109 protein-coding genes, 3 tRNA genes, 22 pseudogenes and 1 riboswitch (1 of these 135 only partly in view) are annotated in these 111264 nt (G+C 62.4%); of the genes and pseudogenes, 73 read left to right on the top strand and 61 right to left on the bottom strand.

The window, feature by feature from the left end; translation table 11 throughout:
• From ACFQJB_RS00675 to ACFQJB_RS00660, 4 genes and pseudogenes are all read left to right on the top strand, one after another.
• A pseudogene (locus tag ACFQJB_RS00675) lies at positions 1–358 on the top strand (geranylgeranyl reductase family protein) (it extends 1015 nt beyond the left edge of the window).
• Between the two features lie 68 nt (positions 359–426).
• Positions 427–1268 (top strand): annotated as a pseudogene (locus ACFQJB_RS00670) (aldo/keto reductase).
• A gap of 68 nt (positions 1269–1336) precedes the next feature.
• Positions 1337–2075: pseudogene (locus tag ACFQJB_RS00665) on the top strand (hypothetical protein).
• A 47-nt stretch (positions 2076–2122) separates the two neighbouring features.
• On the top strand, positions 2123–2317 hold the full coding sequence (locus ACFQJB_RS00660; RefSeq protein ID WP_379722787.1) for a DUF7333 family protein: 195 nt from the start codon (positions 2123–2125) through the stop codon (positions 2315–2317).
• Here ACFQJB_RS00660 and ACFQJB_RS00655 read toward each other — a convergent pair whose 3' ends face one another.
• The 12 genes and pseudogenes from ACFQJB_RS00655 to ACFQJB_RS00600 form a co-directional block, all read right to left on the bottom strand.
• The gene (locus tag ACFQJB_RS00655; protein ID WP_379722784.1) at positions 2318–3406 is read right to left on the bottom strand and encodes a DUF373 family protein; all 1089 of its coding nucleotides are present in this window, start codon (positions 3404–3406) and stop codon (positions 2318–2320) included.
• Positions 3407–3514: 108 nt separating this feature from the next.
• Complete coding sequence (locus ACFQJB_RS00650; protein ID WP_379722781.1) at positions 3515–4426, bottom strand: coiled-coil protein; 912 nt, start codon at positions 4424–4426, stop codon at positions 3515–3517.
• A 302-nt stretch (positions 4427–4728) separates the two neighbouring features.
• A complete protein-coding gene (locus ACFQJB_RS00645) occupies positions 4729–5304 on the bottom strand; it encodes a GTP-dependent dephospho-CoA kinase family protein (RefSeq protein WP_379722778.1) in 576 nt (191 codons plus the stop codon).
• Position 5305: 1 nt separating this feature from the next.
• Positions 5306–5503 (bottom strand): transcription elongation factor subunit Spt4, encoded by a 198-nt coding sequence (spt4, locus tag ACFQJB_RS00640; protein WP_120100999.1) that lies wholly within the window; start codon positions 5501–5503, stop codon positions 5306–5308.
• A complete protein-coding gene (locus tag ACFQJB_RS00635; RefSeq protein ID WP_379722774.1) occupies positions 5504–6082 on the bottom strand; it encodes a DNA-directed RNA polymerase in 579 nt (192 codons plus the stop codon).
• Between the two features lies 1 nt (position 6083).
• Positions 6084–6451: pseudogene (locus tag ACFQJB_RS00630) on the bottom strand (DUF188 domain-containing protein).
• Between the two features lie 16 nt (positions 6452–6467).
• Entirely contained in the window at positions 6468–7697 is a 1230-nt protein-coding gene (locus ACFQJB_RS00625) for a translation initiation factor IF-2 subunit gamma (RefSeq protein ID WP_379722772.1), read from the bottom strand.
• A 77-nt stretch (positions 7698–7774) separates the two neighbouring features.
• On the bottom strand, positions 7775–8215 hold the full coding sequence (locus ACFQJB_RS00620; protein ID WP_379722769.1) for a DUF5809 family protein: 441 nt from the start codon (positions 8213–8215) through the stop codon (positions 7775–7777).
• A 32-nt stretch (positions 8216–8247) separates the two neighbouring features.
• Positions 8248–8631 (bottom strand): DUF5810 domain-containing protein, encoded by a 384-nt coding sequence (locus ACFQJB_RS00615; protein WP_379722766.1) that lies wholly within the window; start codon positions 8629–8631, stop codon positions 8248–8250.
• An 82-nt stretch (positions 8632–8713) separates the two neighbouring features.
• Positions 8714–9211: a ribosomal protein S18-alanine N-acetyltransferase gene (gene rimI / locus ACFQJB_RS00610; RefSeq protein WP_379722763.1), complete on the bottom strand. Its 498-nt coding sequence runs from the start codon at positions 9209–9211 to the stop codon at positions 8714–8716.
• Between the two features lie 85 nt (positions 9212–9296).
• Positions 9297–10244 (bottom strand): bacterio-opsin activator domain-containing protein, encoded by a 948-nt coding sequence (locus ACFQJB_RS00605; protein ID WP_379722760.1) that lies wholly within the window; start codon positions 10242–10244, stop codon positions 9297–9299.
• Positions 10245–10552: 308 nt separating this feature from the next.
• Positions 10553–11275 (bottom strand): annotated as a pseudogene (locus ACFQJB_RS00600) (PAS domain-containing protein); the annotation flags it as partial.
• A 255-nt stretch (positions 11276–11530) separates the two neighbouring features.
• Here ACFQJB_RS00600 and ACFQJB_RS00595 point away from each other — a divergent pair.
• Positions 11531–12361: a bacteriorhodopsin gene (locus ACFQJB_RS00595; protein WP_379722758.1), complete on the top strand. Its 831-nt coding sequence runs from the start codon at positions 11531–11533 to the stop codon at positions 12359–12361.
• A gap of 518 nt (positions 12362–12879) precedes the next feature.
• On the opposite strand, the gene ACFQJB_RS00590 is transcribed toward ACFQJB_RS00595, so the two are convergent.
• Positions 12880–13065 (bottom strand): hypothetical protein, encoded by a 186-nt coding sequence (locus ACFQJB_RS00590; protein ID WP_379722755.1) that lies wholly within the window; start codon positions 13063–13065, stop codon positions 12880–12882.
• A 416-nt stretch (positions 13066–13481) separates the two neighbouring features.
• Positions 13482–14141 carry a cupredoxin domain-containing protein gene (locus ACFQJB_RS00585; RefSeq protein ID WP_379722752.1) on the bottom strand — a complete coding sequence of 220 codons (660 nt, stop codon included), beginning with the start codon at positions 14139–14141 and terminating at the stop codon, positions 13482–13484.
• A gap of 195 nt (positions 14142–14336) precedes the next feature.
• Between ACFQJB_RS00585 and ACFQJB_RS00580 the strand changes: the two genes are divergently transcribed.
• From ACFQJB_RS00580 to ACFQJB_RS00570, 3 genes are read left to right on the top strand one after another with little or no spacing between them, the layout of a single operon-like run.
• Positions 14337–14621: a transcriptional regulator gene (locus ACFQJB_RS00580; RefSeq protein ID WP_379722749.1), complete on the top strand. Its 285-nt coding sequence runs from the start codon at positions 14337–14339 to the stop codon at positions 14619–14621.
• Between the two features lie 7 nt (positions 14622–14628).
• The gene (locus ACFQJB_RS00575; protein ID WP_379722746.1) at positions 14629–14928 is read left to right on the top strand and encodes a DUF7521 family protein; all 300 of its coding nucleotides are present in this window, start codon (positions 14629–14631) and stop codon (positions 14926–14928) included.
• Positions 14925–15200, top strand: coding sequence for a DUF7521 family protein (locus ACFQJB_RS00570; protein ID WP_379722743.1), 276 nt, complete (start codon positions 14925–14927; stop codon positions 15198–15200). The genes ACFQJB_RS00575 and ACFQJB_RS00570 overlap by 4 nt, the downstream gene beginning before the upstream one ends.
• Positions 15201–15410: 210 nt before the next feature.
• Here ACFQJB_RS00570 and crcB read toward each other — a convergent pair whose 3' ends face one another.
• Together crcB and ACFQJB_RS00560 are read right to left on the bottom strand one after the other, a co-directional pair.
• Positions 15411–15764 carry a fluoride efflux transporter CrcB gene (crcB, locus tag ACFQJB_RS00565; RefSeq protein WP_379722740.1) on the bottom strand — a complete coding sequence of 118 codons (354 nt, stop codon included), beginning with the start codon at positions 15762–15764 and terminating at the stop codon, positions 15411–15413.
• Positions 15764–16174 (bottom strand): fluoride efflux transporter FluC, encoded by a 411-nt coding sequence (locus tag ACFQJB_RS00560; RefSeq protein WP_379722737.1) that lies wholly within the window; start codon positions 16172–16174, stop codon positions 15764–15766. Before ACFQJB_RS00560 ends, crcB begins: the two co-directional genes overlap by 1 nt.
• Before the next feature lie 5 nt (positions 16175–16179).
• Positions 16180–16244, bottom strand: a riboswitch (Fluoride riboswitch).
• Positions 16245–16387: 143 nt separating this feature from the next.
• Between ACFQJB_RS00560 and ACFQJB_RS00555 the strand changes: the two genes are divergently transcribed.
• The 4 genes from ACFQJB_RS00555 to ACFQJB_RS00540 all read left to right on the top strand — a co-directional run bounded on the left by ACFQJB_RS00555 (position 16388) and on the right by ACFQJB_RS00540 (position 19592).
• The gene (locus tag ACFQJB_RS00555) at positions 16388–17092 is read left to right on the top strand and encodes a tyrosine-type recombinase/integrase (RefSeq protein ID WP_379722734.1); all 705 of its coding nucleotides are present in this window, start codon (positions 16388–16390) and stop codon (positions 17090–17092) included.
• Positions 17093–17303: 211 nt separating this feature from the next.
• On the top strand, positions 17304–18326 hold the full coding sequence (locus ACFQJB_RS00550) for a DUF3179 domain-containing protein (RefSeq protein ID WP_379722731.1): 1023 nt from the start codon (positions 17304–17306) through the stop codon (positions 18324–18326).
• A gap of 100 nt (positions 18327–18426) precedes the next feature.
• On the top strand, positions 18427–18858 hold the full coding sequence (locus tag ACFQJB_RS00545; protein WP_379722728.1) for a hypothetical protein: 432 nt from the start codon (positions 18427–18429) through the stop codon (positions 18856–18858).
• Between the two features lie 218 nt (positions 18859–19076).
• The gene (locus ACFQJB_RS00540; protein WP_379722725.1) at positions 19077–19592 is read left to right on the top strand and encodes a helix-turn-helix domain-containing protein; all 516 of its coding nucleotides are present in this window, start codon (positions 19077–19079) and stop codon (positions 19590–19592) included.
• Here the strand turns inward: ACFQJB_RS00540 and ACFQJB_RS00535 are convergent.
• Positions 19589–20059: a DUF6789 family protein gene (locus tag ACFQJB_RS00535; RefSeq protein WP_379722722.1), complete on the bottom strand. Its 471-nt coding sequence runs from the start codon at positions 20057–20059 to the stop codon at positions 19589–19591. The genes ACFQJB_RS00540 and ACFQJB_RS00535 overlap by 4 nt on opposite strands.
• A 180-nt stretch (positions 20060–20239) precedes the next feature.
• On the opposite strand from ACFQJB_RS00535, the gene ACFQJB_RS00530 reads away from it, so the two are divergent.
• Positions 20240–21604 (top strand): dihydrolipoyl dehydrogenase family protein, encoded by a 1365-nt coding sequence (locus tag ACFQJB_RS00530; protein WP_379722719.1) that lies wholly within the window; start codon positions 20240–20242, stop codon positions 21602–21604.
• A 33-nt stretch (positions 21605–21637) separates the two neighbouring features.
• On the opposite strand, the pseudogene ACFQJB_RS00525 reads toward ACFQJB_RS00530, so the two are convergent.
• Positions 21638–22659: pseudogene (locus tag ACFQJB_RS00525) on the bottom strand (NAD(P)/FAD-dependent oxidoreductase).
• A gap of 180 nt (positions 22660–22839) precedes the next feature.
• Between ACFQJB_RS00525 and ACFQJB_RS00520 the strand changes: the two are divergent.
• From ACFQJB_RS00520 to ACFQJB_RS00460, 13 genes and pseudogenes are all read left to right on the top strand, one after another.
• The gene (locus ACFQJB_RS00520; protein ID WP_379722716.1) at positions 22840–22962 is read left to right on the top strand and encodes a hypothetical protein; all 123 of its coding nucleotides are present in this window, start codon (positions 22840–22842) and stop codon (positions 22960–22962) included.
• Positions 22963–23115: 153 nt separating this feature from the next.
• A complete protein-coding gene (locus ACFQJB_RS00515; protein WP_379722714.1) occupies positions 23116–24078 on the top strand; it encodes a sulfite exporter TauE/SafE family protein in 963 nt (320 codons plus the stop codon).
• Positions 24075–24308, top strand: a complete 234-nt coding sequence (locus tag ACFQJB_RS00510) for a hypothetical protein (RefSeq protein ID WP_379722711.1) — start codon at positions 24075–24077, stop codon at positions 24306–24308. Before ACFQJB_RS00515 ends, ACFQJB_RS00510 begins: the two co-directional genes overlap by 4 nt.
• Positions 24309–24507: 199 nt before the next feature.
• Positions 24508–26301: a methyl-accepting chemotaxis protein gene (locus tag ACFQJB_RS00505; protein ID WP_379722708.1), complete on the top strand. Its 1794-nt coding sequence runs from the start codon at positions 24508–24510 to the stop codon at positions 26299–26301.
• Positions 26298–26663, top strand: coding sequence for a DsrE family protein (locus ACFQJB_RS00500; RefSeq protein WP_379722705.1), 366 nt, complete (start codon positions 26298–26300; stop codon positions 26661–26663). Before ACFQJB_RS00505 ends, ACFQJB_RS00500 begins: the two co-directional genes overlap by 4 nt.
• 105 nt (positions 26664–26768) lie before the next feature.
• Positions 26769–27578, top strand: a complete 810-nt coding sequence (locus ACFQJB_RS00495) for a PAS domain-containing protein (RefSeq protein ID WP_379722702.1) — start codon at positions 26769–26771, stop codon at positions 27576–27578.
• Positions 27530–28189: a PAS domain-containing protein gene (locus ACFQJB_RS00490; RefSeq protein ID WP_379722699.1), complete on the top strand. Its 660-nt coding sequence runs from the start codon at positions 27530–27532 to the stop codon at positions 28187–28189. Before ACFQJB_RS00495 ends, ACFQJB_RS00490 begins: the two co-directional genes overlap by 49 nt.
• A 503-nt stretch (positions 28190–28692) precedes the next feature.
• A pseudogene (locus tag ACFQJB_RS00485) lies at positions 28693–29325 on the top strand (bacterio-opsin activator domain-containing protein); the annotation flags it as partial.
• Positions 29326–29480: 155 nt separating this feature from the next.
• Positions 29481–29567, top strand: a pseudogene (locus ACFQJB_RS00480) (helix-turn-helix domain-containing protein); the annotation flags it as partial.
• A gap of 179 nt (positions 29568–29746) precedes the next feature.
• Complete coding sequence (locus ACFQJB_RS00475) at positions 29747–30193, top strand: winged helix-turn-helix transcriptional regulator (RefSeq protein ID WP_379722695.1); 447 nt, start codon at positions 29747–29749, stop codon at positions 30191–30193.
• On the top strand, positions 30186–30644 hold the full coding sequence (locus ACFQJB_RS00470; protein WP_379722692.1) for a helix-turn-helix domain-containing protein: 459 nt from the start codon (positions 30186–30188) through the stop codon (positions 30642–30644). Before ACFQJB_RS00475 ends, ACFQJB_RS00470 begins: the two co-directional genes overlap by 8 nt.
• A gap of 139 nt (positions 30645–30783) precedes the next feature.
• Entirely contained in the window at positions 30784–31167 is a 384-nt protein-coding gene (locus ACFQJB_RS00465) for a hypothetical protein (protein ID WP_379722689.1), read from the top strand.
• Entirely contained in the window at positions 31161–32891 is a 1731-nt protein-coding gene (locus ACFQJB_RS00460; RefSeq protein ID WP_379722686.1) for a glycoside hydrolase family 15 protein, read from the top strand. Before ACFQJB_RS00465 ends, ACFQJB_RS00460 begins: the two co-directional genes overlap by 7 nt.
• A 104-nt stretch (positions 32892–32995) precedes the next feature.
• On the opposite strand, the gene ACFQJB_RS00455 is transcribed toward ACFQJB_RS00460, so the two are convergent.
• Both ACFQJB_RS00455 and ACFQJB_RS00450 read right to left on the bottom strand, forming a co-directional pair.
• Complete coding sequence (locus ACFQJB_RS00455; protein ID WP_379722683.1) at positions 32996–34705, bottom strand: glutamate synthase-related protein; 1710 nt, start codon at positions 34703–34705, stop codon at positions 32996–32998.
• Between the two features lie 156 nt (positions 34706–34861).
• Positions 34862–35218, bottom strand: a complete 357-nt coding sequence (locus tag ACFQJB_RS00450) for a DsrE family protein (protein WP_379722680.1) — start codon at positions 35216–35218, stop codon at positions 34862–34864.
• 321 nt (positions 35219–35539) lie between these two features.
• Between ACFQJB_RS00450 and ACFQJB_RS00445 the strand changes: the two are divergent.
• Positions 35540–35769: pseudogene (locus tag ACFQJB_RS00445) on the top strand (hypothetical protein).
• Positions 35770–36455: 686 nt separating this feature from the next.
• Here ACFQJB_RS00445 and ACFQJB_RS00440 read toward each other — a convergent pair.
• Complete coding sequence (locus ACFQJB_RS00440) at positions 36456–38429, bottom strand: aconitate hydratase (RefSeq protein ID WP_379722678.1); 1974 nt, start codon at positions 38427–38429, stop codon at positions 36456–36458.
• Positions 38430–38604: 175 nt separating this feature from the next.
• On the opposite strand from ACFQJB_RS00440, the gene ACFQJB_RS00435 reads away from it, so the two are divergent.
• Positions 38605–39075: a deoxyuridine 5'-triphosphate nucleotidohydrolase gene (locus tag ACFQJB_RS00435; protein WP_379722675.1), complete on the top strand. Its 471-nt coding sequence runs from the start codon at positions 38605–38607 to the stop codon at positions 39073–39075.
• 1 nt (position 39076) lies between these two features.
• On the opposite strand, the gene ACFQJB_RS00430 is transcribed toward ACFQJB_RS00435, so the two are convergent.
• The 5 genes from ACFQJB_RS00430 to ACFQJB_RS00410 form a co-directional block, all read right to left on the bottom strand.
• A complete protein-coding gene (locus ACFQJB_RS00430; protein ID WP_379722672.1) occupies positions 39077–39313 on the bottom strand; it encodes a hypothetical protein in 237 nt (78 codons plus the stop codon).
• 99 nt (positions 39314–39412) lie between these two features.
• On the bottom strand, positions 39413–39985 hold the full coding sequence (locus tag ACFQJB_RS00425; protein WP_379722670.1) for a hypothetical protein: 573 nt from the start codon (positions 39983–39985) through the stop codon (positions 39413–39415).
• A gap of 153 nt (positions 39986–40138) precedes the next feature.
• A tRNA-Lys gene (locus tag ACFQJB_RS00420) sits at positions 40139–40212 on the bottom strand.
• Between the two features lie 77 nt (positions 40213–40289).
• Positions 40290–40949, bottom strand: a complete 660-nt coding sequence (locus ACFQJB_RS00415) for a DUF7119 family protein (protein WP_379722667.1) — start codon at positions 40947–40949, stop codon at positions 40290–40292.
• A gap of 97 nt (positions 40950–41046) precedes the next feature.
• The gene (locus ACFQJB_RS00410; protein ID WP_379722664.1) at positions 41047–41214 is read right to left on the bottom strand and encodes a hypothetical protein; all 168 of its coding nucleotides are present in this window, start codon (positions 41212–41214) and stop codon (positions 41047–41049) included.
• A 293-nt stretch (positions 41215–41507) separates the two neighbouring features.
• Between ACFQJB_RS00410 and ACFQJB_RS00405 the strand changes: the two genes are divergently transcribed.
• From ACFQJB_RS00405 to ACFQJB_RS00395, 3 genes are all read left to right on the top strand, one after another.
• A complete protein-coding gene (locus tag ACFQJB_RS00405; RefSeq protein WP_379722661.1) occupies positions 41508–41840 on the top strand; it encodes a hypothetical protein in 333 nt (110 codons plus the stop codon).
• 76 nt (positions 41841–41916) lie between these two features.
• Entirely contained in the window at positions 41917–43689 is a 1773-nt protein-coding gene (locus ACFQJB_RS00400) for a nitrite/sulfite reductase (RefSeq protein WP_379722658.1), read from the top strand.
• 91 nt (positions 43690–43780) lie between these two features.
• Complete coding sequence (locus tag ACFQJB_RS00395) at positions 43781–44074, top strand: DUF6360 family protein (RefSeq protein ID WP_120100967.1); 294 nt, start codon at positions 43781–43783, stop codon at positions 44072–44074.
• A gap of 54 nt (positions 44075–44128) precedes the next feature.
• On the opposite strand, the gene ACFQJB_RS00390 is transcribed toward ACFQJB_RS00395, so the two are convergent.
• Both ACFQJB_RS00390 and ACFQJB_RS00385 read right to left on the bottom strand, forming a co-directional pair.
• Positions 44129–45526 (bottom strand): FAD-dependent oxidoreductase, encoded by a 1398-nt coding sequence (locus ACFQJB_RS00390; RefSeq protein ID WP_379722654.1) that lies wholly within the window; start codon positions 45524–45526, stop codon positions 44129–44131.
• Between the two features lie 142 nt (positions 45527–45668).
• A pseudogene (locus ACFQJB_RS00385) lies at positions 45669–47175 on the bottom strand (phytoene desaturase family protein).
• Positions 47176–47275: 100 nt separating this feature from the next.
• Between ACFQJB_RS00385 and ACFQJB_RS00380 the strand changes: the two are divergent.
• Complete coding sequence (locus tag ACFQJB_RS00380) at positions 47276–48340, top strand: Brp/Blh family beta-carotene 15,15'-dioxygenase (protein ID WP_379722651.1); 1065 nt, start codon at positions 47276–47278, stop codon at positions 48338–48340.
• A 26-nt stretch (positions 48341–48366) separates the two neighbouring features.
• Here the strand turns inward: ACFQJB_RS00380 and ACFQJB_RS00375 are convergent, their stop codons facing one another.
• A complete protein-coding gene (locus ACFQJB_RS00375) occupies positions 48367–48582 on the bottom strand; it encodes a PLDc N-terminal domain-containing protein (protein WP_379722648.1) in 216 nt (71 codons plus the stop codon).
• Between the two features lie 293 nt (positions 48583–48875).
• On the opposite strand from ACFQJB_RS00375, the gene ACFQJB_RS00370 reads away from it, so the two are divergent.
• Entirely contained in the window at positions 48876–49139 is a 264-nt protein-coding gene (locus ACFQJB_RS00370; RefSeq protein ID WP_379722645.1) for a hypothetical protein, read from the top strand.
• 30 nt (positions 49140–49169) lie between these two features.
• Here ACFQJB_RS00370 and ACFQJB_RS00365 read toward each other — a convergent pair whose 3' ends face one another.
• Both ACFQJB_RS00365 and ACFQJB_RS00360 read right to left on the bottom strand, forming a co-directional pair.
• Positions 49170–50147 carry a replication factor C small subunit gene (locus ACFQJB_RS00365; RefSeq protein WP_379722643.1) on the bottom strand — a complete coding sequence of 326 codons (978 nt, stop codon included), beginning with the start codon at positions 50145–50147 and terminating at the stop codon, positions 49170–49172.
• A 70-nt stretch (positions 50148–50217) separates the two neighbouring features.
• Positions 50218–51825 carry a methyl-accepting chemotaxis protein gene (locus tag ACFQJB_RS00360; protein WP_379722640.1) on the bottom strand — a complete coding sequence of 536 codons (1608 nt, stop codon included), beginning with the start codon at positions 51823–51825 and terminating at the stop codon, positions 50218–50220.
• A 201-nt stretch (positions 51826–52026) separates the two neighbouring features.
• Here ACFQJB_RS00360 and samp2 point away from each other — a divergent pair, with 201 nt between their 5' ends.
• From samp2 to ACFQJB_RS00345, 3 genes and pseudogenes are all read left to right on the top strand, one after another.
• Positions 52027–52227: a ubiquitin-like small modifier protein SAMP2 gene (gene samp2, locus ACFQJB_RS00355; RefSeq protein WP_379722637.1), complete on the top strand. Its 201-nt coding sequence runs from the start codon at positions 52027–52029 to the stop codon at positions 52225–52227.
• 145 nt (positions 52228–52372) lie between these two features.
• Positions 52373–52783, top strand: a pseudogene (locus ACFQJB_RS00350) (peroxiredoxin family protein); the annotation flags it as partial.
• Complete coding sequence (locus ACFQJB_RS00345; RefSeq protein WP_379722634.1) at positions 52784–53263, top strand: GNAT family N-acetyltransferase; 480 nt, start codon at positions 52784–52786, stop codon at positions 53261–53263.
• Here ACFQJB_RS00345 and ACFQJB_RS00340 read toward each other — a convergent pair.
• Positions 53257–54327 carry a DNA-methyltransferase gene (locus tag ACFQJB_RS00340; protein WP_379722631.1) on the bottom strand — a complete coding sequence of 357 codons (1071 nt, stop codon included), beginning with the start codon at positions 54325–54327 and terminating at the stop codon, positions 53257–53259. The genes ACFQJB_RS00345 and ACFQJB_RS00340 overlap by 7 nt on opposite strands.
• A 153-nt stretch (positions 54328–54480) precedes the next feature.
• Between ACFQJB_RS00340 and ACFQJB_RS00335 the strand changes: the two genes are divergently transcribed.
• A complete protein-coding gene (locus tag ACFQJB_RS00335; protein WP_379722628.1) occupies positions 54481–55251 on the top strand; it encodes a 23S rRNA (uridine(2552)-2'-O)-methyltransferase in 771 nt (256 codons plus the stop codon).
• Between the two features lie 112 nt (positions 55252–55363).
• A tRNA-Glu gene (locus ACFQJB_RS00330) sits at positions 55364–55438 on the top strand.
• A 62-nt stretch (positions 55439–55500) separates the two neighbouring features.
• Here ACFQJB_RS00330 and ACFQJB_RS00325 read toward each other — a convergent pair.
• From ACFQJB_RS00325 to ACFQJB_RS00315, 3 genes are all read right to left on the bottom strand, one after another.
• Positions 55501–56133: a metal-dependent hydrolase gene (locus tag ACFQJB_RS00325; RefSeq protein ID WP_379722625.1), complete on the bottom strand. Its 633-nt coding sequence runs from the start codon at positions 56131–56133 to the stop codon at positions 55501–55503.
• 62 nt (positions 56134–56195) lie between these two features.
• Entirely contained in the window at positions 56196–57323 is a 1128-nt protein-coding gene (locus ACFQJB_RS00320; protein WP_379722622.1) for an aminomethyltransferase family protein, read from the bottom strand.
• A 78-nt stretch (positions 57324–57401) separates the two neighbouring features.
• Positions 57402–57704 (bottom strand): DUF6432 family protein, encoded by a 303-nt coding sequence (locus ACFQJB_RS00315; RefSeq protein ID WP_379722619.1) that lies wholly within the window; start codon positions 57702–57704, stop codon positions 57402–57404.
• A gap of 169 nt (positions 57705–57873) precedes the next feature.
• Here ACFQJB_RS00315 and ACFQJB_RS00310 point away from each other — a divergent pair, with 169 nt between their 5' ends.
• Together ACFQJB_RS00310 and ACFQJB_RS00305 are read left to right on the top strand one after the other, a co-directional pair.
• Positions 57874–58941 carry a DUF7093 family protein gene (locus tag ACFQJB_RS00310; RefSeq protein ID WP_379722617.1) on the top strand — a complete coding sequence of 356 codons (1068 nt, stop codon included), beginning with the start codon at positions 57874–57876 and terminating at the stop codon, positions 58939–58941.
• Positions 58942–59028: 87 nt separating this feature from the next.
• Positions 59029–60276, top strand: a complete 1248-nt coding sequence (locus ACFQJB_RS00305) for a DUF5305 family protein (RefSeq protein ID WP_379722614.1) — start codon at positions 59029–59031, stop codon at positions 60274–60276.
• Positions 60277–60294: 18 nt separating this feature from the next.
• Here ACFQJB_RS00305 and ACFQJB_RS00300 read toward each other — a convergent pair whose 3' ends face one another.
• Positions 60295–60936 (bottom strand): riboflavin synthase, encoded by a 642-nt coding sequence (locus ACFQJB_RS00300; RefSeq protein ID WP_379722611.1) that lies wholly within the window; start codon positions 60934–60936, stop codon positions 60295–60297.
• A gap of 87 nt (positions 60937–61023) precedes the next feature.
• Here ACFQJB_RS00300 and ACFQJB_RS00295 point away from each other — a divergent pair, with 87 nt between their 5' ends.
• Positions 61024–61281, top strand: a complete 258-nt coding sequence (locus ACFQJB_RS00295) for a DUF7533 family protein (RefSeq protein WP_379722608.1) — start codon at positions 61024–61026, stop codon at positions 61279–61281.
• Positions 61282–61395: 114 nt separating this feature from the next.
• Here ACFQJB_RS00295 and ACFQJB_RS00290 read toward each other — a convergent pair whose 3' ends face one another.
• The 9 genes and pseudogenes from ACFQJB_RS00290 to ACFQJB_RS00250 all read right to left on the bottom strand — a co-directional run bounded on the left by ACFQJB_RS00290 (position 61396) and on the right by ACFQJB_RS00250 (position 70670).
• Positions 61396–61617, bottom strand: a complete 222-nt coding sequence (locus ACFQJB_RS00290) for a hypothetical protein (RefSeq protein ID WP_379722605.1) — start codon at positions 61615–61617, stop codon at positions 61396–61398.
• Between the two features lie 594 nt (positions 61618–62211).
• A complete protein-coding gene (locus ACFQJB_RS00285) occupies positions 62212–62880 on the bottom strand; it encodes a DUF4382 domain-containing protein (RefSeq protein WP_379722602.1) in 669 nt (222 codons plus the stop codon).
• A gap of 400 nt (positions 62881–63280) precedes the next feature.
• Entirely contained in the window at positions 63281–64537 is a 1257-nt protein-coding gene (locus ACFQJB_RS00280; protein WP_379722599.1) for a M24 family metallopeptidase, read from the bottom strand.
• Positions 64461–66400: pseudogene (locus tag ACFQJB_RS00275) on the bottom strand (UvrD-helicase domain-containing protein). Before ACFQJB_RS00275 ends, ACFQJB_RS00280 begins: the two are co-directional and overlap by 77 nt.
• Positions 66401–66477: 77 nt before the next feature.
• The gene (locus ACFQJB_RS00270) at positions 66478–66660 is read right to left on the bottom strand and encodes an HVO_0416 family zinc finger protein (protein ID WP_379722596.1); all 183 of its coding nucleotides are present in this window, start codon (positions 66658–66660) and stop codon (positions 66478–66480) included.
• A gap of 91 nt (positions 66661–66751) precedes the next feature.
• Positions 66752–68269: a carboxypeptidase M32 gene (locus tag ACFQJB_RS00265; RefSeq protein ID WP_379722593.1), complete on the bottom strand. Its 1518-nt coding sequence runs from the start codon at positions 68267–68269 to the stop codon at positions 66752–66754.
• Positions 68270–68319: 50 nt separating this feature from the next.
• Entirely contained in the window at positions 68320–69414 is a 1095-nt protein-coding gene (locus ACFQJB_RS00260; protein ID WP_379722590.1) for a M20 family metallopeptidase, read from the bottom strand.
• Positions 69415–69822: 408 nt separating this feature from the next.
• Positions 69823–69978 (bottom strand): annotated as a pseudogene (locus ACFQJB_RS00255) (IS5/IS1182 family transposase); the annotation flags it as partial.
• A 113-nt stretch (positions 69979–70091) separates the two neighbouring features.
• A complete protein-coding gene (locus tag ACFQJB_RS00250; RefSeq protein WP_379722587.1) occupies positions 70092–70670 on the bottom strand; it encodes an archaellin/type IV pilin N-terminal domain-containing protein in 579 nt (192 codons plus the stop codon).
• Positions 70671–71013: 343 nt separating this feature from the next.
• Here ACFQJB_RS00250 and ACFQJB_RS00245 point away from each other — a divergent pair, with 343 nt between their 5' ends.
• The 4 genes and pseudogenes from ACFQJB_RS00245 to ACFQJB_RS00230 all read left to right on the top strand — a co-directional run bounded on the left by ACFQJB_RS00245 (position 71014) and on the right by ACFQJB_RS00230 (position 75821).
• Positions 71014–72867, top strand: coding sequence for a PINc/VapC family ATPase (locus tag ACFQJB_RS00245; protein ID WP_379722584.1), 1854 nt, complete (start codon positions 71014–71016; stop codon positions 72865–72867).
• 170 nt (positions 72868–73037) lie between these two features.
• Positions 73038–74173 (top strand): annotated as a pseudogene (gene citZ, locus ACFQJB_RS00240) (citrate synthase).
• Positions 74174–74211: 38 nt separating this feature from the next.
• Positions 74212–74631: a sterol desaturase gene (locus ACFQJB_RS00235; protein WP_379722581.1), complete on the top strand. Its 420-nt coding sequence runs from the start codon at positions 74212–74214 to the stop codon at positions 74629–74631.
• A gap of 11 nt (positions 74632–74642) precedes the next feature.
• Complete coding sequence (locus tag ACFQJB_RS00230) at positions 74643–75821, top strand: glycoside hydrolase family 27 protein (RefSeq protein ID WP_379722578.1); 1179 nt, start codon at positions 74643–74645, stop codon at positions 75819–75821.
• On the opposite strand, the gene ACFQJB_RS00225 is transcribed toward ACFQJB_RS00230, so the two are convergent.
• Both ACFQJB_RS00225 and ACFQJB_RS00220 read right to left on the bottom strand, forming a co-directional pair.
• Positions 75716–76048, bottom strand: coding sequence for a hypothetical protein (locus ACFQJB_RS00225; RefSeq protein WP_379722575.1), 333 nt, complete (start codon positions 76046–76048; stop codon positions 75716–75718). The genes ACFQJB_RS00230 and ACFQJB_RS00225 overlap by 106 nt on opposite strands.
• A 248-nt stretch (positions 76049–76296) precedes the next feature.
• Positions 76297–78329: pseudogene (locus ACFQJB_RS00220) on the bottom strand (glycoside hydrolase family 15 protein).
• A gap of 104 nt (positions 78330–78433) precedes the next feature.
• On the opposite strand from ACFQJB_RS00220, the pseudogene ACFQJB_RS15245 reads away from it, so the two are divergent.
• A pseudogene (locus ACFQJB_RS15245) lies at positions 78434–80661 on the top strand (alpha-amylase family glycosyl hydrolase).
• Between the two features lie 123 nt (positions 80662–80784).
• Positions 80785–81827: pseudogene (locus ACFQJB_RS00205) on the top strand (TrmB family transcriptional regulator).
• A 10-nt stretch (positions 81828–81837) separates the two neighbouring features.
• Here the strand turns inward: ACFQJB_RS00205 and ACFQJB_RS00200 are convergent.
• The 6 genes and pseudogenes from ACFQJB_RS00200 to ACFQJB_RS00175 form a co-directional block, all read right to left on the bottom strand.
• Positions 81838–82272: a hypothetical protein gene (locus ACFQJB_RS00200; protein ID WP_379722570.1), complete on the bottom strand. Its 435-nt coding sequence runs from the start codon at positions 82270–82272 to the stop codon at positions 81838–81840.
• Positions 82269–82787, bottom strand: a complete 519-nt coding sequence (locus ACFQJB_RS00195) for a DUF7342 family protein (protein ID WP_379722567.1) — start codon at positions 82785–82787, stop codon at positions 82269–82271. The genes ACFQJB_RS00200 and ACFQJB_RS00195 overlap by 4 nt, the downstream gene beginning before the upstream one ends.
• A gap of 70 nt (positions 82788–82857) precedes the next feature.
• Positions 82858–84231, bottom strand: a complete 1374-nt coding sequence (locus ACFQJB_RS00190; RefSeq protein ID WP_379722564.1) for a glutamate-5-semialdehyde dehydrogenase — start codon at positions 84229–84231, stop codon at positions 82858–82860.
• A pseudogene (proB, locus tag ACFQJB_RS00185) lies at positions 84224–85119 on the bottom strand (glutamate 5-kinase). Before proB ends, ACFQJB_RS00190 begins: the two are co-directional and overlap by 8 nt.
• On the bottom strand, positions 85112–85891 hold the full coding sequence (gene proC / locus ACFQJB_RS00180; protein ID WP_379722561.1) for a pyrroline-5-carboxylate reductase: 780 nt from the start codon (positions 85889–85891) through the stop codon (positions 85112–85114). The pseudogene proB and the gene proC overlap by 8 nt, the downstream one beginning before the upstream one ends.
• A 37-nt stretch (positions 85892–85928) precedes the next feature.
• Positions 85929–86099 (bottom strand): hypothetical protein, encoded by a 171-nt coding sequence (locus ACFQJB_RS00175; protein ID WP_165853243.1) that lies wholly within the window; start codon positions 86097–86099, stop codon positions 85929–85931.
• Positions 86100–86302: 203 nt separating this feature from the next.
• Here ACFQJB_RS00175 and ACFQJB_RS00170 point away from each other — a divergent pair, with 203 nt between their 5' ends.
• The 4 genes from ACFQJB_RS00170 (at position 86303) to ACFQJB_RS00155 (ending at position 87607) form a co-directional block, all read left to right on the top strand.
• Complete coding sequence (locus tag ACFQJB_RS00170) at positions 86303–86713, top strand: CBS domain-containing protein (RefSeq protein ID WP_379722558.1); 411 nt, start codon at positions 86303–86305, stop codon at positions 86711–86713.
• Between the two features lie 173 nt (positions 86714–86886).
• Positions 86887–87174 (top strand): AbrB/MazE/SpoVT family DNA-binding domain-containing protein, encoded by a 288-nt coding sequence (locus ACFQJB_RS00165; RefSeq protein ID WP_379722555.1) that lies wholly within the window; start codon positions 86887–86889, stop codon positions 87172–87174.
• Positions 87171–87431, top strand: a complete 261-nt coding sequence (locus tag ACFQJB_RS00160; protein WP_379722552.1) for a type II toxin-antitoxin system VapC family toxin — start codon at positions 87171–87173, stop codon at positions 87429–87431. The genes ACFQJB_RS00165 and ACFQJB_RS00160 overlap by 4 nt, the downstream gene beginning before the upstream one ends.
• A complete protein-coding gene (locus tag ACFQJB_RS00155; RefSeq protein ID WP_379722549.1) occupies positions 87428–87607 on the top strand; it encodes a hypothetical protein in 180 nt (59 codons plus the stop codon). Before ACFQJB_RS00160 ends, ACFQJB_RS00155 begins: the two co-directional genes overlap by 4 nt.
• A gap of 151 nt (positions 87608–87758) precedes the next feature.
• On the opposite strand, the gene ACFQJB_RS00150 is transcribed toward ACFQJB_RS00155, so the two are convergent.
• On the bottom strand, positions 87759–88673 hold the full coding sequence (locus ACFQJB_RS00150) for a serine/threonine-protein kinase RIO2 (protein WP_379722546.1): 915 nt from the start codon (positions 88671–88673) through the stop codon (positions 87759–87761).
• 143 nt (positions 88674–88816) lie between these two features.
• On the bottom strand, positions 88817–89512 hold the full coding sequence (locus tag ACFQJB_RS00145; RefSeq protein WP_379722543.1) for a hypothetical protein: 696 nt from the start codon (positions 89510–89512) through the stop codon (positions 88817–88819).
• A 90-nt stretch (positions 89513–89602) separates the two neighbouring features.
• On the opposite strand from ACFQJB_RS00145, the gene ACFQJB_RS00140 reads away from it, so the two are divergent.
• On the top strand, positions 89603–90469 hold the full coding sequence (locus tag ACFQJB_RS00140) for a deoxyribonuclease IV (protein WP_379722540.1): 867 nt from the start codon (positions 89603–89605) through the stop codon (positions 90467–90469).
• 3 nt (positions 90470–90472) lie between these two features.
• A complete protein-coding gene (locus tag ACFQJB_RS00135) occupies positions 90473–91288 on the top strand; it encodes a class I SAM-dependent methyltransferase (RefSeq protein WP_379722537.1) in 816 nt (271 codons plus the stop codon).
• Positions 91289–91305: 17 nt separating this feature from the next.
• Here the strand turns inward: ACFQJB_RS00135 and ACFQJB_RS00130 are convergent, their stop codons facing one another.
• On the bottom strand, positions 91306–91467 hold the full coding sequence (locus ACFQJB_RS00130; protein ID WP_379722534.1) for a hypothetical protein: 162 nt from the start codon (positions 91465–91467) through the stop codon (positions 91306–91308).
• A gap of 1 nt (position 91468) precedes the next feature.
• The gene (locus ACFQJB_RS00125; protein ID WP_379722531.1) at positions 91469–92131 is read right to left on the bottom strand and encodes a DUF7095 family protein; all 663 of its coding nucleotides are present in this window, start codon (positions 92129–92131) and stop codon (positions 91469–91471) included.
• Positions 92132–92319: 188 nt separating this feature from the next.
• On the opposite strand from ACFQJB_RS00125, the gene ncsA reads away from it, so the two are divergent.
• Positions 92320–93291 carry a tRNA 2-thiolation protein NcsA gene (gene ncsA, locus ACFQJB_RS00120; protein ID WP_379722528.1) on the top strand — a complete coding sequence of 324 codons (972 nt, stop codon included), beginning with the start codon at positions 92320–92322 and terminating at the stop codon, positions 93289–93291.
• 62 nt (positions 93292–93353) lie between these two features.
• Here ncsA and ftsZ read toward each other — a convergent pair whose 3' ends face one another.
• From ftsZ to ACFQJB_RS00105, 3 genes are all read right to left on the bottom strand, one after another.
• Positions 93354–94535, bottom strand: a complete 1182-nt coding sequence (gene ftsZ / locus ACFQJB_RS00115; RefSeq protein WP_379722525.1) for a cell division protein FtsZ — start codon at positions 94533–94535, stop codon at positions 93354–93356.
• Between the two features lie 2 nt (positions 94536–94537).
• Positions 94538–94720, bottom strand: a complete 183-nt coding sequence (locus tag ACFQJB_RS00110) for a ribbon-helix-helix domain-containing protein (RefSeq protein WP_142442972.1) — start codon at positions 94718–94720, stop codon at positions 94538–94540.
• Positions 94721–94909: 189 nt separating this feature from the next.
• Positions 94910–95491: a double zinc ribbon domain-containing protein gene (locus tag ACFQJB_RS00105; protein WP_379722520.1), complete on the bottom strand. Its 582-nt coding sequence runs from the start codon at positions 95489–95491 to the stop codon at positions 94910–94912.
• 117 nt (positions 95492–95608) lie between these two features.
• Here ACFQJB_RS00105 and ACFQJB_RS00100 point away from each other — a divergent pair.
• The 11 genes and pseudogenes from ACFQJB_RS00100 (at position 95609) to ACFQJB_RS00050 (ending at position 103609) form a co-directional block, all read left to right on the top strand.
• Positions 95609–95682 (top strand) — tRNA-Tyr (locus ACFQJB_RS00100).
• A gap of 275 nt (positions 95683–95957) precedes the next feature.
• The gene (locus ACFQJB_RS00095; RefSeq protein ID WP_379722517.1) at positions 95958–96566 is read left to right on the top strand and encodes a translation initiation factor IF-2 subunit beta; all 609 of its coding nucleotides are present in this window, start codon (positions 95958–95960) and stop codon (positions 96564–96566) included.
• A gap of 60 nt (positions 96567–96626) precedes the next feature.
• Positions 96627–97270 (top strand): annotated as a pseudogene (locus tag ACFQJB_RS00090) (HAD family hydrolase).
• Entirely contained in the window at positions 97261–97920 is a 660-nt protein-coding gene (locus ACFQJB_RS00085; RefSeq protein WP_379722514.1) for a cobalamin biosynthesis protein, read from the top strand. Before ACFQJB_RS00090 ends, ACFQJB_RS00085 begins: the two are co-directional and overlap by 10 nt.
• Positions 97830–98189: a cobalamin biosynthesis protein gene (locus ACFQJB_RS00080; RefSeq protein WP_379722511.1), complete on the top strand. Its 360-nt coding sequence runs from the start codon at positions 97830–97832 to the stop codon at positions 98187–98189. Before ACFQJB_RS00085 ends, ACFQJB_RS00080 begins: the two co-directional genes overlap by 91 nt.
• 13 nt (positions 98190–98202) lie before the next feature.
• Positions 98203–98956 (top strand): annotated as a pseudogene (gene cobS / locus ACFQJB_RS00075) (adenosylcobinamide-GDP ribazoletransferase).
• On the top strand, positions 98941–99588 hold the full coding sequence (locus ACFQJB_RS00070) for an NTP transferase domain-containing protein (protein ID WP_379722508.1): 648 nt from the start codon (positions 98941–98943) through the stop codon (positions 99586–99588). The pseudogene cobS and the gene ACFQJB_RS00070 overlap by 16 nt, the downstream one beginning before the upstream one ends.
• 86 nt (positions 99589–99674) lie before the next feature.
• Positions 99675–100679 (top strand): threonine-phosphate decarboxylase CobD, encoded by a 1005-nt coding sequence (gene cobD, locus ACFQJB_RS00065; RefSeq protein ID WP_379722505.1) that lies wholly within the window; start codon positions 99675–99677, stop codon positions 100677–100679.
• 56 nt (positions 100680–100735) lie between these two features.
• Positions 100736–101428: a cob(I)yrinic acid a,c-diamide adenosyltransferase gene (locus ACFQJB_RS00060; RefSeq protein WP_379722502.1), complete on the top strand. Its 693-nt coding sequence runs from the start codon at positions 100736–100738 to the stop codon at positions 101426–101428.
• Position 101429: 1 nt separating this feature from the next.
• Positions 101430–103018: pseudogene (locus ACFQJB_RS00055) on the top strand (cobyric acid synthase).
• 321 nt (positions 103019–103339) lie between these two features.
• A complete protein-coding gene (locus ACFQJB_RS00050; RefSeq protein ID WP_379722499.1) occupies positions 103340–103609 on the top strand; it encodes a hypothetical protein in 270 nt (89 codons plus the stop codon).
• Positions 103610–104040: 431 nt separating this feature from the next.
• On the opposite strand, the pseudogene ACFQJB_RS00045 reads toward ACFQJB_RS00050, so the two are convergent.
• A pseudogene (locus tag ACFQJB_RS00045) lies at positions 104041–104907 on the bottom strand (MBL fold metallo-hydrolase); the annotation flags it as partial.
• A 100-nt stretch (positions 104908–105007) separates the two neighbouring features.
• Between ACFQJB_RS00045 and ACFQJB_RS00040 the strand changes: the two are divergent.
• The 8 genes from ACFQJB_RS00040 to ACFQJB_RS00005 all read left to right on the top strand — a co-directional run bounded on the left by ACFQJB_RS00040 (position 105008) and on the right by ACFQJB_RS00005 (position 111085).
• Entirely contained in the window at positions 105008–105814 is an 807-nt protein-coding gene (locus ACFQJB_RS00040; protein ID WP_379722496.1) for a hypothetical protein, read from the top strand.
• Positions 105807–106076, top strand: a complete 270-nt coding sequence (locus ACFQJB_RS00035; protein WP_120084733.1) for a 50S ribosomal protein L37ae — start codon at positions 105807–105809, stop codon at positions 106074–106076. Before ACFQJB_RS00040 ends, ACFQJB_RS00035 begins: the two co-directional genes overlap by 8 nt.
• 2 nt (positions 106077–106078) lie before the next feature.
• Positions 106079–106213 carry a DNA-directed RNA polymerase subunit P gene (locus ACFQJB_RS00030; protein WP_021040784.1) on the top strand — a complete coding sequence of 45 codons (135 nt, stop codon included), beginning with the start codon at positions 106079–106081 and terminating at the stop codon, positions 106211–106213.
• 8 nt (positions 106214–106221) lie between these two features.
• The gene (locus tag ACFQJB_RS00025) at positions 106222–106476 is read left to right on the top strand and encodes a KEOPS complex subunit Pcc1 (protein WP_379722492.1); all 255 of its coding nucleotides are present in this window, start codon (positions 106222–106224) and stop codon (positions 106474–106476) included.
• Between the two features lie 159 nt (positions 106477–106635).
• The gene (locus ACFQJB_RS00020; protein WP_379722489.1) at positions 106636–107031 is read left to right on the top strand and encodes a prefoldin subunit beta; all 396 of its coding nucleotides are present in this window, start codon (positions 106636–106638) and stop codon (positions 107029–107031) included.
• Entirely contained in the window at positions 107028–107273 is a 246-nt protein-coding gene (locus ACFQJB_RS00015; protein ID WP_379722486.1) for a DUF3194 domain-containing protein, read from the top strand. Before ACFQJB_RS00020 ends, ACFQJB_RS00015 begins: the two co-directional genes overlap by 4 nt.
• Before the next feature lie 80 nt (positions 107274–107353).
• On the top strand, positions 107354–109543 hold the full coding sequence (gene purL, locus ACFQJB_RS00010) for a phosphoribosylformylglycinamidine synthase subunit PurL (protein WP_379722483.1): 2190 nt from the start codon (positions 107354–107356) through the stop codon (positions 109541–109543).
• A 381-nt stretch (positions 109544–109924) separates the two neighbouring features.
• Positions 109925–111085, top strand: a complete 1161-nt coding sequence (locus ACFQJB_RS00005; protein ID WP_379727898.1) for an ABC transporter ATP-binding protein — start codon at positions 109925–109927, stop codon at positions 111083–111085.
• Positions 111086–111264: the final 179 nt, after the last annotated feature.

Here is a 111264-nt window from a genome sequence, read left to right as displayed (position 1 = left end):
CGGCTTCGGCAAACACTTCGCGGCTATCGACCTCTACAATATTTGGGGTACAACAAGCAGCGTCCAAGAGATCACCGAGATGGTGTCATCAGTGCCGGGCCAACACCTCGCCGACGCCTTGGCCGGCACCGGCACCGCGTCGATGCCGCTGTCGCTGAAGCTGCGGACACTTGTTGATACCTTCGGTCACTGGGAGGAACTGCTGGAGCTTGCGAAGGTTCGCTCGAAAGCATCGGAGCTCTCCGAGCACTACGCGCGGTATCCGGCAAGCCCCGAAGGGTTCCCGGCGTGGCAGTCGGTGCGGGATGGCATCATGGATGAGCTTTACGAGATCACCGGCGCCGAGCCGAAATACTGATCCAGCAAGCTGGCTGACACGAATCGCGGCTGACCACAACCCCTTTTCGGCGACGGGACAATACTCCGATGATGGCACAAAACGAACTCCCCGTGAGCGACGACTGTCCGACCGCCAACGAGATGCCAATGGTTGGACTCGGTACATGGAAAAACAGCGATCCCGAGGCCTGCGCCGAGTCGGTCGCCACCGCCCTCGAAACCGGCTACCGACATATCGACACCGCCCAAGCTTACGGCAACGAGGACGCCGTCGGCGACGGGATCGAACAGGCCGCCGTCGACCGCGAGGACGTGTTCCTCGCCACAAAGATCTGGATTGACAACCTCTCGTACGACGACGTGCTGGAAACCGCCGAGGCAAGCCTTGATCGCCTCGGCGTCGACAGCGTCGACCTGCTGTACGTCCACTGGCCGTCCCGAACCTACGAGGCCGAGGAGACGCTGGCGGCGTTCAACGAACTCTACGACCAAGGCAAGATCGACCGGATCGGCGTCAGCAACTTCGAGCCCGAGCAGCTCGCCGAAGCCATCGAGCTCTCTGACGCGCCGATCTTCGCCAACCAGATCGAGATTCATCCCCTGCTCCAACAGGAAGAACTGCGGGAGGTCTGTGCCGACCACGACGTTGAACTCGTCGCCTACTCCCCGCTGGCTCGCGGCGAAGTCTTCGATATCCCCGAGATCGAATCGATCGCCGACGACCACGGCGTGAGTCCGGCCCAGATCAGCCTCGCGTGGCTGCGCCACCACGGGATCACGGCGATCCCGAAGGCGACAGGGGCCGATCACATCCAAGACAACTGGGCGTCGCTGTCGGTGTCACTGTCCGACGCGGAGATCGAAACCATCGACAGCATTGAGACCACCGACCGGCGGGTCGACCCCGACTTTGACCGTGGAACAACTGACAGGAACACAACCTTCACATACTCCCGCGGATCAGTAGATAGCAATGGCACAGCGGTCACCCGGATTGATCGGCGCGATCCGCATCGACCTCCTGCGGCTCCACGAGACTTGGATGGAGGTTGTGTTCCCGCGCCAACTCGATCCCGGACACGTCCTTGGGAAGTGGAAGCCGGAGACCGGCGTCCAAACGGCCGGCTACTACCTTTGGGCGGCCGTCGGCCTCCCGCTGGTGTTGGTCGGTTACCCGCTGTTATTGATCGGCTACGGAACGCGGTTTTACGCGGCCAAGCTTGATAGTGCGGCCACCCGACTCGGCATTCTCGGTGCAGTGCTGCTGTCGGTCGTTGTCTGGGGCGCACTGTCGGCAGCCGCAAGCTTCCAGTTCGGTGATGCCGGACAGTTTAGTCTCGCCGCCGAAGGGTTCCTCGCGGTTGTTGCCGCCAGCGTTGTCGCGACGATATCGGCTGGATTGGCGGTGCTGTTCGGCCGGATCGGCGGCCGAGCGACGAGCGTGCTGGTGGCCTACCCGGCCGCGATGACCGCGTTGTTCCTTCCGCCGGTCGTCGCCGCACTGTTCGAGCCGACACTCCAGGAGACGATCTTCCCGTGGAGCGAGGAAGCTGGCGATCACGATCCTCGATGAGATCCTGTTCGTCGGCGGGCTCAACGATATCATCCGCGAGCAGTTCACCCTGGAAGGCACCGGCTACGTGCTGATGTGGCTCTCGCTGTCGGTGCCACTGGGCTGGTTCCTCGGTGGACTGGTGGCGTTTGCCAACATCATCCGTCCGAAAGACGAGTCATAAGCAGTCGTCTCCGCTACGTTTAGGCCGGCGGATCCCCTACCTGTGGTATGGAGTTTACGACCGGAACGACCGCTGGACTGTTCATTGCTATCGTCGCGCTTGGTGTCGGCGGGCTGATCGCCGCGCCGATCCCGATGGCCCCCTCGACGATCCTGATGATGGTGCTCCCCTCGATGGCTATCTTCGGGCTCATCAGCCTCGCCATCGGTGTCAAACACGGCGCGTACCGCGCAACGAACTAATTACTCGCTCACCGCGTCGGCCGGCTGTGTCGCAAGCGCGGTCGCCAGCTTCACGCCGAGCAGGCTCACGAGTGTCCCACCGGCAACGAAGACAGCGAGTCGCTGGATCGGCGACAGCCCAACCGATCCGACGGTGAACGCAACGGTCAACAGATAGCCGGTGAACCCGCGGGCGATGATCCCAACCGCCAGCAGCCCTGCCGGCAGACTCAGCATTGCTGTCGGCAGCGGCTCATCGGCGATCCAGCGATCAAGCAGCCGACCGGTGGCGGCGGTGACAGCCGCGCCCGTCAGCCACGGGCTGCTGCTGTGAAGGAAGGCAGCAACCACAATCGGGGCCAACGATGCCGGCAGGGGCGTCACCGCAATGCCACCCGAAACCAAGCCAACAATCGTCAGCCCAGCCGCGGTCACATACGTGACAAGCGACACCTGCCCGGAGTACAGCAACTCCCGGCTCACCTCCGGGAGGCGACCAACGTATTCGTCGATCCCCAACCCTTTGTACAGCACCGCGCCGCCGAGAAGCGCCGCCAGCCCAGCAAGCGCAACCGCGGGCGAAAACCACAGGAGGAGTGCTGGCACCAACAACAGGCTGATGCCCAGCGGTACCAACACGGTCGTTCGTAACTCCTCGTCGGCAAGAAACTGTTTGAGCAGGTAGTACGTCGACTCGATATCACGGGCCTGCCGGACGACAACGCGGTCGACGCCGTCGACTTGAAGCCGGCTTTCGATCACCGGCAGGAGTCGCTCGTCGTCGGTCGTGCCCGTCACGACAACGGTCGCCGTCAGATCGTAGTCGGCGGCGAGTTCGTCGATCTGGTCGGCCACCGCGCGGTCGGGGGCGGTCGTCCCCGCTGGCGAAGCCGACACCACCGCTACCATCGCGTCAGTGCCGGAATCATTGAGATCGCGGGTCACACGGAGGGCTTCCAGCAGACAGTTGACGGTCGTCGCCTCGGGATCATCCAACCCGACATCGGTCACCAGCGACCGCACCGCCTCCCAGCCGACAACCGGCGGGGTCAACCCCGTCGCTGTCGTCACGGTGCTGTCCCGGTCGAGACAACAGACCAACGTCGTCACAGCCGATCCAAACAGGCGAGTGAGTAAAAAGCCAGTCGGTCGCCGCGGCTCCCGGTGGCGCGGCTACCGAGGTGACACAAACAAAAGCAAATCCGCCTAACAGCCGATCTAGAGCAGCCCCGTCTTCTGGAGCTTCATCAGATCCTCGGTTTCGAGGGTTTCGCCTTCCTTGAACTTCTGGTAGATGTCCTCGGCTTCCTGCTTCTCCTCTTCCATCTTCTCTTGGCGCTCGTCTTTGCGCTCTTCTTCTTCCTCTTTGTCCAGCTCGCGGAGTCGCTTCTGGACGCGGACGAAGTCCTCGTGGTGGCGGTCGGCGGCCTCTTGGGCCTCGACGAACAGCTCGTGCATCTCGTCGGCCTCATCGCGCACCTCGTCGGCCTCCCGATAGGCCTCGATCATCTGGTTGTGGTGCTCTTGGGCCTTGTCGGCAAGCTCCGTGACCTTCTGGTGGTGCTGGGAGGCTTCGGAGCGAACTTCCTCGGCTTCCTCGACGAGTTCGTCGAGTTCACCGCTGTCGTCGACTTTTTCTTTCTTTTCGGCGAGTTCCTCGCGTTTGGCCTCGATCTTCTCGATGAGCTCCTGTTCGTCCTCCGAGGACAGCACCTCGGTCTGCTGTTGGAACTCCAGATCTTCGATCTCGGATTCGAGCTCCTCGATGGATTTCCCCTCGTCGAGCTCGAGATCCTCCTTCATCTCCTCGACTTCGTCGAAGAGTTCGTTGGCCTTGGCGTTGAGCTCGTTGCGTTTGTCCTTGTGCTCTTGGACTTCCTCGTTGAGCTCGTCGCGTTGCTCGCGGTGTTCTTGGGCCTCGTCGACCTTTTCGCGTGTTTTGGCGTTGAGCTCGTCGCGCTTGTCGGCGCGCTCGGATGCCATCTGGTTGAGCTCGTTGCGTCGGTCGCGGAGCTGCCCAGCGAGTTTGATTAGTTTGCCTTTCGAGCCGTTTTCGAGTCGTTCGTCGGTGAGCTCGACGTTGTCCGCGTCGTCAAGCTTGTCGATGTCGTATTCAGTTACTACACTCATGATTTGAACCTCGGTACCATTGTTGCTCCGGCCATGGCAGTGGCCAGCCACTGTGCGATCGACCGTGGATAAGAATTCCCGATCATTCGTCGTGCGATGCCACCAGCGCCGGAGGCGTTCTGGTGACTCTACATTCTGTCGGCCGGGATATAAATACTTCGGTGGGTGAGACCCTGCAAAGAGCTACCATACCGCCCGAATTCGGCGTATGTGGCTCGTTCACATGACCCGTCGGAGTATAAAAACCACCGGCGAGTGGATCGATCTAGCAGAACGATATCGTGTTGGCAACGAGGTCAACGCTACTCCAAAATCGAGATCGCGGCGTCCGTCTCGCCGTCGAACTCGGCAAGCAGCTCCCGGGCTGTCGTGCGAACCGCCGGCCTGACCGGAACGTGTACCATCCCCTCACCGGGTTGGCCGTAGACGACGCTGGCACCGTCGGGTACCGCGAGGATCGCCGGCAACGCGGCCAGATCCTCCTCGCCGTCGACACTGATCGTGACGGGGTACTCCGTATCGGTCGCCGCCTCACGGAGGGTCGTGAGCAACGATTCCGAGATCGTCGCCGGCGGATTTGTGACCGACAGCCGGCGACCCGTAAGATCGGTCAGCGTCGCCTCGACAGCGGGATCGACAGGTTCGCGCTCGGTGCGGCCGTCGATAACGGCGATATCCGGCTGGCGGCCGGCATCGGCGAGCGTCGCGGTCACCACATCGCCGACGGTCAGTAGTCGCGCCGGGGGCGACGACGCGTCTGCAGTGGCTGTTGCTCCAGCATGATCGTCGACCGCAGCCAACAGGGCGTCGGGATCGGTGTAGATCTCGCCGAGTGGGTCTTTCAGCTCGCCGCGGAGCGTCTCGGGGAGCTCAAGCACACTACCGAACCTTCAGGGCGTAGCTGCCGGGGTCGCTGACGTTCATCTCGGTGGCGATCTCGCTTTCCTCGGGGTGGGAGACGATGACGTAGCCGGCCCAGTCCTCGGTCAGACTGGAAGACCCGCAGTTCTCACAGGTTTGGCTGTCGGCCTCGTTGACAAAGTGACACTCCCGACAGGCCAGCCGGTCGGCCGCCATTTAGGCACCCTCCGCCGTCGCGTCCTGCTCGCGCCGTTTGCGGGCCTGCTCCAGCCACTCGTGTTTGCCCAAGCCGGGCTGTTTGGCCGTCAGGCCGATCTTCGAGTCCCGCGGGTTGCGCTCGTCGATGCTCTTCGTGACGATCCGCGTGCGTACCGCGTCGTCGACGCCAAGGGAGTCGGTCGACTCCGTCGAGGCCAACTGCTGGTTTTCGGCGTCGTGGGCGAGATATTCATCGGAGATCTGCGAGACGTGGAGCAGGCCATCGACGGGACCGATCCCGACGAAGGCGCCGAACTCGACGACCTCGACGACGGTGCCGTCGGTGACCTCCTGCATCGAGGGATCGAACGTGATGGCGTCGAACTCTGCCTCGTAGTAGACGCCGGGGCGGTTCGGCAACACGGTGCCTTCGCCGATCTCGTGAACCTCGATGACGCTGACGACGCTGCCGACATCCTCGTCCATGCGTCCCTCTGGCTTGTCCTGTAGCAGGCGTTTGACCCGCTGTGGCGACACATCCGCCAGCTGTTCCGGCGGCACTTCGACCGTATCTTTGAGTCGTACCCGTTTGTACATATTATGGTGATCGTATCCCGAGGGTGGTTTCGCCCTGTCTGCTGACAACGTGAACGCCGTGGGATAGGAGGCGATCACGGAGTGGGGCGTCGTTCGTGACGACGTAATCGAGCTCGCCGTCGGTGGCAGCTCAACGATTGCGTCGTCAGCATATGAGACGTTCGTTTCGACGACACGACACCGACCGGCAAGATCTTTTCCCACGCTGGCCGCGGTGGCTGCCTCGCTGTGGCCGCCAGCGAGCGACGCAAGCTCGTCGAGTACCGCCGACGGGACGACCAACTCAGCCGCGGGGCCGAACAGCCGGTCGAGTTCGTCGAACACACGGATATCACATTCGACCGGCATCATGAGTGCGTTGGTATCCATCCCGACAACAACCATGCTACGCCCGCAGCGTGCCGATACCGATCAGCCGCCAGCGCGCGCCGACCCGGCGGTTGATGGCGATGGTCGCGCCGTCGCGGGCACAGACCGGGCGTTTCAGGTTGACCTCGCATTCGCCGTCGCGCGCGCTGGTCACCGCCCCGACCGTGGTCGCAGTACCGACGGTCAGCATCAGCGGTTCGCCTGTCGAGATGGTCTCGACCTCGTCGTTTTCGCCGACAACGCGGTCGAGGAGTTCCACATCCATCTCGAAGCCGTTCCGCGTCGGCGGCAACGTGCCGGGCTCGCCGGCGACCTGCCCACCGAGGGAGTCGCCCTTCGTGAGACTCGGATCGAGGCCGGTGCCGACGCCGATGAGACCGCCTGGCCCCACGGAATCGGGAGCACCGTCACCGGCCTGCAGCGACCGGATCGTCGTCGTCAACGGTTGCCACTCGGTTTGGCCGCCTTCCTCGACCTCGCGGCCGGGGCGGAGTTCGATCTCGTCGTCAGGGGTGAGTTCGCCGCTGACGAGGCTCCCGCCGACGACGCCGCCGGTGAGATCCTCCCAGGTCGTCCCCGGGCGGTTGATATCGAAGCTCCGAGCGACGAACATCTCGGCGTTGTCGTCGTCGCTGCGATCCGGCGTCGGGATCGTCTCCTCGATCGCGCCGATCAGCACGTCGAGATTCGTCTCCTGTTGGGCGCTGATCGGGATGATCGGGGCGTCCTCGGCGACCGTCCCCTCGACGAACTCCTGGATCTGCTCGTAGTTCTCCATCGCGCGCTCGCGGTCGACAAGATCGAGCTTGTTCTGGGCGATGACGATGTTGTCGATCCCGATGATATCGAGTGCCATCAGGTGCTCCTCAGTTTGAGCCTGTGGGACATCCTCGGTTGCCGAAACGACAAGCACCGCGCCGTCCATCAGCGACGCGCCGGCGAGCATCGTTGCCATCAGCGTCTCGTGGCCGGGCGCGTCGACAAAGGAGACGGTGCGCAGCGGCTCGCTCGCCTCGCCGTCAGGGCACTCTTCGTCGACAGTGTAGCAGTCTGGTTTCTCGACGCCCGGGCATTTCCGGAACGTCGTATCCGCATAGCCGAGTCGAATCGAGATGCCGCGTTTCATCTCCTCGGAGTGCTGGTCGGTGCACGAGCCACTCAGCGCTTCAACGAGCGTCGTCTTCCCGTGGTCGACGTGGCCGACGAGTCCGATGTTCACCTCCGGTTGTGTAGTCTCTTGTGTCACTATTGACCTCCTCAGAGTAGTTCTACCAAAAGTTCGCCCTGAACGACTGATAAAGGTGCTGTTCTGGGTGCGTCCCGTCACTCCATCTCGTCGTCGGTCGCCTCGAATGCCGGTCGGTACTGCTCCCCGAAGGCCCGTCGCCGAACCGTCGCTGCGGCCGCATCGGGTTCATTCTGATATGTCGCCGCGACAACCGTCTCGGCGAACGGCACCGGATGCCAGACGACCGCGTCGACATCGTCGCTGCCGAGCAGTTCAACGCTGTAGTCAGGATGGTCGTCACACCACGCCTCAAACGCCTCGCGGTCGCCATGGTGGACTTCCAGCAAGGAGGCAAACAGCGCGTCACGCGCCGTCTCGATGACCTCGCTTGTTACGCGCTCGGTGTACTCGTCGGGGCCCAACTCCATCGCCTTCGCCGTCTCTTTGACGACAATCTGGGCGGTCGAGCCCAACGACTCGTAGGCTTCCTCGGCCGCAGCAACCGTCTCGGGGGCGTAGACGCCATCGGTTTCCATAGAAAGATGAAATCGCTGCTGCGGTAGGACTCTTATTGTTCGTCCTCGCCCTGCATCTCGCGGGTGAGGTCGCGGGCCTCCTCGATGATCGCTTGGGCGTCGGCGTCGAGGGTGCTGTCAGCGGCGTTGTGTGCCGACGCCCCGCTATCGATCCCGTTTGGCAGGCCACTCGCGGGTTCGGGATCGCTGTGGCTGTGGCTGTGGTCGCCAACATGCTCGTGGTCGTCGGTTGTTTCGGCGTGGTCGACGACGCGCTCGCCGAGAGCAGCCCGCGAGAGCCCGTCCCAGTCGGCGACGGTGTCGTCCAGCCACGCCTCGTGGTCGCCGCCGTGGAGGATCGCGCTGACCGCAAGATGGTCGGCCAACGGCTCGCCGCCGCCGAAGGGAGCCGCACAGACCGGACACAGATAGCTCATAGAGCAGGTAGCGCCGACAGCGACAAAACAGCACTGCTCGATTGGCGGCTGCACAGTACCCGCGCACAACGATCCGACTGTGCTATTCCGTATCGAATATGTGCGTTCGCTCCGGCTGTTTCGCCATCACGATAGCATCCTCGCCGTCGTCGTAATACCCCGAGAGACGGGTGACCGGCTCAAAGCCCTCCGAGCGGTAGAGCCCTCGGGCGCGGCTGTTGTGTTCGCGGACTTCGAGTTTGATCCGGCCGACGCCCTCGACCGTCAGCCCCAACACCGCCCGCTGGAGGAGACGACGACCGATTCCGTTGCCCTGCGCCGTCGGATGGACAGCGAGATCCTTGATGTGGCCGATATCACGGCCGTAGGTGGGCGTCACGTCGGCGACGATGAAGCCGGTGATCGAGCCATTGGTCGCGGCGACCAGAAAGTTCGGCTCGGTGAGAAACCCCTCGAAGGCAGGATAGGGCCACGGCTGCTCGAAGACCTGCGTTTCGATCCGGTAGATCGACAGCAGGTCAGCGCGGGTGGCCTCCCGTATCAGCGGGCTGTCCTCGCCCGGGGTGATCGATGTCGCCACAGCTACATGTGCAGCTACACGGCGGGAGATAAAAAAGACGCTGGCTCACGGGGCGCCGGCGGCCCACTCGGCGGCAGCAACCGACCTACCGATCGTCGGCATCGACGTACGCAGAGACAAGCTTCCGCTGGGCAGCCCGAAGGTGTTGGTGGAATGTCTGGCGGGTGATATCCATCGTGTCGGCGATCTCAGCGCCATCGACCGGTCGTGGCCACTCGAAGTAGCCGTTGAGGGCCGCCGCCTCAAGGGCCTCCTGTTGACGGTCGGTGAGCCGCTCGTCGATCTCAGCGGTCACCTCGTTGAGCCGGCGGTCACGGCGGTCACGCTGGGTGCGCGCCCGCAGATCAACCCCATCGTAGGGGTCAGCAAGCACCTCAAGCAGCGACCGCACATCCCGTTCCGGCGGGGTCTCGACGGTCAGAACCGCGCCGTCGGCGGTCGCCGTGATCCCGGTGATGACCGCACCGTGGTCGGCCAGCAGTTCCGCGGGTGCCGTGGTCTCGACGGTCACCGCCACCGTGCGTTCTGTGTCAGTCGCCGAGACCGTTCGGGCATCGCTCACAAACGGGAGCGATTCCAACTCTGTTGTTGGGACGTCACAGGACTCGGCGGCGAGATACCACTCACAGCGGCCGTCGCTGGCGCGGGTCGTCCCGACGCGTTCGACCGGCGTCCCAAGCGTGTCGGCGATCTGTGACAACGGGAACGTCCGATCGCGGATGTCGATCTGGAGTTCGGTGACCTGGTCGGTCGTGAGCACCCGAGTCGTCTCAACGGCGTGGATCCCGTTGGCGATCATCTTGGCGAGAGAGGCGAGGATGGTCTGTTCTCTGTCGTCGAGGAGTTCCGCATCGTCTGCGTAGACGCCGAGCAACCCATATCGACGATCGCCGTAACACAGCGGGATGACAAGCAGGCACTTGGCAGCGACTGTCTCGGGGACAAGTTCGCCGTCGGCACAGTCGGAACATCGACGCGGCTCGTTGGTCTCGATGGCGGTCTGAATCGGGGCTGCCAACGCCGAGATCGACACCGGCGAGGAAGCGAACAGCCGCTGCTGGCGGTGATCGTAAACGACTCGTCGTCGACGCAACCGATCCAGCCGGCGGTGTAGCCTGGCTCGGCGGCGATAGCCTCACAGACGCGGTGTTCGATCACCTCACGATCGGTGGCATCCAACAGCACGCCCGAGACCTCACGGAGCAGCCCGTCGACCCGATCAAGGAGGCGACGAAGTGTCCGACGGTGCTGGCTGAGCTTGTCGGCGCGGTCGGCGGCAATTTCGGTGGCCTCCCGGCGGTCGGTGACGTCGATCTGGAAGCCGACATAGTGGGTGAGTTCGCCGTCCTCGTCGTGGATCGGCGCGATCGTCAGCTCGTTCCAAAACGGGGTGCCGTCCTTCCGGTAGTTTCGCACCTCGACGGTCGTGGGCTCCTCGTTGTCGATCGCCGACGCCAGCTGTGCCGTCGTCTCTGGATCGGTGCCAAGCCCCTGGAGCAGCCGTGGGTTTCGACCGAGCGTCTCCTCGGCATCGTAGCCGGTGAACTCACCCCAGGTGTCGTTGACGTAGACAAGCGGGTTATCCGGCAGCGAGGGGTCGGTCAGACTGACGCCGATCGGCGCGGCCTCAATCGCACGCTGTAGCTCCGCCGCGTCGGGTTCGTGGTCGGTGATATCCGGCTGTGGTGTCGATTCTCTTTCGGTGCTGGTGGAAGCCGGCAGCACCGCAAGGAGCCGCTCGGTCGTGTCTGCGCCATTGTTGTGGACGTAGCGGTCGATATCAGCCTCAAACGACAGCGGGAGCTCGTCCTTGTCGGCATCGGTGACCAAGACGAACGGCAGGTCAGGATCGAGTTGTCGGACAGCCGAGCGCAACGCAAGGCCGTCGTCGCCGGGGAGGGTGTACTCGCTGATCAGACAGTCGATGGCTGTCGTGCCGAGCATCCCTAAGGCGGCCGTGGCGGTGTCAGCGGTCTGTACATCACAGCCGGCGGCCGCAAGCGCGTCGGTCAACCGATCGTCGGTATCGGACGAAGAGACCACTAACACTCGCGGTGCGGACATACCTGCCGGTTGGTATCGGACAGGTAAATAGCTACGGCGAACCGGGAACGACGGCGGTGGTACTCCTGTGGCGACAGGGGTAGCAACTCAGTGGCGATGGTGGTGGCAACTCAGTGGCGGTGGGGGTCGCAATCCGGTGACGACGACGACGTTGCCGGCGTGTGCGCCGCGGCGTTGGTGTATCAGTTTTTGAAATAGTACTTGCGGAATATCCAATCAATTTTAGTGGTCACCGATCGATGGGACAGATGGATTATGGCAGCACTCACAGCAGCCCCACCGGCGGTCGCACTGACAACCGATCTCACACAATCGGAGTTGTTCGCACAGATCGCAGGAAACACATCGCTGTCGGCCTCGTTTTGGGTCAATATTGCCTTAGCTGGGCTGGCGATCCTTCTGTTCGTGTATATGGGACGAAACGTCTCGGATTCGCGTGCCCAGTTGATCTTCGTGGCGACGATGATGGTTCCGCTTGTCTCGATTTCGAGTTACACCGGCCTCGTGTCGGGGCTGACAGTCGGCGTCATTAACGTTCCCTATCCCGGCGGCGGCTCGGAAGATGTGCTTATCATGTGGGGTCGATACCTCACATGGGCGCTGTCGACACCGATGATTCTCATCGCGCTTGGCCTCCTGGCGGGCACCAACCTGACGAAGCTCTTCACCGCTGTCGTGATGGATATCGGGATGTGTATCACCGGGCTTGCCGCCGCGTTGACCACCTCTTCACTGCTGCTGCGCTGGTTTTGGTATCTCATCAGCTGTGCGTTCTTCGTGGCCGTCATCTACATTCTCCTTGTGGAGTGGCCCAAAGACGCACAGGCTGCCGGCACCGCGGAGATCTTTAGCACGCTGAAAACCCTCACTGTCACCCTGTGGCTGGCCTACCCGGTCGTCTGGGCGGTCGGCTCTGAAGGGCTGGCCGTGCTCGGAACCACCCAGACCTCCTGGGCCTACAGCCTGCTGGATGTCGGCGCGAAGTACATCTTCGCGTACCTCCTGCTGCGATGGGTGGCTGCCAATCAGAACGTGATCGGGAGTATCGCCGGCGGCTCACTCGGCGCGGTCTCGTCGGCTGACTGACGACACACATCACACCCGGATTGCGGATTCACGTTTTTCTGTGGCGTTTGCCTAACTGAGCGAAACAACGGTCGCATAAACAGTATTGTGACTGATCGGCGTACAAGATGGAGGGCATGCAGCAATAGAGCTACTCCTAATTGGGGCAGGCAGGATTGGTGGATATAACTCGTTGAAGTGAGTGGCTAAGATAGGGAACCTGATGATCTCTCGTGAGTGTATGTGCTCATTTCTTCTTATTTGACACTTACGTGAGAGCCACACGACTTACGCGATAAAACCCCCATACAAGAAGAATGATGAAGCCGAGAGCGGAGATGTATGCACGGAGTTGCGGAGCAAGCGACGTGTGAATGACAATTCCGGCGACAGGTTCAAAGACATGTGGACTGCCCATAACAGTCTCTAGAATACCCATCACGACGACACCGAGTAAGACGAGTCCCAGTCCAGTGGCTAAGGCAACATCATCAAGCCAGTGGTAATCGGAGTGAGGCCCTGACATATTCATCGCTCCATTAGCCAAGCAGGTAGCGCAACCACGGGTGATCATGTACCAACTCGGTCGATTCGAGGTGGGCATCGATCCCCCAGATTCGGCCAGCACCGACGATGATGATCGTCACGAAGAGGACGAATCCCAGTAGTTCACCGTTGACAAGGCTTCGCCGCCAGTGCTCACCACCAAAATAAAAGAAAAACATCATAACAGACCCGAATAACGCAGCCGTCCGTGTCAGTGCACCAGCACCAAGCCGACACCGATCAGCAACTCACCGGCTGGGATGGCGAGGGTGATTATCGTCTCGGTTGTCCCCCAGCGAGCGCATTGAGAACAGGGGAGACGATGGTTCCCGTCTTTTCGAGAAACCAACCGGTACTGAACGCTCCGGGGGTGGCATACTTGTTCAGTCCTTCATGCAAGAACCATCCCCCTACGAGAAGCCGTAGAAAGACGATCCAGTACCCGGTCAGCTTCCCCGATAGCTCCAGCGTGCCGTCCCGTCCGAGAACTGTCGTCCGAAGTTGTTGAACCATCGATAAAGTGTTACTCAATTATTGAGATATGGCTACGCCCATGTCAGGTGAGTAGTATGGAGTAACCGGGGGCTTCCCGGCGTTACTCCTCGTGGTGATCCTCTTCAGAGGTGGCATTTTCCTCATTATGTGTATCACCGACCATCTCCCGAACCATTGTGTTGAGTTCCTCAAGTTTCCCGTGGACTTCCTCAGGCTTGTCTTCCGGGAGTGTCTGGAGTGCACGTTGGTCTTCGAGATGGGGTTCCCCGACGACGACAGTTGCGAGCATGCCGAACTGTTCGTGCGGTTCACAGAGGTAGTGGTAGACACCCTCTGTATCGAAGGTGTGTTCGAATGTCTCACCTTGCTCCGACATTGTCCCGGTGTCCCAGGCGTCGGTTCCTTCTGGAACAAGCCGCGGCTGATCATTGCCAGGGTGGTACGCAGTCGCCGTGTGCGTACCGCTCTCAAGTCGCCACGTGACCGTCCCACCAGCCTCGATCCACGTGACATGAGGAGCGAAGTGGAACTCGGTCGAGCCCTCACTTCGTGCTGTGTTGACCGCCACCTCAGCCGACGGGGTAGGCTCACTGGCCTGATCGTGGCCATGTTCTTCTTCTCCGTGCCCGGGTTGATCGTCTCCCTCGGCTTGCTGTTGATCCGATGCATCCGGAGCACCCGCACAGCCAGCGAGTCCAGCAATGGCTACGCCGGTGGTTCCTTCGAGCAGTCGTCGTCGTGTGAGTCGTGGATCGGTCATAACACAAGTCACCTTGCATGTCAGGGTAGACCGTCTGGTGAAATAGTGGGAGACCCTATTTTGCACGCGACGCAAAGCTATCTCTTATTTAAGTACCTCGGGTGAGAACGTCATATACGGGGTACCGCCGTGTCTACTACCGACCGCTCTGACGAGCTTTTGGAACTGCTCGGCCAAGAGCGAGTCCGACAAATTATGGCTGCGACGAGCACTGAGGCCCGATCGGCGAAAGAACTCAGTGATGAATGTGATGTCGCCCTCTCGACAATCTATCGTCGGGTCGAAGAGATGGTGGCCAATGACCTACTGGTCAAGCAGACACGGATTGAGTCAGATGGAAGCCATCACAGCGTTTACGAGGCGAATATCGACCATCTCGATGTCGATATTGACGAGGGAACAATCGATGTCAGCGTCCACGTTCGTGAGGATGCTGCCCAGCGGTTTTCACGAATTTGGCGAGACATCCGGGAGAGTTGATTCACCAATGCACATCGAACTTGTCATCGCGAAGCTCATCACAGTCGGATTAGGATTGTTGATAACCTACAAAGCGTACAAGGGTTATCAAACGTATCAAAACGAGCCCATGCTGTACGTGGCTCTCGGGTTCTTCTTCATAAGTATCGGCTCAATCATGGAGGGAGTCCTATTCGATGTCGTGGGATTATCGATATTCGTGGCAGGAGCGATCCAGACGACCATCGTTGCCATCGGCATGCTTGTCATTATTTATTCGCTATACGGTCAACTCTCACAGCAAGCGGATGGGAAAGAAGGCCTATGACTGAACACTGGGATCTCACGTTAGTCGCCGTTCGGTTTCTCCTGCTTGTCGTTGGGGTCGCGACAACCACAATCAGTTTCCGCGCCTACCGACGGAACCGAACCCGATACTTGCGCGACGCGACGGTCGGATTCGGATTCATCACACTCGGCGTCCTTGTCGAAGGGGTACTTTACCAGTTTACTACTTTGACACTCACGCAGGTTCATATCGCCGAATCATTGGCTCTCGTTTTTGGCCTTGGTATTCTGCTTCGATCATTCCTTAGCTGATCTGAGCAGCAGAGTTTGCAGTACAGATAATGGCGATGTGTGATGGCTAGACTCAACTGCTGACTACAGCCACTGTATCGGTCACTGCTTGGTCTCTTCTATGTCTAACATATCGATCAAAGCGGTGCAAGGTAGAAGGCGCGTATCTTGCATGACGCATCTTCTAGTTCAGAAGGTTACTCAAGTGATACAGCGTTCCTTATATTGAGGTCAGTTAAGAAGCGACGCAAGCCCAACACCAAGGGTTGCTGCGGCCAGACAGAGGGCCAACGTTCCACCTGCATAGATTGCTCCCCGTAGTCTGTCGCCCGTCTCCCAGAATCGAACGGTCTGTACTGAGAACGAAGAATACGTCGTGAACGACCCACAGGCCCCAGTGCCAATCAAGAGGGCAGCCTCCGTGGGAAGGCCAATGAAGGTCACCAACGCAAGAACAAAACTCCCGATTACATTCACGCCAAGCGTCCCGACTGGAAATCGGTCATGGTGGAGCCGCATGCCAACGTAGTGTCGGAAGACAGCACCGATGGCACCACCTGTTCCAACGAGATGGGCTGGCTCCATCAGTCACCCGCCTCCAGTGACGGCTGGGTACCTGTCATCACTCTGCGAGCACTTTCACGACCGGCAACAACTGCTGAGAATCCGAGCGCATAACTCGTCCCGATGTACCCGATAGCCACCAGCGGTGTCGTGGTAATCGCATCGATAATGAACGTGCTATAGGTGGTAAATGAGGAAATAAATCCAGTTGCCATGATAGACCGTCCAGACTCAGATATCGTGTCACCGAGAATATTCTCATAAAAGAGGAACCCGAGAGCCATCGACCCGAGAACGTTGACAGTCAACGTCGCCGCCAATGAGGAAGGCAGCGTCAACTCAACGAAATAGCGGAGGTTTGATCCGGCAAAGCCACCGACGGCGATGATGAGAATCGTTTCGACGTGTTCGAGCAGCTGTGTCTGTCTCATTATTGGGCGAGGTAGGAGTCATCAGCCGTGTCGGCGGTTGGGGCAGGCGGACTCCATCGCCCGAGTCAACCCACAGGGGGATGCTGATTGCTTCCGACGAGAACCGTATGAGAATTACGATACGATATGCAATCTCTACATTCAGCGGTCGCTGATTTGATTAGTCAGCGATATACAACCTTTCACTTCGCTGGATTGCCGTTATGACCGTGGATGACAGACGATTATCAGCAATCGAGCGAATGGGCCCAACAGCATCGGGAATCGTTGACCACGCGACATACCCACGAGGATGTCCTCACAGATCGAGAGTTCGAATTGCTGTTGGAAGCATGCAGTTCACTCCCGGAACCAAAAGATCTCCAAACACGGTTCGTGTGTCTGGCAGCTGGTCGGCTTGGGCTCCGAGCCGGTGAGATCGCTCACTTCCACGCAGAGTGGCTTGACTGGGATCGGATGCTCCTCCGCATTCCGCAACACGAACCCTGTGAGTGTGGCTACTGTCGGCGGCAAGCAAAACAAGAGACGACTCATAACGAGGAACTCACACACGAGGAAGCGATGGAAGCGAGGTGGCATCCCAAGACAGTCGCCTCCGCGCGGTCTATCCCAATCGATCTCTCGCTTCGGTTGGAACTGTGTCTGGAACGGTTCACCGACCAGTATGAGGCGTTTCCCCGGTCGCGCAGTGCTGTGAACAGACGAGTGACGGCCGCCGCCGAGGCAGCAGACATTGACGGCCGAGTGTATCCGCACGCTTTGCGAGCGACTGCAGCCAGCTATCACGCATATCAAGGGGTTGCACCGGTTCCGCTCCAAGCACTGATGGGCTGGAACGATTTGGCAACGGCACAGAAGTATATCCGCATTTCAGGCAGAGCGACAGCCGACGCTCTCCGGCAGGTTCACCACCGATAACGCCAGTCACATATCTATCACTTCTCAACGTGACTGCTGAATAGACGGCGCGAATCTTGCACAATGCATTCTCGGGATTTCGAGACAACTATCACTATTTTATTCTCTTCAATAAAACCGACATTCATTCTGACAACCCGCACACTCGTGGGGTGCACGCTGGACGCACAGCCGCTAAAACGTTATTTTCGTCCCTGTCGAAATTCACGTTGTGACTCGCTTACCCAGACGAGACTTCCTCGCTGCGACTGGGATCACGGCCCTTGCTGGCTGTATCAGCAGCGGTTCGGGCAGCGAAGAGTTCTCTGAGCCACTTAAGATACCCATTGCCGATGAGCAGTTGCCGTTGCCGACGGCCGCAGACGCACTCACCGAGGAAGCCCGCTCTGGCGGCCCACCGAAGGACGGCATTCCATCCATCGATGAGCCCTCGTTTCTCAATCCTGAATCGGTCGACTTCCTCGATCCGGGCGACCCGGTCTTCGGCGTCACACTCGATGGCGTGACCAAAGCCTATCCGCAGAAGATCCTCGTCTCACATGAAATTGTCAACGACTCTTTCGACGGGACGCCTGTTAGCGTCACCTACTGCCCGCTTACTGGCACGGCCCAAGGCTTCTACCGTGGTAACACTGAATTCGGCGTTTCGGGTCGACTCATCAACGCTAACCTCGTGATGTACGACCGGACGACAGAAACGTGGTGGCCACAGATCCTTGCGACAGCAATTCCCGGGCCATGGAATGAGACTCCTGAAATTCGCTCACTGCAAGAGTTTCGCCTGATCTGGACAACATGGGGTGCGTGGCGCAAACAACACCCGGATACCCGCGTTCTCTCGACGAACACCGGTCATGCGGAGAATTACAATCAAGATCCCTACGGGTCGTATAATCCTCGTGGTGGCTACTACGACAGCCAGAATATGCTGTTTCCCGGCCGTGTTGATGACGACCGATTCCATCCAAAACGGGTTGTCATCGGTGCTCGGACGACCGACGGTGCGGCTGCTTTCGATAAGAACGCCCTTCGGGAGACCCAGGTGATGACTGGCGAACTTGGCGAGACGTCGGTTGTCTCAGTCTACGATGACAGATACGACACCGGCTACGTCTATCAGAATCCGGACGAGCATCCGGTCAGAAAAGAGGGTGGACAGATCGCCGTTGACGGTGAAACGTACATGCCAGACACCCTGCCGCTGGCACGGATTCTTGCGTTTGATGCGATGTGATTCGCATGGGTCGGCTACTACCCAGCAACAACCATCTATGCCTAATCCGAGGCTTACACGGGTACGCGATACCCTCAGGCGGACACGCGCTACGATAGGAGTGACACTTAGCCGCCGCGACGGGCAGGCCATCTTTGCGCTTGTGACAACTGCATATCTTGTGGGGTATCTCTGGGCGATCGGCCAGCTTGCGGTCGGACTTGGTGGCTTCGGCATCACGGTCGTTGCCGAGCCGCTATCGGTGTTGGGTCAGTCGGAAGGAGCGTTTTCGTATCGCCCCGTCGCACGGATCGCACTCGGGCAGGTGACGTATTTGGCGTCGCTCAATACCCTCATCGGCGGTGGTGTCGCCGCGCTGGTCGGATTGAATCTGTCGATGAGTTATCTTGCGTGGCGGCAACCGGCAGCCTGTGGGATCGGACAGTCATCGTCGGGGGTGATCGCTGGCCTTCCAGCATTGCTCTCGGGGTCGGCCTGCTGTGGCCCAGTTGTATTGCTCGCCGTTGGGATTCAGGCCTCTGCGCGCTGCTGACCGCCTTCCAGTTTCTTTTGCCGGTGGCTGTGTTGCTACTACTCGGTAGTTTGGTGCTGGTTGGTCGACACCTGACCGTTGACCCGCCAACAGTATCGTGATAGCAAGAAGCCGTTTCGATGGTGACAACCCCTGGGCGGCTGAAGCCGTTTTTTCGAGCGTGTAGTAGGGTTGCAAGACCGCGGAACACTCTTTCGCGGATCAATTGATGTTCAACTATGACTCCCGAGGAGCCACCCGAGCTATTCTCCTGTGATCATTGTGGCAACCTCGCGGTTGGTAATGGATCGATTACCTGTTGTGAGACGACGATGAACCCAGCCGAACCGGTTGATGCTGTCGCTAAACCAGATCTTGAATCTATTCTTCGTCATGTGTTTCAGATGTCCGATACCGAACTCGAAGTCTGTCTCTGTGTGATGGAAGGTGGAACGCTGACGGTCACAGAGCTGGCTGACCAGATTGAATACGATCGAAGTGTGATCTCTCGTCATCTCAATCATCTTGCGGAGTTAGGCGTTGTCGAGAAACAGCGGCGACTCATCAAACAAGGTGGTCATGTCTATGTCTACCGACCGGTTCCGCCAGAGACGGTTCGCCAGCAGCTGATGGCTGCCTTCGCAACGTGGGTTCAGGACGCGACAGAGCAGATCGGGACACTTCGACAAGAAAAGGTCGCTTCTATCGCTGACACCGACGACGAGCCAGCGTGGACGCTGTTTCGTGAGGACTAGATCTGGTCGGCGACAGCGGCGTAGATGCCACCAAGAACGGCCCCGTAAACAGCGTGCCACAGTAGCGACGGCGGCGCGAAGTTTGGCAGCGGCGGTGACGCCGGCGAGCCGACGGCACTCAGCCAAACCGGCATGACGAGCGCGGCCAGCACGACCCATGTGACGACACCCCAGCCGATTCCAGCACCGAGTTGCGAGACTGTTGATTCCAACTCAAGTGTATCGACGATCCCGGCGAAAACAACACCAAGCACTGCGCCATGCGAGAGATGGACGGCGAGGCCGAGGCCAGGACTGGCTGGCGGCGCGAGCGTGTACAGTGAGGGGATAGCGACGGCCAGCGTGGGCGTGTTCATTGCGAGGACGAGGCCACCCATGACGATTGCACCGACGATACCACCGACAACACCGGCTTTCCAGTTGCCACCGGTTTGTGTCGACTGCTGTGTTTGCGTTGTGGTTGACATGCACCTATCCCTCCGTCCAACATCTGATTAATATCGGCGTGGCCGTTCACCGGCGACCCGAAACCACGTAAGATATTTATAATCTTATCGACGGAAGCGCGTCGGCAGACCCAATTCGGCTGTGTAACTCATTTGACCTGACGCATGGGCTTTACTATCATACCACACGAAATATCTTGTATGGCTGATTTCGACCTCATCGTTATCGGTGGTGGCACCGGGAACAACGTCGCCGCTGCGGGTGCCGACGCCGGATTAGAGACCGCCCTTGTCGAACCGGGGCCGCTGGGCGGAACCTGCCTGAATCGCGGTTGCAACCCCTCGAAGATGCTGATTCAGGCCGCCAACGCCGCTACCAATGTCCGAGAGGCCGGGCGGTTCCACGTTGACGCAACGCTCAACGGAATCGACCACCGCGCTGTCGTTGACGAGATGGATGACACACTGAGCGGGCTGGCCGAGAAGAAGAAGGCCGGCTTCCGCGAGAAGGACAACCTCACGCTGTTCGACGAATACACCGAGTTCGTCGGCGAGCGAACCCTCGCACTCGGCGGCGAGGAGGTGACCGCCGACCGGGTCGTTGTTGCCACCGGCAGTACGCCGATCATCCCGCCCATCGACGGCCTCGACGACATCGACTACCTCACGAGCCAGGACGCACTCTACCTGCGCGAACCGCCGGAGAGCCTCGTGATCCTCGGCGGCGGCTATATCGCCGTCGAGTTGGGCTACGCCTTCGAAGCACTCGGTACCGACGTAACCATCGTCGAGATGATGGACTCGCTGATCCCGCGGGAGGACGGCGACGTTGCGACGGCGTTCACCGATATCGCGGCCGACCGCCACGACGTGTACACCGGCCACCGGGTGATGGGTGTCGAAGAACAGGGCGAGGGCCACGCGGTTCACGCCGAAACCGAGGCCGGCGACGAACTCACCGTCGAGGGCAGCGAGGTGCTGGTCGCGCTCGGCCGCCAACCACACAGCGACGAGCTGGGCCTTGACGCTGCCGGGATCGACACTGACGACCGCGGCTTCATCGAGACCAACGAGTATCTGGAAACGACCGCCGACGGCGTCTTCGCGCAGGGCGATGTCGCGGACAACGCGATGTTCAAACACTCCGGCGATTACGAAACCCGGTTCACGATCCGCAACGCCGTCCACGGCGAGCGCGCGGCCGTCGATCTCTCGGCGATGCCGCATACAATCTTCACCGAGCCACAGATCGCTGGCGTCGGTGCAACCGAGGACGAACTCATCGAAGACGATGTCTCCTACAGCGTCGGCCGCGCGGCGTTCGCCGACTCAGCGATGGGTCGAGCGAAGAAACTCGATGACGGCTTCGTGAAAGTACTGGCCGGCGACGATGGCGAAATAATGGGCACTCACATACTCGGCACTGAGGCTTCAACACTCATCCACGAGGCGGTCGTCGCAATGCGTCACGACCTCACCGTTGGCGATGTGGCTGATACGATTCACTCCCATCCGACGCTGAGTCGGGTCGTCGAAGCCGCGTTCCGAGACGTTGCCAACGAGTAACGGCGATGTAGCGCAGCGTTCGGGGACAGACAGTTACTCGCCGTACGTGTGAAAGTCAACAGCCTGTTCCAGTAGTTCGTCCGGAATCCCGGGCACTTCGTCGTCTCTGACTTCGCCCTGTTCGTCGAGCAGGTCGGGATCGCGCGGGAAATCTCGGAGCCGGAAGTGCACGTCAATGCCGGCTTTCGCACCTTGGCCGAGTGCAACCGGGATCTGATTGTGACCGGGGGTACAGTCCCCAACAGCGTACACGTCGTCAACCGAGGTTTTGCCGTGGTCGCCGACCTCGACCGTCCCGTCGTCGTTGATCTCACAGCCGAGTTCACGGGCGAGGCCGTTGTTGTACTCCGAGCCGTACATCGCAAAGCCACCCTTGTACTCCCGAACGGTACCGTCCTCGAATTCGAGGGCCTTCAGCCAGCCGTCTTCGCCGTTCTGGACGCCGCTCACGTCCTCGTGAATCACGTCGATTGGGTGGCGGTCGAGCATCCCCGCCGTTTCCTCGCTCCATTCCGGTTCGTGGCCGCGAGTGAGCACGTCTACCTCGGCGGTGAAGTTGAGCATGATACCGGCGACGTGGGCGGTGCTTTCGGCGTGGCCCATCACATACACCGATTCGTCAACGAACATGTGCGCGTCACAATGTAGGCAGTAGTGGAGCCCCCGGCCCGTTCGCGGCAGCGGGGTTCGGGGCGTTTATCGTTGAACCCGGTAGCGAGGACGACCATCTCGGCGGCGTATTCGTCGCTGTTGCCCGAAAGCTGGATTTTGTCGTCGTCAGTGCGGGTACAGGAGGAGACCATATCGCGGTGGATCTCACAGCCGTAGGACTCCAGTTGTTCGTTGCCGACGCCGAGGAACTCCATGCCGCTGGTCTCCTCTGTGACGCCGATGAGGTTGTGGACTTCCTTCATCATCGCCGCGCGGCCGCCGCCGCGGGTGACGACGGCGGTTGTGTGGCCGAGACGGGTACTGTAGAGGGCGGCAGTCATCCCGGCGGGGCCGCCGCCAACGACGACGACTTCGTACTCGTGGGTGTCTTCGGAGTCGCTCATGAGCTATGCTTCGATTCCCGCAGTGAAATACGTACGTGCCGCGGAACCCGGGTTACGGCCTTGTTACCTGGGAATTATATACAGCTTTCAACGGCTGTCCCGACCGCTGATGCGTCGGCGATACACAACAAACGTAGCTATATATCGATCTCTCGCGTACGGTGTGGTAGGAGTTCACACATGAAGCAGAAAGAACTGGCACTGCTCCGAAAGGAGTGTGTCAACGGCAACGACCGCGCGTGCAACACGCTCGAACGAGTCTGTGAGGACGGCAGAGAGGAAGTCTGTCACTACGTACCGTGAGCCAATCGGGGACATATCCACCGATTAGGGATCGTGACGGTCGGGCTATTTGTCTGCACTACAGAGCAGCTCATTAGAGGGTCGTCATCGATCTCTCACCATGCGTATTCATTCGACTGACGAAGGGCGGGCTGTCACGGGGCAGCGACACCGATGAATCGTCGACGTGTCGGGACGGGGCTCGCGGCGGCGACGCTGGCGGCGACACTACTCGCAACGCCGGTATCAGCCGACGGGACGCTCCTGCAGGGAACATTTACCTTTCAGACGGAGCAGTTCCTCACCCACTGGTGGATCTTCCCGGCGGCGATCCTATTTTCGACGGTCGCACTCGCCTCGGGGGTCTCGGGCGCGCTATTTTTCACGCCGTTTTTTCTGCTTGGCGTCGGCCTCACGCCCGCACAGGCGGTCGGTGCGGGCCTAATGACCGAGCTGTTCGGCATGGGCAACGGACTGCGCTCGTACGTCAAACAGGACGTGGTTGATTATCAGACCGCGAAGTACCTGCTCGTCGGTGCGGTGCCGGCAGTCGTCATCGGGGCGTTCGCTGCCCACTACATCGACCCACGGCTGCTCAAACTCGCCTTCGGAGCCGGGCTCGTCCTGCTGGGTGGGTTTTTGCTCTACTACGAGCCACCGGAAGACTGCGAACCGGGCTCGCGTGAGGGCGGATTCCTGAAACGAAAAAACACCGGTCGCGGAACGACGACCATCGAAGCCGCCGACGGCGAGGGGTTCAGCTATGATACCTGCTGGCGACCGCCGGGCGTCGCGCTCTCGACCGCTGGCGGCTTCATCACGGGCCTCATCAGCGCGGGCCTGCCGGAGGTCGTCACCACCCAACTCATCGTTCGATGTCGGCTCCCGCCGCGGGTCGCGGTGGCGACGAGCGTGTTTGTGCTTGCGATCGCCGCTGCGGCCGGCGCGGCCGTCCACGCGCTGACGGCGACGCCGGTCTGGTTCGTCGTCGCCTGGTCGATCCCAGGCGTCTTCATCGGCGGGACGGTCGGTACGCGAGTCGGCAAATACGTGCCGAGCGATCTGATGGAAGCCGGCCTCGGTGTCGTTTTCGCCATCGTCGGGGTTATCGTCCTCGCCACGGAGTTGATGGTATGAGCGACGACAGCGATGAATCCTTCCTCGGCGCGCTGTCGCTGGTCGGTCTTTTGAGCTTTTGCTGTATCGGCCTCGGGGCGGTCGCCGGCGGTGCGGCTATCGCCGGTGGAACGGCCGGCACGACCGTTGCTATCGGGGGCGGCGGGGCGCGAAGCACGCTGGTCAGTGCTGTCGTGACGGCGATCGCTGTTGTGATCGTCGCGCTTGTCGCGCGCTGGCGGTTCAACTAATGTATGGAGCGTCGGTGCCTGCGAGTGGTCTCCCGACCGTAGTGACCACTGCTGACTGACTTCGATAACCCTTCAAAGCCGGGTTACGACGACGAAACCCTGTTTCCTATCGTTTACTTGTCGTTTAATTATGTGGCCGCTCGTTCACTCAGTATGAGACAGCGTGTCGTATCCAGATTCATCGCGGCGGTGATCGCCGATGGCTGACGCCATAGCGGCGACCGACAGCGGCACACCCACAAAATCGAACCCCGCCCAGATGGTGAACGATGTGTTACCGAAACAAGTCCGACAGAACCGCCTGCTGAAGTTCGGCCTCGCCATCGCGGGTGTAATCGGGCTGATCGCGCTGACCGGCATCTACACGATCATCCAGACTAGCACCGTCCTCTCGGCGGCCGATCACGCGATCGTCGTCCGCAACATCCTGCTGATCATCGGCGTCGCGGTCGTCGGCCTCGCGGCGGTCGGGATTGGCATCGCCCGGCCGACGATCAAGGAGATCGTCCGGCTGGAGGAGTCTGCCGAGCGGATCGAAGCCGGCGATCTCGATGTCGAGTTAGCGGCTCCAACTGACGACGAGATCGGCCACCTCTACGAGTCCTTCGACAGCATGCGGGCAACCCTCAAGCAGCGACTCGACGAACTCGAAACCCAGCGCGAACAGGCCGACGACGCCAAAGCCGAAAGCGAGGCACTGGCAACTCACCTCGAAACCCGCGCCGAGGATTTCGCCGCGAAGATGGACGCCGCCGCCGACGGCGACCTCACCGTCCGGCTGGAGACTGATCCCGACGATCCCGAAGCCCTCGAATCGATCGCAACGAAGTTCAACCGGACGCTGGACTCGTTGGAAACGACGATTTCGGACGTGGAAGCCTTCGCCGACAGCGTCGGTGAAGCCGGCGAGACCGTCACGGCCAGCGCGTCGGAGGTCGCCACCGCGGCCGCCGAGACCAGCGAATCTGTCGACGAGATCTCCGCAGGCGCGGAGACCCAACACGAACAACTCGCCGAGATCGCCGGCGAAATGGAGACGATGTCGGCGACGACGGAGGAAGTCGCCTCGACGACCGATGAGGTCGCCGCCACCTCCGGGGAGGCCGCCGAACTCAGCAAGGACGGCCGGGAAGCCGCCCAGGACGCCGTCGAAGACCTCCATCAGATTGAGGAGCGCGCCTACGAAACCGCCGAAGCGGTCGAACACCTCGAATCCGGGATGGAAGAAGTTGGAACAATTCTCGAAACCATCAGCGAGATCGCCGACCAGACGAACCTGCTCGCGTTGAATGCCTCCATCGAGGCTGCCCGCGCCGGCGAGGAGGGCGACGGGTTCGCCGTCGTCGCCGAGGAGGTCAAAACGCTCGCCGAGGAGACCAGCGAGGCCGCCGGCGAGATTGAGGCCCTGATCGCCGACCTGCGAAACCGCACCGACGAGAGCGTTAACGAGATGGGAACCATCTGCCAAGAAATCACCAACGGCGTCGCCACCGTCGAATCCGCCGAGGACGCACTGGAGACGATCGACCAGCGGATTCAGGAGGCCAACGACGGCGTCCAAGAGATCGCGGACGCGATGGACGCTCAAGCAACCTCCGTCAGCGACGTGACCGCCGCCGTCGAGGATCTGGAATCGATCAGCGAACGCACCGCGAACAACGCTGGCACCGTCGCCGCCGCGGCCGAAGAGCAGGCTGCCTCGCTCAACGGTGTGACTGGTGAGATAGAGGCCCTCAACGACCAGACCACCCAACTCTGTGCCTCTTTACAGGAGTTCACAACGGCGGGTGGCAGTGAGTTGGACGATCTTGCAACGGTCGTTGACACTGACGCCACGACGATGGCTGACACCGACACGGCGGAGAAACCGGCTGAGACATCGGCGACAGCCAACAGGACGGCGACGGCCGACGGTGGCACCGACATCGGCGACACCGGAGACGGAACCGCTGAATCGACCACCATGACCGAGTTCGACTTCGGGTCGACATGAGCCGCTATGCCCTGCTGTTGAGTGCGGGGCCTGATCGCGCTGGCAGCGCGCTCAACGCCATCGAGTACGCCCTGCGGCTCGATGCAGGCGGCCATACGGTTGACGTATATCTCGACGGCGCGGCGACGAAATGGCCCGCGGAGTCAACGCGCCGCTCCGGGCATCCATTCACCGAAGGATTCAGTGAGGCCCGTGAGCGTGGCCTCGTTGTCGGCGCGTGTGCGTTCTGTGCCAACGCCTTTGGGGCGACCGAGGGCTGTGAAGACGCCGGGATCGATCTCTTGGGGGTCGCCGGAGAGGAACACGGTCCGGATGTGGCCGCGATCGTCGATGACGGCTACGAACTCATGACTGTCGGCTAACACAGGCCAGTCTGTTGTCGAACAGCTTCTGTGTGTCGGGTGGTAGACCGGGACAGAGTATTTGAGGGATGGGTGTGCAGTATCTGGTATCTGTTCGCTCACCGCATGACCGATCCCTCACCACCCCCGGAGCCGTCCGCCGAGGCCGCCAGCGACAGGATTGGGAATGCGGTTCTGGCGGCCATCAAGCGGTTGGCCGTCGTTGTCGACGAAGACGGTGGGATCATCACATTGACCGAAGCGTTGGCGACACGATTCGAAACCGAGACCGACGAACTTGTTGGCCAGCCTGTGTCAACCCTGTTCGACGGCGAGTCGTTCCCGACACCGCCAGCGACCGAACTCCGGACACTGACACCTGCTGACGGCGCGGTCGCTGTCGAGGTTCGGAGCCGCCGGCTGCCGGAGCCGGACGGGACGCAACCGCTGATTGGGTTGTTCATCACGCCCGCGGCGGACGACGACACCGACGCACTCGATACGGTCGGCGATCGGTTTCGCCAACTGTTCGAGTCGGTTAACGACGCGATTCTCGTCGTCGACACCGACGACAACCGGATCACCGAGTGCAACGCTCGCGCCTGCGAATTACTGGGATACAGCCGCGAGGAGCTGCTTTCGATGGCACCTCGTGAGATCCATCCCCACGACTACGAGGCGTTCACCGACTTTGTTGCCGACGTGACCGAACACGGCCAGGGGTGGACGGACGACCTCTCCTGTTACACCGGTGACGACGAGGTGATCCCCGCGGAGATCTCGGCGACCATTGTCACGCTTGACGGCACCGAACAGCTGCTTGCAAGTATCCGCGATATCTCTACCCGAGTTGAACAGGCGGAACTGCTGGCCGTCAGTCGGCGGCGATGCAGGCGGCCACGGACGGGATCGCTATCTACGACGATCGAACGGTGAGCTACGCCAACGCAGCGTATGTCGACCTCTTTGGTTACGACGCGACGGCGGTGATCACCGACTGTGAGTGGGCCGACCTCCACGCCAAGCCCGACCGCTTTGCGCTCGACATCGAACCAGCCCTCTCGACGGACGGCAAGTGGCGCGGCGAGTTGACCGCGACCGGCAAGCGAGACGCCGAGCTCCCGATCGAAGTCTCGTTGACACAACTGCAGACCGGTGAGGTGCTCTGTGTTGCCCATGATATCAGCGACCAGCGAGAACATGAACAGCGGCTGACCGGGCTGGCGACCGCGAGCCGTGAACTGTTGGCAGCTGCCGATCACGGCGAGGTAGCTGAAGCGACGATCGAGACCATCGAGAATGTTCTCGACTACGACCTGTCGTGTCTCTGGTGGTACGACAGCGACGACAACGCGCTCCAGCGCACCGCGATCTCCGAGGCGGCCGCGGCCCTGATCGAGGAGGAGGTCGCCTACGATTTCAACCGTTCCCGTGCCGGCGAAGCCTACCGTCATGACCGAACGATCCGCAACGAGCCCGGCGGCGACGCCTACGCCGGCGGCTCTGAGCCGACCTCCACGTTCCGCTGGGGGGTTACGGCGTCCTGACCCTGCTCGATCCCGAGGGGTCATTCAGTGACCAGACTGTCCAACTTGTCGAACTGTTCGCCGAATCCGTCCGGGCGGCGTTCATCCGCGCCGACCGCGAGGCACAGCTGCGGGCACGACAGGCCGAACTCGAACGCCGCACCGACGAGTTGACTGTCGCCACGCAGTTCAACAGCCTCGTCAGTGATTTGATTCGATCGCTGTTGACGACCGCCCGCGGCGACATCGAGACGCTCGTCTGTGACCGACTGGCTGACTCACCGCTGTACGAGGGCGCGTGGATCGCCACAGTCGACGCCGACAGCGACGCTGCGTTGATCGCAGACGCGGGCGATGATAGAGCAGTCGACGAGTCGGGGGCCGCAGAGGGTGACGCCGGAATCTCTGTCTCGGCGGCAACAATCAATCTTGAGTCGTTCCCTGAATCATCGGCCGAAGCCGTGGCGACCTCGCCGTTCGGGAGACACCTCGTTGCCGACACCGAAGCTGCCGGCGGATACGTGATGACGCGACGGGCCTTCGACAGAGCTGACGACGACGACGGCACCGGGGAGACGTTTGCGGGAGCCGTCCCGATCAAAGCCGGGCCGCGACAGTTCGGCGTGTTGGCTGTCGTCGGCACCGACGATCGCGGCTTCGGCGACCCCGTTGGCGAGGGGTTGGGCCTGCTCGGCGACACGCTGGGCTTTGCGTTCAGCGCGGAGTTGGCCCGCTCGACGCTCGTCGCCGACGACGTCATCGAGGTCGAGTTCGCCGTTGGTGGCCCTTTCGCCGCACTGTCAGCAGCCCTCGACTGTCGGTGTTGCTACCGAGGGTCAGTAGACGACGGCGACGACGAGGGAACCTACCGCATCGAGTTTGCTGGGGCTGACGTCGCAAGTGTCGAAGCCGAACTCGCGGGACTATCGAGGATCCAAGAGTACCGACCCCTCCGGGAGACAGCAGCGGGCTGTCTGTTTGCTCTCACCATCGATACGCCCTCGCCGGCGTTGCTTGCGGAGGCCGGTGTCAACCTTCGCTCGTTGGTCGCTGAGGACGGAGAGGTGCGGCTCGTCATCGAAGCGCCCGAGGAGACCGATATCGCCCGACTGCAAGCGACGCTTGCTGACCACTACGAGCGCGCCGAACTCGTCTCGAAACAACACGGTCGCAGTGACCGGTTGGCGGCTAGGTACGACGAACTCTTTGACGCGAATCTGACCGAAAGACAGCGCGCTGTCATCGAGCGCGCCGACGAGCAGGCTACTTCGCGTGGCCGCGGGAGGCCACCGCCGAGGCTGTCGCCGACGACCTCGACATCTCCTCGGCGACGTTTCACCAACACCTCCGGGCGGCCGAAGGAAAACTCGTCACAGCGTTCCTCGATGCGGACGCTTAATTGGTCACAAAGCAGCAACGGGATAACCGCGCTGGCACTCGATTACGAGCTCGAAACCAAGCTACATAATTGTCTGTTGTCGGCGGTCAGTGGCTGATGCCTATGTATCTCGGTATAGCACTCCAATGTGGGTAGGGTCGCATGCCAAGTGGTTCTCTCGCCTGGTGATAGATACGCCGATGTCATCTAACCACACCGAAACCAGCCGACTCCACACATCGTACAGTCACACCCAACAGGTGCTCATCGAGATGGCTGACCTGCTGGGCCACAAATGGCATCCGGTCATCCTCCAGCAGTTGGTGGCCACCGAGGAGTGTGGGTTCAGCGACCTGCATGCTGCCATCGACGACATCTCCAATAAGATGCTCTCTGACAGCCTCACCACCCTCGAAGAACACGGTCTCGTCGAGCGCGTTGTCGTCAGCGAAAAGCCGGTGCGGGTGCGCTACAGCCTCACTGATCGCGGCCGCGACTTGGAGCCAGCACTCGATGCGATGGTTGATTGGGGCCGCGACCACCTCTCGACGGCCGAGCCGACACCGCCGTCGCCACCGACAGCGACCCAGGTCACCGAGTCAGCAGACGCCTCCTCAACTGTCCACTGGGGGCGAACCGATGAGTAGTAACCTCGATCGCGAGGCGACCGAGTGGGCGACACAGCAGGAGCCGACACACCCCTACGTGACACCAGGATCGGCGACCGGCCCGGAGATCTCGACGCCATCGATGGCGACCGTTTTGGAGATGGTGTTGGGCCTGCGCTCACAGGAGCTGGCGGTCTACGATGCGATCACCACCGATCCCGGAGCGTCGACGAAAACGCTCGCCGGCACGCTCGACCGCGACCGGAGCAACGTCAACCGATCGCTGACAAAGCTCGAAGCTGCGGGGTTGGTGACCCGCCACCGCCGGATCCTCGACAGCGGTGGCTACTACTACGCCAACTACGCCGCCCCGAGTGACGTTGTCGACGACATCGTCTCGACAGCACTTGACCGGTGGGCCGCCGCCGCCCAGTCGATGCTCACAGACCAGCAGTGGGAGACACCGCTGGCCGGTAGTACAGACTCGTAGGTTGTTGTATTCCTCTGTTGAGGACTGATTCGAGCAGTTTTGCCAGCGTTCAAACCGCCGAGCATCAACTCGCTACCCGCTGTGTGTCATTACTGCACACGACCCACACCGTATTGCGTCGTCGCCCTGTGACGTGTGTATGGACGAACCGCCAGCCGCCTTCCGTGTCGCCAGCGACAAAGACGCCCTCATGAGCACGCCCAGTGGTGACAGCCAGCATACGATGGTCACCGCCAATAGCTACGCCGACAACGCTCGCAGCGAGTGGCACGGCGCGCTCATTGAGGAGACCTCTGCGTTTCGCTCGGATGTCGAGTTGTTCTACAACCTCCACACGCTGGTCTGGGATCCAAAACTCGGACAAACACTCGACAGTCGCAACGACGCCACCACGAGTACCGTAGACTGGCACTCCAGTCACGTCCCCGAACTCCATCTGACGAACCACCTCCGCTTTGCTGACGGCACCGACGCCGATCTTGAGCAGCGGGCGGTCGCAGCATCGACTGTCCCGCGATGCTAATACACAACGAAGCAGCGTTCGACGACGACCGCGAGCGGACGCTGTTCACCATCTCAAAACTCGGACTCAACGAGCACAGTCACGACCATCCATGGCCGGAACAGACCGCCAGCGTCCGCCACGAGGACGACTGCGACGTAGTTGTCGCCACCGACGATGAGGATCGTTACGTCGCCTTCGCACAGCAGCATGGTGACCGCCGGCAGTTCGACGGCCACCGCGTCGGCGTCGCCGGCCAGCCTGAGGGCCCCGACCGCAGCGCGTGGAGCGACATCTACCAAGACAACGACGGCTGGATCACCGACAACGACGGCGCGACCGGCGACCTTGATGTTGGCTTCGGCCTGCACTGCGATTCCACTGCTGATTACAACGGCGACAGCGACAATACTGGCGGTAGCGGCGACACCGACGACGCCACCGTCGAGTGGCTCACGGCAGTTGGATTTGGAAAAAGCGAAGACGACGCAGTCGCCCATGCCCGGGATGTCCTCGATCGCGGCTACGAGGCCGAACTCAATGCGTTTACCGAAGCGTGGGAGGAGTGGCACGACGGCATTACGGAGACGTCGAGTGCGGACGCGACGGTGACCGATCTCTACGAGCGGTCAGTAACAAGCATCAAGACCGCCCAAGATGGCTGCTGTGCCACCATTGCGGGGGCGTTCAAACCCCACGACATGACCTACAAGTTCATCTGGCCCCGCGATCAGGTGATCATCGTCCAAGCGTTGCTCGCGGCGGGTGCGGTCGAGGAGGCCGAACTCGCTGTCGGCTGGCTCAGCGGCGTTCAGATCACCGAGGAAACGTACGACGACCGCGGGATCGACCGCCGGGGGACGTGGTGGCAGAATTACTACACCACCGGCGAGGGTCACTGGCGTGCGCTCCAACTCGATCAGGTCGGCGGGCCGATCTACGCCCACTGGCTACTGTGGGACGAAACCGACGACGACAGCTACCGTGACGCCTACTACGACATGTCGAAACGCGCCGCTGAGTTCCTATTGGAGTGGGACAACGGCTGGGGCTTCCCGAAGCCACATCAAGACCCCTGGGAGGAAGTCTGGGGCCACACGACCGAGGGCTCGGCCGCAGCCATCGCCGGTCTGCGCTGTATGGCCGAGATGGCCGACACAAAAGGCGACACCGAGTTCGCTGCCGACTGTCGGGAGACAGCCGAGACGTGGGCCGATAACTTCGAGGACTACTGCTTCAAGGAGAACACCCAGTACGGCAGCCACTATGTCACCGCCGACAAACCGGAAGGCAACATCCACCCCGCACCCGACGCCCGCCCCGACGCCGCCGCGTTCATGGCCTACTGGCCGTGGAACGTCGTCGACGCCGACGACGAGGCCCTGATCGAAACGGCCGAGCTGGCCGATGATCCGCGCTGGCGAGCCGACAGCACGCCCTGCGTCGGGCGGTATCCAGCTGACACCTACACGCCCAGCGGCGCTCCCGAGGACGGCGGCTGGCCGCTGTGTGAAGCTTATGCCGACATGGTGCGCTGGCAGACCGGGGTTGATAACGACGCAGTCGCCGACCATCTCGAAGAAGCAACCGAGTGGACGACAACGGCGGGGCTACTCCCCGAGCGCGTTGACGGCAACGGGACGGTTTCCTGGAACTCGAATCTCCAGTGGAGTCAGGCGATGTACATTCTGTTGGCCGAGAGTCAGGCCCGCGGCGAGCCGTTCGGGCTCGCGCCGGAGGCGTAGACCACCCACGACATTCGAGACTATAGTCGTTGGTGTGAGTGACGATTTGAGCCGTTGATCGCAACAAAGACCATATTGAGATACGAGTTTCAACGTCAGCCGTGCTAGTCGCCGACGCCAGCGTACTCGATACCGGTGAGATCAGCAATATCGGATTTCCACGTCGTCAGATCACGCCGCTCGAAGTTAGTCAGTGTGTCGTGGCCGCAGGCGCGGGCCATCACCTCCATCAACTCGACGGTCGCATCAAAGAACCGTTCAAGATTATCAGCAGCCTCTTCGACCATTAGCCGCGCCCGGAGGTCTTCTTTCTGGGTGGCAATCCCAACCGGACAGTTGTTGGAGTCGCAGGCTCGCATTCCAAGACAACCGATGGCCTGCATCGCGCTGTTGGCGACAGCGACGCCGTCAGCACCGAGTGCGATGGCTTTGATGAAGTCCGATTCGGTGCGGAGTCCACCGGTGGCGATCAGCGTTACGTCATCAGCTCTACGCTCATCGAGATGCTTGCGCGCTCGGGCGACAGCAGCCATCGTCGGCACCGAGATGTTCTTTTTGAATACGTCGGGGGCCGCACCGGTGCCGCCGCCGCGGCCGTCCATGATGATGTAGTCCGCGCCAGCCTCCAGCGCGAAGTCAATGTCATCCTCGACATGTTGAGCCGAGAGTTTGAACCCAACCGGGATGCCGTCGCCGTGTTCACGAACTGCCTCTGCGACTGCCGCGAAATCCTCGGGCGTCTCCAGATCGGGGAACCGCGAAGGACTCACCGCGTCTGTACCGGGTTCGATATCGCGCACCTCCGCGATCTTACCTTGGACTTTGTCGCCCGGGAGATGCCCGCCAGTGCCGGTTTTCGCGCCCTGACCACCCTTGAAATGGAAGGCTTGCACCTTTTCGACGTGGTCGATCTCCCAGCCGAACTTCGCGCTGGCCAACTCATAGAAGTATTTGGTGTTGGCTTCCTGTTCTTCGGGGAGCATCCCGCCCTCCCCAGAGGCGATGCCAGTGCCAGCCTGTTCGGCTCCTCTTGCGAGGGCGACTTTCGCCTCCTCGGAGAGCGCCCCGAAGCTCATGTCGCTGACAAAAATCGGGATATCGAGTTCGAGCGGTGCATCGGCACCGGGCCCAATAGTCAGTGAGGTGTCGACAGGTGCGTCGTCAGCCAGCGGTGTCGTGGCGAGCTGGGCGGTCTGGATCTGAATGTCGTCCCACGACGGCAGTTCGTTTCGTGAGACGCCCATCGCCGAAACTTTGCCATGATGGCCCCATTCGTCAAGCCCGTTCTGAGCAAGATGTTGAATGTATTTCGTGTGCGGTTCCTTCTCTGGGTGTGGATCGCCGTAGAAATCCGGGAACGACGACTCTGCGTCATGTGGGTCGGTTTCGGCAGCATGGTCGTCGATATCGTGGTTAGGAACATCGTACTCGTCGTACTCGGTGGGGCTATCCTCGTTCCACGCTCTGATTTCGGCGGCGTCAACGTAAACCGTGTCGTCGTCGGTGTCGATCCACGCGGTGAACTTCTCCAGTTGTTCGCTGTTGTCATACTCGCTGATACCGGTGTCGTACCGGTAATCCCAGCCGTGGACGCCGCAGATCAGATTTTGCCCCTCGACGTGGCCATCAGCCAACAGGACGCCGCGGTGTTGGCAACGACCATAGAGGACTGATACTTCGTCGTTGTCCCTGACGATTACCAGGTCAACGTCAGCGACGCGGGCTCCGGTCGGTTCTCTGTCGGGGAGTTCGCTCCATGTAGCGACCGCAGTCGGTTCTTTGATATCCTCGGGTTCTGGTGATGTCTCAGTCATGGTGATGCTCGTGAGAGAGAATTGATGTGCAGTCCAGACGCATGGCCTGAGGGACGGCAAAGAGGGTCTTGTATGTGTGGCCGCATTGCGGTTCAATCAAACAACCGCGGTCAGCCGCCGGTGGTTTGAGTGTCGATACTGGGTGTGGTTTACCGATCAGTACGTGATGACTTCGTAGCCATCGGCGACAAGGTCGCGGACGCTCGGATGACCATCGAAATCATCAACTCGGGTGAGTCCGGACTCGTCGATACCCTCGTCGACCTCAAACGCGCTTGCACAATAATCACAGACAACAGCGTCATCTCTGACCTTTTGATACAGCTCGTGATAGTCACTGTCAGGGTCTTCGAGATCTGGGATCCACTGTGTCCCAGCACCGTCGAAGACCACAAGGAGTTCATCGCCGTCAGTCGTTGCGAACTCCGCAGCGGCTTCTAACCCGTTGGCGAGTCGGCCGTGATCCGCATGCGATTCGTTTCCAGTTAGGATTATGATGGCTGCTTTGACCACACTGAGTCTCCGTTCCCAGTAAATATAGATGGTCGGCGGTGGTGCGTTCGTTCTGCGCAATCGCATATCAGTCGATTATCAAATTGATGCTTTCAGCAAAATGAGCAGCCTCAATGGAATATTGGCGACGGCGTGCTTGATTCCTGATTCAGTATTCTATCCTCGTTGCTATGCTGCATGGATCCTCTCTATCTTGCACGGCGTGATCTCCCATCTTCGAGAGAGATGCCAATGCGTCACTGGCTCCGGTAAGAGCATTCGCGTACCGACGACAACGTGGCAACGAAACGCATTTTATTACTGCATCCACCAGTGACGAATATGGCTGGACGATATGGTGAACTGGACTACTCAGTCCTCACGAAACGCGGCTTCCTGCTTGGGGTCGCGCTGTTTGCGATTGGGGCCCTCGGTGAGCTGGGGCTGACCGCCGCGGGATTGTCGGTCCTGACTGGGAGCACGCACTGCTGTTCGATATCGAACTGCTTGGCATCCTGATCGGGTTGCTGTCGCCGTTTATTTTCGGTGTGCTGTTGCCACTGACCGAGTAAGGAGGCCTCAAGCCGACGGGTGTGATCTTGCCGCTTGATTAGACGCGGCAGTGCTGACAGTTTTAGCTACGAGACTGGTGTCACTCGTCGATGTGAGTTGTTCCGAAAGGGGGTTGCAAGTAAGATTGCAGTGCTACCACCATGTTCAGTGGGGTAGCGGGGTTCTGGGGGTCAATGTCGCCGTTACGTCGGTGGCGACACTCATTGATTGGCGAGTGGAATATAAATACCTGCCGGCGAGAATATCACATTAGATAATTTCGGGTGAAACAGAGCACCAGCGAACGAGTCGCTCTCTCAGGGAGACAAACTTGGCTACAGGACGAGCGACAGTGCGTCGGCTATGGTGTGTAGAAAACTGCGAAGGAAGGGAAGTGGGGGAACTTCCACACCTGTTCAGTTGGGTAGTCGCCTTGATTGCATCAAGGGACTACTGTGATATCGGCGGGAGAGATATAAATAAATTTTGCCCTGAGAATCAAAATCGATATTTTGAGTCGTGATGTCTCGGAGGCAACGATGGGACAAGCGCACCCAACAACCAACGCCACAGGAGATAGCTCCAGACGAAACACTCCCGTTTGCACTATACATGCCACAGTAGCACACAAAAGTCAGCGACGCGACACAGCAACCTCTCACTGCCGAGGGAGGTGATAAAAAAATCGAACCGGGGAGCGCGCTGCTTAGTCGTCGGCGGGTGCGGCACCGCTGCCGCCGGTTGCCTGCTGTTTCGTCCACGAGAGCTTGCCACCGGCAGCGAGGATATCCCGCTCGCGTTCGGAGGCGTGGAGTTCGGCCGTGAACTCCCAATCGTCGTTGACACGGCAGGTGAACTCCTCGGAGCCATCACGGACGCCGCCACCGATGTCGTCGACGACGACGATGTCGTCGCCCTGATCGATCTTGGCGTACGTTTCCTCATCGATCGTCAGCGGAACGATCCCGAAGTTGAACAGGTTCGCACGGTGGATCCGGGCGAAACTCTGGGCGAAGACAGCCTCGATGCCGAGATACATCGGACACAGCGCAGCGTGTTCACGCGAGGAGCCCTGGCCGTAGTTCTCGCCGGCGACGAGCACGCCGCCGTCGGCTTCGAGCGCGCGGTCGGCGAAGGTGTCGTCGATCCGGGAGAGGGTGAACTCCGAGAGCTTCTCGATGTTCGACCGGTACATCAGGATATCCGCCGTCGCGGGGATGATGTGGTCGGTCGTGATGTTGTCCTCCATCTTGAGGATGGTCTCGCCGCCGACCGTCTCATCCAGGGAGTCCTTCAGCGGCACGTCGCCGATGTTGGGGCCCTTGATGAGTTCGTCGTCGATCGACTCGTCGGGGCTGATGAGGTCGGCGTCGGAGCCGTCGTAGCTCTCCGGCAGTTCGATGCCCGGCGGTTCGAGGTCGCCGAGTTCCTCCGCAAGATCCCGTGGATCGACGATCTCGCCTTTGATCGCGGCGGCCGTCGCCACTTCCGGCGAACAGAGATAGACGCTGTCGTCTTCGATCCCCGAGCGACCCTCGAAGTTGCGGTTGAAGGTTCGCAGCGAGACGGAGTCGGAGGCCGGCACGTGGCCGATCCCGATACAGGCACCACAGGTCGCCTCTGAGAAGTTGACGCCAGCGGCCATGAGTTCGGCCGTCCAGCCCTGTCGGGCCAGAATCTCCGCGGACTGTTTCGAAGCAGGGGCGACGATCATCTCGGTGTGTTTGGCGACTTCGCGGCCCTTGAGCATCTTCGCGCCCGGCAGGATGTCCTCGTAGCTGCCGTTCGTACAGGAGCCGATCATGACCTGCTCGACGCGCTCGCCTTCGACCTCGCGGACGGGCACGACGTTGTCCGGCATGCTCGGCGTGGCGATGAGCGGTTCGAGTTCGCCGAGATCGATCGTGATCTCGTCGGCGTACTCGGCGTCGGCATCGGGTTCGAGCTTTTCGAAGTCCTCGGGTCGACCGACGCGTTCGAGGTAATCCTTCGTCTGCTCGTCGGTCGGGAAGATCGACGACGTGGCACCGAGTTCCGTCCCCATGTTGGTGATCGTCGTTCGCTCGGGCACCGTCAGCGACTCGACGCCGGGGCCGGTGTACTCGAAGACCTTGCCGACGCCGCCCTTCACGCTGAGGCGGCGCAGCATCTCAAGGATGACATCCTTCGCGGAGGCCCACCCTTCGAGTTCGCCTTCCAGTCGGACGTTGACGACTTCCGGCATCTCGACGTAGTAGGGGCCGCCACCCATGGCGACGGCGATATCGAGGCCGCCCGCGCCGATCGCAAGCTGGCCGAGCCCGCCGGGGGTCGGCGTGTGGCTGTCCGAGCCCAGCAGCGTCTTGCCAGGAGCGGCGAAGTTCTCCTTGTGGACGTTGTGGCAGATGCCGTTGCCCGGCCGAGAGAAGTGCGCGCCGAATTTGCCGGCCGCCGACCGAAGGAAGCGGTGGTCGTCGGTGTTTTTGAAGTCGAACTGGTAGGTTTGGTGGTCACAGTACTGGGCCGCGAGCTCAGTCTGGACGTCTTCGAGCCCGAGGGCCTCGAACTGCAGCCAGACCATCGTGCCGGTCGTGTCCTGCGTGAGGGTCTGGTCGATTTCGATACCGATCTCCTCTCCGGGGGTGAGTTCCCCTTCGACGAGGTGATCGTCAAGGATTTTTTCTGTAAGTGTCTGTCCCATAACGTTCGCTCGTCGTGCCTACGCGGACATAAATCCCGCGTATGCCGTGAGAAGCCCGATCAGATCCAGTAGCAGGCCGCTACGGTGGGTTCGACCCACCAAGCCACGGGGTGACACGGGACAGAAGCCCACCGGCTCCGGTACTGTTTTCGGCGTTGCCGGCGACCGCCCAGCTATGTTTGAATCCGGCGCGTTCGTCGGTCAGCACATCACGCCACTCGATGATCCACAGCTCCAGCCGAACGGCGTCGACCTCACGGCGGCAGCGATCTACGAACAGACCGACGCAGGCCAGATCGGCTGCGACGGCAAAACCATCGGCGAGCGACGCGAAATCGAGCCCGACGACAGTGTGTTTCAGCTCGACCCCGGCGCGTACGTCGTCCAGTACGGCGAAACCGTCCACATTCCCGACGGCCACATCGGCTTCATCTATCCGCGGTCGTCGCTGATGCGGAACTCCTGTATGTTGCATACGGCGGTCTGGGATGCCGGCTACGAAGGCAAAGGGGAGGGGCTACTGGAGATCCATCACGAAATCGAGATCGAACAGGGCGCGCGGATCGCCCAGCTCGTCCTCGCTGAGGCCGACCATGAGGGTACCTACAACGGGAGTTATCAGGGCGAACACGTCGACGCCGGGTAGCCTACTGGTGATTGTTGGGATATGGAAGCCGCTGCCGAAGCGCGTACAAGGCACCGACAGCGAAGACGACGCCACTGATCCCACCGACGGTGAACCCGGGCTCCTCACCCAACAACGCCACCCCGGCGATCACCGTGGCGAAAAAGACGATCCCCGCGACGATGGCGTACACCCATCCGCTCAGTTCAACCAGCAGCAGCTCTTTCAGTCCGGCTGCGATCTGTTGGAGGAGACCCATAGGCGATAGCTGATCGGCTGCTATTCATTGATACTATCGATACCACCGATTTCTCGGCTACAGACGCATCGTCGACACCGCAAGGAGTACGTCGAGCAGTTAGTCCTGATCGGCGATATCGATCGCTGTCAGGTCGGTGTCGCCGACGGGCGGTGCCTTTCTGAGTTCGGGGCCGACCATCGACATCTGGTAGACCGCGTCGGGATCGAAATGCTTGTGTGTGAATTTGAAGACGGTGTGTTCGAGCGCGCCGTCAAGCGTCGGGAGGGTGCGGATGAGTCGATGGCGGGTGCCGTTGTTGCGATCGAGGACGTAGACCTCGATGTCGTCAGTCGGCACGAACACGTCATCGGGCTTGAGCACGACCTCGTAAGGGCGGTTCGTGTGGCTAAAAACGAGGGTATCGGCCAGCGGGTCGTTGCCGAACTGGACGATCTCGGGGGCTGCGGCCCAGCCGGGATCCAACACGCGGTCGATCTCACGGTAGTCGACGATGTTGCGGATCGTCGTCCGCTCGCGGATCTCTTGGAGATCCGGTACCGACCGGCTCTGGAAGGAGACAACAAGATCTTTGACGAGACTCCGGAGTGAGTCGTCGCTTGCCGCCGAGTCGGTGGCTGGCTCGGTGGCTTCAGAGCGGATAACGTTTGGTGAGGTTTCGTGTCGTTTCATCGGTGGATCGAACCGCTGCCGGTGTCTATCTCCTCTTCGTGGTGGACTCTCAAAACTGTTTCTCACAGTTGAGTAGGCAGTTGCGGTCAACAGGCACGCATCGACACAGAAAACCGGTGGTTCGGAGAGCTTGATTATCCTGATACAGGAAAACGGGCTGGGAGGGAGTTGAACCCCCGACCGTCTGGTTAAAAGCCAGACGCTCTCCCTAACTGAGCTACCAGCCCTCACCAGTGCTTGCCGGCAGGCGGTGATAAGGGTTTTTACATCGGTGCGGAACAAGGGTCGACGGCGACGCCCTCGGCTACTCGTCGGCGAAGTAGGCGGCCAGCGCGTCGGCGACGATATCCCCCGGCGGCCGATTGTCCATCGAGGCACGATGCCGCAGTTCGATATACTCCTCGGTTGGCAGCGTCACCGTGAGTTCACCGGGCGTGATATCGTGGTCGCGGAGTGCGGTTTCGGTGTCAGCGCCGTCGTTGATCGCGCTGGCGATCGAGCGGATATCCCGCACCGTCAACTCGGCGTCGAGGCTCGCCCACGCCAACAGGTAGCGATCCTCGGCGGGCACGCGAGCGATATGCTTGGCGGCGGTCGGCGCGATATGCCCGCGGGCAACGTGGCGGCGGATCGACTGCGGGAGATCATGGACGCGCGCCCACTTGCGGATAAACGAGACGGTGACGCCGTCGCCGGCGGCCTCAGCAGCCGCTTTGTAGGAGCCCCGGCCTCGAACGAGGGCTGCACAGGCCGCCGCGCCGCGGAGCATCAGCACGTGGTCGTTGCCACCGACCGCGCCGGTCGCAAAATCGTGGACGACCTCGGCGGCCTCCGCGACGCTGTCGGGATCGTCGGGATCAAAATCGACCGCGTCGGCGGCGCGCTCGCCGGTGATCTCCGGATCGGCGCGGACGACGGGGGTGCCAACCGGTGTCTCGCGGTCTGAGCCGTACTCCGTGGTCATTTACCCAACAAAGAACTGCCCGGGACAAAAGTGCCGCGCACGGTGGTAGCCGTCGCGGCAAACCGCAGGCAAAAGCGGGGCTCTATCCGCACGGGTGTCAGTCCTGGTGAGCGGTGGCGTCGCGTGACTCGGGTGCGGTCTCGTCGACAGCGTCCTCGGCGGCCGCCTCATCGGCCTCGCGCCGCTCGGAGAGGTGTTCCCAGATCTCGGTACAGCCGGCTCCGTCGGACAGCTCCGCGAGATGATCGGCTTCCTCAGTTTGCATCGCTACCCTCCGTGGCCCCGACACGTCGCCGAGTAGAGATCGCTGCAACAGTGGTGATGTGCGTCGTTTCGGTCATCATACCCCTGTAGTAGTCCATCCGTCTTAACCAACATCGAACCCGTAACACTGGCCCGCGCTCGGTGATACCGGATCGTGTTGCAGCTATACCGGACGCCGACTTCATTCCAAAACCACACGACAACGGCAGATTGTGGTGTCGAAACGGTGTCACCGGTGCGGTCAGCGATTGCAGCGGGCGACCCCTACAGGTAGCCGGCGACCCAACAGACTGTGTGAGCGTTGCCCTGCGTATCCTCGATGACGGCGCGTGGCTCTCGGTAAACGACCAGCGACGCGTCAGCGTCAGCGAACTCTGGCGGCTCCATGCCCCCGAGTTTTGTTCCTGTGAGCTTGTCGACTTCATCGCCGAGGGCTTTACCAAGGTCTCCGCTGACGGCCGCGATGTGGCGGTGACGACCTACGGCCAGTGTATCGAGTGTGGGGAAAGCGGCGTCCCCGGGAAACTCCCGGTTGGCTACATCCACGAGGGCGAATACCGCAACTACGACCGCGAACACGCCGTGCTGGAGCCGATGACGAACCGGTCGGAGAGAAACCAGCAATAGTATCTGGTTTAGTGAACCACCGGGGATGGTTGACGCGGGGACTGACTGTTTAGGGATTGGGCTATTTGAGCGATGTATGCCAACTGACGTTGAGCGATGGAAATCGGAGGTCTACGGCAATGAGATCCGAGAGCATCTCATGGAGTTCGCCGAGCAAGGCTGGGAGTCGATCCCGGAAGACGAACACGACGCGTGGTTTGAGCGGTTCAAATGGTGGGGACTGTACCACCAGCGCAACGGCCAAGAGAGCTACTTCATGATGCGGATCGGGACGCCAAACGGCGTGCTCAAGCCAGGCCAAACCGAGGTCGTCGCCGAGATCGCCGACGAGTACGCCCGCGGTCCCGAAACGAACCCCGAGTTCGGCGACGGCTACGTCGACTGGACGACGCGGCAGTCGATCCAACTGCACTGGATCAAACTGGAGGATATCCCGGAGATCTTCGAAAAGCTCGAAGCCAACGGGCTGTCGACCCAGCAGGCCTGTGGTGACTCCTGGCGGAACATCGTCGGCAACCCGATGGCCGGCAAGGCCCCCGAATTTGTCGACGCATGGCCCGTCATCAAGGAACTCAACGAGACGTTCAAGGGCAACGACGACCACTCGAATCTGCCCCGCAAATGGAAGGTCTCGGTCACCGGCTCGCCGGACGGCTCCGGCCAAGGCGACATCAACGACCTCGCGCTTGAGCCAGCCTCCAAAGAGATCGACGGCGAGGAAGTCCGCGGCTTCAACGTCCGCGTCGGCGGTGGCCTCTCGCGGAACGAACCGCGGTTGGCCCGTGATATCGATGTCTTCGTCCGCCCCGAGAACGCCGCGGAGGTGGCCGGCGGGATGTCCGCGCTGTTCCGCGAACACGGCGACCGCGAGGATCGCTACAACGCCCGGATCAAGTTCCTCGTCGACGAGTGGGGCACCGAGAAGATGCGCCGCGTCCTCCAGGAGGACTTTGTCGACTTCGAACTCGAATCCGCCGGCGAGGACATCCGCGAGCAGTACACCTACAACGCCGGTGGCGAGGAACACGGCGACCTGATCGGTGTCCACGAGCAGCGCGACGGCAACTACTACGTCGGGCTCAACGTCTTGGTCGGCCGGATGGGTGCCGACGACACGCTCGAACTCGCCGACCTCGCCGAAGAGTATGGCTCCGGCGAGGTTCGCATTAGCCAACGCCAGAACGTGATGATCACTGACGTTCCGGAAGAAGACCTCGACGACCTCCTCGACGAGCCACTGCTTGAGGACTACTCGCCGGATCCCCATCCGTTCATGCGTGGCTCGGTCGCCTGTACCGGCACCGAATTCTGTTCGCTCTCAATTGTCGAGACCAAAAACCGGCAGGTGCGCTACGCCCGCTGGCTCAAGGAGAACGTCGAACTCCCCGAGGGCGTCGAGGACTTCCACATCCATCTGTCGGGCTGTACGGCCTCCTGTGCCCAGCCGCAGATCGCCGACATCTCGCTGCGCGGGATGAAGACGCGAAAGGACGGCGAACCGGTCGAAGCCCTCGACATCGGTCTCGGCGGCGGCCTCGGCGAAAACCCACAGTTCGCCCAGTGGGTCGGCCAGCGCGTCCCGGCCGACGAGGTGCCCGGTGCGATCGAGAACCTCCTCGCCACCTTCGAGGACGATCGTGAGGGCGGCGAGACGTTCCGTGAGTTCATCGCCCGCCACGACGAGGCGGAACTGGAGGACTTCATCGAGCCCGAGGAGACGAGCTACGAGGATCCCTACATGCACAACACGAAGATGACGTGGTACCCCTACGCCGAGGACGACGACATGGATGCCTCCCCCGCGCCGACCGACGGCGAGGGCAACTCCATCGCGCCGGCTGACGACTAAGCCGCCTACACTATCGCTCATCACGCTGTTTTACTCGATTGAAACTGATTCGAAACAAAGCCTCAAGAACCAGCCGCGCCTATCGGCGGCCATGTCAGATCGACTCCTCTCGGTCAACGCCTACACGACCCTCGACCTGCTCGACGGGGAAGCCGAGGCCCACGAGTTCACCGAATCAGCCTACGCCGTCGTCAACGCAACCGCGCCGCGAAAGAACCCTGACCACGTCAAACTGGAGATGGAACTCGACAACGCCGAACTTGAGCACCTACCAGCCCACGCTGACCGGGTGCGGCTGACGCCGGAGCAGGCGCGAACCATCGCCGCTGATCTCGAAAAATACGCCAGCAAGGTCGAGGCCAACCTCGACGATAGCGACGACTAACGTCGCTGGTTCTGCAAAACTCGGTCGTGGGTTCTGAAAACGCGGTCGTGTCGATTAGTCGTCGGCCGCAGCTGAATCGACGGCGTCGACCTCGATGGTATCATCATCGGCATCGGCTCGCGGGAAGTGGCCGATCGTCGCCTCGCGGAAGGCCTCCTCGTCGAACTCGTAGTCACCCTCCAGGGAGTCCAGCAGGGTGTGGGTATCCCGCATCGCGTTCTTCAGACAGGTCGACGCGCCGGGCGAGGGCGTGATGTTGAAGATGATGTCGTCGCCGACGATCTTCGCTTCGCCCATATCCAGCGATTTGTTGGCGGTGTCGACGATCTGCGGCCGGATGCCGCCGTAGCCTTTGGCGCGCTCGATGTCCTCCAACTCGACGGTCGGGACAACCTTCTGGACGTGCGGGAGGAACTGTTTGCGACCAATGACAGGCAGATCATAGAGGAGGTTTTCGAGAACGAAGGGGAGCAGAATCCGGTCGGCCATGATGTTGGCGTAGCTGAGGAACGCCGCTGGCGTGAAGCCGAAGACATCGAAGAAGTCCGGCACCGACGAGAGTCGGCCACGTTCGAGCCCGGGGACAACCTTCGCCGTTGGCCCGAACCGTGTGATGGAGTCGTCGTGTACCTCCGCGTCACCGTGGACGGCGGCGAAGGGGAGTTTCTTCATCTGAAGCGTGTAGACCTTGCCGTTCAACAGCTGGTCGTCGGCGATAAAGAAGCTCCCCGCGACTGGGAGCAGCGACATATCCTCGCCGTAGTCGAGTTCCTTGGCGATCTGGAGGCTGTGGGAGCCGGCCGCGACGACCGTCGCGTCGGCGTCGAAGCGACCCGCGTCGGTGGCGATGGTGTGGCCGTCGAGCGTCGGCGTGATGTCGGTAACTTTCGTGTCGGTGTAGATGTCGACATTAGCCTCTTCGCGGGCCTGCTCGGCGAAGGATTTCGTCGTCTCGCCGTAGTCGACGACGTAGCCGTCAGGGGTCTGGAGGGCGAGCAGGTCTGTGTCGGGATCGCGGCCCTCAACGACCTTCGGCTCGATGTCGGCGATCTCGTCGCGTTCGATGGGCCGGAGTTTCGGGAAGAGGTCGCCGAAGCCCTCCTCGTGGTAGCGCGATTCAAGTTTGGGGACTTCCTCGTCGCCGACCGCCAGCACCATCTTGCTGCGTTTCGAGTGCATCTCGCGGTCGGGGTCGTGGTTTTCGAGGTAGCCCGCGAGCAACTCCGCGCCCTCCTTGACCTCCTCGGCTTTTTCGAGCGTGTAGTTGGTCTCGATGTCGCCGAAGTGCAGGGTCTGGGAGTTGTTGGTGTGATGGGAGTTGATCGCGCCGAGTTCGGGCTCCTTTTCGATCAGTGCAATCGAGTCGATATCGGTGAACTTCGCGGTCGTGTACAGCAGCGACGCGCCGCTGATGCCGCCGCCGACGATCACGAGGTCGTATTTGCCAGACATGGGTGGATCTACCGCCGCTACGTCGACTGTCGTGCTCCGCACTGATAACTCATATTTTTTGTCGCCGGTGTTTCGACAACTGACGAATTCTGCATCGACAGCCATGCGGGTGGCGTCGCCACCACAGCCACGAAGATGAGGGTTAGTCGGCCGCCGCCGCGTCGGTTGTGAGCGTCGGATAATCCTCCAGAACTGCGGTGGCGGCGTGTTCACCGCTGAGCAGACACATCGGCATCCCGATCCCGGGGGCGGTGAACCCCCGGTGTAGTACAGCCCGTCGACGCCGGTTCGATGTCCCGGGCGGAATGGTCCGGTCTGCCACAGCGTGTGGGCTAAGCCCAGGGCGGTTCCCTGCGGATCGCCAAACCGGTCGACATAGTCACTGACGCAGGCGGTCTCCTCGACGACGATGCGGTCGCGGAGGTCGACACCCGTGTTGGCGGCCAGATCGGCAAGGATCTGCTCGCGGAACGTTCTGCGTCGCTCCGGCGTGTCATCTAATCCGGGGGCCAGCGGCACCAAGATAACGACCGCGTGGTGGCCGTCGGGGGCGACCGCGTCGTCGGTCAACGATGGCACCGAGAGGTAGTAGGCCGGGTCGTCGGGCCAGGCCGGGTCGTCGAAGATGTGCTCAAAGTGAGCGTCCCAGTCGGTCGGCAACACGAGTGTATGGTGGGCCAGCGGCTCGATATCGCCCTCAACGCCGAGATATAGCATAAACGCCGATGGGCCATAGGTTCGCTCCTCCCAGTACTCGGGGTCGTGGTCGCGAGCGGCCGGTGGCAGCAACTCGCGTTCGGTGTAGGCCGGATTGGCGTTGCTGACGACAACCTCGCTGTGGTCGGTGCCGCGGTCAGTTACGACGCTGAGACCATCGTTGGCTGGGGTGATCTGTTCGACGGTCACCCCGGTTTCGATATCGACACCCTGCTGGCGGGCCAGCGTCGCCAGCGCGTCGACGACGCCAGCGATCCCACCCTCGGGATAGAACACGTTGCAATTGAAATCGACGTGCGCCATGATACTGTAGAGCGCGGGCGTGTTGTGCGGCGCGCCGCCGAGGAAAACAAGCGTGTATTCCAAGAGCTGCTGGAGCTTTGGATGATCGAAATAGCGGGCGACGTAGTCGTCCATCGTGCCGAGCAGCCGAAGCCGGGGAGCATCGGTAGCAACGCCGGATCGACGTAATCCCGGAGTCGTTCACGGCCGGCGTACAGCACCCGCTCCATCGCCAACTCGTAGTTGGTGGCGGCGGTATCGAGATACCGATCCAAAGCCGCTCCCGCGCCGTCCTCATAGGAGTCGAAGATGTCGTGAATATTTGCGCGGTTCGGCGCGATGTCGACGCTGTCGCCGTCCTTCCAGTGGACGCGATACTGCGGATCGAGGCGTTCGAGCCCGTAGTAGTCGCTCGGCTGTCGGTCGAACTGCCCGAAGAATCGCTCGAAAACGTCGGGCATGAGATACCACGACGGCCCCGTGTCGAACCGGAAGCCGTCACGTTCGAGCACGCCGGCATGGCCGCCGAGGTGGTCGTGTTGCTCATACAGTTGTACGTCGACCCCGGCATCGGCGAGAAAGGTCGCCGCCGCGAGCCCGCCGAACCCGCCACCGACGACGGTCGCCTGCTGTGGCTGACTGCTGCCCATATCGGATCATGGGGCGGGCCCCGTATCGGCTCGCCGGGCGTTCCCAGGTCGCAGGACTGCGCGGGCCGTTTTATATGTGAACAGCCCCCACAATCGTGGTATGAGCGCGCTCAGTGCGCGGGCGATCAGCCAACTGTCTCACCGGACGGACAATCACCCGTCGCTGCTGCTCTCACGGGTCGCGTTGCTGGTAGTCGCCGTGACGTTCGCGGCGCTGGCCGCAGCCGGGCTGTCGGTGCCGATGGAGGCCCAGATGGTCATCTATCTCGTGGGGATGATCGCGCTCAACCTCCCCCACGGCGGCTACGAGCACGTCGCCAACCTCCGGCGACGACGGCCGGAGTTTCGCTGGCGGTACGTCGCAGTGTATCTGGGGGCCGTCGGCGGCTTCCTCGGACTGCTGTTGGTCGCGCCGGTTGCCGGGTTGGCGCTGGCGGTCACCGTCGCCATGGCGAAAGGCGGCCTCGGCGGGGTGAAGGTACTCGATGCGACCAGCGGCACCGACCACCTGCAGACGCGGGCCCAGCGGCTGTTGGCGGCCGGCATCCGTGGCGGGAGCGTGATGCTCGTGCCCATCGTCTTCTGGCCCGAGACGTTCCATTCGTTCAGCGCGCTCATGGTCGGCCTGGTCGAGCCGGGCGGACTCGCCCCGTATGCGGCGTATTTCGACGTGACACGACCGATCATCGCCGCGGGCTACGGGCTGGCGCTGGTCGCCCACATCGGGCTGGGCTACGTTCGCGGTGGCGGCCGCTCGTGGCTCGTCGACGCCGGTGAAACGCTGCTGTTGGCGGCGTATTTCGCGGTCGTGCCGGTCGTCGTCGCCGTCGGGCTGTACTTCCCGCTGTGGTACTCCGCCCGGCAGGTCGCCCGCGCACAGACGGTGCGAGAGCCACCGGTTGGCGACGATCAGTGGGATCTGCTTGGCGGCGACGACCCGACAACGACCGCACTCCGGGCGTGGGGGCTGCTCGTCGCGGGCGCGATGGCAACGGTCGCCGTGTTGGCGGTTGTCTACTGGGCCGTGCCGAATCCATTTGCGAACAGCACGCTGCTGGCCGGCGCGGTGGCGTTCTGGAGCATCTTCATCAGCATCATCGCGCTACCCCATGTCGTCGTCGGCTCACTGTGGGATCGCGAGCGCGGGATCTGGTATGTGCCCTGAGCGGTGACGGTCGCCGCCTCGACCGCTCAGCGTTGATCGCGGCCGAGCAGCAGGTACAGTACCACCCCAAGCAGCGGGGCAAACAACACCACAAGTGCCCATAGGATCGCCGAGTGACTGCTGTTGTCGGTGGCGTCGCTGTACGTCCAGATGACGAGTGCGGTCTGGACGACGAAGGTGAGTAGTGAGAACACGAAGCCGATGAGTGCGAGTTCGAACTGTAACAGCATGGAGGGCAGCATATCTACAGAGGCACGGGACGGAAACAAACCAGGTGTGGCTGGCAGTGGGGTTGGAATCGAGGGCACGATCAAAACACTGTCGCCGAGGACTCGGCAACAGCGGGCCAGTCGGTACTCATAGGGCTCGTCATCGACAGGAGCCACCCCGCCTCAGAGCGGTGGTGTCGTCATCGGCCAGCCGAAACGACGCACGATGGCGAGAAGACAGTTGCGCCTCTGGCCGATCAAACAATGCCCACCTGTGCGCTGGTGCAGCCCAATGTTCATTGCTGGCAATCACCTACCCATGGTGCATGCGATCAAGTAAGAACAAATCGAAGATGGGAGCCTCGGCTGGCGCCTCAATCGGTGCATCACTCGGCGGAAAGGTTGGCCCGTTCGGGGCGGGTCTCGGCGGCGGGCTGGGCGGCGCGGCCGGCTACATCGCCGGCTCGCTGGTCCTGACTGCGGCAACTGTGGCGGAAAGAAACTCCTGCCCGACGGTGGCCAGCCGATCGACGGCGATCACGGTCAGCACGGCAGTAACGATACGGACGATCGCGACGACGGGGTCATGATTCCTGTTACCGAGGCCTGACGCTCCGGGTTCAACTGTCGTCCAGCGCGAGCGACGCCAGCAGTGCCTCAAGCTGTACCTGCTCGTTCGCGCCCTCTGTAATCCGGTAGTCGGCCTCGCCGATCCGCTCCATCAGCCGGACGGCCGCCCGCTCATCGATCCCGAGATCCCACACCGACCGGTGCAGTTGGTCGATGATGTCGCCGCCGGCCATGCCGGTATCGGTCAGTAGGGTATCGAGTGTCGCCCGCGATTTAGCGAAATCACCGTTGATCGCGTCGGTGACCATCGCCTCGATCTCCTCGGGGCGAGCCGTCGAGGTGATCATGTAGACCGCCTCCTCGTCGACGAGTTCGCCTGTCGTCGCCGCCGCTTGCAGGCTGTTGATCGCCCGGCGCATGTCGCCGCCCGCAGCGTAAACCAAGGCCTCCCGGCCGTCGTCGGTGATTTCGATGTCCTCAGCGGCAGCGATCTCGTCGATCTGGGCGGCGATGGCGTCGTCGGATAGTGGCGAGAATCGGAAGACGGCACATCGCGACTGGATCGGATCGATGATTTTTGACGAATAGTTACAGGAGAGAATGAAGCGGGTGTTGTCGGAGAACTGCTCCATCGTCCGGCGGAGTGCAGATTGTGCGTCTGAGGTAAGCGAGTCGGCCTCATCAAGAAAGATGATCCGGTAGTCGTAGCCGCCGAAGGAGGCGCGGGCGAAGTTTTTGATCCGGTCGCGCACCACGTCGATCCCACGCTGATCGGAGGCATTGAGCTCAAGGAAATTCCCCTGCCAGTCGTCGCCGTAGACCTGCCGGGCGATGGCGGTCGCGGCGGTCGTTTTGCCGATGCCCGCCCCACCCGAAAACAGGAGATGCGGGAGGTCGTGTTGATCGATGTAGCTCTGGAGGCGTTCGACGATGTCGGCTTGGCCCTTGATGTCGTCGAGGGTCTGTGGCCGATATTTTTCGATCCAGATCTCCCGACCGGTGGCCCCCGCGGCGTCGGCGTCGCTCATACCTGTGGTGGCGGCCGGGAGGCTGATAAACACCCCGAGACGTGGTCGCCGGAGAGAGACGCGGCAGCGTTCAAGCAGTCTCGCTGCTGCGAAGTTGATCGACGCGATCTTCCAGTTCGTCGATCGCCTCGGTCTGTTCGTCGGTTGCGGCGACGATGTTCTCGGCGGCAGCGTCCGTCTCGGAAGCGTGATCGCGGGCCTCCTCAAGCGTCGATGTCAACTCTTCGACGGTCGCCGCCTGGTCGTCAGTTGCCCGGGAGACCTCGGCGATCCCGTCGGCGGCCTGATCGACGGCGGCCGCGATATCCTCGAAGGCGGTCAACACGTCGTCGATCTGGTCGCCGGCCGTTTCGATCTGCTGGTGGCTCTCTTCGGCTGCAGTGATCGTTGAGTCGGCCTGCGACTGGAGGTCGTTGATGCTTTCGGTGATCTCCTCGGTGTGTTGGCGCGTCTCGTCGGCGAGGTTTTTCACCTCGTCGGCGACGACCGCGAAGCCATCCCCGTCCTCGCCGGCGCGGGCGGCCTCGATGTTGGCGTTCAACGCCAGCAGGTTGGTTTGTTCGGCCACATCGGAGATGACCTCAACGACGTTTTCGATGTCGTCCATCCGCTCGCCGAGATCGGTGACCGACTCGACGAGTTCCTCGCCGAGCTCGGTAACTTCGGTGGCAGCAGCATGCGCGTCTTCGGAGGCAGCAAGCCCATCGTTGGAGGCCTCACGAGCCGTTTCGGCCGCCGAGTCGACCTGTTCGGCGGTGGCGGCGACCTCCTCCATGCTTGCCGAGAAGGTCTGCATCTCATCGACACTTTCCGCAAGCAGCTCGTTTTGATTATCGACATTGGTGGCGATCCCGTCGGCGGCACTGACCGCTTGCTCGACGGAGTCCGCAAGGCGGGCTGCCTGCTGGTCGACCTGGGTGACGACCTCCTGGAGGTTGTCAGCCATCCCGTTGACCTCTGCGACGACGCCGAGCAGCTGATCGTCGACGAACTCGGTGTCATCGAAGGCGGCACGGGCATCCAGCTGTCCGGCGGTCAATGCCTGCAGCGTGCCGGACACCTCAGCGACCAAGGCCTCGGTCGCCTCCTGGCGGCGACGCTCCTCGGTGAGATCCTGTACCATCTCGACGGCACCAACCAACTCGCCGTCGTCGTACACCGGCATCACCGTCACCTTAGCGTACCGTTCGACGTTGCCGCTGTGGTCGGCGATCCGGTCTTCCTTGACGTAGAGATGGCGGGACTCGTCTTCGACGGTCAGCCCGTAGACCTCGTCGGCGGTTGTCGGTTCGGCAAGCACCTTCTCGATCATCGTGTCGTCGGTCGAATCATACAGTAGCATTCCGATGTCATCGCGCCCGCGTGCCTCATCAGCGGTGATGCCGGTGAGCTCCGTCATATCATGGTTCCACGCCTGAATCGTCCCGGTGGGATCGATCACAAAGGCGGCCTGCGGAATCCCACTCAGCAACACCTGCCCCGATATATCGAAGTCGTGCCCGGCCGCGTCATCGGGCTGCTCGTCGGTTTCGATCACCGGTTCGACCGTGACGTCGTCGGTGCCCTCGTCGGCTGTCGCTGCCCCGGTAACCTGTCCCCCATCAGTACGCGGGGCGTGATGCTCGGTGTCGCCACGTCGGAACCGAGCGTGGATGCCAGCCAGCAGATCAAAAAGCATTGTACCACTACTACACAGTCGATAATGATATAGCTTCGGCCACAACGGCAGGATCGGTGCGACGTATGCGAATCTATTGACAGTTTAGACCATCGATAGCGGTGGGATGTTGTGGTGAGAGAGCAGCATCGATCGGTGTCAACACCAACAGTTCAATCGTGGAGCCGACACGCTTTATGAGTCGCCGGCTGTAGCCTTGCTATGGACGTGACCGTCGATGTCGTCAGCGAGGCCACCCACGAGGTGAGCATTGACGACGGCGCAACCTACGCCGACCTGCTGGCCGAAATCGACTACAGCCCACAGGAGGTGTCGGTGCTTGTCGACGACAGCCCAGTGCCGGAAGATCAGCCCGTTGCGGCCGACACCGTGCGGGTCGTCCGGCTGATCAAAGGCGGATAACAGGCCAACCAGCCCGGCTGACGCGTCGGGACGGGAGTATTTTTACTCCGGCGTTCGCTACGGCCGGTATGTACTCGACGCCGACCGACCTTTCGATCGAACTCCCAAACGGGGGCCGGGGCCCGATCCGCTCCGCGTCGATCAGGTCGATGCCGACTTTGTCGTCCTCCTGTTTCACCGCGATTTTCACTGTAGCAACTGCCAAACACAGGCCAGCGAGATCGCCACCCGCTACGACGAGTTTCGCCAGCACAACGCGGTCGTTGTCTCGGCCCTGCCGGAGTCGAAAGAACGGGCCGCCGAGTGGGCCGACAGCTACGACCTCCCGTTTCCGGTCGTGGCCGACCCCGACAGCACAACCGCCGACCGGTTCGGCCAGCCCGTCCGCTTCGGCATCCTCGGCAGGCTCCACGATCTGATCGGCCGGATGCCGCTTGTGGTGATCATCGACCGCCGCGGCGAGGAACCACGGCTGGTGTACTCCTATGTCGGCGACGCACCCGGGGATCGCCCGACGGTCGACAGCCTCCTCTTAGAGCTTGAACGCAATGGGTAGATGAGCGACCAGGTGTCGATCCGGCGTGGCGATCCCACAGACCGACTCGCCGTTGTCCGACTGTTCGACGCCGCGATGCTCGATACTGCTGCCGACCGCCTCAGTCGACAACTCAGCGCAACAGACGGGCTGGTTCTCATCGCCACCCGCGAGGAGACACCGGTCGGGGCGATCGCCCTCGATGCCTCGCCAGCGAGCGAGGAGAAGCGAGTCACTGTCGACGGCACGCGGGTCGACAGCGACACGGATCCGATGCGGATCACAGCGATCGCCGTCCGGCGGCGACGACGCGACCGGGGGATCGGCCGTGCGCTCATCGAGGCGGCTGCCGAACACGTTGCACCGCAGCCGCTGACCGCCGGGTTCGACGAGGGTGTTCGGCCATTCTACGACGCCTGTGGCTTCGAGATCGACCCCCACAACGATCGGTACTGGGGGGTTCGTTGGCCGGAGACGGCGTCAAGCGGAGCACCTCAGTAAGGAGAGTCCGCACCCGCGTCGTCGCCATCGAATGGGGTATGTGTCACCCGATAGCCTGCATCGGTCGAGTCCACCGATTCAGCCGCGTAAAACCGGATTGATTGCTCTTGGTTGGTGCGAACAGGCACGTCGTAGTGGGTTGCGTCGTAACTGAACGTCTCGCCGGCGTCGCGTTCGGCGGCGACGAACTCCCGGTGGGCAGCGAGTCGGTCACCGATGACCTGCCGGGAGAGGGCGGGTACGTCGTCGATCCTGGCTTCGAAGACCGACCCGAACGCCGGATCGAGTTCGTAGCCGACGGAGTTGCGCCCGGCGACGGCCGCCGCCAGTCCGGTTGTACCGGTACCAAAAAACGGATCACAGACCGTGTCGCCGTAGACGCTGTACATGTTGATCAGGCGGTAAGGGAGCCCGAACGGGAAGGCCGCGGAGCGATCCCGAAGCGCATCGTCGGGGAGCGATTGCTCCACCCCGCGGAGATCAGTCCACAGATCCGAAAACCAGCGGTTTCGCTCCTCCCAGAAGTACGCGGCGTTGTACCGGGACTCCGCGTTGGGCTCGAACGATCGGCGGTCGCCGCCGTTGCGGAACGGCAACACGTACTCGTGTTCTAACGTGACGTAGGCATTGGGGGGCACCATCCCGCTACCCATGAACTTCGCCGCTGAGTTGGCCGGCTTCCGCCAGACGATCTCGGGAAGTGGCTCGAAGCCACGGGCGGTGAGGGCGTCGATGATCCGGGCGTGGTTCTGATACACCCGAAAGCCACCATCCAGTGTTCGGGTCGCATCCCCGATGTTGATACAGGCGATGCCGCCGTCGACGAGCACCCGATCAAGGCCGTCCCAGACAGAATCGAGGATCGCATGCATCGCCTCAAAGGCGGCCTCACCGTCACCGGCAGCAAGGTGGTCGCCGATGGCCGGATCAAGGTCGGTAAAAAGCTCGTCCCACATCTCGATCATCGGGTACGGCGGGGAGGTGACGACGAGTTCGACGCTGTCAGCCGCAAGGCCTGCAAGGCCGCGGGCGTCGTCGATGACGACCCGATGTGTGGTGTCCATCCGTCGACTACGTAGATGGGTGTCACGGGCATAAAGTATCCCCACGGGCGGAGTGCGGCACGTCTTTGCGTCTGCGTGTCGTGGCTCGGATATGGACGCACTCGCCGATTCGATCACGAACACCCGTGAGCGGCCGACCCCGAGGTGGAACCTGTGACCCGCAAAGACGAATACTACAACCGCGCCAAACAGGAGGGCTACCGCACGCGAGCGGCCTACAAGCTCAAACAACTCGATCGGGAGGCCGACCTCCTGAGCCACGGCGACACCGTCGTCGACCTTGGGGCGGCCCCGGGCGGCTGGCTCCAGGTCGCCGCCGAAGAGGTCGGCGAAACCGGTACCGTCGTCGGCGTCGACTTCCAGCGCATCCGGGAGTTGGAGCACGCAAACATCGAGACGATCAAGGGCGATATGACCGAGGAGCGAACGAAAGATCGGCTCAGCAAAACGATCGGCGAGGGCGGCGCGGATCTCGTCATCTCGGATATGGCACCGAATATGACCGGCGAGTACGATCTCGATCACGCCCGCTCAGTCCATCTCGCCCGGCAAGCCTTCGGGGTCGCCGAGGACGTGCTGGCGACCGACGGCGATTTCGTGGCAAAGGTGTTCCAGGGTCAGGACCTCGACGCGCTCCGCGAGGAGATTGAAAACGCCTTCCAGTACGTCCGGACGATGAACCCCGAAGCCTCCCGGGATAGCTCCTCGGAGGTCTACCTCGTCGGGAAACACCGCCTGACCGCACCGATCAGCGTCGGCGAGACCCGCGACGTCGAGATCATCGATGTCGGCGAAGAGGACGACGGCATCGCACACATTGACGGATTTACCGTCTTCGTCCCCGACACAACGACCGGCGACACCGTCGAAGTGGAGATTACGGACGTGAAACCAAGCTTTGCGTTCGCCGAGCGCGTCGACTGATCGCCGGCCAGTCACCCGGGCGGTGACACCGACTGTGGGTGTGCAATAGATACACACCCCGGCCGTGATTGATGAGGTTTATGTATGGCCGCGGCGTGACTCGATATGCCGCGCTCGGTTGGTGTAGTCCGGCCAATCATCTTGGCCTTTCGAGCCGAGGACATGGGTTCAAATCCCATACCGAGCATTCAATTTTCAAGAACTCATCCGGCGAGCGGATTGCTCGTCGATACAGCCGCAGCAGCGCGGTCAATCCTCATCAGACACCCACAACCGCACCATGACGACGCCGAACCCGGCAAGAGTCAGCAACAGCCGCTCGCCGGACTGTACCAGATGGAAGATCCGCTCGACATTTTCGGGTTCCGCGCCGCGGTTCGGATCGACACCGGTGTAGTAGTGGGTCGTGGCGGTCGTCCCCTCAACGGTGCCGCCGCCAGGACTGAGATCAACAAACGTCTGCAGCAGGCCGCGCTGCGTGGAATACAGGAGGTGACCCGACAGATCGTAGAACCGATCCTGCAGCGGCCAGAAAAGATTCACACCGTTGACGACGCCGTCATAGAGGCTGTGGGCGACAACCATCGCACCGAGGCTCACCCACGCGACCCGAACGCCGGTCTCGCCGTATCGACGGCGCAGCGTCGATTCCGAGTGGACAGCGATATCCCACCAGAGCACGACCCCGAGCACCGCCGGAAAAACGAGCGTGTGGAGATACGCCCGGTGAGCCCCGGGCAGCCAGAGGCCAAGCAGCGTATCAAGATCCGGAACCGCGGCGACGGCCATCACCGTCAGGATCGCCCGGCGGTCAAAGGCCGCCCCCAGGAGGGCCGTTCCGAGAAGCCCCGCGACCGCGATGTGGACGAGCGTCGATGGCATAGCCACCGATAGGGAGCAGATCGATAAGCCGGTTTCGGCGGCCGACAATCGGGAGCTACCAATTAATAGGTCGGACAGCGCAGCGAGGTCGCACTGCCGTCAACAAACGGTAACGTGACGCGATCAGCATCGACCGCAACCCCGGACGCATCCTCGTCGGGGTCGTCGCCATCGGAACCTGTCTCGGCTGTCGAGTGGATCGTCAGAGAACCGTCAACAGCGTCGCTGGCACAGAAGGCAAGCGCGATCGGTTCAGCCAGCGAGGGGCTGTCGATCGCGCGGGTCACCTCGCCGACGGCGTCACCATCGGCCCGAAGTTCGTCGCCAGCCGCACATGGGTCGTCGAGGCGGAGCCCGATCAGGCGTGTGCTTGGACGGCCGCGGTTTTCGACCTTTGAGACGACCTCTTGGCCGATAAAACAGCCCTTCTCGAAATCGACGCCGTGGCGCGCGCCGACCGTATTCGGCAGCACGCCATCGAGTTCCGTTTCGAACCGCGGCGTGCCGGCCTCAACAGTCAAGGTATTCCATGTTTGCTCACCGAATGGCGCAGCGTTCAGTCCGTGGTTGAGGAGCGTATCGAAGACGCCGGGGGCGTCGTCGGCTCCGCAGATGATCGTGTAGCCGTCCTCGCCGGTCGGGTTGTCGCTGGCGGCGACCGTAACGCCGGCATCGCCCATCGAGCCGCGGTCGAAGTGGAGCTCCGGCTCCGGCGCGCCCGCGTGGTTGAGCACCGACGCGACCTTTTCGGTCGCCGAGGGGCCGTGGATGCCGAACACACCGAACTCGGCGGAGACATCCTCGATGGCGACATCTTGCACGAAGACCTTCTCCGACCAGTCGTCGACCAAGGATTCAACTTGGGAAGGCGGCGTAAACAACAACAGTTGCTCGTCGGCGTTGTAGATGTAGCAGTCGGTCTCGATTTTGCCCTGTGGATCAAGGACGAAGGCATAACAGCCCTCGCCGTCGGTCGGGGGCACGCGATTGGTAACAACGTTGTCGACGTACTCGATCCGATCGTCGCCGGTGACCGAAACGATGCCGTACCCCAACTCGATGACGCCGACGCCGTTGCGAACCGCCCGATGGGCGACGCGGGGGCGACCGTAGTGGGCGACGAGTTGCCGGCCGCCGCGGTCGACATATGTCGCCCCGAGATTGTCGTGGTGGGCTCCCGACAGTGTCATGGAGAGGCGAAGACGCCGGGGGAGTAAAACAACGGCGGACAGGTGCGCAGAGCGACAACGGCAAAAAAACGCGGCAGCTTACAGGCCAAGCCGATCGCGGAGCACGTCAAGCAAGGAGGGATCCTCGGGGTCGACATCGGCGGTGGGATCAGGAACCACCTCGTCGGCCGGATGGATCCGAATGGTGCCGTTCTCGTCGTTGACAACGATCAGCCCGTCGTCTTTGAGTGCGGCCAGTGCCGACTCGATGCGGTCGATATCGGTGTCAACGGCCGCCCGGAGTTCGAGAACGGTCATCCCCTCGTCGGCGCGGTCGACGAGCGCGTCGAGGATCCCGACCTCAGCGGCCGGACGATCCCGGTAGGCGGGCTTGGCTCCCATCGCCTTACCCTACTGTGGGAATCGGTTTACATCTACCGCCGAGGGGATCGACACTGCGTACGAAACAGGGAAAATCGCCGACAGCGACCGGCCACACGCGGGCGACAGCGTCAGACAGATGACGGACAGAGGGAGTAGCTTTTAGTCGAGTAGTTCGGTATGGACGGTAATGGGACTCCGGTGTCTACTCGGCCACGATTTCGATGAACCCGAGTTACGACGGGAACGTGAGGAAGACGGCGAGGAAGTCGTCATCACGGTCAGCGAGGAAAAGACCTGCAGTCGCTGTGGGTACACGAAGACTGTCAGCGAGAACAAGGAGGTCACCTCGATCGAACAGCTCGCCCAAACCGCCGGCGACAGCGGAACGGCCGCCGAACCCGCCGGCCCAACCGGGAGTACCGGCTCAACAGCCGCCACCGGCGAGGCAGCGACATCCGCCGGTGACGCTGAACCAACCACAGCCCCTGGCGACACGACGGCAACACCGACCGATGACGCAGGGGCGACCGCAGCCGCCGGCGACACCGAACCACCCACGCCGGAGCCGACGACGAATGCCGACCCGTCGGCTGAGAGCACACACGCTACGGCCGACGCCGACACCGCGGCAGGCGACGACGCGGAGCTATTGGATGCCGACAGCGACTCGGAGCCAACCCCGGCAGAGCCGGAGCCGACGACTGGAGACACGACCGAGAGCACGGAGTCGGCCGCGCCGCCGACAACGGCCGACGATGCCGCCGACGAAGACGTGGAGGCGGCCGACGACGACGGGATCATCCTCTCGACGGCCGACGACGAGCCAAGCGAGGCGTCCGCCGCGGAGACGACCGACCGCGAACCCGGCGAGTGGCCCGACCACGACACCGACTCGCCGTCAGCAGCCGGTGAATGGCCCGAACAGTCCGGCGACGACGAGGGATATGACGCGGAAACGCCGCCTGACGAGCAGCCCGACGAGGTGACCTTCGGCGGTGGCTTTACGCCTGAGGTCGACGAAAGGCAGGTCGACGACGAGCCGGCCGACACCGAGGATGTGATCGAGGAGCCAGGCGACGAGGAGTTCACAAAGGCCGGCGAGGCGTCGCTCTATGAGCCGACCGTCGACGACATCAACACCGAGTTCTACTGCCCGGAGTGTGGCTTCAGCCGCCACGCCGGTGAGTCGTCGATGCGGGCCGGCGACATCTGTCCGGAGTGTCGACGAGGCTACATCGCCGAACGTGAACTGTAACCCGCCCGCCGTTGCGACCGTGAAATAAAAACACTCGCGCCCGTAGTTTTGTGTAGCATCCACACCCCCGTCATGTGTCACCGCGCTGTGTCCCGCCGACTGGCCGCATACTCGCCACACAGCGAGTGGCAACGGGGGTCGCGTCGGGGCGATCAGGAGGCCGGTGATGCTCCCACGACTCAAACTTCAGGTGGCGGCCAACAGCAAGCCACTCACGATCGGCTTTGTCGTCCTTGGGGTGGTGTTGCTCCTCGGCTCAGGCTACGTGTTCCTGACACCACCGGTCGAGGAGCCGGCCCCCAACCCGACCCACAGCCCGAGCCACAGCCCGAAACCGAGAGCTTCGAGGCGTTCTTTCTCGATGTTGAGCTGATCGACAGCGCGGTCGTCGAGACACCCTCACGAGAGCTGCCGCCGACGATCTCCGGGCCCGGCCAGCAGGCCTACGAGGAGGGTGAAGTCCTCACCCGTGCGCCGGCGTATTTCTATCAGTATTCACCGGACTTGACGTTCAACGTCACCGCCAACACGACCCGAAATGTGAGCGTCGAACTCACGACCCGGCTCGTCCGCGAAGAGACGATCGTCGCCGACCGCAACGAGGAGACGGTCTATACCAACACTCGGCTACTCATGTATCGCCAGGATACGGTCACCGACGGCTGGGTGACGAACCGCCGTACCTTCGACGTGCGGAACGATCTCGAAGACCCCGCTGACGAGGTGGCGTCGGAGTTCCCGGCCTCAACAACCTCACTCAACACACAACTGCGATTGACCGTTGACTACCGCACCGAGCCGATCAATGGGGAGGTCTACACCGGGACGCTCAACATGACCCCCTCACTGGAGTCCAACAACGACGCCTACTGGCTCACCGGTGACCAGCGGGCGAATGTGTCGAAGACCCAAACCCGGGTCATCGAACCAGTAGCCGACACCGGTGGCTCCAGCCAGCCAGCCGCCCCGAGTGAGCCGGTGCGGGGCGAGCCGGATATGCAGCTTGTCGCGTTGCTGGCGATCCTTGGATTGGTCGCGGTTGCCAGCGGCGGGGCGATCGGCGCAAAGGCCCCACAACTTGATCAAGAAGAGCTTCGCAAGGAGATCGCCCACAATCAGTACAGCGAGTGGATCTCGGAGGGTGAGCTCCTGTTGGATTCCGACAACGAGTTCGTCTACGTCAACTCGATCGAGGATCTGGTCAACGTCGGCATCGACGCCAACAAGCGCGTGATCCACGACCCCGACCTCTCGGTGTACACCGTCTCCGATGGCGATGTGACCTACTACTACACCACCGAGCCCGCCGACCTCCAGCGGTGGGCCCACCTCTGAGCGACTACTGGTAGCCCTCTACATCCCCTCGACGTATTTGGCGATCACGTCGACCTCGACGTGAACCGGATCGCCGGCAGATTTGGCCTGCAGCGTCGTCAGCTCGTAGGTCGTCGGGATGATCGCCACGTCGAAGATGCCGGCATCGTGGTCGATCTCAGCAACGGTGAGCGAAATCCCATCGAGGCAGATCGAGCCCTTGTCGACGATATACTGGCCGTAGTCATCGGGGAGCGCAAACGTGAATCGCCAGTCGTCGCCAACCTGTTCGATCGCCTCGATCGTCGTGACCGTGTCGACATGGCCCTGGACGACATGGCCATCAAACCGCCCGTCGGCGGCGAGTGCGCGCTCGATGTTGACGGGGTCGCCGACGCCGACCGCACCGAGATACGTTTTGGCGACCGTTTCGGCCGCAAGGAACACCTCGAACCACTGTTCGTCGTCGCTCGCGTCGTCGTCGTTGCTATCGACGTTGACAGCACTGTCGCTGTCAACATCGCCGTAGGCTTCCACCGTGAGGCAGACACCGCTGACGCTGATCGACTGTCCGTGTGAGAGATCGGCAAGCCCCGAGGCGCGAATTCGCAGGCGGCGGCCGTCAGCGTTCGCGTCGACAGCGACGACCTCGCCGGCGGTTTCGACGATTCCGGTAAACATACCGGAGGGAGACGATCCGGACAGATAGCGGTTGTGTCCGCCCGCCAGCCGGCGTGTTTTTGTCGCTGCCGGCGGTAGCGAAGCCGCATGCAACTCGGGATCCTCGATCTACTCGGGCTTGCGACCACGCTGGTCTTCGCCATCCCGGTCGCCAACTTCGGCGTCACGAAGCTCTTAGCCGGCGAGGCGGTCGTTGGGGCCGCGTTACTCGGCGTCGGGGTGGCGATGGTCGTCCTCCCGAATTACTTTCTCGACCCGAAACGCATCCTCGTGGGACTCCTTCGCGGGCTCCTCCCCGCCCGGCTGCGTGGAACCGCGGGGAACGACGACCAACCGGAGCAGTAGCTGATTCGCTCTTGGCTACGCTGGTGAAACAGTCATCTGAAGAGTGATATGGGACTGTTCGGAGTGCTGGATATAGAGCGTGTAGTCACTAGTCTCTGTTAGCGATACAGCCGATTAGCAGCAGTTGTTTTCATCGGGATTCCACGTACACGCATTCCCCGTCGTCAGGCTGTTTTCCTCGATGTATGCCGAAAGACATGCGTAGTTACAAAAGTACTGAGGGGAACCGCAGTTGTCGTCACAATCACGGACACAGATCGGTTCGTGGTCGAAAATTCGGGAATCACAATACGCACAAAGTTCGTCCGCATTCGGAGTCGCCACAGTCGTGGACATAGCCGACCAGGAGTAGCGTCGCGGAAAACGTTTCGTGAGATACGCTTCATCTTGAGACCGATAGGCGCGTTGTATCCATCACGTACCGATCATCATTAACGCGAACTGGTAGAAACCGGACTGCTGGATACAAAGTATGCATGCAGCACGGCGATCTTTATTATTCACAACAACACGAACGAGCTATTCACCACTTCCATCGCCTAACTGTCAATTACTAGACTCGCAGCGGGAGGTAGGTCAGTTCAGACGTCAAACCAGCGTAAGAGGACACCAAAGAGAGCGACGAGACCACCAAGAATGAATGTCCCCGGAAACGGGATTACGAGTAGTACGGCCCCAAAGGCAATAACAGCGGTAGATGTTCGCATCATGTATATTTTCAGCGCGAGCCCTTTGTGTGTGGTGCTCCGATCAGGCTTGCAGTGCCTTGTGGATCCGTCCCGGTTGCTCAGAGGTCACTGAACCGGAGAGATTTCTATGCGATAGGCGCCATCTATTCATCACTCGAATTGTGATAGTATTCTTAGATGATTTGAAACGATGACCGATGCAGAGGATTCTTTTTCGACTTGCTGCACTCCTACGACAATACTATTCGGCGTCCTCAATATCGACTTCTTCGACATCGACATCTTCGCCTGCAACGCCGCTTTTGCCGATGACCGGGAGCAGGTTATAGCCGCCGCGTGGCCCTTTCTGGATAACGTTGATATCGAAGACGAAGTTCAGTTCCTCGTCAGCCCCGATCTCGAAGGGTCTGATGATGCGAAGTCTGTTGCTCGGCACCATCACGTCGACAGTCTCACCGTCGACGACTCCCTCAGCATTGGAGACACGGAGTTCGATCCCCGAGTACCGTCCCGCATCAAGTTCACCTTCAACCACTGAAACCGCTCGGTCACCTTTGACCTTGGTGAGATCGACGGTCACACTGTCGAGATCGAATTCGACGACGCCATCACTCCCGTCGTCAGCGGACTCCTCGGGATCATCGTCGGACGAGGCTGTGGTTTCGTTCGTCGTCTCGTTAACGACTCGTGGGGAGAGTTCCTCGTCCTCGTCGGCTCGAAAGACACGAGCAGCCGAGAGGGTGACATTCAGTGAGTCAAAATCCTCGATGGCGGCAGGCTGGTCACTGATCATCAGGTTGAACGTCCCGCTCCCAGTGCTACCGTCAGACCCACCACCGCTGCCGGAACACCCAGCGACAAGCGCGGTTCCGAGAGTTGCCGTGGTCGCAACGAACGTCCGTCGTCTCATACGTTCGCACCTCGGTATACTCCGTTGGTCGAGCGTTCTTCCAGTGCGTACCGTAGTTGTATGTGACGGCTGTTTTCTTTCACATAACACCTAAGGCCATTGTTACGGTTGTTCTTCTCGGATGGTCTGTCCAGTTATTTAAATAGTCGACCCGTCACTGAACTTGATTCTCACACAGTCTCTCCTCGCTACGGGGAGTTCTCGATCTACTGTTTGCTTGATTATTTTCTCTCAGGTCGTTGTGCAGAATATTTGCGGGCTCTTTATCGTCCCATTTGAATAGAAAATTCTGCCAGTCCCGAAGGTCACCGATTACTGCATATGCGTGTTCCGTCTTGCACTGTCCATCCTAATAGAAATCCAACACACCTGTCCCCTATTTTTGACAAGAGCCAGCTGATTAGACTTCGTCTGTGGTCGGCGTCAGCGAAATCGGGGCGTCAATGAGTCGCTCACCGCCGTCGGCTGTCACATCGATCAGGGAGCCGAGGCGAATCCGCCCATGATCAGGGTCGACAACGCCTGTTTCGACAGCAAGAACCGACCCGACCTGCAGAGTGCCGTCGTCGGCAGGACTCGGCGCTTCGGCCGGCGCGAGGCCGACACCGTGGACAGTGGCCCATCCGCCGACGTTGTCAGTGGTGTCATCATCGCCAGCGTCGTCTGAGCGTGAACGCGGCGGAAAGCCGTAGGCTGTCAGCTCCGCGGTCGCTTCGGCGGCGACCGTTCCAACGTTGCCGCCGGGCTCGCAGTGGTGGCGCGCAGCGGTCTGGGCAGCCTTGGCGGCGATGAAGGCGCGGCGATCCCAGCCGCCGTCGCTGTCGACGACGACAGTGCGGGTGAGATGGCCATGGTAGCCGTGTGGCCCCTGTGGAACGAGGTGGACGATGATCCCGTCGCCAGCCGGCAGCGGCTCGGTCGCGGCGGTGTCGGCGGCGCGAACCCGAACTGTCTCTGGGGTAACGCCACCGCCAGCGAGGGCGGCAGCGACCTCGCGTTCGATCTGCTGGGCCGAAAGCGGGTCGCCATCGAGATGCAGGACATCATCAGTAGTTGTGCTCGAAGCGAGCAGTTCGTGTGCTCGCCGCAAGCCGTGGGCGGCTCCGCGTTGAACCGCTTGGAGACAGTCGCGTTCGGCCGGAGTTTTGCTGGCGCGGGCGTCAGTGAGTGCCGCCGTCGAGGAGAGTTCATAGCCGGCCTGCTGGAGGCGAACTGCGGTGTCGTGGGGGAGATGACTCGGCACTCGGAGTGTCCCGACACCCGGAGTATCGAGATGGTCGGCGAGCACCGACACAACGTGGCTACCCGGTGGGGTCTGTGGCTCTCGCGTTGCGATCGTGCGGTTGCATTCGGTCGCTGTCGTGTCGGCTGATTCAGGGGCAACAAAATCGTCAACAGCGGGGGCGCGATCAGCCGTCGAGACGCAGTAGATAGCGTGCAGGTCGCCACCGCCGGTTGGAATACAGACGACAGCAGCCGCCTGGTGTGGGGCTGGCGTTCGCGTTAGATAGCGACGATCCGGATCGTCACCGCGAGCGACGTGGACAAAGCCGACAGTCGCTGACTCAGCGAGTGGCTCACTAAGCGCGGCAATACCGGCCTGCGGCGGCTCCGATACCGGCCAGACCGCGGTGGGGCGGCCAGCCGGCGGGCTCACGGCTCGGGTTCAGGGGTTCCGGCTCCGCCGCCTCAACAGCATCGAGCAGTTCCTGGGGTGGCTCATCGCGAAGCTCGTTGTGCAGCAGCACGCTGATCGGAACTGTCGGCGCGCCATCGATCAGATTTTCGAGCAAAACGAGTCGTTCCCGCGCCCGGCTCATCCCGACGTAGAACACCCGGCGTTCGTTGTCGGTCAACAGCGGGACGGGATCGGTGTGTTTGGTGAACTCGTCGTCGTCAACAGTCGTGGGGTCGGCCGTTTCCTCATGGCCGGAGACGGTCGCGGCCATCTGCTCGACGACCTTCTCGGTGAGATCGGTGCCGACGAAGACGTGGTCGGCTTCCCGGCCCTTCGCGGAGTGGATCGTGCCGACGCGAACTGTCGTCGGATCGAGACCGGCGTAGTCGCCGTTGAAGTAGGCGTCGACGGAGGTGCGCTGGAAGTTTGTGACCTTTCGCATCATATCGCCCGCGGACTTGGGATCGGGCATGAACGGCGCGAACTCCTCGACATCGTCGGGATCGAGAGGATCTCCGCGAGATCATCGAGTTCGGCGTCCTCCTCTTTGGCTTCGAGGAAGTCATAGAACTCCTCGCGGTCGTTGGAGCCAAACGTCGAATCCTGGAGCATATCGGCGAGTCGCCGCCCCTGCAGCAGGGTGAGCTCCTCGCCGGCGTCGAAGGCCTCGATGGCGCGAACGTAGTCGGTCAGCCGGTCGGTCCAGAGTCGCTGGTCGGTGAGAGCCTTGAACGGAATCCCCTCGTCGACAAACTCCTCGATGAACTGGAAGAGCTGGTAGCGCGCCCGGAACAACAGCATGACGCTGCCCTCCTCGGCGTCGACGGTGTAGCGAACGTTGCGAACGAGTTCGAGGATCGAGGCATTTTCGACGGCCTCGACAGTCCCACCTTCCTTCCGCGGTTTGAGATCCTTCTCCTGTCGTTTGTCGAGATGGCGGATCTCCTGGTTGACGACGTTGAGAATATTAGAGGGGAGTCGGTAGGAGTTCGGCAGAATCTCGTCCTCATCACGCTCGGCGTCGAGCAAGAGGTTCGGGTCGGCACCCTGCCAAGCGTAGACAACCTGGTCGTCGTCGCCGGCGATCAATACCTGTTTCATGTGGGGTTTCCACTCCTCGAAAACGGCGTACTGAAGCGTGGTGATATCCTGGAACTCGTCGATGACGAGATAGTCAACGTTCGGGAGCAACGATCGCTGTGCGACGCGTTCGAGCATGTCGGCAAAGCCGACCAGCCCGTTGTCACCCTTGTAGCTGCGCCACGCACGAATCGCCTCAGGGATGTCGATGCGGTCGTCGTCGGCCGTCCACGTCGGCGTATACTTGTTGCCCTCCTGGGCGTTGGGATCCTCGTCCGGCGGGAGGCGAACCTCCTCGACGTTCCACTGGAAGGGGACATCGTACCAGTCGGCGACATCTCGGCGGGTGCGCTGAAGCCACTGGCTGGTGGCGATGATCTTGTTGCCGATGGTCGTCGACCGGGCAGTGCGTCGGCCGCCGCTTTTGTACTCATCCTCGTACTCGATGCCGTACTCCTCACAGAATTCCTCTTTGTCGTCTTCGCCGACAACGTCGCCGCGGGAGAGATCAAGCAGCTCGTAGGCTTTCGCGTGCATCGTACAGACATTGCCCTTGAGCGCGCGCGGTGTCGTATCGAGCCGCTCGGCGAGCCGTTCCCGGATCTCAGCGGCGGCCGCACGGGTGTAGGAGACGACAAGGATATCGCGTGGATCGGTGTCGTCGTCTTCGAGGATGGTCTCGACGCGGTCAAGGAGGGCGGTGGTTTTCCCGCTGCCGGGGCCGCCGAACAAGCGGGTGAGTGTGCCGTCCGTGGTGCTCATTGTAGAACGCACACGTGACCCGGCGTGATAAACAACATGGCTTGACGCCCACAGCGGGTGGAGCCGAAAAACAGGCGCTACCGACTGGGCTGCCAGCCACAGGTAGAGCAGGCCGTCGCCGCCTGGTCGTTGAGACCACTACACTCGGGGCACTGCTTCTTGTTGTACGACTCGTCCCAGCCGGCCGGTTCCGTTTCGTGCCCGTTTGCTGAGAGAAACTCGTCGAACAACTCGTCGTCCGTGGACTGTGCTTTTGACATTACGGTTCATGGTAACGTGTACCACGTATATAGAGTTTGTGGCGCAGGCGACAAACTGGGCGCTCGTCAACACCCGCAGCCGACAAACTGCTTAGAGATCGTACAACGCGCCGTATTTATCGGTCACATAGTCGGTGAAAGCATCGGCACGCAGCGGCTCGCCGGTCGCGTGTTCAACCAAGGCATCAGTCTCATATCGTCGACCGTGCTGGTGGATATTCGTCCGCAGCCACTCCCCAAGCGGCTCGAAGTCACCATCGCGGATCGTCGCGTCGAGATCGTCGATCTCGCGGTCGGCGGCAGCGTAGAGTTGGGCAGCCAGCACGCTCCCCAGCGAGTACGTCGGGAAGTAACCGAAGTTGCCGTGGCTCCAGTGGATATCTTGGAGGCAGCCAAGCGCGTCGGATGGCGGGGTGAGTCCAAGATACTCCTCGTAGAGTCGATTCCAGCGATCCGGTACGTCGTCGACTGCGAGGTCGCCGCTGATGAGCTCGCGTTCGATTGTGAAGCGGATGATGATGTGTAGGTGGTAGGTGAGCTCGTCGGCCTCAACCCGAATGAGATTCTCGTCGTGAACCTGGTTGGCGGCCTCGTAGGCATCCCGCGGCGACAGGTCGCTCGTCTGGGGGAACGCGTCGTGCAGCTTCGGCAACAACAGCTCCCAAAACGCCGCCGAACGGCCGACATGGTTCTCCCAGAGCCGCGATTGGGACTCGTGGACTGACAGATCGCGGTGGCTTCCGAGTGGCGTTCCGAAGTCGTCGTCTGGCAACCCCAATGTGTAGTAGGCGTGGCCGAACTCGTGGATCGTCGAGGTGAGCGCGCCGAGTGGATCGTGCTCGTCGAACCGAGTGGTGATCCGAGCGTCAAACTGATTGCCCGAGGTGAACGGATGCGTCGAGGTGTCGAGACGGCCACGATCGAAGTCGTAGCCAAGGAGTTCCAACACCTCCCGGGAGAGCGACTCCTGGGTGTCGGTATCGAAGCTCCCCTCGAAGGCGTCGGTCGCAAGGTCGGCATCCGACGCACGGATTTCCTCGATCAGTGGCACCAGCGTTTCCCGGAGTTCATCGAGGATCGCAGTTGCCGTCTCCAGTGACAAGCAGGGCTCGTACTCCGCAAACAGCACAGCATAGGGGTCGGCGTCGGGATCGATATGCGCAGCGTACTGACGTTTGAGCTCGACGAGCCGTTCGAGATGCGGGGCAAACTCCTCGAAGGCGTCGTGTTCGCGGGCGGACTCCCAGGCGCCGAGGGCTTCGGTGGTCGCCGTCGATATCTCCTCGATAAGATCACGCGGGACGCGGGCAGCCCGGACGTACTCTCGGCGGATCTCACGGACAACAGCCTGCTGTTCGGGGGTGAGCGATGCGTCGTCAAGCTCGTCAAGATGGTTGCCAACGTCACCATCGACCAACAGCTCGTGACTGATCGACGACAGCGTCGAAAGCTGCGTCGAGCGGGCCGGGGTTCCGCCTTCGGGCATCATCACCTGTTGATCCCACGAGAGCACCTCGGTCGCGCTCTCGACGGCGTTGTACCGTTGTATTTCATCGAGTAGTGCCGTATACGCCGCTGGGGGCTCAGTCTGCGTTGCATCAGTTGCCATACCCGCTGTTGCGGCTACGGTCGTATCAACGCACTGCTGAGAGCGGTTGGCTACGGTGGCGTCTCGGCCACCTGTCGGTACAGTTCGTAACACCGCTCAAGCACGTCGACCGAGACGCTCTCGGTCGCCGTGTGTGCCTCGCCGGGTTCGGCTGCCCCACAGACAACGCAGTCGGTGCCGGCGTTCGCCAGCCAGCCTGCGTCGGTCGCATGTGGTTTGACGACCTGTTGAGGCTCATCCGGCTGGACGGCGTCGGCCGCAGCGAGGACGCGGTCGGCAAACGCCGGATCCTCACAGGCCATCGGCAGGAGATCCTGGTCGACCGTCCACTCGACGCCCTCGATCGATTCGGCCGCCGCGAGGTCGGCGCGCTCGCCGGGCACGGTTCGCTCGTCGATCGTGACCGTACACTGGTCGGGGATCACATTCCACGCTGAGCCGCCATCGATCTCGGTGACGGCGATGCTTCCGGAGAGCTTGTTTCCGAGCACTGTCGTTTCAGGGGCGTCGAGTGAGCGAACGATATCGACCGCATCGCAGGCGCGGTAGACCGCGTTGTCGGCGTCGTCGGGTCGGCTGGCGTGGCCCGCGGTACCGCTTGCGGTGAGCGTGCTCCCGCGACGACCCTTGTGGGCGATCGCGACATCGGTGACGCCGGGAGCGGAGTAGCCCGTTGAGCCCTCGGTGACGATGGCGGTATCGGGCGCGAACCCATCCTCGATCGCCGCCTGCGCGCCGATCCCACCCTGTTCCTCACCGACAAAGCTCGCAAAGACGAGCTCAGTTGCGGGCTCGGCATCCCGAAACGCGAGCAGTGCGGCCGCCAGCGCGCCTTTCATATCGGCAGTGCCACGCCCGTAGAGTCGGCCATCACGACGCTCGCTGCGGTACCCACCGTCAGCGTCGAGTTGGTCGTCAGCTGGTGGGACAACGTCGTGGTGGCCGACGAACGCGAGGGAGGTGTTCGATGATGAATCACCTGACTGGCGGTGGGCGATCACGTTGCCGGCGTCGTCACAACGGACGGTCGCGGCTGTTTCGTCACGAAGCCATTGGGCGATGAAATTGCCGGCAGCGGTCTCGTCGGTGTGGCTTGGGATCTCGACGAGTGACGTAGTAAGCGAGACAACTGCCTCACGAGTCATACACAGACTGGCGTATCGACGGTGAAAGTTCTACTGACGGAAAGAAGGGGATAAGGCGGTGGTGCAGAACTGTTTTCATAGCGTGATGGTTGGACTAGCGACATCGTTTCCTCGATAGTGATTGGCGAGTGCGACAGCCAATCGAAGAGCGTGTCATAGAATATGTCCCACCCTCTCGTCGGCATAGTTACCGTTTCAATCTTTAACAGGTCTAGAAGTACGTGCACCCAGTGCACGGCATTATAAATCGGTTAGAGAGCACCCATTCATTTAGTATACTGATGTTTCACGTCTATCGGCCATAGTGTGGCTCAGAACCATCGGCTGCTGTGAGGATGGATTCAACAGTCTTGGAGCCACCAGCTTCTGTATCTGTGAGCAATCACGAGAACCATTCTATGACACGCTACGGAAACTGTGGCCCTCTTCACGCCGAAAACAGTGAATGACGACATGCTTCCAGCGGGCGAACCCGCCGCTGGCGGGCTCGCCCGCGTGCTTCCCCAACGCTTGTTTAGCCAGGTGCCGACACTCTTCGACGAAGTCGAGGATATCGATTTCCATTGGTCAGGATCGAGTTCCTCGGCTTCACCCTTCTAAATCTGTGATATCGGCCGATGAAATTGCTATTCAACGGAGCAGTTTCGATGGTAATAAAAAAGCAGTCGGTAGACGATTTAGCTCAGGATGTATGAGCTATCGTTATCGATGTTTCGCGGTGTGCTGACCTGTTTGTAGGTCTGGCCACCTGCTGGTGCCTGTGCGATGATCGAGTATTGCTCGTCTTCATCAAGCGCGCCGATCCCAGGGGCATCGTTTAGATCGAACGAAACGATCATCAGATCCTCTTGATCCTCGAGAACGAGAGCGCCATCCTCAAGCGATTGTTTTTGATCGAACGTAAGGTAGCTGCTTGAATTCTCTCCACTCAGAACTGTTGCTTCCCCAGTGGGACTTGAGATCGTGTAGGACATCTGACTAAGATTGATTGGATCAGAGCCAGACGCCAACCGCATTGATACGTTTACACTGTCGATATTTTCGTCAGTGCTGTTGGCGATTCCAACGATTTCTCCGAGTTGGACGATATCACTGACTTCTGCGGTTGTTTCTTCACCAGTTTGCTGTGCTTGTGCCTGCAAGAGGCCGGCGGTGTTGATAAGGACGCCCGCGGCGATCGCGGCGACTAAGACCATCGCGATGAACACGATGAGCGTTCCAATCCCCACCTGACCTCTGGATTCTGTTTCGAACATGGGTTAGTGCGCGTCTGCCCGGAACGGCCTGACGCTAATAGAGACAAGTGAGAGGATAGATATAAACACCGCGCTCAAATTATCACCCAAGATAATCTACGCAAAAGAATACGATTGAATCCGCTTTCGTCTATCGATTCTGGCAGTTAGTATAAATTATTAATGTATTCGAGTAATGCTATCTTTTAATGTAAAGATTTTAATCTTTCCGGCGAGAGCACGGTGCTGAAGCGATGCCAACCGCCACCCGATACGGGAGATCAGCAGGGGTGACCACCGGCTTCAGCGAAACCGATCATCGCCACGCATCACCCTTATGCGTGCGCCCGAAGTAAGCATCTCTATGACTCTAGTGCCGGACACGAGCGCGGTGATCGACGGTCGTGTGTCCGAGCGAATCGACGACAGCGAAGGGCAGACAGTGTTGATCCCGGAGGCCGTGGTTGGCGAACTCGAATCCCAGGCCAACGCTGGCTACGATAGCGGCTGGAGCGGGCTCGAAGAACTCCAGCGGCTCGCTGCGCTGGCTGATGCGGGAACGATCGAGCTTCGATATGTTGGCCGGCGGGCCAGCGAGGGCGAACAGGCGGCCGCCAGCGACGGCGAGGTCGACGCGATCATTCGCGATGTGGCCGCCGACAACGACGCCACCCTGCTGTCCAGCGATATTGTGCAATCTGAGGTGGCGAAGGCCAAAGGCATCGACGTAACCTATGTCGAACCCGAAATCGACACCGACGGGGAGTTGCCGATCGTCGAGTTCTTCGACGACGAGACGATGAGCGTCCACCTCAAAACCGGTACCAAACCGAAGGCCAAACGCGGCGCACTCGACGGGATGAGCTACAAGACCATCGGCGAGACGGTCAGCACCGAGGCCCAGATGGACGAGTGGGCCGACGAGATCGAATCCCTCGCCCGCAGCAGCAGCGACGGGTTCGTCGAACTCTCCGAGCCCGGGATGACGATCATCCAGTACGAGGATTATCGGATCGCCGTCGCCCGACCACCCTTTGCAGATGGGATCGAGATCACGGCCGTCCGACCGATCGCCAAAACGACGCTGGACGACTACGTCTTCGACGACCGCCTTCGAGAGCGACTGCTTGAACAGGAGCGCGGCGTGCTCATCTCCGGGTCGCCCGGCGCGGGGAAATCGACGTTCGCCCAGGCGGTCGCGGAGTTCCTCACCGACAACGACTACGCGGTGAAGACGATGGAGAAGCCACGGGATCTGCAGGTCGGCGACGACATCACCCAGTACACCGCCCTCGGCGGCGACATGGCGACGACCGCGGACTCGCTGCTGCTCGTCCGCCCCGACTACACTATCTACGACGAGGTCAGAAAAACGGAGGACTTCGACGTGTTCGCCGACATGCGGCTCGCGGGTGTTGGCATGGTCGGCGTCGTCCACGCGACGCGCGCAATCGACGCCCTCCAGCGGCTCGTCGGCCGGGTCGAACTCGGGATGATCCCACAGGTCGTCGACACCGTTGTCTACATCGAAGCCGGCGAGGTGCATACCGTCTACGACGTGACGACAGAGGTGAAGGTGCCCGAAGGGCTGACCGCCGAAGATCTCGCACGCCCGGTAATTCAGGTAGCCGACTTCGAGACCGGCACCCCGGCCTACGAGATCTACACGTTCAACCGCCAGGTCATCACGGTGCCACTCGACGACGAGGCGGGCAGCGACACCGGCGTCGACCGCATCGCCAAACAGGAGATCGAACGAGAGATTCGCTCGGTCGCCCGCGGCCACGTCAGCGTCGAACTCACGGGCCAAAACAACGCCATCGTCTACGTTGAGGAAAGCGACATCTCCTATGTGATCGGCAAGGGTGGCGGCCGAATCAGCGATATCGAGGATCGCCTCGGCATCGACATCGACGTCCGCACCCACGAGGACAATCCCGATGCCGGGGGTGCCGCAACCAACGGCAGCGGTGGCGGCGGCGTCGAGGCCGAACCAGCCGGCGAGATCGTCCAACCCGAGATCACCGCCCGCCACGTCGTCATCCGGATGGATGGCCACGTCGGCGAAACCGTCGAGGTGCGGGCCGACGACGAGTATCTGTTTACCGCGACGGTCAGCAGCGGCGGCGACATCCAGATCTCCCGGGGGTCAGCGATCGCCGAGGAACTGGAGGACGCCATCGACCGGAAACAACAGATCACGGTGATCCCGGCGTAGGGCCATCAGATCGACGCTTGCGGTGGTGTCGGGTTGCGGCCTGCGAGGGAACGCCGCGGCTTCAAGGTGGAATACGTCCAGTTTTTATCGGCAAAAGTCGGTAGGGTTACACTCGCGTAACTGCTACGGAAACGATAACGCTTTTTTGAGGCTACTGAGAAAGAGAGTACATGTCTACCGAGCTGAAGCGGGGACTCGAAGGCGTGGTCGTCGCCGAATCCGATCTGAGCTATATCGACGGTGACGCCGGCGAGTTGATCTACCGCGGCTACGCCATCGAGGAGCTCGCCCGCGAGGCCAGCTACGAGGAGACGCTGTATCTGCTGTGGCACGACGAACTCCCAACCGAGGCCGAACTTGCCGAGTTCAGCCAGCAGATGGCCGCTGCCCGCGAACTCGACGATAGCGTCCTCGATATCATCCGAGAACTCGCCGCCAGCGGCGAAGAGCCGATGGCCGCCCTCCGGACGATCACCTCCGCGCTGTCGGCCGCCGATCCCGACGCTGACGCCGACTTCGACGATACTGCGGCCAACAACCGCAAAAGCCGCCGGATCACCGCGAAGATGCCGACCGCGCTGGCGGCCTACAACCGGCTCCGCAACGGCAACGAGCCGGTCGCCCCCGCGAAGAGTTGAGCCACGCCGCAAACTTCCTCTATATGCTCAACAACGAGGAGTCAGATGACGTACTTGCCGAAACGTTCGATATGGCGCTCGTCCTCCACGCCGACCACGGCCTCAACGCCTCAACGTTCGCCGCGATGGTGACCGCCTCAACGCTGGCCGACCTCCACAGCGCGGTCACCTCAGCGATCGGGACGCTGTCGGGCAGCCTTCACGGCGGCGCGAACGCCGACGTGATGCGCATGCTGCAGGCCATCGATGACGATGAACTCGATCCTGTCGAGTGGGTCAAAGACGCCATCGACCGCGGCGAGCGCATCGCCGGCTTCGGCCACCGGGTCTACAACGTCAAAGATCCACGCGCGAAGATCCTCGGCGAGGAGAGCGAAGCCCTCGGCGAGGCCGCCGGCGACACGAAGTGGTACGAGATGTCGGTTGCCATCGAGGACTACATCAGCGAGGAGAAAGGCCTCGCGCCGAACGTGGACTTCTACTCGGCGACGACCTACTACCAGATGGGCATCCCGATCGATCTCTATACGCCCATCTTCGCTATCGCCCGCTCGGGCGGCTGGATTGCCCACGTCTTAGAGCAGTGGGAGGACAACCGCCTGATCCGCCCGCGAGCGCAGTACACCGGCGACCGCGACGCCGAGTTCGTCCCGTTGGACGAACGGTAGCGGACACTATTTTACACGCCGCGGCAGTTGCGTCGATAATGCGTTCGTCACTCAGATGGCCCCTCGGCGGGGCAACAGCACTGGTCGTCGGTAGCGGCTGCTACTGGCTCGTTGGCGACCCGGTACTCGCTGCTGTCACCGGGCTTGTGTGGGGTGTCGGCCTCGCACTTACCGCTCGGGCAGCGCGATACCAGCCGGAGTCAACAGGCGTGACTAACTGGCGCAGTGCCCGGTGGATCGGCCTTGGAGTCGCAGGAATCAATCTGGCGGCCCTCATCGGGGTGAGTCCGTCACTGCCGATCTCGGCGGAGCTCCGCCTTACGCTTGGGCTCCTAATCTTCGGTACTGGTCTGCTGGCAACGGCGACGGCGACGCTGGCCGAGGTTGAACGGCAGGGTGGCACAGGAACGAGAACCGAACCGGATAAGGCGACGACTGCGGAGCAGTCGATCGAGTGATCGACTCCACGATGACTGACGACCGCCCCCGCCAACTCGCCCGAACGCCGCCGCTGGGCTGGAACTCCTGGAACGCGTTTAGCTGCGAGGTAACCGACGCTGACATTCGCGCCGCGGCCGACGCCTTGGTCGAGACCGGCCTCCGAGACGCCGGCTACGAGTACGTCGTCGTCGACGACTGCTGGATGGCCAGCGAGACCGACAGAGAAGGACGACTACAGCCCTCGGCGGACTTCCCGAACGGGATGGCCGCGCTGGCCGACTACGTCCACGACAGCGGGCTCAAATTCGGGCTCTACTCGTCGGCCGGCAGCGAGACCTGTCAGGGCTATCCCGCAAGCCTCGGCCGCGAACGGCTGCACGCCGAGCAGTTCGCCGACTGGGGCGTCGACTACCTCAAGTACGACAACTGCGGCGACCACCGCGGCCGCGACGCCATCGACCGCTACGCCGCGATGGGCGACGCGCTCAGCAGTGTTGACCGCGAGATCGTCTTCAGCATCTGCGAGTGGGGACGCAACGAGCCGTGGCGGTGGGGCCGCAACGTCGGCGGCCATCTCTGGCGAGCGACCGACGACCTCGTCGCCAAATGGCGGGCCGACCCCGACGAGTTCGGCCTCGGGGTTGCCGACGCCCTCAACCGAATGGCCGACATCGACGCCGCGGCCGCCCACGGCCCCGGCGGCTGGAACGACCCCGATATGCTGCAGATCGGCAACGGCCCAGATTCCGGACAGTCCGAACACGAGGCCGTCGATGTACAGCGACCGTTGACCGAAGCCGAACGACGCACGCATTTCGCCTTTTGGTGTCTGCTGGCCGCGCCGCTCATGCTCGGGACGGATCTCACGTCGCTGTCGACGTTCGACCGCGAGTTGCTGACCAACGAGCGACTGCTCGCTATCGATCAAGATCCACTCGGGATACAGGGCACGCCGGATCGACGCGACGGCGATGCAGAGGTGTGGAGCAAACGGCTGGCGGACGGCGGTGCGGCGGTCGCGTTCCACAACCGCGGCGACGACGCGCGTGAGATTTCGACGCACGTCTCGGCAGTCGACGTGACGGGTGGTGCTGCTCGGTATCAGGTGTGTGACTGCTGGACTGGCAATGAGTGGGAAACAAGTGGCTCGCTTGCGATGACGGTCGAACCGCGTGATACTGCCATTGTTCGGGTGATGCCGCAGTAAAACGGGTGGGCGACTCGGCCGTACAGCCACTCCTCGTCGTCAAGCACGTCGTCAGCGAACGCCCGAATCCGCTCGATCTCCTCGGGTGTTCGCTCGACGGCGGCCGCACTGTCGATCTGCGCGTTGACGACGGCGTTCTGCTGTGGGCCCCAGACTTCCGGTGGATTCTCCTGAATGTACTCGGCCCAGCGAACGACCGCGTCGAACCGTGGCTCGCGAGATGGCATGTCGGGTTCAGAGGTCGGTGAGTCGGTCATATTCCCCTTCAGTATTGATTATCGGGATCGGTTATTCCTGCGCGAGCGTCTCGAAGAGTTCGTAATGCTCGTCTATATAGGCGTTTGCGAACCGCACCGCCCGCTCTCGCTTGCGGTCGATAGGGTCAGAATCGGCCATTTGTTGGTTTGTACATGCCGCTCACCGGTTATATTGGTTAGTGGAGGTTCTCTCGTAATCGACAAATTCACTGCTAAAATCAGTCGTCGGCAACGACCTTGTGCGCCGCGTACAGCATGCCGCGTTCGTCCATCAACGACACCGTCGCCAGCCGCAACGCGTGGGGCCACCCCAGCGGCGTCGCGCTGTCGGGTTCGCCGGTGTCGAAATACTGCTCGGGGAGGTAGCTGGTGTCCTCACAGAGCACACCGCCCGGCAGGACGAGTTCGAGCAGTTCCCGGGCCCGTGAGGCGGCGTCGACCGCGCGGTCGTCGTCGTTGTCGGCCAGCAGGGCGGCCAGTTGGGCAGCAGCGTTGGCCCCCAGCCGGTCGAAACGGTCCAGATCTTCTCGTGGCCCTGCTCGCCCTGTCGCCAGCCGTCGCCCTCGTAGCGATACAACCCCGCGAGCTCACTTTCATCGGGGTCATGCCAGAGGGCTTCGATCATGGTGTGGACGTGTGAGTCGAGTTTGTCCAGCCGGTCGCCGTCGACAGTCCCAACCTGATCGTAGGCCAGATGCGCGCCGATCAGGCCGAGTGTCGCCGAATCCGCCCGGCGGTCGAGCCCGCCCGCGCCGTGTTCCCGAAGCGCGTAGAGCCCGCGATCCGCAAGCCAGAGGTCGTCGATCGCGTGATAGACCCGGGTCGCTTGGTCGAGGGCGTGGTCGGCCATCGGGAGGTCGGTCGCCGCCAGTGCGCTGTAGGCCTCCAGGAAGGTCGCGGTCGTATGCGTGAACCGCCCGATCGAATCCTCCCAGGCGTTCTGACAGACCATCGGCCGGCCATCATCGAGCAGCGTTTCATCGAGGCTGTCGACAGCGCCCTCAAGGGTGTCGACGACACGGGATTCAAGATCTGGGTCGTCGATGCCCGACGCGTAGTAGCTCGCAAGGAAGGCGATGACGCTGCCGGTCTGGTCAGCCTGGTAGTCGACGCCGTCGCCGGCTTCCAGCCGGGCGTTGGCCCAACCGGGCGCGAGCGCGCCATTGTGCGGCCAGACGCGGTGGGGCCAACTGCCGTCGGCGCGTTGGGTCTCACAGTAGGCGCGCGCGCTGCGGGCGTGCCAGTCCGCCAAGCCGAGGTCGAGATGCTGGTCAGACTCAAGGACGAACAGCGAGATCTCGGCGTCGTCGCGGAACCAGGTGTAACCGTAGCCACCTGAATGGCGATAGTACGGATCAAAGTCCGGACCAGCCATCCGGAGGCCGGTCGTCCCCGTCAGCAGCGAGAGCACGCGCACGTCGGCCGATATCGACTCATCCAGCGGAAGGTCGTCGGTGTCGTCGAGCGGGGCCGTCGCCGCAGCCGCCTCCTCGAAGGCTGCCCGATCGGTGTACTCGGTGCGAAACGTTTCCATCTGCGCGAGGGCGTCAGCGCGGTCGGTCTCTTCCCAGTCGGTCAACAGCGTGATGAGCGTCGTGCTGCCGTGATCCAGCGGGAGCCAACAGACCAAGTCGCCGCTGAGGCGATCCTCAGCGTAGCGGCCGTCGTGTGGGGGTCGTGGGTATTCGGTTGGCTCCTCGGAGATCAAATCGTCGAAGGAGGCGGGGATCTGGCCGCGGATGCCGGCGAAGCCCGTCGCGCTCCCGAGAAAGTCGTGTTCGGTCTCGTGGTAGACCTCGATCACGTCTTCGTGGTGAAGCTGTCCGAGGCGGCTGTGGCGGCCATCGGGAGCCAGCGAGACGTAGGCGATGATCTCGGCGTGTTCGGCGACCGTCTCGAAGTGGGTGAGGTGGGCGTTGCCGATCGTCAGATCGAGTTCGGTCACCTCGCCGATCGGCGTCTCATGAACGGTTTTGACGAGGCCGGTGTCCTCGTAGTACGTCTGTGTTGAGGTGGCATCCTCGTCGAACCAGAACTTCTCGTCGCCGAGGCTGAGGCCGAACCGGGAGCGTTCCAGCCCGGTCAGCCCTGACAGCGGGTAGCCAAAGTCACGGATCACGCCCTCGTCGATGTGTACCAGCCGGCCGTCACCGCCGGAAAACCGCCCGGAGAGCGTCCGCCGCTCGCCGGCAAAGAGCGTGCTGTCACCTGACGACCGCTTGTAGTCGTCAAGTGCGTCACGGAGTTGCATACCTACTCTCAGGCGGTCACCCGTATTAATTCTTGGTGTATTTGTTGTTCACACGTTTTTTGAAACGACAACAATCAAGACGATTCGGCCCCCTGAGCTGTCATATGGACGATATCGGGCCACCGCGATTTACCGCCGTCGGCGAGGCCGTCGAGTTGGCCCCCTGGAACCCCGACCGCACGGCTGACTACGCGTGGCAACTGATCGACGCCCCGGCTGAGAGTCGGGTGACCGTCGGCGACGAGCCGGTCGTTACTGTCACGCCAGACCAGCCTGGCACCTACCGGTTTGAACTCGCGGGCCCGAACGGGACGCACAGCCAACGCGTGCTGGCGTTTCCGCACGCCCGCAGCAAGATGGCGTTGACGCTGCCGTTTGCCGACCTGCCGGTCGAGCCGGCGACGATCGATCGCGTCTCCGTCGTCGGCCCGTTCAACGACCACCGCGTCGGTGCCAACCGACCGCGACGCGCCGACGACCGCTTTGTGCTCGAAGTCGAGTTGCCGCCCGGCACCCACCATTACGGCTTCTGTCTCGACGACGATTTCGGTCGACAAATCCACGACTCGGTGACCGTCCCCGGGCCGGGGCGACCACGCTGTGCGCTGTCGGCGAGCGTCGACGCCGAAAACGGTCAGGTCGTCGTCACCGCCGACCCAGCAGCCGCCCCCGACAGCGAAGTTAGCGACGAGGAGTTGGAAGTGCGATTCGTCGTCGACGACCGCGATTCGATCTCGGATTCGGCCGTCGAAACCGATGGGCGAACCTGTCGCGTTGCCGCCGACGCCATCGACGACCGGCTCCGGGTGCATGCGGTCGCCGTCGGCGAGCGACACTCGATCGCCGACACAGTCGACGTGCAACGCACCGCGGGCGGTGAGTTCAAGATCCGATCCCCAACCGAGCCGCCAGCGTGGGCCGAATCGCCGACCGTGTATGAGATCTTCGTACGGTCGTTTGCCGGCGAAACGCCACAGACGACGTTCGCCGAGATCGAACGCCGGATCGAGTATCTCGAATCGCTCGGCGTCGACATGCTGTGGCTGACGCCGATCCTCGCTGCCCGACCGACCACGGCTACCACATCACCGACTACTTCAGCACGGCGGCAGATCTGGGGAGCCGTGCCGACTTCGAATCACTGGTCGATCGCTGCCACGAGGCCGGGATTCGAGTCGTGTTTGATCTCGTGATCAATCACACCTCCCGCGACCATCCCGCGTTTCAACTCCACTCGGCCGGCGTCGACGGCTACGACGATCGCTACGTGCGGGTGCCCCGCGACGACGACAGCACCGACATCGCCTGGGCCGGCGACGGGAGCCCGGAGTTTTACTTCAACTGGTCGCGGATCCCCAATCTCAACTATGGCTCACTGGCGGTGCGAGAGTGGATGCTCGATGTCGTCGACGAGTGGGTCGACCTCGTCGATGGCTTTCGGTGTGATATTGCGTGGGGTGTCCCCCATGGCTTCTGGAAGGAGGTCGCCGAGCGGGTTCCCGCCGACTTCCTCATGCTCGATGAGACGATCCCCCACGATCCACAGGCCCACGAGGCCGAGTTTACGATGCATTACGACAGCACCCTCCACGAAACGCTGCGGGCGATCGGAAACGACAAGCAGCCAGCCCGAGCGATCTTTGACGCCCTTGAGACGGTACGCTGGCAGGGGTTTCCCGAGTCGTCAGTTCACCTCCGATACGTCGAAAACCACGACGAAAGCCGGTATCTCGGTGAGTGCGGCGAGCCAGCCCTACGAGCGGCAGCGGCAGCGACGTTCACTCTCCCAGGCGCGCCCCTGATCTACTACGGCCAAGAACGTGGCATGACCGCCGATCGCGGCCCGATGAAATGGCACGACGGCGACACAGAACTAACCGAGTTCCATCGATCGCTGTCGCGGCTGCGAGACGAGTATCCGGTGTTGAACGACGGGCGGATCGACCCCATCTCAGTCGGCGTCGTCACCACGACCGACCCGATGACGACGGAGCCGACCCCGGATGCAGTCGACAGCACGGGTGAAGACGGGGATGACCGTGCTGGCGATGACAGCGACACAACGAAAGCTGACAGCGATGCCGACAGCCTGCGAATCACCGACGAGCCACAGCACGTCGTCGCCTTCACCCGCGACAACGGCGACCAGCGGCTACTCGTCGTGCTCAACTTCGGTGAGATTCCGGCGACGGTCAGTCTGCCGACCGCCGTCGGCGACACTGATCTTCGAACCGGGAAGCCACTGCGGAAGCGCCATGATCCGCGTGACGATGGAAACGGCAACTACGTTGTCGTTGACGACGTGGTCGTCTGTCGGCCAACCACAGCGTGAGCGGCTGCCGGCCGGTCGCAGCGTGAACGGCTGCCGGCCGCCAGCAACGTGAACGGCTGTCGGCCGGATTCGACGACCGTACCAGCCACGGACTGTTAAGTAGGAGCCGCCGCCACTACCGGTATGGACGACGCCACCCTCCGGGCACATCTTCGGCGGTTCGGCTTCTCTGAAAAGGAGGTCGACACCTACCTCACCCTTCTGGCCCACGGCGAGGCGAAGGCGAGTACGATCGCCGATGTCGCCGGCGTCTCCAAACGCTACGTCTACAGCGTCAGCGAGGCGCTCGCGGATCGCGGCTTCGTCGAGGTCAACGATCACGTCGTCCCGACGCGCATCCGAGCGCGCCCGCCCGAGACGGTCGTCAACCAGCTGGTCACCGACGCCGAGGCGATCAAACCCGCCCTCGAAGCGCGCTATACGCGAGCCGAGCCCGCCACCGACCAGTTCGAGGTCGTCAAAAGCCGGGAAACCGTGCTCAAACGGATTCAGGGGCTCATCGCCGACAGCGAGTCGGAACTCACCCTGTCGATTCCGATCGGGCGGCTCTCGGACGTCGCCGACGAACTCAGAGCCGCCGTCGACCGCGGCGTGTTGGTGACGCTGTTGATCACCGAAACCGACGAACCACCCGAAGACTGCTGTGGGGTGGCGAGTATTACCCGAATTTGGGGGAGCCGATGCCAGCGATGGTGACCGCCGACGACCGGGTCGGGCTGGTCGCCCCCGCGGAGATGCTGACCTCGACCCACAGCGACACGCAGGCGATCGTTTTCTCCCATCCTCAACTCGGCCCGGTGATCGTCGGCTCCTTTTTCGGCAACTACTGGCCGGTCGGCACCGAGGTCGCGGTCACCGAGCCGACCAGCCTCCCACTGACGGAGACGAACTTCCGAATCGCCGTCGTCGAGGCGACACTCTGGTGTCGCACCGAAACACCGCTGGCCGCCCGGATCGAAGGCCGGTGGACGGAGACAAACGAGCCGGTTGATCTGGAGTGTCGGATCGTCGGCGTGACACAGGGGCTCATCGAGCCGGCGAACAGCCAATTCCCGATCGAAGCGAGTCTGACCATCGATGCCGACGGCGAGACCTACACGGTCGGCGGCGAGGGTGCGTTTATCGAGGATATCGAAGCCGAACAGGTGACGCTCCGCAAAGCGTGACGTACCTCTGCTACTCGGTTGTTAGCTGCGGCAACCGGACGGAAAACAGGTCGTCGAGACATGCCCACAGGAGTTTCGGCGGCGTCGTCGCCGCAAAGTCGGCTTCCTCGTAGGTCGGCTCCTCGTCTTCGGGATGTTTGTACTGAAAATGCGTCGCGCCGAGACCGGGATGGTCGTCGTCGCGGTGCCAGCCACAGTGAAACCCGGTGTTCGGGTCGGTGTAGTCGATCCGGAACTCATCTCGTGTAGACAGCCACCGCACCGCAATCTGCGGCGCGTCAGGCCCGGTCGGTGACTCGACTCGGGCGGGCGCGACCGACCCGACGAGATACCGACGCTGTACCGCGTCCGGTGCGTACCACGTCTCGGTAATCTCGGGCTGTCGGCGGAGCACATCGCGGAGCTCGCGGTAGACCGCTGGATTGGGCGATCCCGGCGGTGTCATACTGGCGCGGGCGACGCATCGTCGGCAAAGCGGTCGTAGAGTCGGAGCGTGTCTTCGACGAGCGATTGGCGGTACTGGAGCTGCTCCCACTCGGTCGCAACGCGGCGGTACTCATCGGCTGTCGCCGCATCGGTCGTCTCGCCGATCGCTGCGCGGAGTTCGTTCGGTGTCTCGATATCGTACGCATCCTGCCACCGGTGGAGTTGGTCGGTGATCTCGGTCAGGCGGTCGGCCAACTCGTCGGCGGTGTGGTCGGCATAGAGGCGGTGCATCTCGGAGAGATACTGGCCGACCGGATCGGGCCGATAGACCGTCTTGCCGCCGGCCTCGCTCGTTTCGACTTTCCCGTCGGCGACCAGTTGGTCGAGGTACTTGCGGGCCGTCTCGTGGGCGACCTCGGCTTCGCCCGCGATCCAGTTGGCGGTTCGCGGCTCGCTCAGTGTCGTCGCCACCGACCGGACACGGTCGGCGGCCGACACCGACTCCGTCCAGCCGGGTCGCTCAGCGTCGCTCATACAGGATACGTGGCCGGCAACTCAGAAATATCTTTGCCGCGCTGGGATTATTTCGACACCGCGTCGCATCCTACCGCGACAGCTCGCCGGGCACCCACTCGCCGTCGAACTCCTCGTGGGTGAACGGGCGAGGGTCGTCGCCGGCGTAGGTCGCCACGAGGTGGCCGTCGCCTTCGAGGTGGTATTTGTAGGTCGTCAAGCCTTCCAGCCCGACCGGGCCGCGGGCGTGGATCTTGCCGGTCGAGATGCCGACCTCCGCGCCGAGGCCGAACCGGTAGCCGTCGGAAAAACGGGTCGAGGCGTTGTGGAAGACGCTCGCCGAATCGAGACTTCGCATGAATCGGCCAGCGCGGTCAGCATCGGCGGTGATGATCGACTCGGTGTGTTTCGAGCCGTACTCGGTGATGTGATCGAGCGCGGCATCGAGTGAGTCAACGACCTTCACAGAGACGATCAGGTCGCCGTACTCGGTCGACCAGTCAGCCTCGCTGGCTGCGGCGACATCGACGATCTCCCGTGTGCGCTCGTCGCCGCGAACCTCAACGTCGGCTGCGGCGTAGCGTTTGACGATCTGCGGAAGGTACTCCTCGGCGACCGACTCGTGGACGAGCAGCGTTTCAACCGCGTTGCAGACTGCGGGGTACTGCACCTTGGCGTCGAAAGCGACCTCAGTGGCCATATCGAGATCGGCCTCACGGTCGACGAAGATGTGGCAGATCCCCTCAGTATGGCCGAGAACGGGGATCGAGGTGTTGTCCTGAACGTACTCGACGAATGAGGAACTCCCGCGTGGCATCAGCAGGTCGATCGACTCGTCCATCTCCAACATTGCGGTCACGTCGGCGCGGGCCTCGACGAGTTGCGCCCAGCCGTCGGGGATCGCGTCGTGGTCGGCGGTCGCCTCACGGATCAACTCGAAGAGGACGCGGTTGGATTCGCTGGCCTCGCTGCCACCTTTGAGCATCACGCTATTGCCGGATTTCAGCGCGAGGGCGGCGATCTGAACGAGGGCGTCGGGCCGGGACTCGAAAACGGTGCCGACAACGCCGATCGGGACGGCGAGCTTGTAGAGTTCGAGATCTGCGTCGAGTTCGCGGGCGACAATCGTCTCCCCGAGGGGGTCGTCCTGGCCGGCGACACTACGAACCATCTCGACGATGCTGTCGAGTTTTGCATCCGAGAGTTTGAGACGGTCGACGAGTGCCTGGGTGTACTCGCCGGCTTCGAGCAGCTCCTCGGCAGCCTCGACATCCTCGGCGTTGGCCGATTGGATGGCTTCGCGGTTGTCGTCGATAGCGTCGGCGATGGCGTGCAGTGCGGCCTGTCGGTCGGCGTCGTCGACGTTGGCGAGATCGAGCGCGGCGGACTCGGCGGCGTCAACTTTCGCGTCGATGGCTTGGTCGGTCGCTCCGGCGGCGTCGCCGGTCGCGTCGGTATCACTCATTGTCAACACCGTTGATCGGGAGAAATATCGTTCCTACGGTTTCACCATCGGCGATCTGCGCCAACACATCGGGCTCGGTCGAAGCCGCGATGACCGCCGGGGTGCCGTGTTCGCTGACGCGGCGAGCCCCTCAACTTTCGTCTGGATACCACCGAACCCGCCGGTCGAGCTCTCGTCGACGATGGTCTGTACCTGGTCGTAGTTTGCGCCGACAGCGTCGATCAGTTCGGCGTCGGCGTCGGTTTTTGGGTTGCCGGTGTAGACGCCGCCCACGTCGGTCAGCGTCACCAGCAGGTCGCCCTCGATGCCAATGGCGACTGACGACGAGAGGCGGTCGTTGTCGCCGATCCGGAGCTCCTCGGTGGCGATGGCGTCGTTTTCGTTGATGATCGGCACTACATCCCACTCCAGCAGTGTCTCGATCGTGTTGCGAATGTTGGTGAAGCGATCCGGGTTGTCGAGATCGTGTTGGGTAAGGAGGATCTGGGCGACCTTGGTGTCGTAGCGGGCGAAGCTCTCGCTGTAGGCGGTCATCAGCTGACTCTGGCCGATCGTCGAGAGCGCCTGGGATTCCTCGATGGTGTCGCTTTCATAGCCGATCCGGCCGATCCCGGCCCCGACAGCCCCCGAGGAAACGAGGACGACCTGCTTGCCGCGCTCGCGGAGATCGGTGATGTCGTCGACGAGTTTGTGGAGCTTCGACAGCGAGAGATTTGATTCGTCGTCGGTCAGGGAGTTGGTGCCGGCTTTGACGACGACGCGGTCGGCCGCGGCCGCCTGCTGGCGGGCGGCGGTCACGGCGTCAGCGTCAAGCGTGGTCGCATCGCCGTCGGCGTCGCCAGCGGCGGCGTCGGGGTCGACATCGCCAGCGTCAGGAGCGTCACTCATCGGCAAACTCGGCGGCCATCTCCCGGGAGCGATCCTCGGCGGCGTGGACGGCCGAAGCCACGTCCTCCTCAACATCGCTGTCCCACAGGAGTTCCATTCCCTCGATGGTCGTCCCGCCCTCTGAGCAGACGGCGTCGATCAGCTCGTCGATCGATTGGTCGGACTGGAGGACGGTTTCGGCCGCGCCCTTGAACGTCTGGGCGGCCAGCGTCTCGGCCTGCTCGGCCTCAAGGCCGCTGTCGACGCCGGCGTCAGCCATCGCGCCGATAAGGTAGAAGACGAAGGCGGGGCCACTGCCGTTGAGCGCGGTGGCGATATCCATTTCTGACTCCTGGATCTCGGCGTATTCGCCGACCTCCTCAAGGAGCTCGCGTACCGTATCGTCGACCGCGCCGGTGACCGCGGCGGCCATGTTCCGGGTTTCGGCGTTGAGATTCGGCATCAGCCGGACGATCTGCGCGTCGGTGAGATCGGCGAGGTAGTCGATGGAGACGCCGGCTGCAATCGAAATCAGAGTCTGCTCGGCGTCGAGATCGAGGGCCGGCAGGAGGTCGCCGACCGAGTCGGGTTTGACCGCCAACACGACGTAGTCGGCCTCGGCGGCGACCGCGAGGTCGTCGGTCGTCTCACAGTAGTCGGCGACTGACGCGCGGGCGTCGGGGTCGATATCGCAGCCGACAAGGGTGTGATCGCCGCTTTCGGCGAGGCCCTGCAGGAGGGCACCCCCATGTTGCCGCAGCCAACAACGCTCAGGTGAGTCATGTCTGGGCAAGCGAGCGAGACGACCATAGGCACTTTGATTTTGCTGGCTACTCGCGTTCGAAGATCTCGGTGACGGTATCGCGGGCGATCCACCGGCTGCCGGTGTCGTCTTCGATCATCACCCAACTCGGATAGATCTCGACGGCGACATCGTGGAAATCACCCGCGGTCGTCTGTACGTCGGCGAGTTCGATCGTCGTGATCGGTTCCTGTGGCATTGACCACAACTCACCCGCCGACCTACCTGGGTGTTGCGACTCGACGAGAAGAGTGACACCCGGTTCGGACAGTAGTTTACGAAGCATCTATATACTCGCTCAAATTCGTTCTTTTGTCTAAAATCAATTTTCATGCAAACGAATGTATTGTAAAATTCAGTTGTAGACAACATTTATCAATAGAAACTATGCATAAGAGGAGTATGGAAATCGAAGCCGTTCCGGTTGAGCAACTCATGACGACCGACCTCGTAACTGTCACCCCTGACGAAGGGGTCGAAACGGCCGCCAGCACGATTCTGGAGAAGGAGGCAGGATCGTTGGTGGCCCTCGATGACAACGGGCAGCTGTCTGGGATTCTTACGTGTACCGATCTCACGGAACTCGTCTCGGACGGGGCTGTCCCCGCGGACGCCACCGTCGACGACTATATGACTGAGGACGTGACCACAACCGAGCCGGATGAGTCCATCCAGGATGCCGCGGTGAAGATGATCACCAAGCAAATCCAGCATCTGCCTGTTGTTGATGACGATGACGAGGTCGTCGGGATGCTGTCGACGACAGATCTCACCGCCCATCTCACCTACATGGACAGCAGCGGGACAGAGTAGAACTATCACCCGCGGCGAAAGATATCAACCAGTACCGCAGAGACATCTTTGTCACCGGTGGCGACAGCCGTAACCGAAGGTATGCACGGTTCGACCTCCTTCTCGCGGGAAGACCGTACACTCGATTAGAGTATTACAAAAATTAAAGTAATACTGTCGACTAGCCATTACATATGAGCGACGCCGAAGAGGAAACCACCGTCACCGTCACGAGCAAGGGCCAAGCGACGATCCCGAAAGCCTATCGCGAGAAACTCAGCATCGAAACGCCGGGGCGTGTCCGGTTCATCGAAACCGAGGCCGGCGAGATCGTCATTCGGCCGGTCAAACGGCCGTCGGAGCTCCGCGGCGCGTTGGCCGCCGAGGCCGACAACGAGACCGCGGCGACTGCTCTGCTCCGGGAAGAACGCCAGCGGGAGCGGGACGCGCTCGACGAGAAACACGGGCTGGACGAGGAATGACGGTCGTCTTCGACGCCGAGCCGCTGATCGCCTTCGCCTTCGACGAGCCCGGAGCCGAGGCGGTCGAAGAGTGGCTCGACCGCGTCTACGACGGCGACCGCGCGGGCTACGTGGCGACGATCACGCTCGCGGAGGTCCGGTATGTCGCCGCTCGAAAAGCCTCCCCGAGCAGGCCGACGCTCACATTCGTCGCCTTCGGGAGTTGGGTCTCACCGAGTACGAGATCGACGACTGCTGGCAGACGGTTGCGGAGTTGAAACGGCAACACGCGCTCGCGTTGGGCGACGCCTACGCCGTCGCTGCCGCGGCTGATCTTGCTACCGATCGTGAGGGAGTGACGCTGCTGGTCGGTGCCGATGACGATTTCGACGCCATCGAAGGTGACAACGAGTTTGAACCGGGTATCGAACGCTTTCGAACCGAAGCCGCGTGAGCACAGTCCGTCGGAAGTAGCGAAATCAGACGAATGTTTTCCTATCGTTCGCAATCAATCGATTGATTAAGCTGGTTCAGTGATCAAATTTTGCATAAACTGAATAGTCGTTACAAGTCCTGTTTGCGATTTTTCTATCGCGCTCAGTGGTTTATGACTCGATATACGCCGAAATCGAGTCAAATTCGTCGCCCACAATATCGTCGGCGAGCGCGTCCAAATCGACCGATTCCGGCGTTTCCCGGGGATATTTCCGGCGGAAGTAGCTGTAGATGTTCTCAAGGTCGCGTTCCAGCAACTCGCGGGCGTTATCGTGGTCGGTCGACACCGCCTGGGGCCAATCGAAGATCGTCACGCCGTCGGTGTCGACGAAGACGTTGTACTCGCTCATATCAGCATGGACGTAGCCCGCATCGTAGGCGGCGGCCATCTCCTCGATGATCAGCTCCAACACGCCGACGACCTGCTCGGACTCCAGTTCGGCGTGTGAGAGCTCCGCGCCGGTCAGTTTCTCCATGACGATCGCATGGCGGTTCTGGTCGACCGGCCGCGGCACCGACACGTCGGGATACAGCCCTTCGAGCGTCTCAAACTCCCGCTCGGCGGCCTGCCGGGCGGTGTACAGCCACGACACGTGGTCGCGGTCGGCGGTGTACTCGCGTTCGCGCTGGACTTCCCGGAAATTCGTATAGCCCTCACGGTGATACTTCAGCGCCATTGGCCGAAACGACTGCACCTCATAGACATCGCTTTCCTTGCCGACGCCCAGCGGCGCGCCGATGCCATCGAAGGTATCCCGTTCGGCGAAGGTGCGGAGCGCGAGGGCGTCATACCCCTCGAAGGTGAGTTGGTAGCCCTCGTATTGGATCGTCTTGCGCTCGATGAGCTCGTGGCGCATACAGCGATCAATCCGGTAGTCGACCTCCTCAGCGGTCAACTCCGCGTATTTCGGGATCTCCTCGTGTTGTACCCACTCGGAGAAGCGCATCCCCTGTTCGATCCCCGACAGCAGATAGAAATCCGCGGGCTCAAGCTCGCGGAAGAAGGGCGCGATGTTGTCGACCATAGCAAGAGGTCGCTCGCACGGCCTAAAAGCCCGACGAGTCCACTAGCGACCCGGAATAAATCATATACCGCGATATCAAATTTCGGAATCCGGGTGATTCCGAATCCAACCGAGGAGCACCGCCAAGCGACGTGGTGTGGCCACTACCACAGCGCGGATACCACACCACGCAACTGCGTCAGCCCATGACGACGAATCGCTGTCGGGAGCCGTCGCCGCGCGCCATCAAGCGCGTCTCGGAGGGCTGCTGTCGCGTTGGTAAAGACACCCGTTCCGTGGCCGACAAGGATCCGATCGGGCGCAAACGGCTCGAACAGGGCCCGTGGCGGACGAACGCGAAGCAGCCCATAACAAGCGAGCCGCTCGTCGGCGACGGTGTAGAACGGTGCCGTCCCGAGCGCATCAGGCACATAGAGCGTCTGGTCGCTGTCGCGGTAGGCGATCGCCTCCTCGTAGCCCGGAACCGGGTTGTAGCGGGTGAACTGGAACCCCGAGTCGCCGAGCGTTGTCGACCGCTCCAGCGGGGCCGTCAGGTGGTCGGCAGCCCGATCCAGCCACGGCGGAACCGCCACCGCTACATCGTGGCGGGCGGCGATCGCATCAGCATCACGGGCATGGTAGTTCGACAGCACGGCGATCCCAGCGAGCCCACCGGCGGCAGCGATGTGGTCGTCGAGGTCGGGGATATCGAGTGGGTCGAACAGCCAACAGCCGTGTGAGCCAGTGAACAAGTGACTCGCGCGGCGACCCGTCTCAGTAGGATGGGCGAACCACTCGATGCCGCCGTCGAACTCGGTGACTCGTGGTGCGTCGGGCGCGCTTCGATCGTAGACCGGCATCGCCACCGTGTTGGGCAGCCCGTCTGATAGCAGTGGTGACAGCGGCCACGCTATCGAAGTCGCTTTGAGGGGCTGGCCCAACCACGGTGCATGCACGTCGGCGCCCACGTTTCGATCTCCGGATCCCGTGTTTCCTCTGACACCGAAACCCCCGAGTACGACGATGTTCGCAACGCTGTCGACCGCCAGCGCAACTTCGGCGGCAACTGCGGACAGATCTTCACCACCTCGCCGCAGGTCTGGCAACAGCCCGAAATCAGCGACGAGGCCGCCGCAGGCTTCCGTGAACTCACCGACCAGCGACTCGACGGCCCGTGGGTGATCCACGCCGCCTACCTCGTCAACCTCTGTACGCCGAAAGACGACCTCCGACAGAAATCCCTCAACAGCATGCAGGCCGAACTCGACGCGGCCGCCAAACTGGGTATCCCCTACGTCAACGCCCACCTCGGGGCCCACACCGGCGCAGGCGTCGAGGGCGGCCTCGACAACGCCGCCAGCGTCATCGACGACCTTGAGGTGCCCGACGGCGTCCAGATCCTCATCGAGAGCGACGCCGGCAGCGGCACCAAACTCGGCGGCGAGTTCGAGCACTTGGCGGGGATTATCGAGCGAACCGACACCGACATCGGGATCTGCATCGACACCGCTCACACGCTCGTCGCCGGCAACGACCTCACGACACCGGAAGCCGTCGACGAAACCGTCCAGCGGTTCGACGATGTCGTCGGCCTCGACCACCTCGAATACATCCACCTCAACGACTCGAAACACGACGTAGGCACCCACAAAGACGAACACGCCCTGATCGGTGAGGGCTACATCGGCGAGGACGGCATTCGCGCCATCGTCAATCATCCCGACCTCCGCGAGCTGCCGTTTGCACTCGAAACACCGACCGAGGACGGCAAGGGCTTCGCGTGGAACATCGAGCGCGTCAAAGCACTCCGTAACTGAGCCGTGCGCCGGTTTTCAGCCGAGTATCTCAGCCGCACCCGCGAGGGGATGTGGGCCGACTCCCGAGACGCCCTCGCTGATCTCGATCTCTCGAACCGCGAGCGGATCATCGATGTCGGCTGCGGCACCGGCGAGTTGACGCGCGTGTTGGCAAGCGAGTCCGCCGCCGATACCGAAGTCATCGGTGTCGACGCCGACCGCCGACTACTCGACGTTGCCAGCGAGTCGGTTCCGGCGGTCGCTGGCGACGCGCTTCGCCTGCCGGTTGCCGACGACAGCGTCGATCTCGTCGTCTGTCAGGCCCTCCTGATCAATCTGCCCGAGCCCTCTGCCGCGCTCCGGGAGTTTGCACGCGTTTCTACGGATCTGGTCGCTGCTATCGAGCCGAACAACGCCGCCGTCAGCGTCGACTCGACGGTCGACAGCGAGGTCGATCTTGAGTCTCGCGTGCGCGAAGCGTACCTCCAAGGCGTCGAGACCGATGTCGCCCTCGGCGAACAGGTCGAATCGTTGTTCGACGACGTTGGGATCGAACCCATATCGACTCGGCAGTACAACCACGAGAAGCGCACCGAACCGCCCTACAGCGAGGACGCCCTGCGGAGCGCGAAACGGAAAGCCAGCGGCGAGGGACTGGCTGACCACGAAACCGAACTCCGCCGCGGGGTCGACGACGAGGCGACGTATGACACACTCCGGCGGGCGTGGCGCGAGATGGGCCGGGACGTCATCAAGCAGATGCAAGACGAGTCATACGAGCGTGTCGAGACGGTGCCGTTTACCGTGACCGTCGGACAGGTCGACAGCGACACCGCATAGCAGTCTGACAGGCGAAATCAGTCCGCTCCGTCGTGGTCGTCACTGTCGAACGCCGCCCGCGACGCAGCAAATCGCTCGGAATCGTTGCCTCGAAGCTGTCGAACTGCCGTTTTCGCCTCTTCGGCCTCGCGCTCAGTGAGCAATCCGGCGATCTCGGATGGGTGGGGTGGTCGATACATCTCAGATTACGTCGCCACGAACGCTCGCACCTGTTTGTTCGGTGCGGTAGCGACTGACAGTATCGGCGGCCTCATCTGCGGTATCGGCGTCGACACCCAGCTGTTCCAGTGCGCCCGACAGCGTCGGGAACGGGAGTTCGCCGCCGCGAAGTTTGTCGAGGAGGTCGTCGTCCCACTGGCCGTCGACCCAGAGACAGACGCCACGAGGATCGAGGATCTGCCCGTAGGACTCACGGTCGAGTGCGCCGCGCAGCCGCTGGGTGACGTTTTCGTCGAAACTCGCGTTGCAGACTTCGAGATGAATCGGCTCGTCGTCCCCCAGCAGGTGGGCGGCCAGACACTTCTCGGGGGCGGCGTGGCCGTTGTCGTTGGCGCGGATGTACTCTGGATATGTTTCGGCCCACTCGGCGTCAACGCTCTGGCCGACACCTTTCACGCCGTGTTGCTCGTAATACTGCTCAGCGGCGTCGCTGTCGCCGCGCAGGAGGATGTCCTTCGTGAGATAGATATCGAGGCGATCGATCGGATCGAGGCCAAGGGCGACATCGCCATAGACCCAAATCTCTCGGACTGGCACCGGCATCGGCTCGGAGTCGACCGTTTCGATCAGTTCGACGACGCGGTCGATGGCGGCGTCGCGGTCGAGTGTCGCCTCGTTTGTCATTGCCGACACTGGGATCGCAGGCCACAAACCGGTTTCGACGCCGTGCGGTCGGGTGTGTTGCGGAGCGATCCGGCGTGTATGACAGATCGGTCGTGGGGCGTATGACACGCCGGGTGGCCGACAGCAACGGCGGCCGCTCGCCCCGAAGAGCGAAACGGGTATCCCAGCCGGCCGGCAACGCTCCGGTAATGGAGTGCGACAAATGCGACCGTGACGCCGTCATGCAGGCGGCGTACTCCGGCGGCCATCTCTGTGAGACGCATTTCTGCCGGTCGGTCGAAAAACGCGTCCGACGCCGGATTCGGGCGGATACGCTGCTCGATCCCGAGGCGACGCCAGACAATCCGGAAACGTGGGTGATCGGCCTCTCAGGCGGCAAGGACAGCGTCGTCCTCACGCACATTTTAGACGAGACCTTTGGCGAAGACCCCCGTATCGAGATGCTGGCGTTGACGATCCACGAGGGGATTGAGGGCTACCGCGACGAAAGCGTCGATGCCTGCGTCGAACTCGCCGCCGACCTGGAGATGCGCCACGAACTCGTCAGCTACGAGGAGGAGTTCGGGATCCGCATGGACGATGTCGTTGAGGATGACCCCGAAAACATGGCTCCCTGCGCCTACTGCGGCGTGTTTCGGCGTGATTTACTGGAGGAGTACGCCGACGAGTACGGGGCCGATAAGCTGCTGACCGGTCACAACCTCGACGACGAGGCCCAGACGGCGCTGATGAACATTCTGGAGGGCGATGTCAAACAGATCGCCAAACACTTCGATGCGAGTATCGGCGACTTCGAGGAGCGCGCCGAGCAGGATGATTTCATCCCGCGCGCCAAGCCACTCAGAGATATCCCCGAAAAGGAGGTCGCTCTCTACGCTCAACTCATGGAATTGCCCGCCCACATCACCGAGTGTCCCCACGCCAGCGAGGCCTACCGCGGGGAGATCCAGGAGCTATTGTGGGAACTGGAGGAAAACCACCCCGGGACGCGGCACTCGATCATGTCTGGCTACGAGGAGCTTGCGGAGCTGGCGGCCGATCGGTATGGTGGCAACGACGAGGACAACGACGACCTCAGCGAATGCGAGCAGTGTGGCTCGATGACCGGGAGCCGGATCTGCCGGAAATGCCGGCTGTTGGAATCGATTGCGGCCGTATAAGCTATCTCGTTGCGAGAGAATTGATCGTCGCCGTCGAAAACGACCGTCGCGCTGAAAAAACGTTAGCGGATGACGTCGAGACCGTTGTTCTGGTCGACCTCTTGCTTGCCGCCGTCAGACTCCCAAGCCGCGGTGTCGGAGCCGACATTCGCGCTGGCGTCGAACTCGGCGGTCTCGCCTTCGATGCTGGCGCGTGACTGATCGGCCTGTTTCTGCGTTGTGGAGCCGAGTACCTGCGCGCTCTGGACGCCGGTCATGATCGCCATGACACGGACTTTGCCCTTGTATTCGTCCTGAATCCGGGCACCCCAGATCACGTTTGCACTCGCCTCAAGCCGTTCGGTGATGTTGTTGGCGATCCCCTCGGCCTCCTTCAGCGTGAGATCGGGGCCGCCGGTGATGTGAACGAGGCCGCCGCTCGCACCGCGGTAGTCCACATCGAGCAGTGGGTGGTTCATCGCGTCGCTGACCACCTCTTGGGTCTTGTTTTTGTCTTGGGTTTCGCCGACCAGCATGACGGCGACGCCGCCCTGATTCATGATCGTCGACATATCCGCGTAGTCGAGATTGATCAGGGATGGCTGGGTGATCGTCTCCGAGATCCCCTTGACCGTTTCGGCGATGATCTGGTCCATCACCGAGAACGCCTTGCCGATCGGGAGGTTCGGAACGTAATCGAGCAGGCGGTTGTTGTCCAGGACGATGATCGAGTCAGCCGTGTTGCGGAGGCGTTCGAGGCCTTCCTCGGCTTTGACCGTCCGGGCGCGCTCGACGTTGAACGGCGTCGAAACCATGCCGACGACGATGGCACCCTGTTCTTTGGCGATATCCGAGATCACCGGAGCCGCGCCGGTACCGGTGCCGCCACCCATGCCGGCGGTCACAAAGACCAGGTCGGCGTCGCCCAGCACTTCTTTGATCGTCCCCTGGGCCATCTCGGTGGCGCGTTCGCCCATCGAGGGGTCGCCACCCGCGCCGAGGCCCTGCGTGAGGGATTTGCCGACGAGGATCTTCGTGTCGGCTTCGATCATCTTCAGGTGCTGTTTGTCGGTGTTGACAGCGACGGTTTCCGCGCCGTCGACGCCGATGTTATACAGCCGGTTGACCGTGTTGTTGCCGGCCCCGCCCGCGCCGACGATGACGATCCGTGGATCGCCGAACTCGTCGTCGTCGTCGAAGCTGGCGTCCATGTCACGGTCTTCTGCTTCCGCGTTGTCGAGGGCGTCTTGTACGATATCCTGCATAGTTACACCTTCGCCCAGCTGCGTTCGCTTTTGTTTCGCCGCGGCTCTGTACTCTCGGTCTCGTTGAGCATCTCTCGGACGGCCGACCGGATCGCCTCACTCCGGTTTGGGAACTGGCCGGTCTCGACCATTTCCTCGACCTCGTCGATCTGCTGCTTTGGAATTCGTAGTGTCACACGCTCCATGGTTACATTCCCCGGTAAGACAGTCGGCGACGCCGACAGCCCCACAGCGTGCCACGGACGGGCACACTGTAAGACGATTGTCTTACGCAGTCGTAACACTATGCCGAGGGTATATAAAATTACTGGCGGATGTAAGACAGTCCGCTTATTCTGGCAGACACACAGCCGTACAATCGGGGTAACTGTCTGTCATTGGTTATCTAACACGTCGGCCGCGGGGGTGCGACGACCGCAGCCGGGACAGAACGCCCAGTCCGACCGAAGCTCGTCGCCACACTCACAGAACAGCCGCCGGGAGGCCTTTTCGCCGCAGTTCGGACAGTAGACGTGCTCGCTGTCGACGGCCTCGCCACACTGCCCGCAGCTGTGGGCGTCGTCCTCGCCGGCTGCCGGCTCGGGCTGTGTGTCACCCTCGGCGTCGGGCGTCTTACGCTCGACGGTTTGCTCGGTGACTGCGGCCGTCTCATCGACCCCTTCGAGGGTGATATTGACCGACACATCGGTGGCGGTGTCGGTCGGCTCGCGGCGGGCCGCAAGCGCTGAATCGACGCGTTCGTCGACAAGGCGGTCGATTCGCTCGTCGATGAGGGCGTCGATCGAGTCGGTGTCGGACGTTTGCGCGGGTGTGTCCGTCGTTTGCGCGGCTGTCTCACGTTCCGGGGTGTCGAGGTACTGGCGGAGCGCCTCCCGCATCACCTCGGATTTCGAGGCATCAAAGGCCTCTAACCGGCCAACGAGGTCATCGTCGGCACGGAACGTGATCTTACTCATGGCCGAGATGTGTGTTACACAGGGTTATCAATCTTCCCACTCTGTCAGACATCTGGCAGCCGACACCGCGGTCGGAACAGTAACCCTTAATTGTGCCACCGGGATACGATGGAGTGCCCGCCCTTAGCTCAGCCTGGTAGAGCAGTCGACTGTAGATCGACTTGTCCCCCGTTCAATTCGGGGAGGGCGGACTGAACCTCAGCACCAGTGAGCTACTGCGAACGGTGCTGAGTGTGAAGGACACCGACCCGAATTGAGCAGCGAACGACCGCAGGGAGTGAGTGAGTTCAATTCGGGGAGGGCGGATTTCCTTTCCAGTCGATGTGGTACTGGTACTGTCTGCTTCCCACAACAAAGGCAATGATAGCTGTTGCCGTCTATGCGGGGCGTCTTACGCACGTAGCTCTCCCGCAATGTGTACCGCTGTCTCACAACGCATTTAGCCGACGACGACATCAACACGCGTATGGACTACGAGGCGACGCTTGACCGGGCAATGGAGGAGTTGCCGGATTTCGAGGGCTCAGACGAACGGCTGGACGTGCCGGACGCCGAGGCCCAGAAGGACGGCGCGTTTACACGACTGACCAACCTCTCGACGATCGGCGACGCGCTCAACCGCGACCCCGAACACATTCACAGTTCGATCCAGCAGGAACTCGGTACCGCCGGCCAGTACGAGGACGGCCGCGCGCGCTACAACGGCGAGTTCTCCGGGGCGGACTTCGATGCCGCCATCGACGCCTACATCGCCGAGTACGTCACCTGCTCGGAGTGTGGCCTCCCGGATACGAAACTCGTCACCGAGAACCGCACCCAGATGCTGCGCTGTGAGGCCTGTGGGGCGTTCCGTCCGGTCGCCAAACGGCAGTCGAGTTCCCAGCGCACCGACCGCCCGGATGTCGAGGAAGGCGAGACCTACGAGGTCAAGATCACCGGCACCGGCCGCAAAGGCGACGGCGTCGCCGAGAAAGGCAAATACACCATCTTCGTCCCCGGCGCGGAGGAAGGCGACGAAGTTGAGATCTACATCAAAAACATCAGCGGCACGCTCGCCTTCGCGCGCCTCGCGTAGAACACCCACAGCCCGGCTGGCACCGATGTTTTCAAGCCGCAGGTAGCACATCCATTCATCGTGACCGCCACGGCCGCCTCCGCCTTCGATCTGTTCGGCACGCTCGTCGCCGTCGACGACACCCCGAACCAGCGGCGGCCGTCGCCGACGCACTCGCCGCCCGCGGGATCACCGTCCCCGACGACTGGGCGAGTGTCTACCGCGAACCCCATCTTGACGCCGACGAAGGAGCCGAAGTCCCACTACCGGCCCACGTCGCCGCCGCCCTCGCCAGCCGCGGGGTCGACGTGTCGGACACCACCGCCGGCCAAGCCGTCATCGACGCCTTCGATCCGGTCGTCGAGACCCGCGCGGGCGCGGTCGAGGCCGTTGCCGCCGCCAGCGAGGTCGGCCCGGTCGGCCTGCTATCGAACTGTGCGGTGCCTGAGCCAGTGGCCCGAACGCTCCGCCGATCAGCACTTGACCGCGAAGTCTTCGACGCCGTTGTTGTCAGCGTCGACTGTGGTTGGCGCAAACCCGACCCGCGGGCCTTCGAAACAGTGGCCCGCCAGCTCGATGTCGAGACCGCCGACCTCGTCGTTGTCGGCGACACGCCTGCGACCGACGGCGGGATCACCGACTGCGGCGGCGAGTTCATCGATATCGCCGAAACGTCGCTGCCCAACCTCAAAGCAAGCCTCACTGAGGGCCAGCCATGTCGCTGATGGCTGCCGGCGTCGTCCTCGCGGCTGTCGGCCTCGACCGCGTCGTCGGCGAGCCACCGGCTCGGCTGCATCCGGTCGCGTGGGTCGGTCGGCTGGTCGGCCCGCTCGACCGCTCGTGGCCCGCGCCTCGGCTTGTCGGTGCTGTTGGGGCCCTCTGTCTGCCGCTGCTTGCGGCCGCGGTCGTCGCCCTCGGCGTCGGGCTCGCTGGCGACATCGAACCGCTGGCGGGTGGCGTTGTCGCCGCCCTCGTCTTGTTTTCAGGGATAAGTCTTCGGTTGCTCTGTACGACGGCTGGCGACGTCCTTGAGCAAACGGAAACCGATATCGCGGGCGCACGCGAGGCGTTGCTCGCCTTGGCTGGTCGAGATGCCACCGACCTTTCGGCCGGTCACGTTCGGAGCGCGGCCGTCGAGAGCGCGGCCGAGAATCTCTCGGACGGCTTTGTCGCGCCGCTGGCCGGCTTCGCTGTTGGGAGCGTCGTCGCCAGCCGGTGGCTCACCCCGTCGCGACGCTGGCGGTGGCGACGGCGGCAGCGGCGTGGATCAAGGCCATCAACACGATGGATTCGATGGTCGGCTACCGCTCGAAACCGGTCGGCTGGGCGGCCGCGCGGCTCGACGACCTCGTCATGTGGCTGCCTGCGCGGCTGACGGCACTGGCCCTCTCGACGGTGGCGCTGTCACCCGACCCGCTGCTGACGGGCCGGCGGTGGGCGCAAACGCCGGCCTCGCCGAATGCCGGCTGGCCGATGGCGACGCTGGCGGCTGGCCTCGGCGTCCGCCTCGAAAAGCCCGACCATTACACACTCAATTCGGTGGCATCGTTGCCAACGACGACCGAGGGCCACCGCGGGGTCGCCCTCGTCGGCCGGGCCGGCTGGCTCGCCGCGCTCACAACGGCGGTGATCGTCGGTGTCTGACTCACGTCCCATCGTGTCCGTCGGCCGCGCGATTCGTGGCGCGGTCGGCTTTCTCACTCGGATCCCGGTCGGCGGCAGCGACGCCGACTGGGATGCCTTCCGGCGGGCAGCCTACAGTCTCCCGGTGGTCGGCTATCTCGTCGGCAGCCTTGGTGGCGGGGTGTTTTCTCCCGGTGCAGCCGCCGACGGTGGTGGCGGCCTACCTCGGTGGTATCTATCTGCTGACGGGCGTCACCCACGCCGATGGGCTGGCGGATCTTGGTGATGCGTTGGCAGTTCACGGCGACGCTGATCGCACGCGAGCGGTACTGAAGGATTCGGCTACCGGTGTCGGCGGAGCCCTCCTGTTGGGCGTGACACTGCTGGTGATGACACTCGGCGTGCTGTCGTTTGCGGGCATCGGCTCGTGGCGAGCGTTCCGGTTCGTCGTCGCCGCGGAGGTCGGCGCGAAACTCGGGATGGCTCTCGTCGCGTGTTACGGCCGGCCGGCTCACGACGGTCTCGGTGCCCACCTCGTCGGCGAGCTTGATCACCGATCGTTTGCGTCGGCGCTCCTTGTCTCGCTGCCGGCGGTCGCGGCCGCCCCCGACGGGCTGGCAGTCGCGCTGGTGGCTGCGGTGGCGACCGGGCCGGCCGTCGGGCTGGCGATACTGACATGGGGGCACCGCGAACTCGGCGGCGTGAGCGGTGACCTCCTCGGGGCGACAAACGAGGTGGGTCGGGCACTCGCACTGCACGTGGGGGTGTCGGTATGGATCCTGAGCTAAATCAGGAGCAAGCGACGACCGCGGACGAGACGCGAGCGACAACCGGACTGGTCATGTGTGGCGGCGAGGGAACGCGGCTCCGGCCAGCAGTCGGCGACACCGAAAAGCCGCTTGTCAAGGTTGGCGGCGAGCCGATGATCGACCGGGTCGTGAGCGCGCTCCAGGCGAGTTCGCTCACCACGGTTGCCGCGGCGGTCTCGCCGGCGACCCCCGAGACGGCCGCCCATCTCGCCGAGGTCGACGGTGTCGAGTGTATCACCACCGCAGGCGAGGGCTACGTCGCCGACCTCGGCGAAGCAGTGGCACAACTCAAGACGCCGACAGTGACGGTCGCCGCTGACCTCCCATTGGTCACGGCCGGCCACGTCGATCGGGCAGCCGCGACCGCCGGCGGCGACTCCCTGAGCGTCTGTGTGCCGGCCGCGCTCACAGCGGCCCTCGGCGTCAGCGCGGAGACAACCACCGAAGCCGATGGGGAGCCCGTCGTGCCGACCGGGCTCAACGTCGTCGGCGACGGTGCCGGCCGAACAGTGGTGTGGGTGGATGACCGACTTGCGTTCAATATCAATCGACCGGATGATCGTCGGGCGGTCGAACGCTGGCTGGATCGCACTGACCAAACGAAACTTTGAGTGAGACAAACGAAGCCTCGTTTATCCAAGTTTTGAGTACAAGATAACAAAATAATGTTTATATCACTCACGACTAATTGTCTCCTGTGGATCCAGACGCGATCGACGCCGTGACCCGTGTCCCCCACGGTGGCGAATCCGACCCGGAACTTGTCGACTTTAGTGCCAACACGAACCCGGAGACGCCCGATGGCGTCGCCGGCGTCTATGAGGCAGCCCTCTCGGCGGCCGGCCGGTATCCGGCCGACGACTACTGTGAGTTCCGGGCGGCGGCCGCCGATTACATCGGCGTCACCGGCACCGAGATCATCCCGACAGCCGGCGGGTTAGCCGGCATGCGCCTGCTGTGTTCGGTCGTCGTCGCCAACGGCGACAGCGTCGCCATCCCCCAGCCGAGTTTCGGCGAGTACGCCCGCGAGGTTCGACTCCACGGCGGCGAGCCAACGTTTGTCCGCCACGACGAGATCACCGATATCGATCCAGCCGCCCACCGCATGGTGATCGTCTGCAACCCGAACAATCCGACCGGTGAGAGCTACGATCACGCGAGGCTGCAAGCCCTCGCCGATCGGTGTCGGTCGGCCGAGACGGTGCTGTTAGTCGATGAGGCGTTTCTTGATTTTACCAGCGAGCCCTCGCTTGCCGGCACCCCCGGTGTCGTCGTCGCTCGTTCGCTGACGAAGATCTTCGGCCTGCCGGGGCTTCGGGCCGGCTTTCTCGTTGCCACTGGCGACCTCCGAGAGCGACTCAACGTTGCGCGACCGACGTGGGCACTGAGTACGCCCGCCGCCGCCGTCGGTACCCACTGTCTCGCCGATACCGACTTTGTCGCTGAGACACGGGAACGCGTCGACGCCGAGCGCGAACGGATGCGACACCGCCTAGCCGAGCGGTTTCGGGTCTACCCCTCCGAGGCCCCGTTTCTGCTCTGTGAGACACGCGAGCCGGTCGACGAGGTGCTCACAGAAGCCCGCGAGGCAGGGCTTACCGTCCGCGATGCGACGACGTTCCGCGGACTTGACTCACATATCCGCGTCGCGGTAAAACGAGCCCACCAGAACGATCGCCTGCTTTCGGCGTTCGGTGTATAGCGGCATCCCCATCGGCTGAACACAACTGAGATACCCCTGGCGTCCAAGAAGGCTGTATGACATCCGACTCCGGAGCCGACACGCCCGGCCATCGCCAAACACCAGGTGGCGGCGTCGCCCCCGAGGCTCGACCCATCGAGCCGGCCGCACCCGATGAGTTCGGCCTCGTGCAAGCCTTCTGGGGCGACGGGAAGGGCAAGACAACTGCGGCAATGGGCATGGGGTTTCGCGCTGCCGGCCACGGCTACCGCGTCCACATGCTGCAGTTCATGAAAGGCGGTGCCGACAGCGTCGACGACGTGCGCGGGGAGTACAACGCGATCGCAGCAACGGCCGGCTTCTCGTATGAAAACACCGGCCACTACGGCTGGCACAACATGGCCGACGGGAGCCGCGAGGCCGACCACGAATCCGAGGCCGACGCCGGCTTCGAGCGCACCCAAGAACTCGTCGCCGCCGCAGCCGACGCCGATCTCACCACCCCGTTTGCACTCGATAGCGACCCTGAAGCGGGCGTTCACATGCTGATTCTCGACGAGATCCTCTATGCGGCCGACCGTGACCTCGTTGCCCCAGCGGCGGTCTGTGAGCTCATCGAGACCAAACCCGACGATCTCGAACTCGTGCTCACCGGCAGCCACGCGGAGCCGACCTATCTCACCGACCACGCCGATCTGATCTCCGAGATCAGCAAGCACAAACACCCGATCGACGCCGGTCAGCGCGCCCGCTCCGGCACCGAATACTGAGATGGCCCACACGATCCTCGTCGCCGGCACCGCCTCCCACGTCGGCAAATCGACGGTCGCGACGGGGCTCTGTCGGCTGCTGGCTGATCGCGGCATCTCGGTCGCGCCGTTCAAAGCCCAGAACATGAGCAACAACGCCCGCGCTGTTCCGCGCGCACCCGAAACGATGGTGGCCGCGCCGGCTGCCGGCGAAACTCCCGACGACACCAACGACGCCTACGGCGAGATCGGCGTCTCCCAGTACGTCCAGGCCCGCGCCGCCCGCGTCTCGCCGACAACCGACTGCAACCCCGTTCTCCTCAAACCCCGCGGCGAGGGCGAATCCCAACTCGTCGTGGACGGCGTCGGCGTCGGCCACTACGAGGCCGGCCAGTATTACGACGCCCACTGGGAAACGGCCCGCGCGGCCGCCGTCGCCGCCCACGACCGACTGGCGGCCGCCCACGACGTGATCGTCGCCGAGGGCGCGGGCTCGATCGCGGAAATCAACCTCCACGACCGCGATCTCGCCAACGTCGAAACCGCCCGCTTCGCCGACGCCGACATCGTCCTCGTCGGCGACATCGAACGCGGCGGCGTCTTCGCGTCGCTGGTCGGCACGCTGGAACTCATGCCTGACGACCTCCGCGACCAAGTCATCGGCGTCGTCATCACGAAGTTCCTCGGCGATCCTGAGCTGTTGGCTCCCGGCATCGACGCCTTCGAGGAGCGAACCGGCGTCGACGTGATCGGTGTCATCCCCTACGACGATCCAGGGCTGCCCGCTGAGGACAGCGTTGATCTGCCGGCGACCGACGAGCGCGCCGTCCGCGGCGATGCCGACGGCGTCGCTCCCGAGCAGTCGGTGACGGTCGCGGTGCCGCGGCTCCCGCGCGTCTCGAATTTCACGGATCTCGAACCGCTGGCCGCCGAGCCGGGGTTCGGATCGCCTACGTCCCGCTGGATGCGTCGCTCGACAATGCCGACGCGGTCGTGATTCCGGGGACGAAAAACACGGTCGACGATCTGCTGGCGATCCGTGAGGCCGGTTTCGACGACGAACTCCGGGCGTTCGACGGCCCCATTGTCGGCCTCTGTGGCGGCTATCAACTCCTCGGCGAACGACTCCGCGGTGTCGACACCGAAGCCAGCAGCGCGGCGGCGACGGAGTTGGCGTCGACGAAGCTGCCAGGAATCGGCTTGCTGCCCGTCGAAACGACGTTTACGCCGGAGAAACGCGTTGTCGATACGACGCTCGACCTCGACGGGTCAGGCCCGCTTGCGGGTGCGAACGGATCGGTCGCCGGCTACGAGATCCACATGGGGAGCACCGAGGCGAGCGAGGTCATCGAAACGCCGTTCGCCCGCGACGGCGAGGCAACGGCTGCACTCGGTGCCAGCCGCGGCGACGTGCTCGGTTGTTACCTCCATGGCCTGTTCGAAAACGAGACGGTGAGAACCGTGTTCGTCGATCGGGTCTTCGACGCGGCCAGCCGCGACCGGCCCACCGAATCGACACCTGAGCCGTCACCGTACGAGCAGGCTGCCGACCTGGTGGCCGACAACTGTTCGCTTGAGGCTCTTGCCGAAGTTAGTGAAACAGATCTGTAGGGTTTCTATTAGGTGGGGTAGTGCGAGATGCACAGCGCGAGTCGGTCACGAGTGAGTCGCGACGGTCGATCGTCGAACGTTTATCAGTGAGTGACCGCAAACACTCGGCGATTGGAACATGTCCGACTATTTTGGTCTGTCCCAGCGGGATGTCGGCGCGGGCGTCGCCGCCGGCGGGTCGGCGTTGCTCGCTGCCGTTCTGTTTCTCCTCTGGAATGTCGTTCAGGGATCCAGCCCACTGAGAAGTCGGTCCTCCTCCTCGCGATGACTATCACACCGGTGGTCGCACTGACCGTAGCGACCACCGTCTGGCGTGTGGTGATGCCGGATGAACCGAAGCCGGTCTACGGTGCCCTCGCAGGCGCCTTCGCAGCGGCTGTCTCGATATCCGTCCTCGCAGCGCTGGTAGGCCTCTTGGCCGTCATAACCGAGTCTTCCGCTGGCACACTCGGTGGGTTGGTCTCCGAGTTCCGCTCCTTCGTTGCGTTCTTCGTCGTCTACGGCGGATTCGTGACGCTTCCCGTCGTCGTTCCGATAGGGGCAGCGGTGGGATACGTATACGAACGGTACGCAGCCCGACGACTCGACTGACACGTCGTCGATTGCTGAACCCATCCTCTGTATCGGTCACTCCGCATATTCCAATATCAAACTTCAGACATTGTTTCACCAGATTAGGCAAGAGCCTCGCTTGATTTCCTCGATCTCGACTGATCCCACGCCGGCCGCGACCAACTGATTTAGTCGGCGTTGACTTCGGCCGCACACCGGTTCGGCCCGAGTTCGAGTTCGATAGCCTCTTGCTCGCTGTCGGCGGCGTCGCGACCGCTGTTGATCCCGATGATTTCCTCGTAGTTCGGCGGCTTTTCGGGCAGCGTCGCGGTGACACGCTCGACGAAGGTCTCGCGGTCGGCCTGGAGCACATCGAGCCCCGTCCGCAGCGTGCCGATCGTCGTATCCACCGGCTCGCCGTGCGTGATCGGCGTGGTTCCGTCGTTGGCGACCGAGAAGTGGCCGGGCAGGACGTTCACCGAGTCGGGTTCGGCCAACAGCGTGCGGTGCAGCGAGTCATACAGCAGCCCCGCGCCGGTCGTCGCCTCGCCGTCGCCGAACTGGAGTTCGGTTCGCCCGACGCTGTCGACGAAGATCGTATCGCCCGTGACGACCGCCTCGTTGCCCAGCAGATAGCTCACCATCTCGGAGGTGTGGCCGGGTGTTGAGAGGGCCTTGATCGGGAGATCGCCGACATGGACGACTTCGTTGGCCGAAAGCGGCTCGTAGTCGTAGGCGACGCCGCGGTCGGCGGCATCCGCGCCGAGGTAGTAGGGGACGCCACGTTCGTCGGCAAGTTGGCGGCCGCCGGAGATGTGGTCGGCGTGGACGTGGGTATCGAAGACGGCGACGATCTCGCTGCCGATGGCGTCGGCTGCGGCACGGAACTCATCGGTGTGCCGTGTCGCATCGATGACCGCAGCCTCGCCGTCGCGTTCGACGACATAGCCCAGACAACCTTTCGCGCGGCGTTGGAGTTGGACGACGGTGAAATCCTCGTAGGCGATGGTGACGTGATCGTAGACCGCACTCCACGCCTCCATTCCGCCCTCGACGACGGCGACATCCTCGTAGCCGGCCGCCGCCAGATCGTCGGCGAGCGCGTCCGAGGTTTGCCCCTTGGCACACATCGTGACGATCGTGTCCTCGGGGGTGAGACCGGTTTCGGCCTCGAACTCGGCGCGGTCGAACGCCTGAAACGGTTTGTAGCGGTACCGGATCGCGCCGGGCACCCGCCACGCCGCGAACCCCTCGTCGGATCGGGTGTCGACGACCGTCAGCGACTCGCCGGCGTCGAGGCGATCACGGAACGTCTCGGCGGAGATCGACTGTCCCATACCTGTCTCTCGGCGGGCGCGACGAAAAGTCTCCCGTCGGTTCGCCACCGCGCTCGAATCCTGTCGATGACGCTAAGGCCGCCCCGTCCGGACACCCGGTGTGAGCGTTCTCTCCTTGCTCCGGCTTCACACCGCCGCGGATTTCGCCGACTGGTACCGGATCGGCGCGGAATACGTCGACGGCGTCGCCGACGAGATGGGGTTCGACACCGCCGACTTCGTCGACTACGAGGCCGGCGTTGAGGCGATGCGGAACGGGCGGCCACCGGCGTCGGTTTCGTCCGCGGTTCGGCGATCGATTGCGGCCGATCTGCTGGCTGATGCCGTGTTTTCGGAGCCGTTCTGTGAGTGGCTGCCGCTGTGGTATGAGGTGAGTCTCCTGGGGCCGGTACGATACTGTGAGTACCGACTGCGAGAAGTCGCCGAACCGTACTGTCGTGGGCTGTCTGTCTCGGTGCCGCGATTCAGTCGGCCAGCCAACGCCCTTGTCGACGGCCGGCCGGCGCCGGCCCACCTCACAGGATTCCGCGAGCGGTTCGTGCTCGCGGATGCGATCCTCCATCTCGAATGGTTCGTCCACGTTGCCCGTGAGTCCGGGATTGTGGTGCCGCAGGGGTTGATCGACCGCACCCGCGAGGAGAGTCTCGCGTACTACACCGACTACCGCGAGTCGCTGTCGCCACGGGTACGGCGGTTTCAGGCTGCGTTGTTCGCCGACGACGTGTGGGTTCGGGAGATCGATGCGGCCTACGGGCTCGACAGCACGCTGTTTTGGCTGTGGGAACGGCTGCTGCGTGCGGAACGGGAGCGACTCGAAGCGGCGACACAGCGCGCGGCGGCAGGGGCCTTCGGGCCGACTCAACAGCTTTTTATCCGCGCTGGCGGTATCGTGTTGCACTATGGCTGAGGACAAAGCACGATCCACCGGCAGTGCCGGCCGATTTGGTGCCCGGTACGGGCGTGTCTCCCGCAAACGAGTCAAGGAAATCGAAGCAGGAATGCAGAACGCCGAGGTCGACGGCGACGATGTCACCCGCGTCGGCACCGGCATCTGGGTCAACGAGGAAACCGGCGAGAAGTTCACCGGCGGTGCCTACAAGCCGAAAACGCCCGGCGGCCAGCAGGCAACTCGTTCGATCCGCGCCGCCCTCGCCGAAGACGAGGAGTAAGAATGAGCTACAAGTGCTCGCGCTGTAAACGCGACGTGACGCTCGATGAGTACGGCGGCGTTCGCTGTCCGTACTGCGGGCACCGCGTCCTCCTGAAGGAACGCGGCGGCGGCATCAAGGAAGTCGACGTCCACTGACGGCGGTCGTGTCACAGCTTCATTCTACGCAGTTGCGTTTTGAGTATCCGACAGCGACAGCCGCACAGCGGGTCGAACGCAGCATCGCTGTCGAGGTCGGTGAACTCGACGAGGATCGCTCGACAGTGAGCGTCGACCGCGACGCGGCTATCCTCACTATCGAGATTACCGCGACCGACCGCGTCGCGCTTCGCGCCGGGATCAACAGTTGGTGTCGCTACGTGGCGACCGCCGAAACGGTCGCCGACGACATACTGGCCTGATCGGCACACCACAGCGGCAACAGAGAGCCAACTGCGAAGAACGCCACCGCTGTCGAGAGCCGACACCGGTTAGATTCGACACGATCCCGACGCCGTCTGTCGATCAGGCGGCCGTCGGAATTGCATGGCTTTTTCCATGTGGCGACCATCCAGTGGGGTATGCAGGGTAACCTACCGCCGGAAGCGCAGGACAAACTCGAAACGCTGCAGGATCTTCAAGAGACCGCCCAGGAGGTCTCCGAGCAGAAACAGCAGACCGAGTCCACACTGACCGAGACCAAGGCTGCACTCGACGCCCTCGACAACGTTGACGACGACGCAACGATGTACCGCGAGGTCGGCGAACTCCTCATCGAGACCGACTACGCGTCGGCATCCGACAAGCTCGAAGAGAAGGTCGAGGATCTCGAAGTTCGTGCCGAACAGCTCGACAAACAGGAGACGAAAGTCCAAGAGAAATTCGAGAGCCTGCAGGACGAGCTCCAGCAGATGCTCGGCGGCGCGGGCGGCCCGCAGGGCCCGGCCGGTCGGGCGGCGCCGGCGGCGCGTAAATGAGTACGGAACCGGACGACGAAACGGTTGTCACCACCGCTGCGGAGGCCGCTGAGGGGTTCATCCTCTCGCGGTTTGCGAACTCCGCGATCACGGATCTCGATATCACCGTCACCTTCGAGGATGGTGTGTTGGATCTCGATATCTACCTGAACACGGTCGACGATGCCGAGGCCGACCCGGAGGCCGTCGCTGACGCGGCGATCGATGCCGCCGAGGACGCCGTCGACGAGCTCTTCGAGTAAATCGACACTGCAGCCCCATTTTTGCGACCGCATCGCGGACATGAAAAGAGATTAAGCCGGCGGTTCGAAAGGGAGCCCAAATGAGTCTCCTGGAGTCCGACCGCGAGTTGATCACCGCCGAACTCGGCCGTGAGCCGACGCCCGCCGAGGCGAATCTCTTCGAAAATCTCTGGAGCGAACACTGCGCCTATCGCTCCTCGCGGCCCCTGCTTGGGGCCTTTGACAGCGCGGGCGACCAGGTTGTTATCGGCCCCGGCGACGACGCCGCCGTCATCGCCGTCCCCGAACCCGACGCCGCCGACACGCCCGCAAGCGAGCGCACACGCGAGGACTACAGCGAGACCTACATCACGCTCGGCATCGAGAGCCACAACCACCCGAGCTACGTCGATCCCTACGACGGCGCGGCCACCGGCGTCGGCGGCATCGTCCGCGATACGCTGTCGATGGGCGCGTACCCGATCGCGCTGGCCGACAGCCTCTACTTCGGCGATTTCGACCGCGAACATTCCCAATATCTGTTCGAAGGTGTCGTCGAGGGGATCAGCGACTACGGCAACTCCATCGGCGTCCCGACGGTCGCCGGCAGCGTCGATTTCCACGCCGACTACGTCGGCAACCCACTGGTCAACGTTGCTTGCGTCGGCCTGACCGACGAGGAACGCGTCGTGACCGCCGAAGCTCAGCAGGCGGGCAACAAGCTCGTTCTGTTCGGCAACGCGACCGGCCGCGACGGCCTCGGCGGCGCGTCGTTTGCCAGCGAAGACCTCGACGAGGACGCCGAAACCGAGGATCGCCCGGCGGTACAGGTCGGCGACCCTTACAGCGAAAAACTGCTCATCGAGGCCAGCGAGACGCTGATCGACGAGAACCTCGTTCAGTCGGCCCGCGATCTCGGGGCGGCCGGCCTCGGCGGTGCTTCCTCCGAACTCGTCGCTAAGGGTGGCTTCGGCGCGGACATCGCGTTGGATCGTGTCCACCAACGGGAACCCAACATGAACGCGCTGGAAATCCTGCTGGCTGAATCCCAAGAGCGAATGTGTTACGAGGTCGCGCCTGAGGATGTCGACCGCGTGGCGGCGATCGCCGAGCGATTCGACCTCGGCTGCTCGGTGATCGGCGAGGTCAGCGAGAGCAACTACACCTGCACCTTCAACGGCGAAGTCGTCGTCGACGTCGACCCCGAATTCCTCGCGGAGGGCGCGCCGATGAACGATCTTGACGCCGTCGACCCCGAACCCGCCGAGCGCGATCTGCCGGACGCCGATCTCGACGACGCGGTCGAGGCCGTCATTGCGAACCCCAACACCGCCTCCAAGCGGTGGGTGTACCGACAGTACGACCACGAGGTCGGCCTCCGAACCGCGATGAAGCCCGGCGACGACGCGGCGATCATGGCCGTCCGGGAGACGAGCGGCGACGCCGACGACACAACGGGTGCGGGAACCGGTCTCGCCATCTCGTCGGGGGCGAATCCGAACTGGACGACAGCCGACCCTTACGGTGGCGCACGAGCGGTCGCCCTCGAAAACGCGACCAACATCGCCGCCAAAGGCGCGGTGCCGCTCGCAGCGGTCGACTGTCTCAACGGCGGCAACCCCGAGAAACCCGACGTGTACGGCGGCTTCAAGGGGATCGTCGACGGCCTCGCGGAGATGTGTGCCGACCTCTCGACGCCGGTGGTCGGCGGCAATGTCTCGCTGTACAACGATTCGGAGGCCGGCCCGATCCCACCGACGCCGACGCTGGCGATGGTCGGCACGAAAGCCGGCTACGACGCCCCGCCGGCCGCGCTCAGCGGTGAGGGCGAATTGCTCGTCGTCGGCGACGCCGGCGACGCCCTCGGCGGCTCCGAATACCTCAACGCTGTGGGTGGCAGCGACGCGTTCCCCGAACTGCCCGAAAACCCTGCCGACCTCGTCGCCACGATTGCCGAGGTCGCCCGCGACGAGACGACGCTGGCGACTCACGACGTGAGTCACGGCGGGTTGGCGGTCACGCTGGCTGAGTTGCTGACGGCCGACGCCGGTGCCGACGTGGCCATCGACGATGCGGTCGCGCTGTTCGACGAAACGCCCGGCCGGGTCGTGGTTGAGACGACCGATCCCGAGAGCGTGCGAGCGGCCTTCGACGGCGTCGCGGCTGTCGAATCGCTCGGCGACGCGACTGCTGACGGCACGTTGTCGTTGACGGTCGGCGACGAAACGGTCGACCTCGAATCGGAGGCGGTCGCCGACCTGCGAGATGTGATCCCCAAGACGCTGGAGTAAATCGCTGTGGCAGTCGGCTCGACCGGCTGCTGACGGGAGAACATTCGCGGACAGAGTGCCGCAAACTGCTGTCTGTAAACGAGGCCAGTGCTGTCGCTCGTGGTAGTAGGGTTGAAGCGCGAGGGTGTCGGTATCCTACGTCGACACCCCGTTGCTTCACCACAGTCGAGGCGACAGCCGGTAAAGACCCTGTTGGTGTAGCTGATGAGACGGAAGCCGACATGCTTTTAGGAGATCCTAAAGTAGTGTGACAGCAAGAACGGAGCCACCACGCCACCGACGATCGCCGTCGCTGGCTGTGAAATTGCTTCATTTCGGATCGCTATGGCAAACAACTCACTCATGCACGGCGCGGTCGCACAGGACGCCGAGCACCCGACGATGCCGGATGAGTCGGAATCGACCGTCGACGATCCGATTCTCGAACTCGACGGGGTGACCAAGGAGTTCAGCAAGGAGACAGCGGTTTCGGAGATCTCGCTGACGGTCGAACGCGGTGAACTCCTCACGCTACTCGGCCCCTCCGGCTGCGGGAAGACGACGACCCTCCGGCTGCTGGCCGGGCTTGAAACGCCGACCGCCGGCGAAATCACGCTCAACGACGAGCCGGTGGCAAGGCCAGCCGAGGCGACCGATCCCGAGGAACGGGACGTCGGGATTGTCTTTCAGGATTTCGCGCTGTTTCCGCATCTCTCGGTGCGCGAAAACATCGCCTTCGGGCTGGAAGATGTGGACGCTGTCGACACCGAGGCCCGCGTCGATGAACTTTTGCAGCTGGTCGATATGCCCGATCACGGCGAGAAATCTCCTGATCAGCTGTCTGGCGGGCAAAAACAGCGCGTCGCGCTCGCCCGATCGCTCGCGCCCGAACCCGAGGTATTGCTGCTTGATGAGCCGTTCTCGAATCTCGACGTGCGACTTCGGGTCGAGATGCGTGAGGAGGTACGATCGATCCTCAAGGAAGCCGGTGTCACCGCGATCTCCGTCACCCACGACCAGGAGGAAGCGCTCTCGATCTCCGATCGCGTCGCCGTGATGAACGACGGCGAGATCGAACAGCTTGGTCGGCCCGAACGCGTCTTCGAGCAGCCGAAATCACGGTTTGTGGCCTCTTTCCTCGGGCGGGCAAGCTTCCTGACGGCGTACGTTCACGACGACACCGTGAAAACCGGGATCGGTGCCTTCGATGCCCGAACCCTCGACGGCTACGCCGCCGAATACGAGGGGATCGCTGTCGACGTGCTTGTGCGACCTGATGACTTGCGGGCGGGCCGGGCGCATGAAGACCAGACCGACGGCGAGGTCGTCTCCCGGCAGTATGTTGGCCCGTCGTTCATCTACCGGGTCGAACTCGACAGCGGTGATACGATCCACTGTCTGCACAACCACGTCGAGGATTTCGAACTCGGCGAGCGCGTAACCGTCGACCTCGTCGCCGACCACCCGCTGGCGTGGTATCCACGCCCCGGCGTCGACAGCGAAACACGGGGTTGTTCGGTTTCAGAAAACGGCGACTTCTGTTCGTTCACCGAGAGCCTGTAGCCGGCAGCCGGCTCACAGCGCGATCAGCGGGAGGCCGAACACGACGAGCAGGCCAACAAGCAGAATGAGCCCGCCGGTCGTCGCCTGCTGGCGGGTAAACGGCTGCATCGGGGCGGTGACACGGTTGGCCGTCTCCTCCTCGTGTCGGTCGAACGGATCCTCATCGTCGTGATCGTGTG

Origin of the sequence: Halonotius sp. GCM10025705, from assembly GCF_042662885.1 — an archaeon.
In the GTDB taxonomy this organism is placed as follows: domain Archaea; phylum Halobacteriota; class Halobacteria; order Halobacteriales; family Haloferacaceae; genus Halonotius; species Halonotius aquaticus.
The sequence above is the reverse complement of the archived record's forward strand: the minus strand, read 5'-3'. Positions and strand labels throughout refer to the sequence as shown.

What these genes read in the sequence shown, in the direction of transcription:
- ACFQJB_RS00340 (WP_379722631.1), bottom strand. Translation starts at nt 54,327, where the DNA reads ATGGACACCACACATCGGGTCGTCATCGACGACGCCCGCGGCCTTGCA.
- ACFQJB_RS00415 (WP_379722667.1), bottom strand. Translation starts at nt 40,949, where the DNA reads ATGACCACGGAGTACGGCTCAGACCGCGAGACACCGGTTGGCACCCCC.
- ACFQJB_RS00250 (WP_379722587.1), bottom strand. Translation starts at nt 70,670, where the DNA reads ATGTTCGAAACAGAATCCAGAGGTCAGGTGGGGATTGGAACGCTCATC.
- ACFQJB_RS00635 (WP_379722774.1), bottom strand. Translation starts at nt 6,082, where the DNA reads ATGTACAAACGGGTACGACTCAAAGATACGGTCGAAGTGCCGCCGGAA.
- ACFQJB_RS00495 (WP_379722702.1), top strand. Translation starts at nt 26,769, where the DNA reads ATGACCGATCCCTCACCACCCCCGGAGCCGTCCGCCGAGGCCGCCAGC.
- ACFQJB_RS00400 (WP_379722658.1), top strand. Translation starts at nt 41,917, where the DNA reads ATGCCAACTGACGTTGAGCGATGGAAATCGGAGGTCTACGGCAATGAG.
- ACFQJB_RS00145 (WP_379722543.1), bottom strand. Translation starts at nt 89,512, where the DNA reads ATGCCGGTCTACGATCGAAGCGCGCCCGACGCACCACGAGTCACCGAG.
- ACFQJB_RS00590 (WP_379722755.1), bottom strand. Translation starts at nt 13,065, where the DNA reads ATGTTTTTCTTTTATTTTGGTGGTGAGCACTGGCGGCGAAGCCTTGTC.
- ACFQJB_RS00285 (WP_379722602.1), bottom strand. Translation starts at nt 62,880, where the DNA reads ATGAGACGACGGACGTTCGTTGCGACCACGGCAACTCTCGGAACCGCG.
- ACFQJB_RS00410 (WP_379722664.1), bottom strand. Translation starts at nt 41,214, where the DNA reads ATGCAAACTGAGGAAGCCGATCATCTCGCGGAGCTGTCCGACGGAGCC.
- ACFQJB_RS00325 (WP_379722625.1), bottom strand. Translation starts at nt 56,133, where the DNA reads ATGCCATCGACGCTCGTCCACATCGCGGTCGCGGGGCTTCTCGGAACG.
- ACFQJB_RS00265 (WP_379722593.1), bottom strand. Translation starts at nt 68,269, where the DNA reads ATGGCAACTGATGCAACGCAGACTGAGCCCCCAGCGGCGTATACGGCA.
- ACFQJB_RS00200 (WP_379722570.1), bottom strand. Translation starts at nt 82,272, where the DNA reads ATGACACCGCCGGGATCGCCCAATCCAGCGGTCTACCGCGAGCTCCGC.
- ACFQJB_RS00660 (WP_379722787.1), top strand. Translation starts at nt 2,123, where the DNA reads ATGGAGTTTACGACCGGAACGACCGCTGGACTGTTCATTGCTATCGTC.
- ACFQJB_RS00540 (WP_379722725.1), top strand. Translation starts at nt 19,077, where the DNA reads ATGACTCCCGAGGAGCCACCCGAGCTATTCTCCTGTGATCATTGTGGC.
- ACFQJB_RS00225 (WP_379722575.1), bottom strand. Translation starts at nt 76,048, where the DNA reads ATGCCATCTCGCGAGCCACGGTTCGACGCGGTCGTTCGCTGGGCCGAG.
- ACFQJB_RS00035 (WP_120084733.1), top strand. Translation starts at nt 105,807, where the DNA reads ATGGCTGAGGACAAAGCACGATCCACCGGCAGTGCCGGCCGATTTGGT.
- ACFQJB_RS00530 (WP_379722719.1), top strand. Translation starts at nt 20,240, where the DNA reads ATGGCTGATTTCGACCTCATCGTTATCGGTGGTGGCACCGGGAACAAC.
- ACFQJB_RS00460 (WP_379722686.1), top strand. Translation starts at nt 31,161, where the DNA reads ATGCTAATACACAACGAAGCAGCGTTCGACGACGACCGCGAGCGGACG.
- ACFQJB_RS00130 (WP_379722534.1), bottom strand. Translation starts at nt 91,467, where the DNA reads ATGTATCGACCACCCCACCCATCCGAGATCGCCGGATTGCTCACTGAG.
- ACFQJB_RS00510 (WP_379722711.1), top strand. Translation starts at nt 24,075, where the DNA reads ATGAGCGACGACAGCGATGAATCCTTCCTCGGCGCGCTGTCGCTGGTC.
- ACFQJB_RS00095 (WP_379722517.1), top strand. Translation starts at nt 95,958, where the DNA reads ATGGACTACGAGGCGACGCTTGACCGGGCAATGGAGGAGTTGCCGGAT.
- ACFQJB_RS00030 (WP_021040784.1), top strand. Translation starts at nt 106,079, where the DNA reads ATGAGCTACAAGTGCTCGCGCTGTAAACGCGACGTGACGCTCGATGAG.
- ftsZ (WP_379722525.1), bottom strand. Translation starts at nt 94,535, where the DNA reads ATGCAGGATATCGTACAAGACGCCCTCGACAACGCGGAAGCAGAAGAC.
- ACFQJB_RS00080 (WP_379722511.1), top strand. Translation starts at nt 97,830, where the DNA reads ATGGATTCGATGGTCGGCTACCGCTCGAAACCGGTCGGCTGGGCGGCC.
- ACFQJB_RS00365 (WP_379722643.1), bottom strand. Translation starts at nt 50,147, where the DNA reads ATGAGCGACGCCGACGCCGCGGGGGCCACCGGTCGGGAGATCTGGATC.
- ACFQJB_RS00235 (WP_379722581.1), top strand. Translation starts at nt 74,212, where the DNA reads ATGCGTTCGTCACTCAGATGGCCCCTCGGCGGGGCAACAGCACTGGTC.
- ACFQJB_RS00105 (WP_379722520.1), bottom strand. Translation starts at nt 95,491, where the DNA reads ATGAGTAAGATCACGTTCCGTGCCGACGATGACCTCGTTGGCCGGTTA.
- ACFQJB_RS00190 (WP_379722564.1), bottom strand. Translation starts at nt 84,231, where the DNA reads ATGAGTGATACCGACGCGACCGGCGACGCCGCCGGAGCGACCGACCAA.
- ACFQJB_RS00295 (WP_379722608.1), top strand. Translation starts at nt 61,024, where the DNA reads ATGCAACTCGGGATCCTCGATCTACTCGGGCTTGCGACCACGCTGGTC.
- ACFQJB_RS00290 (WP_379722605.1), bottom strand. Translation starts at nt 61,617, where the DNA reads ATGTCCACGACTGTGGCGACTCCGAATGCGGACGAACTTTGTGCGTAT.
- ACFQJB_RS00245 (WP_379722584.1), top strand. Translation starts at nt 71,014, where the DNA reads ATGACTCTAGTGCCGGACACGAGCGCGGTGATCGACGGTCGTGTGTCC.
- ACFQJB_RS00230 (WP_379722578.1), top strand. Translation starts at nt 74,643, where the DNA reads ATGACTGACGACCGCCCCCGCCAACTCGCCCGAACGCCGCCGCTGGGC.
- ACFQJB_RS00360 (WP_379722640.1), bottom strand. Translation starts at nt 51,825, where the DNA reads ATGCTTTTTGATCTGCTGGCTGGCATCCACGCTCGGTTCCGACGTGGC.
- ACFQJB_RS00535 (WP_379722722.1), bottom strand. Translation starts at nt 20,059, where the DNA reads ATGTCAACCACAACGCAAACACAGCAGTCGACACAAACCGGTGGCAAC.
- ACFQJB_RS00465 (WP_379722689.1), top strand. Translation starts at nt 30,784, where the DNA reads ATGGACGAACCGCCAGCCGCCTTCCGTGTCGCCAGCGACAAAGACGCC.
- ACFQJB_RS00005 (WP_379727898.1), top strand. Translation starts at nt 109,925, where the DNA reads ATGCCGGATGAGTCGGAATCGACCGTCGACGATCCGATTCTCGAACTC.
- ACFQJB_RS00435 (WP_379722675.1), top strand. Translation starts at nt 38,605, where the DNA reads ATGTTTGAATCCGGCGCGTTCGTCGGTCAGCACATCACGCCACTCGAT.
- ACFQJB_RS00140 (WP_379722540.1), top strand. Translation starts at nt 89,603, where the DNA reads ATGCACGTCGGCGCCCACGTTTCGATCTCCGGATCCCGTGTTTCCTCT.
- ACFQJB_RS00195 (WP_379722567.1), bottom strand. Translation starts at nt 82,787, where the DNA reads ATGAGCGACGCTGAGCGACCCGGCTGGACGGAGTCGGTGTCGGCCGCC.
- ACFQJB_RS00555 (WP_379722734.1), top strand. Translation starts at nt 16,388, where the DNA reads ATGACAGACGATTATCAGCAATCGAGCGAATGGGCCCAACAGCATCGG.
- ACFQJB_RS00440 (WP_379722678.1), bottom strand. Translation starts at nt 38,429, where the DNA reads ATGGGACAGACACTTACAGAAAAAATCCTTGACGATCACCTCGTCGAA.
- ACFQJB_RS00560 (WP_379722737.1), bottom strand. Translation starts at nt 16,174, where the DNA reads ATGAGACAGACACAGCTGCTCGAACACGTCGAAACGATTCTCATCATC.
- ACFQJB_RS00515 (WP_379722714.1), top strand. Translation starts at nt 23,116, where the DNA reads ATGAATCGTCGACGTGTCGGGACGGGGCTCGCGGCGGCGACGCTGGCG.
- ACFQJB_RS00595 (WP_379722758.1), top strand. Translation starts at nt 11,531, where the DNA reads ATGGCAGCACTCACAGCAGCCCCACCGGCGGTCGCACTGACAACCGAT.
- ACFQJB_RS00490 (WP_379722699.1), top strand. Translation starts at nt 27,530, where the DNA reads ATGCAGGCGGCCACGGACGGGATCGCTATCTACGACGATCGAACGGTG.
- ACFQJB_RS00300 (WP_379722611.1), bottom strand. Translation starts at nt 60,936, where the DNA reads ATGTTTACCGGAATCGTCGAAACCGCCGGCGAGGTCGTCGCTGTCGAC.
- ACFQJB_RS00320 (WP_379722622.1), bottom strand. Translation starts at nt 57,323, where the DNA reads ATGACACTGTCGGGAGCCCACCACGACAATCTCGGGGCGACATATGTC.
- ACFQJB_RS00430 (WP_379722672.1), bottom strand. Translation starts at nt 39,313, where the DNA reads ATGGGTCTCCTCCAACAGATCGCAGCCGGACTGAAAGAGCTGCTGCTG.
- ncsA (WP_379722528.1), top strand. Translation starts at nt 92,320, where the DNA reads ATGGAGTGCGACAAATGCGACCGTGACGCCGTCATGCAGGCGGCGTAC.
- ACFQJB_RS00370 (WP_379722645.1), top strand. Translation starts at nt 48,876, where the DNA reads ATGCGATCAAGTAAGAACAAATCGAAGATGGGAGCCTCGGCTGGCGCC.
- samp2 (WP_379722637.1), top strand. Translation starts at nt 52,027, where the DNA reads ATGGACGTGACCGTCGATGTCGTCAGCGAGGCCACCCACGAGGTGAGC.
- ACFQJB_RS00570 (WP_379722743.1), top strand. Translation starts at nt 14,925, where the DNA reads ATGACTGAACACTGGGATCTCACGTTAGTCGCCGTTCGGTTTCTCCTG.
- ACFQJB_RS00015 (WP_379722486.1), top strand. Translation starts at nt 107,028, where the DNA reads ATGAGTACGGAACCGGACGACGAAACGGTTGTCACCACCGCTGCGGAG.
- ACFQJB_RS00110 (WP_142442972.1), bottom strand. Translation starts at nt 94,720, where the DNA reads ATGGAGCGTGTGACACTACGAATTCCAAAGCAGCAGATCGACGAGGTC.
- purL (WP_379722483.1), top strand. Translation starts at nt 107,354, where the DNA reads ATGAGTCTCCTGGAGTCCGACCGCGAGTTGATCACCGCCGAACTCGGC.
- crcB (WP_379722740.1), bottom strand. Translation starts at nt 15,764, where the DNA reads ATGGAGCCAGCCCATCTCGTTGGAACAGGTGGTGCCATCGGTGCTGTC.
- ACFQJB_RS00475 (WP_379722695.1), top strand. Translation starts at nt 29,747, where the DNA reads ATGTCATCTAACCACACCGAAACCAGCCGACTCCACACATCGTACAGT.
- ACFQJB_RS00345 (WP_379722634.1), top strand. Translation starts at nt 52,784, where the DNA reads ATGAGCGACCAGGTGTCGATCCGGCGTGGCGATCCCACAGACCGACTC.
- ACFQJB_RS00580 (WP_379722749.1), top strand. Translation starts at nt 14,337, where the DNA reads ATGGCTGCGACGAGCACTGAGGCCCGATCGGCGAAAGAACTCAGTGAT.
- ACFQJB_RS00150 (WP_379722546.1), bottom strand. Translation starts at nt 88,673, where the DNA reads ATGGTCGACAACATCGCGCCCTTCTTCCGCGAGCTTGAGCCCGCGGAT.
- spt4 (WP_120100999.1), bottom strand. Translation starts at nt 5,503, where the DNA reads ATGGCGGCCGACCGGCTGGCCTGTCGGGAGTGTCACTTTGTCAACGAG.
- ACFQJB_RS00520 (WP_379722716.1), top strand. Translation starts at nt 22,840, where the DNA reads ATGAAGCAGAAAGAACTGGCACTGCTCCGAAAGGAGTGTGTCAACGGC.
- ACFQJB_RS00575 (WP_379722746.1), top strand. Translation starts at nt 14,629, where the DNA reads ATGCACATCGAACTTGTCATCGCGAAGCTCATCACAGTCGGATTAGGA.
- ACFQJB_RS00170 (WP_379722558.1), top strand. Translation starts at nt 86,303, where the DNA reads ATGGAAATCGAAGCCGTTCCGGTTGAGCAACTCATGACGACCGACCTC.
- ACFQJB_RS00395 (WP_120100967.1), top strand. Translation starts at nt 43,781, where the DNA reads ATGTCAGATCGACTCCTCTCGGTCAACGCCTACACGACCCTCGACCTG.
- ACFQJB_RS00070 (WP_379722508.1), top strand. Translation starts at nt 98,941, where the DNA reads ATGGATCCTGAGCTAAATCAGGAGCAAGCGACGACCGCGGACGAGACG.
- ACFQJB_RS00390 (WP_379722654.1), bottom strand. Translation starts at nt 45,526, where the DNA reads ATGTCTGGCAAATACGACCTCGTGATCGTCGGCGGCGGCATCAGCGGC.
- ACFQJB_RS00585 (WP_379722752.1), bottom strand. Translation starts at nt 14,141, where the DNA reads ATGACCGATCCACGACTCACACGACGACGACTGCTCGAAGGAACCACC.
- ACFQJB_RS00270 (WP_379722596.1), bottom strand. Translation starts at nt 66,660, where the DNA reads ATGTCAAAAGCACAGTCCACGGACGACGAGTTGTTCGACGAGTTTCTC.
- ACFQJB_RS00620 (WP_379722769.1), bottom strand. Translation starts at nt 8,215, where the DNA reads ATGGAAACCGATGGCGTCTACGCCCCCGAGACGGTTGCTGCGGCCGAG.
- ACFQJB_RS00615 (WP_379722766.1), bottom strand. Translation starts at nt 8,631, where the DNA reads ATGAGCTATCTGTGTCCGGTCTGTGCGGCTCCCTTCGGCGGCGGCGAG.
- ACFQJB_RS00425 (WP_379722670.1), bottom strand. Translation starts at nt 39,985, where the DNA reads ATGAAACGACACGAAACCTCACCAAACGTTATCCGCTCTGAAGCCACC.
- ACFQJB_RS00125 (WP_379722531.1), bottom strand. Translation starts at nt 92,131, where the DNA reads ATGACAAACGAGGCGACACTCGACCGCGACGCCGCCATCGACCGCGTC.
- ACFQJB_RS00505 (WP_379722708.1), top strand. Translation starts at nt 24,508, where the DNA reads ATGGCTGACGCCATAGCGGCGACCGACAGCGGCACACCCACAAAATCG.
- ACFQJB_RS00175 (WP_165853243.1), bottom strand. Translation starts at nt 86,099, where the DNA reads ATGCCACAGGAACCGATCACGACGATCGAACTCGCCGACGTACAGACG.
- ACFQJB_RS00455 (WP_379722683.1), bottom strand. Translation starts at nt 34,705, where the DNA reads ATGACTGAGACATCACCAGAACCCGAGGATATCAAAGAACCGACTGCG.
- ACFQJB_RS00050 (WP_379722499.1), top strand. Translation starts at nt 103,340, where the DNA reads ATGCCGGATGAACCGAAGCCGGTCTACGGTGCCCTCGCAGGCGCCTTC.
- ACFQJB_RS00380 (WP_379722651.1), top strand. Translation starts at nt 47,276, where the DNA reads ATGAGCGCGCTCAGTGCGCGGGCGATCAGCCAACTGTCTCACCGGACG.
- ACFQJB_RS00315 (WP_379722619.1), bottom strand. Translation starts at nt 57,704, where the DNA reads ATGGGAGCCAAGCCCGCCTACCGGGATCGTCCGGCCGCTGAGGTCGGG.
- ACFQJB_RS00375 (WP_379722648.1), bottom strand. Translation starts at nt 48,582, where the DNA reads ATGCTGCCCTCCATGCTGTTACAGTTCGAACTCGCACTCATCGGCTTC.
- ACFQJB_RS00165 (WP_379722555.1), top strand. Translation starts at nt 86,887, where the DNA reads ATGAGCGACGCCGAAGAGGAAACCACCGTCACCGTCACGAGCAAGGGC.
- ACFQJB_RS00020 (WP_379722489.1), top strand. Translation starts at nt 106,636, where the DNA reads ATGCAGGGTAACCTACCGCCGGAAGCGCAGGACAAACTCGAAACGCTG.
- ACFQJB_RS00500 (WP_379722705.1), top strand. Translation starts at nt 26,298, where the DNA reads ATGAGCCGCTATGCCCTGCTGTTGAGTGCGGGGCCTGATCGCGCTGGC.
- ACFQJB_RS00310 (WP_379722617.1), top strand. Translation starts at nt 57,874, where the DNA reads ATGGGACTCCGGTGTCTACTCGGCCACGATTTCGATGAACCCGAGTTA.
- ACFQJB_RS00060 (WP_379722502.1), top strand. Translation starts at nt 100,736, where the DNA reads ATGACATCCGACTCCGGAGCCGACACGCCCGGCCATCGCCAAACACCA.
- ACFQJB_RS00470 (WP_379722692.1), top strand. Translation starts at nt 30,186, where the DNA reads ATGAGTAGTAACCTCGATCGCGAGGCGACCGAGTGGGCGACACAGCAG.
- ACFQJB_RS00650 (WP_379722781.1), bottom strand. Translation starts at nt 4,426, where the DNA reads ATGAGTGTAGTAACTGAATACGACATCGACAAGCTTGACGACGCGGAC.
- ACFQJB_RS00160 (WP_379722552.1), top strand. Translation starts at nt 87,171, where the DNA reads ATGACGGTCGTCTTCGACGCCGAGCCGCTGATCGCCTTCGCCTTCGAC.
- ACFQJB_RS00260 (WP_379722590.1), bottom strand. Translation starts at nt 69,414, where the DNA reads ATGACTCGTGAGGCAGTTGTCTCGCTTACTACGTCACTCGTCGAGATC.
- ACFQJB_RS00085 (WP_379722514.1), top strand. Translation starts at nt 97,261, where the DNA reads ATGTCGCTGATGGCTGCCGGCGTCGTCCTCGCGGCTGTCGGCCTCGAC.